The sequence below is a fragment of the Actinoplanes aureus genome (assembly GCF_015704865.1).
GTDB lineage: Bacteria > Actinomycetota > Actinomycetes > Mycobacteriales > Micromonosporaceae > Actinoplanes > Actinoplanes aureus.
The window spans coordinates 111,950-215,167 of the sequence record NZ_JADQTO010000016.1 but is presented as its reverse complement, the minus strand read 5'-3'; the positions used below and the strand labels follow the sequence as shown (position 1 = coordinate 215,167).

Annotated in this window: 98 protein-coding genes, 1 tRNA gene, 1 other RNA gene and 1 pseudogene (1 of these 101 running past the window's edge); 45 read left to right on the top strand and 56 right to left on the bottom strand. The window is 70.7% G+C overall.

Features of this window, described 5'->3' with window-relative positions; all coding sequences use genetic code 11:
• Positions 1–1,738: 1,738 nt before the first annotated feature.
• The 3 genes from I4J89_RS30535 to I4J89_RS30525 are packed head-to-tail and all read right to left on the bottom strand — an operon-like array spanning position 1,739 to position 3,064.
• Positions 1,739–2,197, bottom strand: coding sequence for a hypothetical protein (locus I4J89_RS30535; protein ID WP_196417565.1), 459 nt, complete (start codon positions 2,195–2,197; stop codon positions 1,739–1,741).
• Between the two features lie 19 nt (positions 2,198–2,216).
• Complete coding sequence (locus tag I4J89_RS30530) at positions 2,217–2,696, bottom strand: hypothetical protein (RefSeq protein WP_196417564.1); 480 nt, start codon at positions 2,694–2,696, stop codon at positions 2,217–2,219.
• 35 nt (positions 2,697–2,731) lie between these two features.
• Positions 2,732–3,064 carry a hypothetical protein gene (locus I4J89_RS30525; protein WP_196417563.1) on the bottom strand — a complete coding sequence of 111 codons (333 nt, stop codon included), beginning with the start codon at positions 3,062–3,064 and terminating at the stop codon, positions 2,732–2,734.
• 189 nt (positions 3,065–3,253) lie between these two features.
• Here I4J89_RS30525 and I4J89_RS30520 point away from each other — a divergent pair, with 189 nt between their 5' ends.
• Positions 3,254–3,442 (top strand): hypothetical protein, encoded by a 189-nt coding sequence (locus I4J89_RS30520; RefSeq protein ID WP_196417562.1) that lies wholly within the window; start codon positions 3,254–3,256, stop codon positions 3,440–3,442.
• A 27-nt stretch (positions 3,443–3,469) separates the two neighbouring features.
• On the opposite strand, the gene I4J89_RS30515 is transcribed toward I4J89_RS30520, so the two are convergent.
• The 4 genes from I4J89_RS30515 to mptB are packed head-to-tail and all read right to left on the bottom strand — an operon-like array spanning position 3,470 to position 8,730.
• The gene (locus tag I4J89_RS30515; protein ID WP_196417561.1) at positions 3,470–4,117 is read right to left on the bottom strand and encodes a YdcF family protein; all 648 of its coding nucleotides are present in this window, start codon (positions 4,115–4,117) and stop codon (positions 3,470–3,472) included.
• A 25-nt stretch (positions 4,118–4,142) separates the two neighbouring features.
• A complete protein-coding gene (locus tag I4J89_RS30510) occupies positions 4,143–6,248 on the bottom strand; it encodes an esterase-like activity of phytase family protein (protein WP_196417560.1) in 2,106 nt (701 codons plus the stop codon).
• 9 nt (positions 6,249–6,257) lie between these two features.
• Complete coding sequence (locus I4J89_RS30505) at positions 6,258–7,373, bottom strand: glycosyltransferase 87 family protein (RefSeq protein WP_230859830.1); 1,116 nt, start codon at positions 7,371–7,373, stop codon at positions 6,258–6,260.
• A complete protein-coding gene (gene mptB, locus I4J89_RS30500) occupies positions 7,327–8,730 on the bottom strand; it encodes a polyprenol phosphomannose-dependent alpha 1,6 mannosyltransferase MptB (RefSeq protein ID WP_196417558.1) in 1,404 nt (467 codons plus the stop codon). The genes I4J89_RS30505 and mptB overlap by 47 nt, the downstream gene beginning before the upstream one ends.
• 57 nt (positions 8,731–8,787) lie before the next feature.
• Between mptB and I4J89_RS30495 the strand changes: the two genes are divergently transcribed.
• Positions 8,788–10,356: a hypothetical protein gene (locus tag I4J89_RS30495; RefSeq protein WP_196417557.1), complete on the top strand. Its 1,569-nt coding sequence runs from the start codon at positions 8,788–8,790 to the stop codon at positions 10,354–10,356.
• 3 nt (positions 10,357–10,359) lie between these two features.
• Here I4J89_RS30495 and I4J89_RS30490 read toward each other — a convergent pair whose 3' ends face one another.
• Complete coding sequence (locus tag I4J89_RS30490) at positions 10,360–10,569, bottom strand: hypothetical protein (RefSeq protein WP_196417556.1); 210 nt, start codon at positions 10,567–10,569, stop codon at positions 10,360–10,362.
• An 84-nt stretch (positions 10,570–10,653) separates the two neighbouring features.
• Between I4J89_RS30490 and I4J89_RS30485 the strand changes: the two genes are divergently transcribed.
• Positions 10,654–11,097, top strand: coding sequence for a MarR family winged helix-turn-helix transcriptional regulator (locus I4J89_RS30485; RefSeq protein ID WP_196417555.1), 444 nt, complete (start codon positions 10,654–10,656; stop codon positions 11,095–11,097).
• Here the strand turns inward: I4J89_RS30485 and I4J89_RS30480 are convergent.
• The gene (locus I4J89_RS30480) at positions 11,094–11,387 is read right to left on the bottom strand and encodes a hypothetical protein (RefSeq protein WP_196417554.1); all 294 of its coding nucleotides are present in this window, start codon (positions 11,385–11,387) and stop codon (positions 11,094–11,096) included. The genes I4J89_RS30485 and I4J89_RS30480 overlap by 4 nt on opposite strands.
• The gene (locus I4J89_RS30475; RefSeq protein WP_196417553.1) at positions 11,384–13,108 is read right to left on the bottom strand and encodes an AbeC-like domain-containing protein; all 1,725 of its coding nucleotides are present in this window, start codon (positions 13,106–13,108) and stop codon (positions 11,384–11,386) included. Before I4J89_RS30475 ends, I4J89_RS30480 begins: the two co-directional genes overlap by 4 nt.
• A 233-nt stretch (positions 13,109–13,341) precedes the next feature.
• Between I4J89_RS30475 and I4J89_RS30470 the strand changes: the two genes are divergently transcribed.
• Entirely contained in the window at positions 13,342–14,247 is a 906-nt protein-coding gene (locus tag I4J89_RS30470) for a hypothetical protein (RefSeq protein WP_196417552.1), read from the top strand.
• Here the strand turns inward: I4J89_RS30470 and I4J89_RS30465 are convergent.
• Positions 14,244–17,249, bottom strand: coding sequence for a bifunctional [glutamine synthetase] adenylyltransferase/[glutamine synthetase]-adenylyl-L-tyrosine phosphorylase (locus tag I4J89_RS30465; protein ID WP_196417551.1), 3,006 nt, complete (start codon positions 17,247–17,249; stop codon positions 14,244–14,246). The two genes, I4J89_RS30470 and I4J89_RS30465, sit on opposite strands and share 4 nt — an antisense overlap.
• Positions 17,249–18,034, bottom strand: coding sequence for a type 1 glutamine amidotransferase (locus I4J89_RS30460; protein WP_196417550.1), 786 nt, complete (start codon positions 18,032–18,034; stop codon positions 17,249–17,251). The genes I4J89_RS30465 and I4J89_RS30460 overlap by 1 nt, the downstream gene beginning before the upstream one ends.
• Positions 18,035–18,158: 124 nt before the next feature.
• On the opposite strand from I4J89_RS30460, the gene I4J89_RS30455 reads away from it, so the two are divergent.
• Positions 18,159–18,533, top strand: a complete 375-nt coding sequence (locus tag I4J89_RS30455; protein WP_196417549.1) for a VOC family protein — start codon at positions 18,159–18,161, stop codon at positions 18,531–18,533.
• A gap of 9 nt (positions 18,534–18,542) precedes the next feature.
• On the opposite strand, the gene I4J89_RS30450 is transcribed toward I4J89_RS30455, so the two are convergent.
• Both I4J89_RS30450 and I4J89_RS30445 read right to left on the bottom strand, forming a co-directional pair.
• Positions 18,543–19,235, bottom strand: a complete 693-nt coding sequence (locus I4J89_RS30450) for a helix-turn-helix transcriptional regulator (RefSeq protein ID WP_196417548.1) — start codon at positions 19,233–19,235, stop codon at positions 18,543–18,545.
• 9 nt (positions 19,236–19,244) lie between these two features.
• Entirely contained in the window at positions 19,245–19,706 is a 462-nt protein-coding gene (locus tag I4J89_RS30445; protein ID WP_196417547.1) for a GNAT family N-acetyltransferase, read from the bottom strand.
• A 49-nt stretch (positions 19,707–19,755) separates the two neighbouring features.
• On the opposite strand from I4J89_RS30445, the gene I4J89_RS30440 reads away from it, so the two are divergent.
• On the top strand, positions 19,756–20,091 hold the full coding sequence (locus tag I4J89_RS30440; protein ID WP_196417546.1) for a GatB/YqeY domain-containing protein: 336 nt from the start codon (positions 19,756–19,758) through the stop codon (positions 20,089–20,091).
• 11 nt (positions 20,092–20,102) lie between these two features.
• Positions 20,103–21,254, top strand: coding sequence for a low temperature requirement protein A (locus I4J89_RS30435; RefSeq protein ID WP_196417545.1), 1,152 nt, complete (start codon positions 20,103–20,105; stop codon positions 21,252–21,254).
• A 519-nt stretch (positions 21,255–21,773) separates the two neighbouring features.
• On the opposite strand, the gene I4J89_RS30430 is transcribed toward I4J89_RS30435, so the two are convergent.
• Positions 21,774–22,199, bottom strand: coding sequence for a DUF350 domain-containing protein (locus tag I4J89_RS30430; RefSeq protein WP_196417544.1), 426 nt, complete (start codon positions 22,197–22,199; stop codon positions 21,774–21,776).
• Between the two features lie 176 nt (positions 22,200–22,375).
• On the opposite strand from I4J89_RS30430, the gene I4J89_RS30425 reads away from it, so the two are divergent.
• Entirely contained in the window at positions 22,376–22,972 is a 597-nt protein-coding gene (locus I4J89_RS30425; protein WP_196417543.1) for an RNA polymerase sigma factor, read from the top strand.
• On the top strand, positions 22,969–23,667 hold the full coding sequence (locus I4J89_RS30420) for a hypothetical protein (protein WP_196417542.1): 699 nt from the start codon (positions 22,969–22,971) through the stop codon (positions 23,665–23,667). The genes I4J89_RS30425 and I4J89_RS30420 overlap by 4 nt, the downstream gene beginning before the upstream one ends.
• Here the strand turns inward: I4J89_RS30420 and glnA are convergent.
• Positions 23,627–24,979: a type I glutamate--ammonia ligase gene (gene glnA / locus I4J89_RS30415; protein ID WP_196417541.1), complete on the bottom strand. Its 1,353-nt coding sequence runs from the start codon at positions 24,977–24,979 to the stop codon at positions 23,627–23,629. The genes I4J89_RS30420 and glnA overlap by 41 nt on opposite strands.
• Before the next feature lie 86 nt (positions 24,980–25,065).
• Between glnA and I4J89_RS30410 the strand changes: the two genes are divergently transcribed.
• Positions 25,066–26,841 carry an NAD+ synthase gene (locus I4J89_RS30410; protein WP_196417540.1) on the top strand — a complete coding sequence of 592 codons (1,776 nt, stop codon included), beginning with the start codon at positions 25,066–25,068 and terminating at the stop codon, positions 26,839–26,841.
• A gap of 100 nt (positions 26,842–26,941) precedes the next feature.
• A complete protein-coding gene (gene panB / locus I4J89_RS30405; protein WP_196417539.1) occupies positions 26,942–27,772 on the top strand; it encodes a 3-methyl-2-oxobutanoate hydroxymethyltransferase in 831 nt (276 codons plus the stop codon).
• Between the two features lie 155 nt (positions 27,773–27,927).
• Here panB and I4J89_RS30400 read toward each other — a convergent pair whose 3' ends face one another.
• From I4J89_RS30400 to I4J89_RS30385, 4 genes are all read right to left on the bottom strand, one after another.
• The gene (locus I4J89_RS30400) at positions 27,928–29,373 is read right to left on the bottom strand and encodes an RNB domain-containing ribonuclease (protein ID WP_196417538.1); all 1,446 of its coding nucleotides are present in this window, start codon (positions 29,371–29,373) and stop codon (positions 27,928–27,930) included.
• Positions 29,374–29,433: 60 nt separating this feature from the next.
• Positions 29,434–33,372: a hypothetical protein gene (locus tag I4J89_RS30395; RefSeq protein WP_196417537.1), complete on the bottom strand. Its 3,939-nt coding sequence runs from the start codon at positions 33,370–33,372 to the stop codon at positions 29,434–29,436.
• 884 nt (positions 33,373–34,256) lie between these two features.
• Positions 34,257–34,463: a hypothetical protein gene (locus I4J89_RS30390; protein ID WP_196417536.1), complete on the bottom strand. Its 207-nt coding sequence runs from the start codon at positions 34,461–34,463 to the stop codon at positions 34,257–34,259.
• 136 nt (positions 34,464–34,599) lie between these two features.
• The gene (locus I4J89_RS30385; protein ID WP_196417535.1) at positions 34,600–35,640 is read right to left on the bottom strand and encodes an aspartate-semialdehyde dehydrogenase; all 1,041 of its coding nucleotides are present in this window, start codon (positions 35,638–35,640) and stop codon (positions 34,600–34,602) included.
• Positions 35,641–35,742: 102 nt separating this feature from the next.
• Here I4J89_RS30385 and I4J89_RS30380 point away from each other — a divergent pair.
• Positions 35,743–36,525: pseudogene (locus I4J89_RS30380) on the top strand (class I SAM-dependent methyltransferase); the annotation flags it as partial.
• A 52-nt stretch (positions 36,526–36,577) separates the two neighbouring features.
• Here I4J89_RS30380 and I4J89_RS30375 read toward each other — a convergent pair.
• The 4 genes from I4J89_RS30375 to I4J89_RS30360 are packed head-to-tail and all read right to left on the bottom strand — an operon-like array spanning position 36,578 to position 40,326.
• Positions 36,578–37,165: a M15 family metallopeptidase gene (locus I4J89_RS30375; RefSeq protein WP_196417534.1), complete on the bottom strand. Its 588-nt coding sequence runs from the start codon at positions 37,163–37,165 to the stop codon at positions 36,578–36,580.
• Between the two features lie 2 nt (positions 37,166–37,167).
• Entirely contained in the window at positions 37,168–38,307 is a 1,140-nt protein-coding gene (locus tag I4J89_RS30370) for an ABC transporter permease (protein ID WP_196417533.1), read from the bottom strand.
• A 40-nt stretch (positions 38,308–38,347) separates the two neighbouring features.
• On the bottom strand, positions 38,348–39,256 hold the full coding sequence (locus I4J89_RS30365; protein WP_196417532.1) for a threonine/serine dehydratase: 909 nt from the start codon (positions 39,254–39,256) through the stop codon (positions 38,348–38,350).
• Between the two features lie 11 nt (positions 39,257–39,267).
• Positions 39,268–40,326 (bottom strand): type I glyceraldehyde-3-phosphate dehydrogenase, encoded by a 1,059-nt coding sequence (locus I4J89_RS30360; protein ID WP_196417531.1) that lies wholly within the window; start codon positions 40,324–40,326, stop codon positions 39,268–39,270.
• Positions 40,327–40,531: 205 nt separating this feature from the next.
• On the opposite strand from I4J89_RS30360, the gene I4J89_RS30355 reads away from it, so the two are divergent.
• Positions 40,532–40,948, top strand: coding sequence for a toll/interleukin-1 receptor domain-containing protein (locus I4J89_RS30355; protein ID WP_196417530.1), 417 nt, complete (start codon positions 40,532–40,534; stop codon positions 40,946–40,948).
• A 171-nt stretch (positions 40,949–41,119) separates the two neighbouring features.
• Entirely contained in the window at positions 41,120–41,353 is a 234-nt protein-coding gene (locus I4J89_RS30350) for a VOC family protein (protein ID WP_309238534.1), read from the top strand.
• Here I4J89_RS30350 and I4J89_RS30345 read toward each other — a convergent pair.
• The gene (locus I4J89_RS30345; protein WP_196417528.1) at positions 41,350–42,117 is read right to left on the bottom strand and encodes a sulfite exporter TauE/SafE family protein; all 768 of its coding nucleotides are present in this window, start codon (positions 42,115–42,117) and stop codon (positions 41,350–41,352) included. The two genes, I4J89_RS30350 and I4J89_RS30345, sit on opposite strands and share 4 nt — an antisense overlap.
• A gap of 53 nt (positions 42,118–42,170) precedes the next feature.
• Between I4J89_RS30345 and rnpB the strand changes: the two genes are divergently transcribed.
• Positions 42,171–42,578, top strand: an RNA gene (gene rnpB / locus I4J89_RS30340) — RNase P RNA component class A.
• Between the two features lie 230 nt (positions 42,579–42,808).
• Positions 42,809–43,339, top strand: coding sequence for a hypothetical protein (locus I4J89_RS30335; RefSeq protein ID WP_196417527.1), 531 nt, complete (start codon positions 42,809–42,811; stop codon positions 43,337–43,339).
• Between the two features lie 9 nt (positions 43,340–43,348).
• On the opposite strand, the gene I4J89_RS30330 is transcribed toward I4J89_RS30335, so the two are convergent.
• The 10 genes from I4J89_RS30330 to I4J89_RS30285 form a co-directional block, all read right to left on the bottom strand.
• Positions 43,349–43,651: a GNAT family N-acetyltransferase gene (locus I4J89_RS30330; RefSeq protein WP_196417526.1), complete on the bottom strand. Its 303-nt coding sequence runs from the start codon at positions 43,649–43,651 to the stop codon at positions 43,349–43,351.
• Between the two features lie 27 nt (positions 43,652–43,678).
• Complete coding sequence (locus I4J89_RS30325) at positions 43,679–44,380, bottom strand: hypothetical protein (protein ID WP_230859827.1); 702 nt, start codon at positions 44,378–44,380, stop codon at positions 43,679–43,681.
• A 271-nt stretch (positions 44,381–44,651) separates the two neighbouring features.
• Positions 44,652–46,298 carry a monocarboxylate uptake permease MctP gene (mctP, locus tag I4J89_RS30320; RefSeq protein WP_196417525.1) on the bottom strand — a complete coding sequence of 549 codons (1,647 nt, stop codon included), beginning with the start codon at positions 46,296–46,298 and terminating at the stop codon, positions 44,652–44,654.
• Positions 46,295–46,513, bottom strand: a complete 219-nt coding sequence (locus I4J89_RS30315) for a DUF3311 domain-containing protein (protein ID WP_196417524.1) — start codon at positions 46,511–46,513, stop codon at positions 46,295–46,297. The genes mctP and I4J89_RS30315 overlap by 4 nt, the downstream gene beginning before the upstream one ends.
• A gap of 159 nt (positions 46,514–46,672) precedes the next feature.
• Entirely contained in the window at positions 46,673–47,959 is a 1,287-nt protein-coding gene (locus tag I4J89_RS30310) for a glycoside hydrolase family 18 protein (protein ID WP_196417523.1), read from the bottom strand.
• Between the two features lie 81 nt (positions 47,960–48,040).
• On the bottom strand, positions 48,041–49,159 hold the full coding sequence (locus I4J89_RS30305; protein WP_196417522.1) for a bifunctional RNase H/acid phosphatase: 1,119 nt from the start codon (positions 49,157–49,159) through the stop codon (positions 48,041–48,043).
• Complete coding sequence (locus tag I4J89_RS30300; protein ID WP_196417521.1) at positions 49,156–49,890, bottom strand: zinc ribbon domain-containing protein; 735 nt, start codon at positions 49,888–49,890, stop codon at positions 49,156–49,158. The genes I4J89_RS30305 and I4J89_RS30300 overlap by 4 nt, the downstream gene beginning before the upstream one ends.
• Complete coding sequence (locus I4J89_RS30295; protein ID WP_309238531.1) at positions 49,887–50,723, bottom strand: Nif3-like dinuclear metal center hexameric protein; 837 nt, start codon at positions 50,721–50,723, stop codon at positions 49,887–49,889. Before I4J89_RS30295 ends, I4J89_RS30300 begins: the two co-directional genes overlap by 4 nt.
• A 108-nt stretch (positions 50,724–50,831) precedes the next feature.
• Positions 50,832–51,422: a flavoprotein gene (locus I4J89_RS30290; RefSeq protein ID WP_196417520.1), complete on the bottom strand. Its 591-nt coding sequence runs from the start codon at positions 51,420–51,422 to the stop codon at positions 50,832–50,834.
• A 49-nt stretch (positions 51,423–51,471) separates the two neighbouring features.
• Positions 51,472–52,698: a helix-turn-helix domain-containing protein gene (locus I4J89_RS30285; protein ID WP_196417519.1), complete on the bottom strand. Its 1,227-nt coding sequence runs from the start codon at positions 52,696–52,698 to the stop codon at positions 51,472–51,474.
• A gap of 223 nt (positions 52,699–52,921) precedes the next feature.
• Here I4J89_RS30285 and I4J89_RS30280 point away from each other — a divergent pair, with 223 nt between their 5' ends.
• Positions 52,922–53,566, top strand: coding sequence for a bifunctional DNA primase/polymerase (locus I4J89_RS30280; RefSeq protein ID WP_196417518.1), 645 nt, complete (start codon positions 52,922–52,924; stop codon positions 53,564–53,566).
• Positions 53,567–53,687: 121 nt separating this feature from the next.
• Here the strand turns inward: I4J89_RS30280 and I4J89_RS30275 are convergent, their stop codons facing one another.
• Both I4J89_RS30275 and I4J89_RS30270 read right to left on the bottom strand, forming a co-directional pair.
• Positions 53,688–54,530 carry a hypothetical protein gene (locus I4J89_RS30275; protein ID WP_196417517.1) on the bottom strand — a complete coding sequence of 281 codons (843 nt, stop codon included), beginning with the start codon at positions 54,528–54,530 and terminating at the stop codon, positions 53,688–53,690.
• 160 nt (positions 54,531–54,690) lie between these two features.
• Complete coding sequence (locus I4J89_RS30270) at positions 54,691–54,957, bottom strand: hypothetical protein (RefSeq protein WP_196417516.1); 267 nt, start codon at positions 54,955–54,957, stop codon at positions 54,691–54,693.
• Positions 54,958–55,072: 115 nt separating this feature from the next.
• Here I4J89_RS30270 and I4J89_RS30265 point away from each other — a divergent pair, with 115 nt between their 5' ends.
• Positions 55,073–55,609 (top strand): ribonuclease FAU-1 family protein, encoded by a 537-nt coding sequence (locus I4J89_RS30265; RefSeq protein ID WP_196417515.1) that lies wholly within the window; start codon positions 55,073–55,075, stop codon positions 55,607–55,609.
• Positions 55,610–55,647: 38 nt separating this feature from the next.
• Positions 55,648–56,133, top strand: coding sequence for a hypothetical protein (locus I4J89_RS30260; protein ID WP_196417514.1), 486 nt, complete (start codon positions 55,648–55,650; stop codon positions 56,131–56,133).
• A gap of 289 nt (positions 56,134–56,422) precedes the next feature.
• Here I4J89_RS30260 and I4J89_RS30255 read toward each other — a convergent pair whose 3' ends face one another.
• From I4J89_RS30255 to I4J89_RS30225, 7 genes are all read right to left on the bottom strand, one after another.
• A complete protein-coding gene (locus I4J89_RS30255; RefSeq protein ID WP_196417513.1) occupies positions 56,423–56,770 on the bottom strand; it encodes a TfoX/Sxy family protein in 348 nt (115 codons plus the stop codon).
• Positions 56,767–57,396, bottom strand: coding sequence for a TetR/AcrR family transcriptional regulator (locus I4J89_RS30250; RefSeq protein WP_196417512.1), 630 nt, complete (start codon positions 57,394–57,396; stop codon positions 56,767–56,769). The genes I4J89_RS30255 and I4J89_RS30250 overlap by 4 nt, the downstream gene beginning before the upstream one ends.
• Positions 57,393–58,052 (bottom strand): type 1 glutamine amidotransferase domain-containing protein, encoded by a 660-nt coding sequence (locus I4J89_RS30245; RefSeq protein ID WP_196417511.1) that lies wholly within the window; start codon positions 58,050–58,052, stop codon positions 57,393–57,395. The genes I4J89_RS30250 and I4J89_RS30245 overlap by 4 nt, the downstream gene beginning before the upstream one ends.
• A gap of 501 nt (positions 58,053–58,553) precedes the next feature.
• Positions 58,554–58,625: transfer RNA gene (locus I4J89_RS30240), tRNA-Val, on the bottom strand.
• A gap of 42 nt (positions 58,626–58,667) precedes the next feature.
• The gene (locus tag I4J89_RS30235) at positions 58,668–59,132 is read right to left on the bottom strand and encodes a peroxiredoxin (protein ID WP_196417510.1); all 465 of its coding nucleotides are present in this window, start codon (positions 59,130–59,132) and stop codon (positions 58,668–58,670) included.
• Positions 59,133–59,183: 51 nt separating this feature from the next.
• Positions 59,184–59,615, bottom strand: coding sequence for a DUF3052 domain-containing protein (locus I4J89_RS30230; RefSeq protein WP_196417509.1), 432 nt, complete (start codon positions 59,613–59,615; stop codon positions 59,184–59,186).
• Between the two features lie 98 nt (positions 59,616–59,713).
• Positions 59,714–61,924 carry a transketolase C-terminal domain-containing protein gene (locus I4J89_RS30225; protein WP_196417508.1) on the bottom strand — a complete coding sequence of 737 codons (2,211 nt, stop codon included), beginning with the start codon at positions 61,922–61,924 and terminating at the stop codon, positions 59,714–59,716.
• Positions 61,925–62,170: 246 nt separating this feature from the next.
• Here I4J89_RS30225 and I4J89_RS30220 point away from each other — a divergent pair, with 246 nt between their 5' ends.
• From I4J89_RS30220 to I4J89_RS30195, 7 genes are all read left to right on the top strand, one after another.
• On the top strand, positions 62,171–62,575 hold the full coding sequence (locus I4J89_RS30220; protein WP_196417507.1) for a YjbQ family protein: 405 nt from the start codon (positions 62,171–62,173) through the stop codon (positions 62,573–62,575).
• A 171-nt stretch (positions 62,576–62,746) separates the two neighbouring features.
• Complete coding sequence (gene aceE / locus I4J89_RS30215) at positions 62,747–65,500, top strand: pyruvate dehydrogenase (acetyl-transferring), homodimeric type (RefSeq protein ID WP_196417506.1); 2,754 nt, start codon at positions 62,747–62,749, stop codon at positions 65,498–65,500.
• A 71-nt stretch (positions 65,501–65,571) separates the two neighbouring features.
• Positions 65,572–67,701, top strand: coding sequence for a methyl-accepting chemotaxis protein (locus I4J89_RS30210; protein ID WP_309238530.1), 2,130 nt, complete (start codon positions 65,572–65,574; stop codon positions 67,699–67,701).
• Between the two features lie 14 nt (positions 67,702–67,715).
• Entirely contained in the window at positions 67,716–67,838 is a 123-nt protein-coding gene (locus I4J89_RS50975) for a hypothetical protein (RefSeq protein ID WP_255521830.1), read from the top strand.
• Complete coding sequence (locus I4J89_RS30205; protein WP_196417505.1) at positions 67,826–68,011, top strand: hypothetical protein; 186 nt, start codon at positions 67,826–67,828, stop codon at positions 68,009–68,011. The genes I4J89_RS50975 and I4J89_RS30205 overlap by 13 nt, the downstream gene beginning before the upstream one ends.
• Entirely contained in the window at positions 68,008–69,414 is a 1,407-nt protein-coding gene (gene gltX / locus I4J89_RS30200; RefSeq protein ID WP_196417504.1) for a glutamate--tRNA ligase, read from the top strand. Before I4J89_RS30205 ends, gltX begins: the two co-directional genes overlap by 4 nt.
• Positions 69,415–69,712: 298 nt before the next feature.
• Positions 69,713–70,372: a hypothetical protein gene (locus I4J89_RS30195; RefSeq protein ID WP_230859825.1), complete on the top strand. Its 660-nt coding sequence runs from the start codon at positions 69,713–69,715 to the stop codon at positions 70,370–70,372.
• A 17-nt stretch (positions 70,373–70,389) separates the two neighbouring features.
• Here the strand turns inward: I4J89_RS30195 and I4J89_RS30190 are convergent, their stop codons facing one another.
• Positions 70,390–71,007 (bottom strand): TetR/AcrR family transcriptional regulator, encoded by a 618-nt coding sequence (locus I4J89_RS30190; protein ID WP_196417503.1) that lies wholly within the window; start codon positions 71,005–71,007, stop codon positions 70,390–70,392.
• A gap of 106 nt (positions 71,008–71,113) precedes the next feature.
• Positions 71,114–71,338, bottom strand: coding sequence for a hypothetical protein (locus I4J89_RS30185; protein WP_196417502.1), 225 nt, complete (start codon positions 71,336–71,338; stop codon positions 71,114–71,116).
• Between the two features lie 286 nt (positions 71,339–71,624).
• On the opposite strand from I4J89_RS30185, the gene I4J89_RS30180 reads away from it, so the two are divergent.
• From I4J89_RS30180 to fabF, 5 genes are all read left to right on the top strand, one after another.
• Positions 71,625–72,839: a PucR family transcriptional regulator gene (locus I4J89_RS30180; RefSeq protein ID WP_373688175.1), complete on the top strand. Its 1,215-nt coding sequence runs from the start codon at positions 71,625–71,627 to the stop codon at positions 72,837–72,839.
• A 179-nt stretch (positions 72,840–73,018) separates the two neighbouring features.
• Positions 73,019–73,945 (top strand): ACP S-malonyltransferase, encoded by a 927-nt coding sequence (locus I4J89_RS30175; RefSeq protein ID WP_196417500.1) that lies wholly within the window; start codon positions 73,019–73,021, stop codon positions 73,943–73,945.
• Positions 73,946–73,974: 29 nt separating this feature from the next.
• Positions 73,975–74,925: a beta-ketoacyl-ACP synthase III gene (locus tag I4J89_RS30170; protein ID WP_196417499.1), complete on the top strand. Its 951-nt coding sequence runs from the start codon at positions 73,975–73,977 to the stop codon at positions 74,923–74,925.
• Between the two features lie 49 nt (positions 74,926–74,974).
• A complete protein-coding gene (locus tag I4J89_RS30165) occupies positions 74,975–75,217 on the top strand; it encodes an acyl carrier protein (protein ID WP_196417498.1) in 243 nt (80 codons plus the stop codon).
• A gap of 1 nt (position 75,218) precedes the next feature.
• Entirely contained in the window at positions 75,219–76,445 is a 1,227-nt protein-coding gene (fabF, locus tag I4J89_RS30160; protein ID WP_196417497.1) for a beta-ketoacyl-ACP synthase II, read from the top strand.
• Positions 76,446–76,542: 97 nt separating this feature from the next.
• On the opposite strand, the gene I4J89_RS30155 is transcribed toward fabF, so the two are convergent.
• Positions 76,543–78,276, bottom strand: a complete 1,734-nt coding sequence (locus tag I4J89_RS30155; RefSeq protein ID WP_196417496.1) for a glycoside hydrolase family 3 protein — start codon at positions 78,274–78,276, stop codon at positions 76,543–76,545.
• Between the two features lie 44 nt (positions 78,277–78,320).
• Positions 78,321–78,812: a DUF3145 domain-containing protein gene (locus tag I4J89_RS30150; protein ID WP_196417495.1), complete on the bottom strand. Its 492-nt coding sequence runs from the start codon at positions 78,810–78,812 to the stop codon at positions 78,321–78,323.
• 244 nt (positions 78,813–79,056) lie between these two features.
• Here I4J89_RS30150 and I4J89_RS30145 point away from each other — a divergent pair, with 244 nt between their 5' ends.
• Complete coding sequence (locus I4J89_RS30145) at positions 79,057–79,386, top strand: hypothetical protein (protein ID WP_196417494.1); 330 nt, start codon at positions 79,057–79,059, stop codon at positions 79,384–79,386.
• 68 nt (positions 79,387–79,454) lie between these two features.
• Here the strand turns inward: I4J89_RS30145 and I4J89_RS30140 are convergent, their stop codons facing one another.
• Positions 79,455–80,063, bottom strand: coding sequence for a carbonic anhydrase (locus I4J89_RS30140; protein WP_196417493.1), 609 nt, complete (start codon positions 80,061–80,063; stop codon positions 79,455–79,457).
• A 168-nt stretch (positions 80,064–80,231) separates the two neighbouring features.
• Between I4J89_RS30140 and I4J89_RS30135 the strand changes: the two genes are divergently transcribed.
• Both I4J89_RS30135 and I4J89_RS30130 read left to right on the top strand, forming a co-directional pair.
• Complete coding sequence (locus tag I4J89_RS30135) at positions 80,232–81,197, top strand: alpha/beta fold hydrolase (protein WP_196417492.1); 966 nt, start codon at positions 80,232–80,234, stop codon at positions 81,195–81,197.
• Positions 81,198–81,605: 408 nt separating this feature from the next.
• Complete coding sequence (locus tag I4J89_RS30130) at positions 81,606–83,729, top strand: HelD family protein (protein WP_196417491.1); 2,124 nt, start codon at positions 81,606–81,608, stop codon at positions 83,727–83,729.
• Here I4J89_RS30130 and I4J89_RS30125 read toward each other — a convergent pair.
• The gene (locus tag I4J89_RS30125; protein ID WP_309238529.1) at positions 83,726–84,607 is read right to left on the bottom strand and encodes an SMP-30/gluconolactonase/LRE family protein; all 882 of its coding nucleotides are present in this window, start codon (positions 84,605–84,607) and stop codon (positions 83,726–83,728) included. The genes I4J89_RS30130 and I4J89_RS30125 overlap by 4 nt on opposite strands.
• A 181-nt stretch (positions 84,608–84,788) precedes the next feature.
• On the opposite strand from I4J89_RS30125, the gene I4J89_RS30120 reads away from it, so the two are divergent.
• The 4 genes from I4J89_RS30120 (at position 84,789) to surE (ending at position 87,913) form a co-directional block, all read left to right on the top strand.
• On the top strand, positions 84,789–85,703 hold the full coding sequence (locus I4J89_RS30120) for a cation diffusion facilitator family transporter (RefSeq protein ID WP_196417489.1): 915 nt from the start codon (positions 84,789–84,791) through the stop codon (positions 85,701–85,703).
• 41 nt (positions 85,704–85,744) lie between these two features.
• A complete protein-coding gene (locus I4J89_RS30115; RefSeq protein WP_196417488.1) occupies positions 85,745–86,053 on the top strand; it encodes a hypothetical protein in 309 nt (102 codons plus the stop codon).
• Positions 86,054–86,117: 64 nt separating this feature from the next.
• Positions 86,118–87,050: a 1-phosphofructokinase family hexose kinase gene (locus tag I4J89_RS30110; RefSeq protein ID WP_230859824.1), complete on the top strand. Its 933-nt coding sequence runs from the start codon at positions 86,118–86,120 to the stop codon at positions 87,048–87,050.
• A complete protein-coding gene (gene surE / locus I4J89_RS30105) occupies positions 87,047–87,913 on the top strand; it encodes a 5'/3'-nucleotidase SurE (RefSeq protein WP_230859823.1) in 867 nt (288 codons plus the stop codon). The genes I4J89_RS30110 and surE overlap by 4 nt, the downstream gene beginning before the upstream one ends.
• Positions 87,914–87,924: 11 nt before the next feature.
• Here surE and I4J89_RS30100 read toward each other — a convergent pair whose 3' ends face one another.
• Entirely contained in the window at positions 87,925–88,290 is a 366-nt protein-coding gene (locus tag I4J89_RS30100) for an STAS domain-containing protein (RefSeq protein ID WP_196417487.1), read from the bottom strand.
• Between the two features lie 291 nt (positions 88,291–88,581).
• Here I4J89_RS30100 and I4J89_RS30095 point away from each other — a divergent pair, with 291 nt between their 5' ends.
• The 4 genes from I4J89_RS30095 to I4J89_RS30080 all read left to right on the top strand — a co-directional run bounded on the left by I4J89_RS30095 (position 88,582) and on the right by I4J89_RS30080 (position 92,299).
• Positions 88,582–89,019 (top strand): hypothetical protein, encoded by a 438-nt coding sequence (locus I4J89_RS30095; protein WP_196417486.1) that lies wholly within the window; start codon positions 88,582–88,584, stop codon positions 89,017–89,019.
• A 256-nt stretch (positions 89,020–89,275) separates the two neighbouring features.
• A complete protein-coding gene (locus tag I4J89_RS30090; RefSeq protein ID WP_196417485.1) occupies positions 89,276–90,691 on the top strand; it encodes a serine/threonine-protein kinase in 1,416 nt (471 codons plus the stop codon).
• A gap of 36 nt (positions 90,692–90,727) precedes the next feature.
• Positions 90,728–91,588 (top strand): MerR family transcriptional regulator, encoded by an 861-nt coding sequence (locus tag I4J89_RS30085; RefSeq protein WP_196417484.1) that lies wholly within the window; start codon positions 90,728–90,730, stop codon positions 91,586–91,588.
• A gap of 81 nt (positions 91,589–91,669) precedes the next feature.
• Complete coding sequence (locus I4J89_RS30080) at positions 91,670–92,299, top strand: hypothetical protein (RefSeq protein WP_196417483.1); 630 nt, start codon at positions 91,670–91,672, stop codon at positions 92,297–92,299.
• 39 nt (positions 92,300–92,338) lie between these two features.
• Here the strand turns inward: I4J89_RS30080 and I4J89_RS30075 are convergent, their stop codons facing one another.
• The 3 genes from I4J89_RS30075 to I4J89_RS30065 form a co-directional block, all read right to left on the bottom strand.
• On the bottom strand, positions 92,339–94,123 hold the full coding sequence (locus I4J89_RS30075; protein WP_196417482.1) for a bifunctional metallophosphatase/5'-nucleotidase: 1,785 nt from the start codon (positions 94,121–94,123) through the stop codon (positions 92,339–92,341).
• A gap of 83 nt (positions 94,124–94,206) precedes the next feature.
• Positions 94,207–95,841, bottom strand: a complete 1,635-nt coding sequence (gene argS / locus I4J89_RS30070; protein ID WP_196417481.1) for an arginine--tRNA ligase — start codon at positions 95,839–95,841, stop codon at positions 94,207–94,209.
• 142 nt (positions 95,842–95,983) lie between these two features.
• Complete coding sequence (locus tag I4J89_RS30065; RefSeq protein ID WP_196417480.1) at positions 95,984–97,222, bottom strand: MFS transporter; 1,239 nt, start codon at positions 97,220–97,222, stop codon at positions 95,984–95,986.
• A 72-nt stretch (positions 97,223–97,294) separates the two neighbouring features.
• On the opposite strand from I4J89_RS30065, the gene I4J89_RS30060 reads away from it, so the two are divergent.
• Entirely contained in the window at positions 97,295–99,019 is a 1,725-nt protein-coding gene (locus tag I4J89_RS30060) for a dihydroxyacetone kinase family protein (protein ID WP_196417479.1), read from the top strand.
• 33 nt (positions 99,020–99,052) lie between these two features.
• Positions 99,053–99,493: a protein-tyrosine phosphatase family protein gene (locus tag I4J89_RS30055; RefSeq protein WP_196417478.1), complete on the top strand. Its 441-nt coding sequence runs from the start codon at positions 99,053–99,055 to the stop codon at positions 99,491–99,493.
• Here I4J89_RS30055 and I4J89_RS30050 read toward each other — a convergent pair.
• Together I4J89_RS30050 and I4J89_RS30045 are read right to left on the bottom strand one after the other, a co-directional pair.
• Complete coding sequence (locus I4J89_RS30050; RefSeq protein WP_196417477.1) at positions 99,465–101,930, bottom strand: rhamnogalacturonan lyase family protein; 2,466 nt, start codon at positions 101,928–101,930, stop codon at positions 99,465–99,467. The two genes, I4J89_RS30055 and I4J89_RS30050, sit on opposite strands and share 29 nt — an antisense overlap.
• Positions 101,931–102,047: 117 nt before the next feature.
• Positions 102,048–102,497, bottom strand: a complete 450-nt coding sequence (locus I4J89_RS30045) for a MarR family transcriptional regulator (protein ID WP_196417476.1) — start codon at positions 102,495–102,497, stop codon at positions 102,048–102,050.
• Between the two features lie 69 nt (positions 102,498–102,566).
• On the opposite strand from I4J89_RS30045, the gene I4J89_RS30040 reads away from it, so the two are divergent.
• Positions 102,567–103,218 carry the 5' portion of a substrate-binding domain-containing protein gene (locus tag I4J89_RS30040; RefSeq protein WP_196417475.1) on the top strand. 395 nt of this gene lie beyond the right edge of the window, so the window shows 652 of its 1,047 coding nt (coding positions 1–652); its start codon is at positions 102,567–102,569; the stop codon falls past the right edge of the window.

The window sequence follows — 103,218 nt, the reverse complement described above, 5'->3', positions numbered from 1 at the left end:
TCGACCCGGCCCGCACGTCCAGGACTGCTTGATACCGCTGTTCGGTCACGCTGATCTCCACCAACACTCGGCGGAGTGTCACGCACGTCCTGATACCGATCTGTCACGCAGGTCCTGAGACCCGACAGTGAACAGCTGGTCGGGCGGTGAGAACTTTCTATACGTCTTCAAGGCGCGGCCCGGGCACGCCGCCTTACGCCTTCGGCGACGGCGGCGACCCGGCCGCGCAGACCGAGACCGCCGAGCCAGACACAACGAAGCCCCAGCCGCCTCCAAGCGGGAGGCGGCTGAGGCCTGCAGAACCGGCTAAATCGGAGTCACGTACCGTCGTATACGACGATCCACGCTCGAGCCGCGTCGTCCCGATCGACGCCTCCACAGTCCGCGACCGTGAGGCCAAGCGCGATTAACGCGTCGAGGAGGCTGATACCACCCGAGACCACAGCGCCAAACAACGTGTGTCCCACATGGTCAGCGACGCACTTCGTGAAGTTGTACAGGCGGTTCCAGCGCTCCTCAGGAATGTCATCGGGAGCGGCGAGTGCGAAGTAGGTGTAGAGGCGAGGGCAGTCCGGCGGCAACTCCCAGTCGTCACAGTCCCAGCCTCCGGCAACCCGGTAGAGCGTCTTCCGGTGTTCGCCGCGCGGCCGGCCACCACCTTGATACCCATCACCGACAGTTTGCCCCGGGGTTGGCGACGAGGCAGTCTGCGCAGCTGAGTTAGGCCCGTCCGGCGGCGGCGACGCCGGGGCTGGACCTACGAAGTTCAGGCTTGCAACCACGGCGCAGAGCACCAGGGTGATAGCCCGTGACCATGAACGGTTCATGAGATCCCTTCGACGACGAGTCTGTCTACCGAAGTCTTACATCCCTTTTTCTACCTTGTGACGGTTTTGCTAGCCCTGGCGGCTTTTAGGGGATGATAGCCAGTCTTCCTTCCACGACACCGCAAGACACACGGAGGCGCGAGGACTCTCGATTAGCGGGGCGTTCCGGGCGCTATCTGACTGTCGAACCCCGAGCATGAAACCGAGAGCGGACCAACTAGGACGTTCGCGCCTCCGGCGGCCCTGCCGGGGGCGGCCTGCGGCCAGCCAAGGGCAACAGCGCCTCCGGCGGGCGCTCTGGGAAGAGCCCTCCCGCCACGCGCCAGAGGCAATCAGACCGAGCCAGCGAGGGCAAGCGGTGAAGCGTGCTTGCCCTCGCCGTCCCGGCCCGACTGGGCTACGCCCGCGCGACGGGAAGCCTCCGGCCCTTCGCTGGTAAAGATCAGCTGACGCCGGTGCCAAATACGTGCCGAGAAGGACCGGAACCCCGCAGATCCACACCCTTTCAACCCAGGTCAACGGCATGATTCACCCCCGAGCTCACGTCGCCCTCCGGAGGCGATCTGCCGCCGCCAGTCTCGTCTCCCACAGGCAGAAGAACGCCTGGCTTGCGTCGCGCCCGGCCCGGTCAATCGCGAAGATCATCGGGCACAGCCACGGCACAATCGAGCCAAGAAGGCACTGTAAAACGACGATGATCAATGGCAACTTGCGGCGCAGCTCAGAGCCTCGATAGACCCTGTTTCCGCAGGTCGTCACTCCCCCATGATTGGTTCGAGATGTACTACAACGTCTAGGTTGACCAGCGGGTTCGCCCGCTGATTTGAACGGCGGTCATGCTCGGCTCCCAGCCGACGTGGCCGCCGTTTGGCGTGTGCCGTCTTGACGCTTGCCCCGGCATGGAGCGCTGCTCAGCTCCGGAAAGGCTCCAAATTGGCGGCCGGCACCGTCACGATCCAGTAGTCCTCGGTCAGGTCCGTCTGCACGGCGACCATCGGGCCCCGGCCAACGTAACGGACGACGAACTTCGTCTCACGGAGCTGTTTCTCGTCCGATCCGGCAAGGCTCTCCGGCAGCGCACCCACAAGTCGCACTTCATCGCCCGGCCGGAATGCGGCGTCTTCCGGAGCCTCGCTGGACAGGATGGCCGAGATTGCGTCAATGAGGGCCTCCAGCGGTTCGGTGCCCGCTCCGTAGTGAACAAGATGGCCCGCTTGGCCAAGGATCAGCTCAGCCTCGGCTCTGCTCAGGTCGGCGAGCGCCTCGGCTGCGTCGGCCGTGAGAATGGGATTCTTTGACAGATCCAGCTGTGACGCCAGCGCCAGGAGAAGCCGATCGATGACGAGTTCTGAGGTGTGCTCATCGGTCACCCGGCGAGAATAAGACGAACTAGCACGCCGAGCCGACGATGCGGCGGGCCTCGGCCATCACGTCTGCGTCGACGTCCTGTTCGGTCATGTCGCTGTAGTCGAGGCAGTCGTAGACGTCGTCAAGCTCGACAAGGCGCTCGACCAGGTCCAGCGTTCCGTGACCGAAGGTGCTGTGTGCCCACACGGTCAAGGCGCTTGGTTCCATGGCTCCGGTCAGAACCCGCCGAGCCAGTGTTCTCGCCGCGGCCTCCGCGCCGGCGTTACTCCGTATCGGATAGAAATCCAGGCCGACGTCGTGCAGTGCGGCTTCCAGCAGCTCAGGGACTTCCTCGTCGGCGTGCCTCGTGTGCACGCCGGCGAGCATCGCGAGGGTAGGGCCGTCGTGCCCGGCGACGAGCAGATCGCAGGCGACTTCGACAAGTTCGGCGGCGCTGACGTAACCGACGCTCCACAGAGCGGCGGCGTCTCGAGCCCGGTCTCGGGCTTCGGCGGGTTCCACGTCTTCATGGTGGACCACGTCGGCGGGCTTCTCGGTCAGAGATCGATGCGTTGTTCGACCGCCGTGGGGTCGTCCGCTTGACCGAAGCGCAGGACAGCGTGTGCTGGTCGCGCCGGGAAGGCACGTAGCTGCGGTTCCATAGCGGTGAAGAGACGGTTCGCATCGGGGCCGTACGCGTAGAGCACGACTTCACCACCGCCGAACTCGTTGCCGTCGAACTCGCCGGCGTCAGCGGCCTCGATCGCCTCTGTCAGGCGGTACTTGAGTGCGTAGATCGCTTTGCGTTCGTCCTCCTCGCCGAAGCCCTCGCCGGACAGGGCGTAGGTGACGAGAACGGCATGCTCAGGCGAAGTCACGGGATACTCCATCGTCAGTCGGTGCCGTACCTGGTCCTGCGGGGCGCCAGGCCCGAGCGACCCCCGGCCAGACCGCGTCTGCCCGGCTTCGGCCGGGCAAAGCCGCCGTTGCGCGTATTCCGCGACAGCATTGCCGCCGGTTCCCCGATGAGTATCGTCGCGCTTGGAACCGGCGCACGTCGATGAGCGTGGGAGGGAACCGTGAGCAGTCGCAAGATGACCCTGCACCCGGGCCGCCACTTCGGCTGGTGGGCCGAAGGCCGGCATGCCAGCGGCCGCCTCTTCATGAAGACCTGGTGGCCGACCGAAGGCCTGGCGCGCACGGCCGCCCGCCTGGTCGCTGGCGGCAACCCCATCCAGGTGGCGCCGCATCCGAGCAAACGCGGCTGACCGCCACCACGCAGCCGCCGAATGCCTTCAGTGGTAGGCGCGTTTGCCGAGCCGCCGGGCCGTACCCCAGAAAAGCTCGGCCCGGCGAGTAGCCGCGGCGATCGCGGCCGCCGGCTCGGCCGGCAGGTTCGCGCTGATCGACCGGCTGACCGGTAGGGCGAGCGGGTTCTCCCGGGCCTCCCCCACGGCGGGTACGACCACACCCAGAAAGGGCCGGCGCAGAGCGCGCGGGGCGACCACGGTCAGGATGCGGCGCAGATGCCCGTGCTGGGCGACGACCGCCACCGGGCGGTCGTCGCCGAAGTGACCCTCGTGCTCGGCGCGGAGCAGGTTGGTCACGGTGTCGACGGAGTGCCGTTCGACGCGGATCACGGTCTCCGGGACGCCGTCGGCCAGCAGCCAGGAGCGCATCAGGTCGGCTTCGGGCAGGCCCTGGAAGGTCTCCCCCGCCGCGGTCAGGAGCTGGCCCTTGCCGTCGATCGGCGACTTGTAACCGGAACAGACGATCACCCCGGGCAGGCCGGAGCGGTGCAGCTCAGCGGCGATCCGGCAGCGGTCTTCGCCGCCCGGGTTGAGCCCGGTGGCGTCGTCGTTGCGGCCGTGGCCCGGCACCAGGACGTGCGCGACCTCGGCGAGCGTCAGGCCGGCGGTCCCGGGCAGCACCTCGAACTCCACGGGAGACCATCCTGCCGGAAGCGGGTCAGAGCAGGCGGCCCAGGTCCAGGAAGACGGTCTCGCCGGTGGCGTCGTCGATGCCGTCGTTGTCGGTCACGGCGTAGGTGCGGCCGTTACCGGCGACCGCGAGGCCCTCGACCTTGTCCTGCACCCAGCCGCCGTCCGCCTTCAGCAGCGGCAGCAGGTCCTTGATCAGCTTCTTCTTCACCGTCGGGGTGCCGCTCCAGGTGGCCGGGACGTCGAAGGTGTAGATCTTCTTGATCGCGGCGAGGGTGCCGCGCTGGTTGTCCCGTTCGATCACGGCGAACGTGTTCGAGTCCACCGCGACCAGTTCGGACAGTCCGACCCAGCCGGTCGGGGCGGTGTCGAGCGGGTAGAGCAGCCACGACCAGGTCTTGGTGACGGTGTCGTAGCGGCCGATCCGGGCGGTGTTCGCCGGGTCGCCCTTGATGGGGCGCTGGACGGCCACCCAGACGGAGGTGCCGACCTCGGCGATGCCCTCCAGACCGTTGCTGGTGATCGCGGCCGCCACGTCGGCGGGCAGGGGGATCTCCTCCTGTACTTCGGCGCGCGCGTTCAGGCGTACCAGAAGGTTCGTGCCTTCGACAGCCAGCCAGTAGCCGCCCTGCTTGCGCACCACCAGGCCTTCCGCGTCGTAACCCACAGGCGTTCCGTCCTTGGTGACCGTGCGGGATGTGTCGATCACGCCGCTGGTCGACAGGCCGAGGATCCGGGTCGGCGTGTAGACGGCGTCGGTCACGCTCGCCAGCCGGTCGCGGCGGCCGGGCACCGCGGAGAGGGCAGAGAGCGCACCCCACGGAATCTCGTCCCGTGAAACGATCTTGGACGAAGGAGCGGAGCCGAGGCCGAAGACCTGGACCGTGCCGCGGATGCCGATCGAGGCGTCATCCTCCTCGCTGGACACCACGACGAGGCCGCGGGACGGTACGGCGACCACGCCCTCCGGCCCGTTGGTGGTCGGCAGCAGCTGCTTGAACCGGGGCGAGACCGGGTTGGACACGTCGTAGACGGCGGTGAAGTTGCCGCGCTCCGAGTTGACGAAGACGTACGGAACGCCACCGATGCGGCCGAACGCCACGTTCTCCGGCTCGATGCCCTTGGCGTCGGAGCGCTTGTCCGGGTACTGCCCGTGCGCGACGGCGATGCGCTCCAGGCTGTTCCCGGCGTCCCAGACGGCCTTGCCGGACTTGCTGAAGATCGACCAGCCGCGCGACCCGCCCTCGTAGTCACCCTCGTTGGCGGTGGCGAACAGGTCGTCGGTGATCCACGCGACGCCGTCCGGCTCACGCTTCGCGGTGATCGTGCCGTCCAGCTTGATCTGGTCGTCGTCGAGGGTGTCGACACCACCGACCGTGACCGTGCCGGCGTCGAAGCTCCGGATGATCTTGCGGGTGGCCAGCGACACCACGGCGAGGTGGTTGTTCTCCTGGAGCGAGACCACCGCCTCGTCGCGGGAGTTGATGCTGACGTACTCCGGCTCCGGGTCCGTCGGGGCAAGATCCGACAAACCGCTCAACGAAACGCGGGAGACCTTCCAGGTCGCCACGTCGATCACCGCGAGCCAACCGGCCGGTGCCTGCGGGATCACCCCGTCGTTGACGTCCTCGTCCCGCTCGTTCTCGATGGCGACCGCGATGTAACGGCCGCTCGGCGCGACCGCGACCGAGTCGGGCTGGCCGCCGAGGTCGATCTCCCGGACCACCCTGCGGGTCGCCGAGTCGATCACCACGAGCTTGCCCGATGGAGAAGTGAAGCTGGTCCGGGTGTTCACGCCGGCCAGCAGCAGCCGGCCGAGGTGCGCCACCGAGGTGGGCTCGCCGCCGACGGCGAGCGTGCCGGACGCGGACGGGCGGGCCGGGTTGGTGATGTCGACGAAGCCGAGGCGCTTGCCGGGACTGTCGGTGTAGACGACCGTGCGGCCGTCCTCGGTGACGGTGGAGATCTCGGCCGCCGCGGCGTCGTCGATCGACGAGTTCAGATAGACCGGGAACGTGGCGAGCCGGTGGAACGAGGCAGCGCGGCCGTGCGCGGCCGCGGCGGTGGGCACGCTACCCACCGCGGCGAGCGCCACGACCGAGACAACCGCCGAGGTGGTACGGCGAATGGACATGCGCACTGACTACGCGATGATCTTGTCCGTCTCATGGACGTCAGACGAACGACGGGTGCCGACCGGTGTCCAGATCAGCAGAGCCAGGCTGAACCAGACATAAATGTTGGCGCCCAGCAGCTCCAGCGGTGGCCGCGGCCGCTTCTCCCAGAGCCAGGTCAGGCGGGAGGTCATCAGGACGTAGGCGGCCACCGACAGATACCGGGGCCGGCCACCGTTCTCGAAGCACCGGACGAGCGCCGGGATCAGCCAGACGCAGTGGTGGATCCAGGTGACCGGGCTGATCAGACAGCCCAGCACCCCGGTCAGGGCGAGCCCGCCGGCCACGTCCTCCGGCGCCTTCGCGACCCGCCACGCCCAGAAGCCGAGAGTCGCCAGGACGCAGGCCAGCCAGACCTTCGATTCGACGGTTTCGATCGGCAGCCGGGCCAGGAACCCGCGTTCGGACTGGTTGGAGAGGTAGTAGAGCAGGCCGACCCGGTTGGTGTCCCAGAGCGCGGAGGTCCAGAACTCCCGGGACTGGTCCACGAAGAGCGCACCGGCCAGCAGGGTGGCGGCGGCCGCGGTGCCGATCGCCGTGGCCGCCGCCCGCCACCGCCGGGTGACCAGCAGGTACAGGATGAAGACGCCGGGGGTCAGCTTGATCGCCACGGCCAGGCCGATGCCCACCCCGGCCCACCTGCGGTTCCGAGCGACGCCGAACAGCATGTCCCCGGCGACGAGGGCCAGCAGCAGCGTGTTCACCTGGCCGAAGGTGAACGTCTCGCGTACCGGCTCGAAGCTCACCGCCAGGCAGAGCGCGACGGCGAAGGCGAACCACGGGGTCCAGCCCTTGCGCCGGATCATCGGGCCGGCCAGCCACCAGACCAGCAGCGCGGTGGAGATCACGGTGCCGAGGCAGGCGAGCACCACGACGACCGGGAACGGCAGGTACGCCATCGGCATCATGACCAGCCCGGCGAACGGCGGGTAGGTGAAGCCGTACGGGGTACCCGGGCGCATCCAGTCGTAGACCATGCCCCCGTCGCGGAACCAGTACTGGACCGCACCGAAGTAGACCTTGGAGTCGAAGAACTCGTTACGGGTCCCGGCGAGGGCCACGATCCCCGCCGTGAGCAGCGCCAAGCCGACGACTGTCGCGATTCGCTTCATGCAGCACTTTCCACGCTAGATATCCGGCGAGCACGGTCATCACGACCGCGCCCTGTGCCCTGCTCGCCAGAGCCAGGTTGTACCCGTCCGGCAGGCAGAGCGCGGCGGCCACCGCACACGGCACGACCAGCCAGAGCGTCTCCCGGCGGACCGTCGCGGCGAGCACGGCGAGCGGCCACAGGGCGTACCAGGGGTGAAAGACCGGGGCGAGCACCACGGTCGCGGCCAGGGCCAGTCCGGCGTACAGCACCGGGTCCTTGCCGTTGCCGAGCGTGAACACCCACAGCGCGATCAGCACCACGACCAGCGCGACCATGCCGACGACCCGGGTGACGCCGACCGCGCCGTCCACCCCGATCAGTTCCAGGGTCAGCCCGATCGCGGTGGGCAATGCGGTCCACTGCACCGAGACGCCACTGCCGGCCAGCCCGGTCACCCAGCCCAGTCCCAGCCCGGAGCCGAACGAGACGGCCGCGAGTGCCGCCGCCGCTCCCCCGCCGACCACCACGGCAGCCGTTTTCCGCCCGAAGATCAGCACCGCGAACGGCAGCACCACTACCGCGGTCGCCTTCACGCCGACCGCCAGACCGAGCAGCACGCCGGCGAGCAGCATCCGCCGCACCCCGGCGCCGGTCACGGCGACGGTCAGCCCGGCCAGGAGCAGGGCGATCATCACGGCCTCGTTGTGCGCGCCGGAGATCAGGTGGATCGGCACCAGCGGGCAGGCGAGGACCAGCCAGACGGCCCGCTCCGGGGGCACACCGCGGCGGCGCGCCAGCACCGGCAGGCACCAGCCGATCACCACGACGCCGAGCACGGCGATCAGCCGCAGCAGCGCGACGGTCCCGGTCAGCGAGCCGCCCAGCTTCGCGGCGGCCGCCGCGAGCACGAGGAACACCGGGCCGTAGGGCGCCGGTGCGTCGCGCCAGGTGGGCGCGACGGCGTCGGCCCAGGGACAACCCAAAAGATCAACACCGCCGGCGTACGGGTCCGAGCCGGCCGCCTGCTGCCAGCCCTGACACGCGTACGAGTAGACGTCGTAACTGCCCAGCGGCAGGAACGGGAGCAGTGGAAGCGCCCACAGCCCCGCCGTCACGTAGGCCCACCGGGTCGACGGCACCACCCGCCGCCCGGCCCACCAGGCGCCGATCAGCAGTGCCGTGCCGAATAGCCAGGCCAGCGGCAGCAGCACACCGTCCCGCCCGGCGAGAATCGTGCGCGGCGTCACCGTGGGTTCCCACGGGTTCGTCGCGCCGCCGTACCAGGCCGCCACCGCCAGCAGCAGAGTGCCTGCCAGCCCCGCATATCGGACGAGGAACGGTCGGGGCATGGCGACGACCCTACCGTGACAGGCTGCAACCACTGGTGAACCGGTACTGTCGGCGGGATGTGGGCCCGGCACCGGCTGGAGTGGATCACCGCGCTGGTGGCGGTGATCCTCGGTGTCGGTTACCTGCTGCTGCCTCCGATGGGCTCGGACCTGGCCGCCCAGGTGGCCCGGGCCGGCTTCTTCGCCGAGCACGGCACCACGCCGGTCGACCTGCGCTGGTACGCCGGAGTCGAGCAGTTCGGCTACAGCCTGGTGTCGCAGCCGGTGATGGCCCTGCTCGGGGTACGCGCCGCCGGAGTGCTCACCCTGGTCGCCGGACCGGTGCTGCTGGCGGTGCTGTTCCGGCGTACCGGCGCGGCCCGGCCGGGACTCGGCGCGGCGTTCGGGGTGGCGGCATTCGCCGGGAACCTGGTGAGCGGGCGGGTCACGTACGGCATCGGGGTTTGTCTGGGGATCGCCGCGCTGGTCCTGCTCACCGTGCCCCGGCTGCGGCGCCTCGCGGCCGTGGCCGCGTTCCTCGCCTCCGCGACCAGCCCGGTGGCCGGGCTCTTCACCGGCCTGGCCGGGGTGGCACTGCTGGCGTGCCGCCGGTTCGGTGACGGCCTGCTGCTCGCCGTCCCCGCCGCGGCGCCGCTCGCGTTGACGGCCCTGCTCTTCGGTGACGGCGGCTGGATGAACATCGGCCGCACCGACACCGTGCGCGCGGTGGTGACCGGGCTGGTGGTGGCGGTGTTCGTGCCGCTGCGCCCGGTACGGATCGGCGCGCTGCTGTCCTCGGCGGGCGTGCTGGCGGCGGCCCTGATCCACACTCCGGTCGGGTTGAACGCGACCCGGCTCGCGGTGATGTTCGGGCTGCCGGCCCTCGCCGCCTACGCGACGCTTCCGCGACTCCCCACCGGGCGGACCGCGGCCGCCGGCAACCGCCGGATGCCGCTCGTCGCGCTGGTCGCGCTGCTCGCGGTGACGTTCTGGTGGCAGCCGCCGGTCGTGCTCGACGACGTGCGGGACATCGGCAACCCGACCGCCGACCCCGCCTACTTCGCGCCGCTGCGGCAACGACTGGCGGCCGAGCGACTCACCGGGCGGGTCGAGATCCCGCCGACCCGGTCCTACTGGGAGTCCGCCCACATGGGCGAGATCCCGCTGGCCCGGGGCTGGCTACGGCAGGCCGACATCGACCGGAACCCGCTCTTCTTCACCAGGGTGCCGGGTGCCGCGGGCACCGGGGTCCAGCTCACCCCGGACGGCTATCGGGCATGGCTGGCCGAGCAGGCGGTGCAGTTCGTGGCCGTGCCGGACGCCGAACTGGCCTGGCCGGGGCGGGCGGAGGCTCGGATGGTGACGGCCGGTCTCCCGTACCTCTCGTTGGTCTGGACCGACGCGCACTGGCGCCTTTACGCGGTGGCCGATCCGCAGCCGATCGTCGCCGCCCCGGCGGCGCTGGTCGGCCAGGACGCGACCACCGTGATCTTCGACGCACCGGCGGCCGGCGAGGTCGCGGTCCGGGTCCGGTACCACCGCTGGTTCACCGTCTCCGGCGGCGCCGAGGCCGGGGCCGACGGCGACTGGACCGTCGTCCGCGTCCCGGCCGGCGGCCGCTACACGCTCACCAGCAGCCTGCTCTGAGCGTCAGGCCACCCGCCGCGAGTCACGCTCGGCCCGCTTGAGCGCGCGCTGCTCGCGGGTGTAGCGCTTGCGGTTCTCCAGGTCACGTTTCCACTGCTCGCGGGCGTACTCGTCGCAGCCCTGCACGGCACCTCCGGTCTGCGCCGGGCCGATCATCGAGCGGAAGAACCAGTCGTCGAACGTCCGGTGGAACCAGTCCGAGAACTTGGACACAGCGCTCACCTCCGAAGGTTTGCAGGCCAATAGTTGGTACCCCAACTATTGGTAGAGTAACCCTCGACCTGAGGAGATACGCAAGTGAGTGATCCGGCCGACTCCGACCCCCTGGCACTGGAGCAGCAGGTCTGCTTCGCCCTCTCGGTCGCCGCCCGCGGTGTCGTGGCGATCTACCGCCCGCTGCTCGAGCCGATGGGCCTCACCCACCCGCAGTACCTGGTGATGCTCGCCCTCTGGCAGAGCGCCCCGCTCTCCGTGCGCCGCCTCAGCGAGCTGCTCCAACTCGATCCGGGCACGCTCTCCCCGCTGCTCAAACGCCTGGAGGCGATCGGCTACCTGCGACGCGAGCGCGACCCGCGGGACGAGCGCAGCCTGGCGATCACCCTCACCGAGCGGGGCCGGGCGCTGCGGACCGAGGCGGAGAAGATCCCGCCCGCCGTGGTGGAGCGGCTGGGCATGCCGATCGAGGAGCTGCGAGTCGTGCACGAGGCGCTGACCCGGGTGATCACCGCCGCCACCAGCTAGCCTCCGAGCAGCGCCTGCACGCTCTCGGCGGCGGCCAGCACCGGCGCCACCGCGGCCACCCGCGCCATGATCCGGCGGACGGCGTCCCGCTTCTGGTTCAGGTCGGCGCGATCGAGGACGTCGAGATCCTGCTCCACCCGCTCCACCTCCGGGATCCGCTCCCGGTGCTCGGCGACAAGCGTTCGCAGCTCGTTCAGCGCCGGAGGGGGCACCCGCTGGACGGCCCGGGCGTGACTGCCCACCGCGACCGGCCCGTACACGTTCCCACCGATGTGCAGTTCGTTGCTCATACCGCTCCCTTGACTGCCGAGCCCCGCTGCGCCGCGATCCGGACGGAATTCGCCACGGCACCGTCGCCCACCGCGACCGGGCCGTGCACGTCACCGTGAATCGTGGCGCTCGTGTACTGATGGAAATTGACCTTGGCGGCGAAATCGGAGGTGTCCACCCCGCTCGCCGAAAGGAATTCATATATCGCCTCGGTGGCCCGCCGGTCGATCAGCCGCCGATATTTCTCCGCGTCCAGCCGTTGCAGGTAATTCGCGAATCCGGCTCGCGACGCCAATTCCCGGACGTCCCAGTGGGCGCCGAAATCGTGGACCGCCTCCTCGGCCGCGGCCCGGTCGCTGCGGAGAATGGCACCGCGCAGTGTCACCGTCTTCCAGATCGAGCGGACCAGCCGGGCAGGCGCCGCCCCGATCGCCGGGACCAGACGGGCCGCCGCCTCGCGCAGCGCCGCCGTCCGCCGGTCACCCCGGTCGTACGCGTCGATGTCCAGGTAGCGCTGCTGGATCGGGCCGAGGACGGTGCTGACCAGCTCCACGTAGAGCATCCCGCCCTCGACCGCCACGTGCAGGAACGTCGAGGTGACGATGCTCTGGTGCTCGGCCGGCATGATCGTGTGCCCGGCGCCGTCCACCGCGGCCTTCTCGGCCGCGCCGACCGAGGCGCGCAGGAAGTGCCGCCCCCCGGTCTGCGGCGCGCGGATGATGCCCTCGACCGCTTCCGGTGCGGCGTACGAGTACGGCAACCGGCACCCCTCGTCGATCAACGGAAACCCGCGCCACCGCGTCCCCGACGAGATCACCAGGTCACGCAGCTGCAGACCGGTGATCCGCTCGTGTTCCGGCAGGTCCCGGGACCGTAGCCCGGCGAGCCGGCGACGCAGATGGGTGACGAGCTCGACCGGATCGATCGGCACGTAGCGGACGCCGACCGGTCGGCCGTTGCCGTTGAGCAGCGGCTCGCCGTCCTCCTCCGGCCGGAGCTCGGTGGCGAGTGACCACGCGTCGACCCGCTCACCCGCACTCACGAACGGGTCGTACCCGGCGTGCAGCACGACGTTGCCGTGCTGGGCGACGTCGATCACCCGCAACCGCTGCTCCACCTCGTCGACCTGGGTGGCGGGCGGACCGGCCGGCCGGCCCCGGGCGAGGTCGTCGGCGATCGTCATGATCATCCGATACCGGGACCAGGTCAGCGTGCCGAGAACCGCACCCGCGACCAGCAGCACGCCGCCGACGAAGGCCGTCGCCCCGCCACCGGACTCCGCCTCGGCGTAGTAGGAGGAGCTGGCGTAGTACGTGGAGTAGACGAAGTAGACCACCAGGGAACCGGCCACCAGCGCCAGGCCGGCCAGGACCGCCCGGCGACGGAACGCGGCGGGCGACGAGGTGACCAGCACCCAGCACACGCCGGCGACGATCAGGCTCGCCGTGGCCGCGGTGAAGACGACCAGGCCGAGCAGCAGGATCAGGGTCACCAGGGCGTTCTGCACCAGCCAGAGCCGGCGCGCCCGCAGGCAGTGCCGGATGACCGTGGTCAGGTCGTAGCCGAGCGCAGGGGGCACCGCCCGGTGGCTGTCCGCGACGAACCGGTCCACCACCACATCGGCGTACCGCTCGTCGACGTAGGCGGCGCCGCTCAGGTACCGCGTGGTCGAGGAGATCCGGGCGGCCGGGTCGCGGACGACGCCGTCGCCATGGGCGAAGAAAACTTCCGGAAACGCCATGGAATTCCTCGAATCATGAATCAATTCCGCATTCGGTGGCGAGTTGGCAGAGCCGAAGCTAGACCATTTCCGGGCGAGCACGTAATGCCGTACCACAAATCAGCTGTTAATCCGTCACCCGGGTCGGCCGATCGGCGGAAATCGTTGACCGGAGAGGATATTACGGGGGACGAGTCCGAGCGATTCACTGGATTTCCGACATACCTCGACGAGGACGGGAGTCGACGGTCCGGATGTGGATCTGCGTCAACTGCGGCGGCACCAACGCCGATTCCCTGGAGAGCTGCGAGGTGTGCGGCCGGCCCCGTACGGCGGCCGGGCGCCAGCCGCCGCCGAGCCGTTGGGAGCCCACGCCGGGCGACTGGGAGACGCCACCACCGCGGCCCCGGCAGGCGCCCGCACCCGGGTTCCGGACCGGACCACCATCCGCGCCACGCAACGCGCCGCCCTTCATGGCCGGACGAACGATCCGTACGCCGCACCCGGATCCGGAGCAGCCGGACCCCGAGCTGCCGTGGATACCGGAACCCGCCGATCCGGACGACCTCGAGCCGCGGCGCCGGCTCGTACCGGCGTTGCTGATCGTCGTGCTCATCGCCGCGCTGGCGCTCGCCGGCGTGCTCGCCGGACCACGATTGCTGCGCTCCGCCGAGGAGAGGCCGGCGACGCCGGCCACGAGCCGGCCCACCATCTCGCCGAGCACGGCGCCAGTGACCGAGAACGCCACGATCGCCCTGGTCACCGTGGATCCGGCGGTCACCGACCCGCGCGCCCCGGGGATCGCGGCGATGTTCGAGACCTACTTCACCGGCATCAACGAGAAGGAGTACGCGGCGGCGGCCGGCGTGTTCGACCCGGACGGCGCGATCGACCCCGCCGACCCGGAACAGATGGCCGCGTTCTCCGACGGGACCGCGACCACCGAGGACTCCGACGTGGTGCTGCTCGGCGTCACCGATCTGGCGGACGGCCGGATCAGCGCGGACATGACGTTCCGCAGCGAGCAGGAGGCCGGGGACGGCCCGGCCGAGCGGCCCGGCGAGACATGCACCCGGTGGACCGTCCGGTACACGCTCACCACCACCCCGGACGACGGCTACCGCATCTTCCGGGGCAAGGGCACCTCCCGGCCCTGCTAGGACTCCAGGACGCGCTCCATGGCCGCCCGGGACCGCCGGGTCAGCCGCAGGTAGCGGTCCACGAACTCCCCGGGATCGCCGCCACCGAGCAGCAGTACCGCACCGGCCAGCTCGGGGCCGTGCCGGGGCAGCTGGTCGGTCGGGCGGCCACGGACCAGGGTGAGCGCGTTGCGTACCTGGGCCGCGAGCGTCCAGCCCGCGGTCATCGCCTCGGCGTCCGCCCGGTCCACCAGGCCGGCCTCCGTCTCGGCGTCGAGCGCCTCCAGGGTCCGGGTCTTGCGCAGCTCCGGCACCTCGTGGGCGTACCGCAGCTGGAGCAGCTGGACCGCCCACTCCACGTCGGTCAGTCCGCCACGCCCCAGCTTGGTGTGCGTGTTCGGGTCCGCACCGCGAGGCAGCCGCTCGGTCTCCACCCGGGCCTTGATCCGGCGGATCTCGATGACCTGCTCCCGGGTGAGGCCGCCACCGGGATAGCGCACGCCGTCGGCGAGGGCCTCGAACTCGGCGCCCAGCGACGCGTCACCGCAGATGAACCGGGCACGCAGCAGTGCCTGCGCCTCCCACACCTTCGACCAGCGCGCGTAGTACTGCTGGTACGCCTGGAGGCTGCGGACCAGCGGGCCCTGGCGGCCCTCCGGGCGCAGGTCGGCGTCGACGCCCAGCGCCGGATCGGGTGCCGGCGCGTTGAGCAGCCGGCGCATCTCCTCGGCGACCGCGTGCGCGGCGGCACTCGCCTCGTTCTCCGGGCAGCCCGGCGGCGGGGCGTAGACGAAGAGCACGTCGGCGTCGGAGGGATAACTCATCTCGTAGCCGCCGAGCCGGCCCATCCCGATGATCGCGAAACGCAGGCCGTCGGGGGCCGGTTTGGCGCGGCGGGCGATGCGCAGAGCGGCGTTCAGCGTCGCGTCGGTGACGTCGGAGAGCGCAACACCGATGGCACCGACGCCGAGCGGGCGGTCCGGGGCCAGGTCCTCGCCGTGGCTCAGGATGTCGGCGCTGGACAGCCGGAACAGCTCCCGGCGGCGCAGCGCCCGGACCGCGCCGATGGCCTGGACCGGATCCGGGTGCCGGTCACCGGCCGCGGCGAACCCGTCCAGCAGCTTCTCCCGGGGCCGGGGCAGCAACTCGGTGTCGTCGGCGAGCAGGCGCAACGCCTCCGGGTCGCGGGTCAGCAGGTCGGTCGCGTACCGGGAGAGGCTGAGCACCCGGGCCAGCCGCCGGGCCACCGGCCCGGCGTCGCGCAGCAGCCGCAGGTACCACGGCGTGCTGCCGAGCTTGTCCGACACGTGCCGGTAGTTGAGCAGCCCGCGGTCCGGCTCCGGCGCGTCGGCGAAGTCCTGGAGCAGCATCGGCAGCAGGGTGCGCTGGATCGCCGCGGTACGCGTCACCCCGCCGGTGAGCGCCTCCAGGTGCCGCAGCGCGCCCGCCGGATCCGCGAAACCGAGGATCTCCAGACGCTTACGGGCCGACTCCGGGGTCATCCGCAGTTCCTCGGCGGGCACCCGGGCGACTGCCTCCAGCAGCGGCCGGTAGAGCAGCTTCACGTGCAGGCGGCGGACGTTGGCGGCGTGCCCGACCCAGTCCGACCGGAACGCCTCGACCGCGTCCTGACCGGGGACCGCGGTGTAGCCGAGGGCGGCGGCGAGCCAGCGCACTCCGGCCGGGTCGTCGGGCACGGTGTGCGTACGTTTGAGCTGTTGCAGTTGCAGTCGATGCTCGACGCCACGCAGGAAGCGGTAGCCACGCAGCAGCGTCTCCCCGTCCTGCCGGCCCACGTAGCCGCCGGAGACCAGGGCGCGCAGCGCCGGAAGCGTGCCCGGCGCGCGCAGCGACTCGTCCACCCGGCCGTGCACGAGCTGGAGCAGCTGCACCGCGAACTCGATGTCACGCAGCCCGCCCGGCCCGCGCTTGATCTCCCGGTCCAGCTCCTTGGGCGGCACGTTGTCGATGATCTTCCGGCGCATGTCGCGGACGTCCGCGACCGCCTCCGGCCGCTCGGCGGCGTGCCAGACCAGCGGCGCCAGGTCGGCGATCCACTCCTGGGCCAGCGCCAGGTCGCCGGCCGCCGGCCGGGCCTTGAGCAGCGCCTGGAACTCCCAGGTGCGTGCCCAGCGCCGGTAATAGGCCTGGTGGCTGGCGAGCGTACGGACCAGCGGGCCCCGGCTGCCCTCCGGACGCAGCGCCGCGTCCACCGGCCACGCGACCAGCCCGCCGATCTCGATCAGCCGGGCCGCCACGGTGGTGGCCGCGCTCAGGTCCTCGTCGCCGGCGGCCACGAAGATCACGTCCACGTCGGAGACGTAGTTGAGCTCGTTGCCGCCGCATTTGCCCATCGCGACGACGGCGAGGCGTGGCTCCGGCGTACCGTCCGGCAGGCCGGCGACCGCGATCGCGTACGCCGCGGCCAGGGTCTCGTCGGCCAGCCGGGAGAGCGCCGCCATGGTCGGCTCCAGGCCGCGGCCGCCGGTCAGGTCGGCGGCCGCGATGCGCAACAGCGAAATCCGGTACGCCTTCCGCAGCGCCGCCACGGTCGGCGGGTCGTCCAGGTCGCCGAGCCGCCCCTCCGCGTCCGGCGGCATCCCGCTGCGGCTGGTGGCGAGGGTGCGCCACTCGTCCGGATTGGCCACCAGGTGGTCGCCGAGCGCGGAGGAGGCGCCCAGCACCGCGATCAGCCGGCGCCGCAACCCGTGGTCCAGGAAGAGCGTGTCGAGCAACTCGTCGGTGGCCGCGTTGGTGACGAACGCCGTAGCGGGGCGGGCACCACCGGCCCGCTCGGCGGCCCGGCCCACCGACTCGACCAGGCGGTGCAGCTGGCGCAGGGCCAGGTTGGGGTCGGCGGCCCTGGAGAGCGCGTCGAGCACGTCGGCGGCCCGGTCGTCCACCGGTCCCTGACCGTCGGTGTCCCAGAGCCGCAACCCGCCGGGGCCGAGCAGGTCGGTCGCGCGTGCCCCGTTGTCGGCGAAGCCGTACCGGGCCAGCCCGAGCCGGGTGGGCCTGGCCATCACTGCCCCAGCAGGGGAAGGGTCCTGCCGGTGCCGGAGTTCGGGATGTCGGCGTCCGGCAGCGTGCCGAGCGCCAGCGAGGCGAAGCGGACCGCGAACGGCTGCCAGACCTCCTCCACGTCAGCGAGGGACGCGGCGACCGCGGCGACCACCAGCTCCGGGTCGTAGCCCAGCTCGTCCAGCTCGGTGCCGCCGATCCGGGTCCACTCCTCGAACATGGCGGCGTCGCACTCGATGTGGAACTGAAGGCCCCACGCCCGGTCGCCGATCCGGAACGCCTGGTGCTGGTAGCGGCTGGAGGCGGCGAGCAGCACCGCGTTCATCGGGAGCTCGGTGATCTCGTCGCGGTGCCACTGGATCACGTCGGGCAGCAGCGGCACCCACTTGAACAGCGGGTCGGTGTCGGCCGCGTCCCGCTTGCCGACCAGCCCGGGCCCGATCTCCGGCCCGTTCGTGCTGCGCTCCACCAGGCCGCCGTGCGCGGCGGCGAGAAGCTGGCCGCCGAGGCAGACCCCGAGCGTCGGCACCCGGTACCGGACGGCCTTGCGCAGCAGGCCCTCCAGCGCCGGGAACCAGGGCGCGCCGGGAGCCCCGGCGGCATCCGGGTAGGCACTCTGGTCGCCGCCGAGCACGATCAGCGCGAGGTATCCGTCGAGGGTCTCGGGCAGGGGATCACCGGCATACGGGCGCAGCACGGTCACCTCGAGCCCGGCCTCGGCAAGCCAGTCCCCGAGCCGGCGGAGGTCATCGGTGGGGTCGTTCTGGACTACGAGAGCGGTGGCCACGTGTCGAGGCTAACGGCTGCGACGTTCCGGGGAACACCGACAGGACGTTGTCGCGACGGGGGACGAGTCTTCCCTTACCGGCCGAGCGGCCGAAGGGATGACGGGAGAAACGATAGTGAGCGCGATGAACCAGATCGGCTGGATCGAAGTGGGCGCCGACCGGCCGGAGGAGGCCGAGCGGTTCTACGGCGAGGTGTTCGGGTGGACCTTCGCCGATGACAGCGACTCGGTGGGGCCGGACGGGCAGCCGTACCGGATCGCCACCGCGCCGGGCGGTGCTCCGCTGGGCGGCTTCTACGGCACCGGCGGGAAGGTGCCGCCGCAGGCGATCTTCATGGTCCTGGTGGCGGACACCGAGGCCGCCTGCCGGCAGGCCGAGGCGGCCGGCGGCAAGGTGCTGGTGGGACCCCAGCGAGAACCGAGCGGCCTGGTCTTCGCCCGCCTGGCCGACCCGGCCGGCACGACGCTCGGCGTCTTCACCCCGCCGGCCCGCCCCTGACCAGCGGGGTCACAGGGTGAGCTGCCGCAGCCGCCGCGGCGGGATGTCCAGATCACCCTCGGTGAGCGACCGCGGTGGCACCGACTCACGGGTCGGCGTCACCGCGGTGATCCGATCCGGCCGGAACACCCGCACCGACTCACGCAGCCGGCACCAGGCGATCAGATACCACTGCTCGCGGATCCCCACGTAGCCCAGCGGCTCGACGTCCCGGACGGACACCGCGCCGTGCCGGTCGGCATAGCCGATCCGCAGCACGCGGCCCACCGGCAACGTGCCGGCCGCCAGCCGGGGCAGCGACGCCGGTGGCGACTCGCCGACCAGGTGGATCCGCCCGGCCAGCGCATGCGCCGCGGCCGCGTCGTCCGGATGCATGGCCGCCACCAGCTTGCGCAGGGCACTCGCCGCGGGCTGCCGGAACGGCGTGCCGGCCAGCTGCCGCAGCGCGAGCGCCATCGCGACCGCCTCCTCCGGCGTCAGGTTGACCGGCGGCAGCGTGTGCGCCCGGTCCAGGCAGTAGCCGCCGGCACGACCCGGCTCGGCGTAGATCGGGGTGCCGGACTGCTGCAACGCGGAGATGTCACGCTCCACCGTGCGCACGCTCACCTCGAACCGCTGCGCCAGCCAGCGTGCGCTGCGTGGCCGGGGCGCGACCGCACGCAGCTCCTCCACCAGGGCATAGAGGCGATCGGTCCGGTTCACCCCGTCAATCTAGAGCGGGGGTACGACAGAACCGGTCCAGCGGGCGATCACCTCATCGCCGTCGGTCTCGCCGGTCTCGGAGAAGCCGAGCGAGAGGTAGAGCCGTCGGGCCGCCCCGTTGGCCGGCTGATAGCTGAGCGCCACGTTGGGAGTGCCCGGCTCCGCGATCAGCCGCTCCCGCAGCTTCCGGATCAGCGCGGTGCCGATGCCCTGCCCCTGGTGCCTCGCGTCCACCACGACGCCGCCGATCCACCGGCTCCGGTCGTCGTCCACACCCCACATCGCGAAGCCCACCACCTCACCGGCCCGGGTCACGGCCAGCGGATTCCAGGTGTCACCGTAGTTGCACAGGCAGAGGTAGTAGGTGACCTCCGCCACGAACGGGCGCTGTTCCGGGTGGACGGTGAGAGCCGCACAGTCCCGCCAATTGGCCGCCGTGACCGGTTCGAGCTGGATGTCATCGATCTCCATCTGATGATCTTGGCAGATATTCGGTCGCGGCCGCCGATACGGTCTCCTCATGACGACCTTGCGGGACCGCCTCCAGGCGGCGTTGCCGGCGGCCATGAAAGCGCGCGACAAGGCGGCGGTGTCCGCACTGCGCTCGGCGCTCGCCGCGATCGAGAACGCGGCAGCGGTGGCTCCGCAGGACTCGCCGCTCGGGCTTGCGGCGACCGGGCTCGGCGTCACCGAGGTGGCGCGGCGTGAGCAGGACGAGGCGGAGATCGAGCGGATCGTGCGTACCGAGATCGACGAGCGCCTCACCGCCGCCGAGGAGTACGACCGGCTGAGCCAGGCCGACCAGGCCACCCGGCTGCGCGCCGAGGCGCACGCCCTGGAAACGCGGTTGGCCTAGGCTCCGGGGCCATGATGCAGGAGTCCGCCGGCATCCGGGTGTCCACCCTGGAGCTCTTCTTCGATCTGGTCTTCGTCTTCACCGTCATGCAGCTCAGCGAGACCCTCGCCGACGACCTGACGGCGACCGGGCTGCTCGACGTCGTGCTGATCCTGTTCGTGCTCTGGTGGATGTACTCGGGCTACGCCTGGCTCACCAACGCGATCGGGCCCACCAGCTCGACCCGGCGAACCCTGCTCCTGGCCGGGATGGCCGGCTTCCTGGTGATGGCGCTGGCGATCCCGGAGGCGTTCGGCGACTACGGGTGGATCTTCGGCGTCGCCTACGTGGTGGTGAACGTGGTCCACTCCGTGCTGTTCCTTCAGGGCGGCCCGGGAGCCGTCCGGATGATGCGCACCCTGGGCCCGCTCAACCTGCTGGCCGCCGGCCTGGTGCTGGCCGGCGGGCTGCTGCCCGAGCCGTACCGGCACCTGTGCTGGATCGCCGCCCCGCTGGTGCAGATCAGCGGCGGCTACCTGCACGCGATCGAAATGCACGCCATCGCAGCCGCACACTTCGTCGAACGGCACAGCCTCGTCATGATCATCGCGATCGGCGAGTCCATCATCGCGATCGGGCTGGGTTTCCGCGAGGTCCGCCTGGACGGCAGCACGATCCTGGTCGCCGTTCTCGGCCTCTGCATCGCCTACTACCTGTGGTGGTGCTACTTCGCAGGCGACGATCGGCGCTCCGAGCAGGTACTCGCCCACCTGAGCGACCCCCGCCGCCGCAGCCGGCTCGCACTCAACGCCTGGGGCTACGCACACCTGCCCATGCTGGTCGGCATCGTAGTGACGGCGGTAGGCATCAAGAAGACGGTCGGACACGCCTTCGAGCCGATGCACTGGGGCCCAGCGTTCGCCCTGAGCTGCGGCGTCGCCCTCTACCTGGTCGGCCACGCCGTCTTCCTGCGCCTGCTGCACCTACCCGGCGGCGCCTACCGCCTGGCGACCGCGGCCGCCGTGCTGGCCACCGTGCCGCTCGGCCACCTGGTGGCGGTTGCCCAGCTCGCGGCCATCCCGATCATCATGGCGGCCGGCGCGATCGCCGAGGATCTACCCCGCATCCGCCGCGAAGGCCTTTCCGCGATCGGCGACTTCGGCCGCAGCGCGCCATCCGGATGAGGCACGCGAAACGAGGCCGCGCGCACCCACTTGCGGTCATGAGGCGGCCGGCCCATGCACGTTCTACAGCCTTCGTGGCCATCAGCTCCGGTCCCGCTTCTTCGAGGTACGCGTGACCGGCGTCCCGCCGAAACCGACCCCTGCCCGCCTCCCGGCGCGGGCCGGCCTTTGCGTCCCGGCCCCAGCGCGGCCGCCGGGAAACACCAATCCGTCGCGCTGCGGGCAGGACCGGGCGCGGTCGCTCACCAAGCGGCCGAGCTGCCTGCGCGGGGTTCACAGGGGCACATGGCCACCAGTTACCCGGGCCCGGCGGTCGCGGTATGGCCACAGCGCAGGCAGTCAGCTCGCGCGGCAACGCGGAGGACACCGCGTGAACGCGTACCCCAAAGAAGCGGACAGCCAACCCTGACCCCGAAAGCTGTCCAGACCGCCCGGCGGTCGCCGGGCGGCCGGGAGCGGGCACCCGGATCGCGGGCAGGGCGGGACGGTTTCGCGCGGCGGGGACGCCGCCGCGCGTACCTATGAGATGCAGGCGCAGACGATCAAGGCTGCGCCGAAGTGCGAGGCGGCGCTGACCATGGCTCCGCCGTGGCGGTCCGGGGTGCAGATGACGTCGCCGAGCTTGCCGGGCGTCATCCAGTCGAGCACCAGGAAGGCCAGGCCCATGATGCCGATGCCGACCAGGCCGAAGAGCACCGTGGAGGCGAGTCCCTCGCCGAACGAGTCGTAGCTCGTGAAGATCGCGGTGAAGACGATCGCGGCGATGCCGAGCTGGTTGGCGGCCAGCAGCAGTGATGCGTTCGGGTTGCGTTCGACGAAGATCAGGTCTTTCAGTTTGCCCGGCGTGAGCAGGTCGACCAGTACATAGCCAACCGCCATCAAACCGATGCCGATAACCCCGAACACGATGCTTCGCCCGGCGCCCTCCAGCAGATCTTGAAGCACGGCCTCTCCCTTGTCGCGTGATGTCAGGTCCAGACCGTATCGGAGACGATCTACCACGTCGATCGGACTCTGGCTTGTCACCCCGATGTGCTGTGACACTTTTCCGCCGGACGGCGCTGTAACTCTAGGAGCCCGCATCTCCACGGGCCCGGCGACGCGATGCGCGGAGGACGTGGATGGTGGCTCCGGAGGACCCCGACGCCATGGTGCGCGCCGCGCAGTCCGGTGGCGAGGACGCGTTCCGGTGGCTCTACCGGCGGCAACAGCCGGCCCTGCTGCGCTATCTGCGGGTGCTCGTCGGTGACGACGCCGAGGACGTCGCCTCCGAGGCGTGGCTGCAGATCGCCCGGGATCTGCGCTCCTTCACCGGCGACTGGGACGGCTTCCGCGGCTGGACCGCGACGATCGCCCGGCACCGGGCGATGGATCTGCTGCGGGCGCAGCGGCGCCGGCCGCAGGCACACGCCCCGGTGGAGCAGCTCGTCCAGGTGAGCGGCGGCGACGACACCGCGGACCGGGCCCTGGAGCTGATGACCACGGACGCGGCGGTGGCGTTGATCGCGTCGCTGCCGCAGGAGATGGCCGAGGCCGTGATGCTGCGCGTGGTGGTCGGCCTGGACGCCCGGAGCACCGGGGAGATCCTCGGCCGGCAGCCGGGGGCGGTACGCACCGCGGCCTACCGCGGGCTGCGGCAGCTCGCCCAGCGGATGGCTCAGCCACGGCCGGTGCCGGTGACATCTTCGCCGAGCCCGGCGCTGAAGGAGTGGAGATGACGAGCCTGGAGGGAGGCGGGGGCATGGATCGGGACGACGAGCATGGCCGGCCGATCGTGCTGCCGCCCGGGCACCCGCTGAGCGAGCTACTGGCCGCGGTCACCGCGCCCGGCGCTACCCACGAGCTGGCCGGTGAGGACGCGGCGGTGGCCGCCTTCCGGGCCACGCGGACCCGGACGCCGGTCCGGGCGCGACGCGGATCGTGGGTGGGCCGGCTGCTGACCCTCAAGGTCGCCGCGGCCGCGGTCGCCACCATGGTGACGGTCGGCGGGATGGCGCTGGCCACGAGGACCGGCGCCCTCAACGGTCCGGTCGCCCCGGCCGCTTCGACGGTCTCGGTGGATCCGGCGACTCCGGCGACTCCGGCGCCGGCCGCGTCACCGCGTCCGGGACCACCGGCCGCCACGGCGAACCCGCGCCGCTCCGGCTCGGCCGCTCCCAGCCGGACATCGGCCTGCCCCTCCGCCCGGGCCTGGGACGACCGGCGGCGGTATCGGGACCGGGGAAAGCGGGCCTGCCGGGACGTCCGGCCGTCTGGCCGCTCCGGACAGCACAGCCCGCACCGACGCGGCGCGTACCGCGCCGATGGACCGGCGCCCGGTGAATCGGATCTTGGGGAACGGGCGGTTCGCCGGGCGCCTCGCCCGGCGCTGTTCAGAGCGCGCCGAGGTACCGCTGACGCTCGTACGGCGTGACCTCGCGGCGGAACTGCTCCCACTCGGCCCGCTTGTTCCGCAGGAAGAAGTCGAAGACGTGCTCGCCGAGCACCTCGGCGACCAGCTCGGAGCCGGACATCACGTCAATCGCCTCGGACAGGTTCTCCGGCAGCGCGTCGTACCCGGCGGCCTTGCGCTCGGCGGGCGACAGCGACCAGACGTCGTCCTCGGCACCCGGCGGCAGCTCGTAGCCCTCCTCGATGCCCTTGAGACCGGCGCCGAGCATGACGGCGAAGGCCAGGTACGGGTTCGCCGCCGAGTCGATCGAGCGGACCTCGACACGGGCCGAGCTGGGCTTGCCGAACGCCGGCACCCGGACCAGGGCGGACCGGTTGAGGTGACCCCAGCAGACGAACGCCGGTGACTCGGTGATCCGGTCCGGCAGCTGCATCGGGAAGAGCCGCTTGTACGAGTTCACCCACTGGTTGGTGATCGCCGTGTACTCCCGGGCGTGCACCAGCAGGCCGGCGATGAACGCCCGTGCCGTCTTGGACAGCCGCTGCGGGTCCTCGCTGTCGTAGAAGGCGTTGCGCTCGCCCTCCATCAGCGACAGGTGCGTGTGCATGCCGCTGCCGGGCTGGTCGGTGTACGGCTTCGGCATGAAGGTGGCCCGCACGCCCTGCGACAGCGCCACCTCCTTGACCACGTGCCGGAACGTCATGATGTTGTCGGCGGTGGTGAGCGCGTCCGCGTACCGCAGGTCGATCTCCTGCTGGCCGGGGGCGACCTCGTGGTGGCTGAACTCGACCGAGATGCCGATCCGCTCCAGAGCCAGCACGGCCTGCCGGCGGAAGTCGCGCGCCACGGCGTGGGTGGTGTGGTCGAAGTAGCCGCCGCTGTCCACCGGGATCGGCACCGAGCCGTCGTTCGGCCCGTCCTGGATCAGGAAGAACTCGGCCTCGGGGTGGGTGTAGAAGGTGAAACCCTTCTCGGCGGCCTTGGCCAGAGCCCGGCGCAGCACGTGGCGCGGGTCGGCCCAGGCGGCGCTGCCGTCGGGGAGCAGGATGTCGCAGAACATCCGGGCGCTCTCGCCGCTGGCGCCGCCCTCGAACGGGAAGACCTGGAAGGTGGTCGGGTCCGGCATGGCGATCATGTCGGACTCGTAGACCCGGGCGAAGCCCTCGATCGCCGAGCCGTCGATCCCGATGCCCTCCTCGAAGGCGGACTCGAGCTCGGCGGGCGCGACTGACACGCTCTTCAGGGTGCCCAGCACGTCGGTGAACCAGAGCCGGACGAAACGGATGTCGCGCTCCTCGAGCGTGCGAAGCACGAACTCCTGCTGTCGGTCCACTTCCACCCCTCGTGCCGTTGTCGATCCTCCCGCCGAGACTACGCTGGCTGCGACCCGTGACGATGGCCCGGGTAAGAATGTGGGGCATGCCAACGCTGCGCATCGCTCTCGCCCAGGTGAACCCGACAGTCGGTGACATTCCCGGCAACGCTGCCTCGATCCGCCGCTGGTCGCGCGAGGCGGCCGACGCCGGGGCGCACCTGGTCGCCTTCCCGGAGATGATGCTGACCGGCTACCCCATCGAGGACCTGGTCTTCCGGAACTCGTTCGTCGCCGCCTCCCAGCACGCGCTGCGCACCCTCGCCGCCGACCTGGCCGCCGACGGGCTGGGCGACCTGGCCGTCGTGGTCGGGTACGTGGACGCCGACGGCCCCCCGGCCACCAGCGCCGAAGCGGTGCCCGGCACCGGACGGCGGGACGCCTCGGCCCTGCTGCACGGCGGCGAGGTGGTCGCCACCTACTTCAAGCACCACCTGCCCAACTACGGCGTCTTCGACGAGGACCGTTACTTCGAGCCCGGCATCGAGCTGACCGTGGTCCGGCTGGACGGGGTGGACGTGGCCTTGACCGTCTGCGAGGACATCTGGCAGGCCGGTGGACCGTTCACCGCCGCCCGTCGCGCCGGTGCCGGCCTGGTCGTCAACATCAACGCCTCGCCGTACGAGTTGAACAAGGACGACGTACGCCTCCCGCTGGTCCAGCGCCGGGCCGCCGAGGCCGGGGCGACCGTGGCCTACGTGAACGCGGTCGGCGGGCAGGACGAACTCGTCTTCGACGGCGACTCGATGATCGTCTCGCCGGACGGGGTGCTGCTCACCCGGGCCGGGCAGTTCACCGAGGGGTTGCTGGTCCACGACCTCGATCTGCCGGTCGCCGACACGGTGCCCAACGCTGAGGGTTCGACCGACGCGGCCGCACCGGCTTTCGAGGAGTCGCGCGACGACCACATGCCGGTTAAAAGGGCAATAATCGATACAAAGCTGGCCGCACTGACCGACAAGCGGACCGGTGGGATCGCCGACCGGATCGCCGACGAGGCCGAGATCTGGTCCGCCCTCGTGCTCGGCCTGCGCGACTACGTGAACAAGAACCGCTTCCAGTCGGTGATCTTCGGCCTCTCCGGCGGTATCGACTCCGCCGTCGTGGCGGCGATCGCGGTGGACGCCCTCGGCCCGGAGCGGGTGGTCGGCGTCTCCCTGCCCAGCGGCTACTCCTCCGAGCACTCCAAGGACGACGCGGCCGACCTGGCCAAGCGCACCGGCCTGGACTATCGGGTGCAGCCGATCCAGCCGATGGTCGATTCGTTCCTGGCGAACATGTCGCTCTCCGGGCTCGCCGTGGAAAACCTCCAGGCGCGGGTGCGCGGCGTCATCCTGATGGCGCTCTCCAACCAGGAGGGCCACCTGGTGCTCACCACCGGCAACAAGAGCGAGCTGGCGGTCGGCTACTCCACCCTCTACGGCGATTCGGTGGGCGGCTTCAATCCGCTGAAGGACGTGCCGAAGTCAATGGTGTGGCAACTGGCCCGCTGGCGGAACACCCAGGGCAACCCGCCGATCCCGGAGAACTCGATCACCAAGGCGCCCAGCGCCGAGCTGCGGCCCGGTCAGAGGGACTCGGACTCGCTGCCCGACTACTCGGTGCTCGACCCGATCATCAAGGGCTACGTCGACCACGACCTGGGCCGGGCCGAGCTGATCGCGGCCGGCAACGACCCGGCCCTGGTGGACCGGGTGTTCCGCATGATCGACATCGCGGAGTACAAGCGCCGCCAGGCGGCGCCCGGCACCAAGATCTCCGGCAAGGCGTTCGGCCGGGATCGACGCCTGCCCATTACCAACTCGTTCCGCGAAGGGCTGTGAAAACCTCCACTGAACCCTGACCGTGGGCTGGTTCCCGGTGCGACGATGTGCGCACCCGGGGACCGCATCCGCGCGGCCTCGAGGGAAGGAGATTTACGAAATGTCGGAGATTCCCACCTTGTATGGCGGCCCGCCGACCCGTCGAGTCCGCACCCGTGACCTGCACAACGCCAAGGTCCGCGGCGACCGGTGGCCCATGCTGACCTCCTACGACATGTACACCGCCTCGATCTTCGACCAGTCGGGCGTACCGGTCCTGCTGGTCGGCGATTCGGCCGCCAACAACGTGTACGGCTACGAGACCACCGTCCCGGTCACCGTCGACGAGCTGCTGCCGCTGGTCAAGGCGGTCGTCCGGGCCACCAAGACCGCGCTGATCGTCGGCGACCTGCCGTTCGGCTCCTACGAGGAAGGCCCCACGCAGGCCCTGCGCACGGCCGTCCGGTTCATGAAGGAGGGCGGCTGCCACGCCGTCAAGCTCGAAGGCGGCCGCCGGATGGCACCGCAGATCGAGGCGATCACCAGCGCCGGCATCCCGGTGATGGCGCACATCGGCTTCACCCCGCAGCGCGAGCACGCCATCGGCGGCTACCGCGTCCAGGGCCGCGAGAACGAGGGCGCCGAGGTCATCTCCGACGCCCGCGCGGTCGCCGACGCCGGCGCCTTCGCCGTGGTCCTCGAAATGGTTCCCGGCGAGGTCTCCAAGCAGATCACCAAGGAACTGCCGATTCCCACCGTCGGCATCGGCGCCGGCCCGGACACCGACGCCCAGGTGCTGGTCTGGCAGGACATGGCCGGGCTGCGCACCGGCAAGGCACCGCGCTTCGTGAAGCGCTACGCCGATCTTGCGGGCGCGCTCACCGAGGCCACGCGGCAATTCGCCGCGGAGGTCCGCGGCGGCGAGTTCCCCGCCGCCGAACACACCTTCTAAAACCCATCATCGGTACGGGGACCGATCGCACCGCCGAATCGGTCCCCGTCCCCGTCCTACCGCGCGATCACCTACCCGCTGCCGACCCCAGCGCGCCCGCCGGGCCCATGCGGATGGGCGCGCCACAACCCTTGGCGATCAGCGGTCAGCGCAGGTCAGGCACGTTCGAAGCGAACCGTGCGGGTAGCCGGGTCGGCGGTGACCAGGCGGACCGGCACCCGCGCACCGAGCGGCAGATCCCCGATGCACCGAGCCCGGACCGCCGGTTCGTCGAGGGCGATCGTGCCGCCGGGCGGGCGCTTGCCGTTCCCCTCGTCCCGGTCGAGCACCGCGACCTCGAACGTCTCGCCGACCCGGTGCTCCAGCAGCACCGCCTCGGCCAGGTCGATCGCCCCACGGTCGGCCGCCGACGCCACCCGGTCGGTGGTGGACATCGCCTTCGGAAGGCGGGCCAGGGCGTCGGTTACCCACTCCGGGACCGGACGATCCTGGTGAAGGGCCAGGCAGGCCTCGGTCGCGTACCGGTCGGCCAGCCGCCGGAGCGGTGCCGTGACGTGCGCATAGGGCGCGCCCACTCCACCGTGCCCGGCCTCGGCCGGCGGACCCACATCAGAGCCTTCCGCCTCCGCGGACACGCCGAAGGCTGTGTAGCCGGCGCCGCGCAGCAGATCCGCGGCCTGATCCAGGAAGGCCGCGCCGCGCGGGCTCGCCGGGTCGACCGACGTCACCACCGCGCCGACCGTCGCACCCTCCGGCCAGGCCACCCCGAGCGGCTCCGCCGCCGCCCGTAGCTTCGCCACCGCCTCCGGTTTCGGCGACGGCATGGTCCGCAGCAGCCCGATTCCGCCGGCCAGCATGATCCCGGCCGCCGCCATGCCGGTGAGCAGGGAGATCTGCGCGTTGTGCTCCTCAACCGGCAGGGGCGCGCGCAGCACCAGCCGCCAGCCGTCCCCGTCCCGCTCGACCTCCTGCGCGGGCAGCGGAAGGTTGACCGCGCCCCGCTCGGCCGCCCGGCGGGCCAGCAGCGCACCGATCTCCGGCAGCAGGGCCACCGGCTCGTCCACGGTCCCCGCGTCGACCTGCCGCTGCACCCCGGCATAGTCCAGCTTGGCCCGGCTCCGCACCCGGGCCCGTTCCACCTCGACGCCGACCGTCTCGCCGTCGGCGTCCAGGTCGATGGTCCACACCACGGCCGCCCGGTCACCGCCCGGCAGCAGACTCACCGCGTCCTCGCTGAGCACCGGCGGATGCAGCGGAATCCGCCCATCCGGCAGATAGACGGTCTGCCCACGCAGCCAGCTCTCCGCCTCCAGCGCCCCACCCGGCCGGACATAGGAGGCGACGTCAGCGATCGCGTACTGAACCCGATATCCGCCGCCCGCCCGCCGGCTGAGATGCATGGCCTGGTCGAGATCCCGCGACGTGGCCGGGTCGATGGTCACGAACGGCACACCGGTGCGATCCAGCTCCGGCAGCGGCGTGACCCGCGCAGCCTCCACCGCCTCGGCGAGCACGGCCGCACTGAACTCACCCGGCAGCTGAAGTTCCCGCCGCAACACCGAAAAATCGATCTGCGGCGCCAACACCACTTTGATCGGCACGGCTCATTCCTACCAGCGCGAAGCGGGCCACGCCGCTCGGCGTGGCCCGCTTATCCCCCGCTACCTCTTGCGCGCCGCCTTCGCCGGCCCGCTCTTGGCAGCGTTGCGACCGCCTCCAGCGTTAACCCCCGACGTACGCGCCACCCGGCTCACCTTGGCCGCGTTCCCCTCAGCGCGCCCAGCCTTGGCCACCGCAGGCTTGTTCACCGCCCGCTTCCCCGCCGCCGGCTTGGCCGCTTGCTTACTCCCCGCTTGCTTGCCCACCGCTTGCTTGGCCGCGTTGGCAGCCCGCTTGGCCGTAGCCGAAGCCGTGCCGACCTCCATCGCGATCTCACTGACCGCCGCCTCCGCCGCCCGGGCCGCCTTACTCACGGCCGTCCGGGCCGCCTCAACAGCCGCCTTGGCCTTAGCCGTCTTGGCGATCGCCCGCTCCTCAGCCGCCGCAACCGCAGCCGCGCCGGTCGAGCCCCGAACCCCAGCCTTCCGCCCCCCAGCCGCCTTGGCCCCGGTCGCCTTGGTCCCGGTCGCCTTGGTCCCGGTCGGCTTAGCCGCAGTCCCCCTGGCGGCCGTCGCCTTGGTCCCGGTCGCCTTAACCGCAGTCGCCTTAGTGCCGGTCGCCTTAGTGCCGGTCGCCTTAGTGCCGGTCGCCTTAGTCCCGGTCGCCTTAACGGCACTCGCCCTGGCGGCCGTCGCCTTCGTCCCGGTCGCCTTCGCACCCGTGCTCTTCGCAGCGGTCGCCTTGACGCCTGTGGCCTTAGCCGACGTCGCTCTCGCCGCAGTCCTGGTGCCCGCGGCCTTCGCCGCAGTGGCCTTCACGGCCGTAGCCTTCGCCGCGCCGGCCCTAGACCCGCCCACCTTCGCAACCGCCGTCTTAGACGCCTTCGCCGCAGTGGCCTTCACGCCCGTAGCCTTCGCCGCTCCAGCCCTGGTCCCACCCGCCTTCGCGGCCGTCGCCTTAGTCGCCTTCGCCGCAGTGGCCTTAACGCCCGTAGCCTTCGCCAGTCCAGCCTTGGTCCCACCGGCCTTCGCGGCCGTAGCCTTGGCCGCTGCGGACTTGGACGCGGTCGCTTTCGCGGCCGTCGCCTTGGTCCCGGTCGCCTTCACAGCCGTAGCCTTCGCCGCACCCGCCCTCGTCCCGGTCGCCTTTGCAACCGTGGCCTTCGCTGCGACGGACTTGGACGCAGTCGCCTTTGCGGCCGCCGCCTTGGTCCCGGTCGCCTTCACAGCCGTAGCCCTGGCGGCACCCGCCCGGTTGCCGGTCGCCTTGGCGCCGGTCACCTTCGCAGCCGTCGCTTTGGCAGCACCAGCGCTAGTCCCAGCCGTCTTCGCAGCCGCCGCCTTCACCGCACCAGCCTTAGTGCCGGTCGCCTTCGCCGCACCTGCCCTGGTCCCTGCGGCCTTCGTAGCCGCGGCCTTGGTCGCGGTGGCCTTGGTCGCGGTGGCCTTGGTCCTCGTCCCAGCTGCCGTCGTCTTGGTCGCAGTCGCCTTCGCAGCGCTGCTACCCCGGCCCGCGGCCTTGGTAGCCCCAGTTCCAGTCGCCTTGCTCACCGCAGCCCGACCGCCTGCCGTCTTCCTAGTGGTCCCCGCAGCTTTGGCAGCCGTCGTCTGGGCTGCCTTGGACGCCGCTGTCCTAGCAGCGGTCGACTTGGTCGCAGTGGCCCTGGGAGCAGCGGCTTTGCCCACAGTCGCCTTCCCGGCGGCCACCTTCGGCGCCGAAGCCTTGCTCGCCCCCGCCTTCGCAGCAGCAGCCTTCGTCGCGGCCGTCTTCGTCGCGGCCGTCTTCGTCGCGGCCGTCTTCGTCGCGGCCGTCTTCGTCGCGGCCGTCTTCGTCGCGGCCGTCTTCGTCGCGGCCGTCTTGGTGGCAGCAGTCTTGGTGGCAGCAGTCTTGGCGGCGGTCGCTTTGGCTCCGGTTGTCTTCGTTCCGGTGGCTGTCGCTTTGGCTCCGGCTGTCTTGGTCGCAGCGGCCTTAGCCCCGGCCGTCTTCGCCGCAGCGGCCTTAACTCCGACCGCCTTGGTCCCGGTGACCTTCGGGCCGGTTGCCTTGGATCCGGCGGCCTTCGCGGTGGTCGACTTCTTCGCAGTCGTTCCGGTCCTGGCTGCCGGTTTCGAGCGCGTCATCCCTGTGGCTCCAGTTCCGGTTTCGGCTTCCGCCTCGGCCATGCTTTCCGCAGCCCGCGCCGCGGTCCCTGCCGCCGCTGCCGCGGTACCCGCAGCCAGGGCAGCGCTCTCCGCGGCCTTAGCGGCAGCGCCGGCCGCGTGAGCCGCATCGCCCGCAGCCTCAGCCGCTGTCTCGGTCACCTGAGCCGCCACCTCAGTCGCCTGAGCCGCTGTCTCAGTGGCCGTAGCCGCCGTCTCGCCCTTACGACCGGCTTTGATCACCCGGACCGGAGCTCGTCGCGCAGCGGCGGCCGCCTCGGCCCGGACAGCGGATCCGCTCCTCCGGCTCACCAACATGGTGTCTGGCTCCATACGAGCCGCTTCCATCCCCGGAACCCGCGCGATGCCAATCGCGACCGCGTTCGGGTCACTTTCCCCAGCTTGCCCGGCCGCCGATTCATCGGACGGCTGGCCACTAGCTTCCGTGTCCTCAACGGGCACCGCGGCACCGAGCGCCTCCAGGTCCGGCCGGTCCGATCCCCACTTGTCGGAGTCCCGGTCAGGGCTCGCCGCCCCCGAGCCCGATGGGAACCAGCCGCTCAGGAATGGCACGTCCGACGCCTGGCCGGCCTCAGCCACCGTCTCGCCTGCAGTACCCGGCCGTCCAGCCTCGGAAAGATCGTCCGGCTCGTCTCCGGCAGAAACAGTGATCTGCGACTTCGGCAGATTGCTCATGGCCGCCGCAACCCGGCGCTTGCCGTTGCTGCCTACGACCCCCAGCTTGCCGGCCGTTCCACTCGCCACCCGGCCACCCAGGGCCGGACCGGTGTCGCCCGACTGGGACCGAACCGGCCGGGGAGCGGGCGCGGCCTTAGAACGTCCCGCCGGCACCCGCGCCGCGGCGCTCACAGCCACCCGGCTCACCGCCGCCGACCGAGCCTTCGAAGCGCCCTGCCCACCAGCGACCGGCTTCGATACCCGTCCTTCAGCCGCCCGCTTCACCCCAGCGGTCTCCCGCTTCCCAGCCGACCGAGGACCCGCAACCACGGCACCGCTGCGCGCAGCGCCCCCAGCCTTCGCGGACGCCCGGCCAGCTTGCACAGGCACCACAGCCTTCCCCGCAGCCTTAGCCCCCGCAGACTTGGCCATCGCAGCCTTGGCCCCCGCAGACTTGGCCATCGCAGCCTTGGCCGCCGCGGACTTAGCCGCCGCAGACTTGGCCGAGACGCTCTTGGCAGGATTGACTCCGGCCGCAGCGGGTGCGGCCTTGGCCGAAGCGCGCTTGACCGTCGCGGGCCGGCCGACAGGAGACTTCCCGGCCGCCGTCCCGCTCGCGGCGGATTTCGCGGTCACGGTCTTGACGAGCCCGGTCTTCCCGGCCGCGGTCCGCAGTCCGCCGGCTCTGACGGCTGCCGCAGACTGCGCGATTGCAGTCCTTCCCGCAGCCCGCACACCGTTGGCTTTGATCGCCCCAGCTTTCCCGGCCGCGTTAGCACCGTTGGCTTTGACGGCCGTGGACTTCACACCGCTCACACGGACGGCCGCGGACTTTACGATCGCTGCCTTCCCAGCCGCCTTCGCACCGTTGGCCTTGACGGGTTTCGCGGCCGCGACCTTTCCGGTCGTGGCCGCCTTTGACGTAGTCCCCTTCAAAGTGGCGGCCCTTGAACCGGCGGCCTTTGGGGCGACGCCCTCTGAGCTGGCGGCCTTTGAAGTAACGCCCTTTGAGCGGGCGGCCTTCGAAGTAACAGCCTTTGAGCTGGCGGCCTTCGAAGTAACAGCCTTTGAGCTGGCGGCCTTCGAAGTAACAGCCTTTGAGCTGGCGGCCTTCGAAGTAACAGCCTTCGAACCGGCGGCCTTCGAAGTGACGGCCTTTGCGGTGCCCGGAGCCTTGAGAGTCACCGAAGTGCCGGCACCCGATCGCGCCGTCCGCGTCGCGACCGCAGCCGCGACGCGCTTGGCAACCGCCCGGCCCGAGCTGCTCCCGGCCACCGACACGGCGACCGGCGCAGCCGCCTTACCCCGACCGGCCAGTCGCGACTTTTCCGGCGTGGACGCGGCCTTGGCACCGGACGACCGTGCCGCCGGGACCACCCGATCAGAGCGGCCTGACCGGGGCGCGGGCGCCGTCCGGCCCGCTGTCTTCATTGCGGCGGTAGCGGTCCGCACTGATGGCTTGGTGTTAACCGCCGTGGCGCCACCACGAACGGAAGTCTTGGATGCCGGACCGGACCTAGCCGCCGGCGCGGCCTTGCCAGCGCCGTTCCGGACGGCGACCTTCACCGCGGGAGCGACCTTGGACGCGGAAGAAACCTTGGAGGCAGCAGCCTTGGACGCAGCAGCCTTGGACGTGGAAGCGGCCTTGGACGCACCAGTCTTAGACGTGGAAGCGGCGGGAGCGGCCTTGACACTACGGCCGGAAACCGCAGCCCCAGCCGCCCGCGAGCCCGGAGCGGCACTCCGCGCGGCCCCGGAACCGACATTGCGACCTGACCCGGCCGCACTCTTCCGGGCGGCAGCGGGCGCGGCATTCCAGGCGGACGGGCGCGCATTCTTCGCGGCCGAGGCTGGAGCGGCGTTCCTGGTGGCGGCGGACGTGCGGGTGCCCGTACCGGATGATGTGGTTTTGGTTTTTGAGCCCGCGCCGGAGGCAGCGGGTCTGGTCGAGGCCTTTTTTGCAGCAGGCATCGAGGCAGCGGGCATCGAGGTGTTCCTCCTTGCGAATGACTGCGGGCACGTCCGCGCCTGGCGATGCGCGGTTCCGGCTGGAATCCCGGCACCGGGCGTTAGCTGGCCTCCCCTGTCCAGCGGGCGTCCTCGGCATCCCACTCGGCATTGCGCTTCTCGACCGTTTCGAGTGCCCGCGTCGCTTCGTCAGCCGTGGCGTAGGGACCGAGCCGGTATTGGGCGGGGCACACGTCGTCCCCGCTTTCCACCCGGTGGTCGCGGAGGCACCAGAAGGAGCCTGCTCCGCCGAGCCCACTGTCGTTCATTCCATCACTGTGCCGCTAAAACCGGCCAAGCGCTACCGATTCGTGCGAAAAAGCCCAGATTTCAAATATGTATCCCTCTGGAAACGACAAACCGCCCCGGCCGAGACGGCCGGGGCGGTGCGAGAAACGCGAAAGGTCAGCGCAATTCGGCGGCGATCAGCTCGGCGATCTGTACGGCGTTCAGCGCGGCCCCCTTGCGAAGGTTGTCGTTCGAGATGAAGAACGACAGCCCGTTCTCCGCGGTCGGGTCGACCCGGAAGCGCCCCACGTAGGACGGGTCACGGCCGGCCGCCTGCAGCGGGGTGGGCACATCGGAGAGTTCCACGCCGGGCGCGGAGGCGAGGATCTCGCGCGCCCGCGACGGGCTGACCGGACGGGCGAAGCGCGCGTTGACCTGGAGCGAGTGGCCGGTGAAGACCGGTACGCGCACGCAGGTCCCGGACACCAGCAGATCCGGCAGCCCGAGGATCTTGCGGCTCTCGTTGCGGAGCTTCTGCTCCTCGTCGGTCTCGAAGCTGCCGTCGTCGACGAACGACCCGGCCTGCGGGATGACGTTGAAGGCGATCGGCCGCGGGAAGACCCTGGGCTCGGGGAACTCGACGGCGGACCCGTCGTAGGTCAGCTCGGTCGCCCGGTCCGCCACCTTCTTGACCTGCTCGTCGAGCTCGGCCACACCGGCCAGCCCGGCACCGCCGACCGCCTGGTAGGTGGTGGCGATGAAGGAGACCAGACCGGCCTCGTCGTGCAGCGGGCGCAGCACCGGCATCGCGGCCATGGTCGTGCAGTTCGGGTTGGCGATGATGCCCCGGGGACGCTGCTTGACGGCGTCCGGGTTCACCTCGGCGACGACCAGCGGGACCTCCGGGTCCATCCGCCAGGCCGACGAGTTGTCGACGACCACGGCGCCGGCCTCGGCGACGCGAGGCGCGTACTCCTTCGAGCCGCCCTTGCCGGCCGAGAAGAGCACGATGTCCAGGCCGCTGTAGTCAGCGGTCGCCGCGTCCTCGACGGTCACCTCGCCGGAACCCCACGGGAGGGTGCGGCCCGCGCTGCGCGCGGAAGCGAAGAGCCGGAGCTGGTCAATCGGGCCGAGCCCGTTCAAACCTTGGCGATCGGCCAGGATGCGGCGCATGACGCCACCGACCTGTCCCGTCGCACCCACAATGCCGATCCTCATGGGCACCAAAATACGGCCTGAACTGCGTACCAAGAAATCATGTTGTTCATTATGTGAGATGCATGTCCCACATATGGAGATCAAGGCACTAGCTTCGAGGGCATGGCGACGTACACCCACGGGCACCACGAGTCGGTCTTGCGCTCACACCGCTGGCGCACCGCAGAGAATTCGGCGGCGTACCTGCTGCCGCATCTTTCCTCCGGAATTTCCCTGCTGGACGTCGGATGCGGCCCCGGCACCATCACCGCTGACCTGGCGACACGCATCACACCCGGCCGTGTCACCGCGCTGGAGCAGACCGCCGCGGCGCTGAACCTGGCCCGGGCCGAGGTCGAGCGGCGCGGCCTGCCGAACGTGGACTTCGCGACCGGCGACGTGCACGCGCTCGACTTCCCGGACGACACATTCGATGTCGTCCACGCCCACCAGGTGCTCCAGCACGTGGCTGACCCGGTGGCCGCGCTGCGAGAGATGCGCCGGGTCACGAGGCCAGGCGGCGTGGTCGCCGCCCGGGACAGTGACTACGCGGCCTTCACCTGGTTCCCGCAGATCCCTGAGCTGGACGAGTGGCTGGCTCTGTACCAGCGGGTGGCCCGCGGCAACGGCGGCGAGCCGGACGCCGGGCGGCGGATGCTGGCCTGGGCCCGGGCCGCCGGTTTCACCGACATCACCGCGACCGCGAGCGTCTGGTGCTTCGCCGACGACGAGGACCGCGCGTGGTGGGGCGGACTCTGGGCAGACCGGATCCTGAAGTCGGACATGGCCGACACCGCGCTGCGCACCGGGGCGGCGGACGAGGCCGGCCTGCGGCGGATCTCGGACGGCTGGCGGCGGTGGGCCGACGACCAGGACGGCTGGCGTATCACCCGCCCCGGCGAGATCCCGGGCGGGCCTGGGGCGCGGGCCGGGGCGCTTCGCCGCGGCCCTTCCGACATCAACCCTTCGGGTGGTACGCCCAGTGCCACGGCTCCCGTGGCACGTCCTCCACGAAGCCGTAGTTCGTGGCGTTCTTGCGCATCCAGTCGAGAGCCTTGCTGTTCAGGTCCAGGTCGGTGGCCATGCCCCAGCCGTGCTCGCTGGTGCCCGGCTTGGCCGCGAGCCCGCCCTGGGAGTACAGCCCCTTGCGGCGGGCCAGGTCGACCTGCTCCGCGTAGGGCCGGTACGAGTCGGTGATGCCGATCGTGACCCCGTCCCGCTTGGCGTCCTCGATCATCCGGTTCAGGTTCTCGGCGGCCGGCGCCCACAGCTTGTGGCTGGTGTTGCCGACGCGGGCCAGGGCGTTCTCCGGGATCCGGCCGTTGCCGTACGCGGCCAGATCGACCGGAATTCCCTTGGCGTTGACCTCGTGCGAATGGGCCGCCGTCGTCGACGCGACCGCCTTTTGCAGGTGTGCGGCGAAATTGCTGCTACCGGCGCTGGGCGTGGCCGTACGCGCCGCGGTGGTCGTGGCCTGTTGTGTCTGCAACGCGATGATCCGGCTCTGGATGTCAGCGATGCGCGAGTTCACTCCCTCGATACCCACGCTTACTCGTTCGGCGCGCGCCCGGAAATCTGAGGCCCGGCCGGAGAAAATCCCTCCAGCCGTACGGTCGCCGCCAGATCGACCTCGGACGTCCGGTCGCCCCGGTTCGGCAGGATGTTGGTGACCAGCACGATGAGGCAGCCGATCGCCGCGTACAGGGACAGGATCAGCAGGTGTCTGCCGATCGGGGCGTCCGGGAAGTAGAGGTTGTCGCGTACCGCCTGGACGCCGGCGCCGGTGGGCAGGTTCTCGCCGAGGTGACGGCCGAAGGCCGGCAGGAACTCGGGCAGGATGCTGGCCCCGGAGATCACCGTGCCGACCGTGAAGTAGAAGGCGCCGACCAGCGCACCGGCCGGGCCGATCAGCGCGACCGCGCCGGCCGTCGAACCGGTCACCGCGAGCGAGATCAGCGAGAAGATCAGCAGCATTTCCACCTGGTCGGCGCCGACGCCGACGCCGAACCAGCTCATCGACCAGAGCACCGCGGCGGCCGAGCCGACCGCATAGACGATCAAGGTGGCCAGGTGGCCAGCGCCGCGCTTCCAGGATCTACGGGTACGCGGAATCAGGCGCCCCAGTCCCATCGACGCGATCGTCCCGCCCAGGGACAACGCCTGGGTGAGGAAGCCCAGTGACACGCCGTTGACGTCGTCCGCGGGAAGCGGCACCACGTCGGTCACCGGGGGCGCGGTGACCAGCGCCTCCGCCTGGGCGACCGGGATCTGCTCACCCAGCGTGGCCAGCCGGCTGGCCTTCTGCTGCTGCACGAGGCCGGTGTAGGTGGACCGCAGCAGCGTCGCGGCGGACGCACCGGCCGCCCCGGCCACGTAGAGCATCGGCTGGTCGCCGGTGAGATCCACGCCGCCGTAGACGTCCCGCTCCCGGATCGCCGTGATCAGCCGGTCGGCCGCGGTGTACTCCACCACCGCGAAGGCACCGTCCTCCTCCAGCATGGCGGTGACCTGCGTACGCTGCGCGTCCGCGGCGATCAGGCCGACCGGCAGGTGGTGCGGCGCGGCCTTGTGCCCCATGCCCAGGTAGTACGTGGTGAGCAGGAGCTGGACGAGCACACCGACGACGCAGACCGCGAGGGCGAAGCGGCGGAACTGCCGTACCGAACTGATCTGGTTCTCCTCGGCCACCAACCGAGCCTCGCCGAAGCGGCCGCGCCGTGCGGGTGATTCAGGCCAGATCAGCCGGATCCGTGTTGGCGCCGCAGAGCAGAACCGCCACCCGCTCCCCCGGCTCCGGCCGGTACGCGCCGCAGAGCAGGGCCGCCTGTGCCGCCGCGGTGCCGTGCTCGACGACGATCCGGTAGTCGTCCCAGAGTCGCCGGCGGGCGTCCAGGATCGCCTCGTCCGGCACCAGCACCGAGGTGATGTCGGCGTCGACGGCCAGTTCGTACGCGATCCGCCCGGCCCGCCGCGCGCCCAGCGAGTCGGCGGCCACCCCGGAGACCGGCACGTCCACCGGCTCACCCGCCGCCAGCGCCGCGTGCAGCGCGCACGACGTCACCGGCTCGACGGCGACGATCCGTACGTCGTTCCGCAGCGCCGCGATCATCCCCGCGATCAGACCGCCCCCGCCCACCGCGACCAGCACCGTGTCGAACCCGTCCGGCAGCTGTTCGCGCAGCTCCAGGCCGAGCGTGCCGTTGCCCGCGACCATCGCCGGGTCGTCGTACGCGTGGCAGAACAGGGCACCGGTCTCGTCAGCACGCACGACTGCGGCGGCGTACGCCTCGGCGTACTCCGATCCGGTCTGCACCACCCGCGCGCCCAGCTTGCCGAGCTTGGCCACCTTGACCGCCGGCGCGGTGACCGGCACGTAGACCTCGGCCGCAACGCCCAGTTCGCGGGCCGCGTAGGCGGCGGCCAGGCCGGCATTGCCGCCGGAGGCGGCCACGATGCCGGCCGCCGGCGGGTCGCCGGCCAGGACCTGATGGAACATGCCGCGAGTCTTGAAGGACCCGGCGTGCTGGGCGAACTCGAGCTTGAACCACCGGTCCGGCCCGGCAGCGAGCACCGGGGTACGCCGGACGCGGCCCTCGATACGGCGGGCGGCGGCCTGCACGTCAGATATGTCGATCATCGGTTCCGAGCCTAGGCGATGCTCCAGCTCACCCGGCTGGAAGGAACTGGTAACCGCTCACCCACCAGGCGGGCGAGATCGAGTAATCGGTTCGAGAAGCCCCACTCGTTGTCGAACCAGCCGCGCACCTTCACGCCGCCGTCCGCGGTGGTCTGCGTGCCGGACGGGTCGAAGAGGCAGGAGGCCGGATTGTTCTTCACGTCGATCGACACGGTCGGGTCCGGGTCGTACGCCAGAATGCCGCGCAGCGGCCCGGCGGCCGCCTCGGCCATCGCCCGGTTGACCTCCTCGACGCTCACCGGCCGGTCGGTCTGCCCGGAGAGCTCGGCGAGCGAGCCGATCGGGGTGGGCACGCAGTAGTAGCTGTACCGCATCTCGCCGATCTCCGGCAGCGCCACCCGCACCAGGTCACCGACCACGTAGTTGTGCGGAATGATGCTCTCCCCGGTGGCCCGGCCCAGCCGCGGATCGTCCCGCGACGTGCCGGCCATCGAGTCCTGCACCCGCTGCCAGCCCTGCGTCGCCAGCATCACCGAGGTGTTCACCGAGCGCAGGCCGAACCGGTCGAGCAGCACCTTCGCCATCACGGTGAGGGCGTTGACCCCGCAGGAGGCCGGGGATACCACGTCGTGCACCGCCGGCTCGTAGCTGTCATGGTTGGCCCCGAAGACCAGGAACGCGTCCGGGTCGTCGGCCGACGCGCTGATCACCACCTTGCGGGCGCCGCCGTGCGTGATGTGGGTACGCGCGGTGCTCCCGGCCCGGAACAGGCCGGTGGCCTCGATGACGACGTCCACCCCCTCCTCGGCCCACGGGATCCGCTCCGGCCGCTCGTGGTGGTACGCCCGGATGGCGTGGTCGTTCACGACGAGGTACTCACCTCGAGCGGTCACCGTGCCGGGGAACGAGCCACGGATGCTGTCGCGGCGCAGCCCGTACGCGAGCTTCTCGGTGGAGGCGATGTCGTTCACCGCCGCGATCTCCACGCCCGGATTTGGCGCGGAGGCCACGACCCGGGTCAAGCTTCGGCCGATCCGCCCGAGTCCGTTGATCCCGATCGCGATGGTCATCGAGCGCTCCTCGACTCCGGCTGGTTTGTCCGCATTCCCCCATGACCAGGTTGTGCCCTGTTTACACAGAGGCCTACCCCCCGTCACAACACCGACACTATGAGTGTGCAAGTTGCACGTCAACGGAGCACATTCTCACACCACTCCAGCGACGGACATCGAATCCGGGCGAGCACAGTGGAGCGTCCTCCGCCATGCTGTGGACGTGCCCATATTCGTCTCCCACGCTGCCCCGGATGAGCCCTGGGCACAATGGATCGCCCTCGAACTTCGCGCCGCCGGGCACGATGTACACCTCGAATCCGCCGGTTCCGACTTCGCGCAACGGATAGCGGTCGCGCTTTCCGGCACCGATCCGGTTCTGGTACTGCTCTCCGCCGTACATCGCGGCACCGATGACGACTGGCGCCACGTCGCCGGAACCCCGGCACCGCCCGGCCGGCTGATCACTCTCTGTCTCGACACCGCCGAGCCGCCCGGCCCGCTACGTGCACTGCCGTGCCGCAGCCTGCACAGCCTCGACGAAGAGGATGCCCTGGACCTGCTGATGAGTCTCGTCGGCGGACCGCGTCGTAACCCGAACGAGTGGACAACCGGCCGGTCAGGATTGGACCCGGCCTGACGGTGGTAAGCCGGGGCGTGCTTACCGAGCAGCTGTCCAAATACATCCTGCCGATGAGCCGGTTCGAGGGCGTCAGCCTCGCCGCCACGGACCCGTTGCGGGTGGCCGCCTTCTGGCGCGTCGTGCTTTCCGGCTCGCTACGCGGGCTCCGCCCGGGACACCTGCGCATCGATCCGGCGCCGGGCCGTCCCGTGGGACTTCATCGTCTTCGACACCGTGCCGTCGAGCGGCCCGTCACCCAACCGCATGCACTGGCACGTCCGCCTGCGCGACCAGGAACCCGGGGACCTGGTCGCGGCGGGGGCCGTGGTGCTGAGTACGCCCGGACCGGGTGAACAGCACTGGGTGCTCGCCGATCCGGAGGGCAACGAGTTCTGCGCCTACCCGCCGGCCGCGGACTTCTAGGCGATGACGGCCCGGTAGAGCAGGAGCAGGCCGATCGCCGTCCCGAAGGTCACGATGAGGTACTTCAGCACCCGGGCCGGTAGGCGGCGGGCGAGACGCGCGCCCGCGTACCCGCCGGCCAGGGTGGCCGGCGCGACGAGCGCAACCGCACCCCAGTCGACCTCCCCGAAGATCGCGAAGACCACCAGGGTGACCAGCCCGACCACGGCGGACAGCACGTTCTTCAAGGCGTTTATCCGCTTCAGCGGCTCGTCGAGGATCAGCGCGAGCGCCGCGACGTACATGACGCCGAGCGCCGCCCCGAAATACCCGCCGTAGACGGCACCCACGAAGACCACCAGTTGCAGCGTCACCGCCGCCCGGCGCGGCGACATCGCCCGGGGATGCCCCACCAGCCCGCGCAGCCGCTCCTGGAAGGCCAGCGTCGCGGTCGCGCCCAGCACCAGGAACGGGACCACCAACTCGAACGCCCGGGCCGGGGTGAGCAGCAACAGGGCACACCCCGCCGCGCAACCGGCCACGACGGCGGCCAGCGTCACCCGCACCCGCCGGCCCTGCCCGGCCAGATCGGCCCGGCTGCCGGCGACGCTGGAGACGTAACCCGGAAACACCGACACCGAATTGGTGACATTCGCTTCCACGGACGGCAGACCGACGGCGATCAGGCTGGGAAACGTGATCAGGGACCCGCCACCGGCGATCGCGTTCACCGCACCGGCGGCGACACCGGCCGCCACCAGCAACAGGGCGTGGGTGAGATCCATGGTGCGAGTGAATCTACGCCTCCGGGCAACACGTAAGATGGCGGCGCGACGGACGAGTCGGCTGGGCGGTCGCGTCGGTGCCCCTGGCATCGCCGAGGAACGTCCGGACTCCACAGAGCAGGGTGGTTGTTAACGGCAACCCGGGGCGACCCGCGGGACAGTGCCACAGAAAACAGACCGCCGGCGACGTACCTCGGTGCGGCGCCGGTAAGGGTGAAACGGTGAGGTAAGAGCTCACCAGCACCCCGGGTGACCGGGGTGGCTAGGTAAACCCCACCCGGAGCAAGGCCAAGCAAGGCCCCCGCCGCGAGGCGGTGGCCGGCGCAGGCGTTCGAGGGCTGCTCGCCCGAGCCTGCGGGTAGGCCGCACGAGCCTGCCGGCAACGGCAGGCCGAGATGGATGGCCGCCACCGGCGACCAAGGTCGCCGGAACAGAATCCGGCGTACAGGCTGACTCGTCCGTCGCCCTCTGTGCGCAGCCGGGCAGTCGTGCGTTTTACCGTGCCGAGATCAAACCGGTACTGCGAGCGGACCGACCTTTTCCGGATCGGCGGTTGGCCCTACCCGCCGAATTCCCCTCGCCTACGCTGTGGTTGAACCCATCGAACCATTTGTGAGCTCGGACAGATCCGCCCGCCTGAATCGACGGCCAAGAACCAAGCGAGCCGAGTATCAGTGAAGGGGAAAGAATCATGTATCGGCGCAGCAAGCCTCTCGTTGCCTTCGTCGGCAGCGTACTGGTCAGCATGATGTTTACCGCACCGTCCTCGGCCGCGGCGAAGCCGTTACCCACGGCGCCGCCGGCCACCGGCCGGGCAACTGAAGGCGATATCACGTGGGACTGGTCATACACAACGAACAACAACGCATCCGCACGCTGCCGGAAAAAGCAGTCGTACGTCAAGGCCGACTACTCCGGCGACTACCTGGTCTACCTCAAGATGTCCCATTCCTGGGTCTCAAATTACGAGTACTTCGAAGATTGGGGCACCTATTGGGATGATGCGCAAACGGTCTGGACGGCATCTTTACTCAGCCCCGACTATTCCCACCGCGAGGGCTACATAAACGTGAAAGGCCCATACGTCAATCAAACCAGAGGACCGGGCATGATCGGTTTTTCGGTCTACGACCGGGACACGAAAGAGCAGCTCGCTGTTTATTTCGGTGACATGAACATCCTCTGCGGCAAGGATTACCAGATCACCATCTCGGACGAATGACCGGTCGCCCTATTTGACCCGGCGGGTGGACCTGGCGACGAGCTTCTCGTACTCCGGATGCTTGTCGAGCCACCCGCTCAGGAACGGGCACATCGGCACGACGGTCCGCTCCTTGGTTCGCGCGTCGTCCATCACCGCGCGCGCCAGCAGGGAACCCAGTCCCTGCCCCTCGAACTCGGGGATGACCTTGGTGTGGGTGTAGACGACGATGTTGCCGGTCAGCTGGTAGGTGACCACGCCGGCGAGCGTCCCGGCCTCGTCGCGTGCCTCGAAGCGCTCGCGTTCGGGCACGTCAGTCACAGTGAACGTCACCCAGCTATCCAAGCAGACTCTCGACGGTCAGGTCGCACGGTGGGCACCGACCACAGCGCGCTCCTGATCGAAGAACTGGTCCAGCTCGTCCTTGGCCGCCCGTACCCGCGCCCGCTCGGCGGCCCTTGCGGCCCGTACCCGCGCCGCCTGCGCCCGGGCCGCGTCCTCCGCCTCCCTGGCCGCCTGCTTGGCCCGCCGGGTCTCTGCGGCCTTGGCCGCGCGGGCCCGGGCCACCTCGGGGTCGAGCTTGCGGCCGGGCCGCACCTCGGTGATCACCGAGACCTCACGTTCCTCGATGGCGGCGAAGTCGGGGCGGATCTTGGCAGCGACCCATTCGACGCCGGCGACCAGGCCGACCACGAGGGCGAAGATGGCGCGCAGGCCGAGCGGGCCGGGTGCGGCGAAGTTGACCGCCGCGGAGATGGTCACGACGACCACGAGGATCTTCATGGCGGCCCGTTTGGCGTCGACCGCCATGCCGGTGGTCTGGGTGATCGTGAGCATGGAGAGCATGGCCAGGTCGAAGACGGCCGGCACGATCCAGGCGAACATGCCGGCGCCGAGCGTGGCCAGGTAGTGCGCCTGATGCAGGTAGCTGGCGGTGAGCGCGCCGATGAGGATCAGGCCGTTGGCACGCTTGATGATCCGGATGGCACGCAGCATGCCGGGCACGGCGCCCTTGGCGTACTCGGTGGCGAACTGTTGCGTGAGGGTCGGCTGGGTGGGCAACGCAAGGTCCTCCGGGGGTGCGGCAGCGCGCCGCACCGGGAGCGACAAAGGCGACGCCAGAGACAAACGCTAGCGGAAGGGACGCGAGCATTGCTCCGATTCCGGATAAAGCCGCGGCCGAGGTCTGCTTCCGGTCACTCGCTTTCCGGCGTACGCGTAACCGCCCGTCCCGCCGAAGCCGACCCCGTCCCCGACCACCGCGCGAGCCGGCCGCCCCCGGACGGCCGCAGCGCGGCCGCCGGGAAACGGCGGCCGCGTTGCGCCGGGCCGATCAGGTCGACGAGACGTTCTCCACCGGGGTGTCCCGCTGGCGTTCGATCCGCGGGTCGCCCTCGTCGGCGAAGTAGTCGTCCGACGTCGTGCCGTCCACGCCCTCGGGCGTCTTCGCCGCCCGCAGGATGAACGTGGCGATCACCGCGATCAGTAGGTTCACCAGCACGGTCACGAAGCCGACGTAGATCGTCACCTGGGTGTCGAAGCCGAACTCCTTGAGCGGGAACGCCGAGCCGCCGAAGTGCGCCCGCCCGGTGGCGGCGTTCGGGATCTGCCAGAGCATCCAGAACCCGAGCGTCATACCGGCCACCCAGCCCGCGATCAGCGCACCCCGGTGCAGCCAGCGGGTGTAGAGGCCGATCACCACGGCCGGAGCCGTTTGCAGGATGATCACGCCGCCGATGAGCTGCAGGTCGATGGAGAACTGCGGGTCCAGGAAGACGATGCAGGCCACCGCACCGATCTTCACCACCAGCGAGGTGATCTTGGCGACGTTCGCCTCCTGCGCGTGGGTGGCGTCCTTGCGCAGGTACTCCTTGTAGATGTTGCGGGTGAACAGGTTCGCCGCGGCGATCGACATGATCGCGGCGGGCACCAGCGCGCCGATGCCGATCGCGGCGAACGCGACGCCGGCGAACCAGGACGGGAACTGCTGGTCGAACAGCAGCGGCACCACGGTGTTGCTGTCCACGCTGCCGGGCTTCGACCCCGGCAGGGGCTTCACCCCGGCCGAGATCGCCATGTAGCCGAGCAGCGCGATCAGGCCGAGCAGCAGGCTGTACGCGGGCAGCGCCGACATGTTCCGCTTGATCACTTCGCGGTTCCGGCTGGCCAGTACACCGGTGATGCTGTGCGGGTAGAGGAACAGCGCGAGCGCCGAGCCGAGCGCCAGGGTGAAGTACTGGACCTGGTTGTTGGCGTTCAGCAGGATGCCGTCGTTCGGGTTCGGTGACGCCTGGAACTTCGCGTCGGCGGCGTCGAAGATCGCACCCCATCCGCCCAGCTTGTAGGGCAGGTAGAGCACCGCCACCAGGATCACGATGTAGATCAGCGTGTCCTTCACGAACGCGATGAGCGCCGGCGCCCGCAGCCCGGACTGGTACGTGTACGCGGCCAGGATGGCGAACGCGATGATGATCGGCAGATGCCGGGCGAGCGCGCTCTCCCCGGTCACGCCCATCGTCTTGAGCACCGCCTCGATGCCGATCAGCTGGAGCGCGATGTACGGCATGGTCGCCACGATCCCGGTGATCGCGACGATCAGCGCGAGCGTCGGCGACTCGAAGCGGGTCCGCACGAAGTCGGCCGGCGTGACGAAGCCGTGCCGGTGCGACACCGACCAGAGCCGGATCAGGATCAGGAAGAAGAGCGGGTAGATGACCACGGTGTAGGGCACCGCGAAGAACCCGGCCGCCCCGGCCCCGAAGATCAGCGCCGGCACCGCGACGAAGGTGTACGCCGTGTACAGGTCACCGCCCACCAGGAACCAGGTGATCCAGCCGCCGAAGCTGCGCCCGCCCAGCCCCCACTCGTCGAGGTGGGCCATGTCCTTCGGCGCCCGCCATCGGGATGCCACGAACCCCATCCCGCTGACCAGCAGGAACAGGAACGTGAAGACGACGATCTCGGTGATGTGGTCGCTCATCGCCGGCTCCGCTTGGTCATCTGGTAGACGACGGTGGTGGTGCCGACGCCGAGCAGGATGAAGGCGAACTGGAGCCAGTAGAAGACCGGGAACCCGGCCAGCCGCGGCTCGTCGTGGTTGTAGAGGAAGGTCAGCAGCGGCACCACGATCGGAATCAGGAGCAGCCAGTTCCAGGGACTTCTATCGCTACGCGGCGGACGATCCGGCTCGGCCATGGGACTCCTTCGTCAGCAGTGCGTGTGGTTCACGTCACGCTAACGAGCGTTCGGATGATCGGGCGATCCCCCATGCGCCGAACGGGTCCGGTCATGCGCCGAACGGGTCCGCGCGTCCATCCAGGTGGTATCCGAGTGGATGGACGCGCGGATTCCGAGCTACTGCAGGCCGGCGGCGATCGCCTTGGTCAGCGACGCCTTCTCGTCGTCACCGTCGAGCGACCACATCATCGCTCCGCCGAGTCCCTTGACCCGGATGTAGAGCGACTTCTGCAACAGGACGGCCGGGTCGTCGTACGTCCAGAAGGTCGTGCCGTCGAACAGCCAGGCGTGCCCGTTGCGCAGATCCCGGTGCACGGTGTAGCCCTGCGCCGGCAGCTGCTTGAGCCGCTTGTAGTCCTCGGTGCCGGCGGCGAAGGCGCCCGGCGCCGGGCCGGCGGCCGGCTGGAACAGTCCGTTACCGGTGCCGGTGACCCCGGTCCAGCCCTGCCCGTAGTACGGCACACCGAGGATCAGCTTGCGCTTCGGCGCTCCGCCGGCGACCCACGCGTTGATCGTGTTCTCCACCGAGAAGTCCGGGTTGTCCGGCGCGCCGGCCGGGACCCGCAGCGCCGACTGCTGGTTGGTCACCGGCTCCCAGGTGCCGTGGAAGTCGTAGCCCTGCACGGTCGCGAAGTCCAGGTACTTGAAGATCTTGCTGACCTCGAACCCGGCGTCGATCTTCGCGGGCGCGGCCGGGACGAACGCGGTGAGCTCGTACTTCGTCCGGTTCGCCCGGGCGAGCTTGTCGAGCTGGGCGCGGAACTCGGCGAGCAGCAGCGTGAAGTTCTGCTTGTCCTCGGGCCGGATGACGTTGCCGGTGTTGCCGGACGAGCCGGGCCACTCCCAGTCCAGGTCGATGCCGTCGAAGATGCCGGCCGCGGTGCCCGCGGGCAGGCCCGGCAGGTTGCCCTTGATCCACAGGTCGATGCAGGACGAGACCAGCTTCTTGCGCGACGCGTCGGTCAGCACCGCGTCCGAGAAGTACGCCGACCCGGTCCAGCCGCCCAGCGAGATCAGCGCCTTGAGCTTGGGGTTCTTCTTCTTCAGCTCGGCCAGCTGGTTGAGGTTGCCGGCGATCGGCTGCCCGGCCACGTCGGCGACGCCGTCCACGCTGTTCTCCGCGGAGAACGACGTCTGCCAGTCCGCCCACGGGTCGGCCGAGTCGCAGACCCCGGCCGCGGTGACCGGCCCGAACGCGTAGTTGATGTGGGTCAGCTTGGCCGCCGCACCGGACTGCTGCACGTCGGCGAGCTGGAAGTCCCGGCCGTAGATGCCCCACTGGGTGAAGTAGGCGACCTTGAGATATGAGTCGTTCCCATGTGCCTGTGCGGGAGTCGGTGCGGCCGCTACGACGGCCGCGGCGGCGGCTGCCACGGCGACCAGGCGGCGGGTGAAACCGCGCATGAGCCCTCCAGGGCGAAACGTTGAAGAAAGTTTCCTAATCGAGGAAGCTAAACGTCTCGCCCCACAGGGGTCAATATTCAATTACCGGAGATGCGCGGTCTCGTTGACCGACCGCACCGCGATGTTGCCGTCCGGCCAGACGTCCAGGGTGGAGACGCCGGCGGCGTCCAGGAAGAGCCGGTGCAGGAACGCGTCGCCTGCGGCGAGCGCGTCGCGCAGGATCAGCTTGATCGGCGAGACGTGCGAGACCAGCACGACGGTCTTTCCGGGGTACGCGGACAGCACGGTCGCCAAGGCACCGCGGATCCGCTTCGCCACCGCCTGGAAGGACTCCCCGCCCGGCGGCGCGACACTCGTCGACTCCAGCCACGCCGCCATCTCGTCCGGCCAGCGTTCCTGCACCTCGGCGAAGGTGCGGGCCTCCCACGCGCCGAAGTCGCACTCGATCAGGTCGTCCATCACCGTGACCGGCACGCCACCGACCTCCGCGGCGATCAGCTCCGCGGTACGCGTACACCGGGAAAGGGGTGAGCTGAGCACCGCCGCGACGTCGCGGCTGATGCCGGCCACCCGCCCGGCCGCGGCCATCGCCTGTGCCTCGCCCTCGTCGGTGAGCGGCACGTCGCCGCGCCCGGAGTAGCGGCCCTGCGAAGTGAGCGAGGTCGAGCCGTGCCGGACCAGGATGATCCGGGTCGCGTTCTCCAGCGACGGCGGCGCCCACGACCTCGGCTTCTCCGCGGCCACGGCCGGGAGCGCGGGCTCGGCGGCCACATCCGGGACGCGCTTGCCGGCCGCCTCGTCCATCGCCCGGTTGGCCAGCGCGTCCGCGGCCCGGTTCTGCTCGCGGGGGATCCAGTCGAAGGTGACCTCGGCGAACTTGCCGACCAGCCCGGCCGCCTCCGCGGCGAGCGGCCGCAGACCCGCGTTCTTGATCTGCCAGCGGCCGGACATCTGCTCGATGACCAGCTTCGAGTCCATCCGGACGTCGACCCGGCCGGCGTTCAGCTCGGCGGCGGCCTGAAGACCCGCGATCAGCCCCGAATACTCGGCCACGTTGTTCGTGGTGACGCCGAGCGCGGCGTACCGCTCCAGCAGAACCTCGCCGGTGGCCGCCTCGCGGACCACCGCGCCGTAACCGGCGGGACCGGGATTACCCCGCGACCCACCGTCCGCCTCGACGACGACGCGCAGGGCACTCACAGGCCGGACTCCGAGGTACGGACCATGATCCGGCGGCACTCCTCGCAGCGGACCACGTCATCGGCCGGGGCCGCCTTGACCCGGGCCAGGTCGGCGCCGTAGAGCTCGATCCGGCAGGCGCCGCAGCGGCCCGCGTACACCAGCGCCGCGCCCATGCCGGTCTCGGTGCGGATCTTCTCGTAGAGGGTGACCAGATCGGCCGGCAGGTCCGCGGCGAGCGGCACCCGGGCGCCGGTCTTGAACTCCTGCTCCTTGGTGAGCTCGCCGAGGGTCTCGTCGCGCCGCCGTTCCGCCTCGGTACGCCGCCCGGTCGCCGCCGACAGCCGCTCCTGCACGTCGGCGAGCGCGGCCGCCGCGGTCTCCCGCTGCTCCATCAGCTCGAGCTCAGCGTCCTCCAGCTCGGACTGCCTCCGGTTCAGCGTGGCCAGCTCGTGCTCGAGCCCCTCGATCTCCTTCAGCGCGCCACCGGAGTTCAGCCGCTGCTGGTCCCGCTCCTTGCGGATCCGCACCTGCTCGATGTCCTTCTCGTACCTGGAGATGTCCCGGTCCAGGTCGTCGACCGCGACCTGGGCACGGACCCGCTCGTCCTCCAACGCGGAGATCTCCCGCGCCACGGCGTCGATCTCGGCCAGCTCGGGCAGCGTCTTTCGCCGGTGCGTGAGCTGGGCCAGGGCGGTGTCGATGGCCTGCAGATCGAGCAGGCGGCGCTGGGCTTCCGGGGCGGCCTTCACGGGTGGGTCTCCTTCACGAAAGCGGAATGGACGGTCCAGGGATCGGTATCCAGGTCGGACACCACCACGTCGAGCGGGAACTCCGCGCGCAGCCAGGCCGCCACGTCGTCCAGCCAGGGACGCTCGCTCGCCCAGTGTGCGACGTCGAGGAGTGCCGGGCCACCACCCGCGAGATGCTCGCTGACCGGGTGGTGCCGAAGATCAGCGCAAAGGTACGCGTCGACACCGGCCCGCGTCGCGTCGGCCAGGAACGAGTCGCCCGCGCCACCACAGACGGCGACCGTACGGATCTCCCGCTCCGGGTCGCCGGCGGCCCGTACCCCGGCGGCCGTCCACGGCAGGCTGTCCGCGCAGCGTTGCGTCAGCGTCGCGAGCGTGAGCGGCTCGGCCAGCTCGCCGATCCGGCCCAGCCCGCGCCCCTCGCCGGCCGCGGCGCCCTCGGCGGGCACCAGCGGGCGCAGGCCGGTCAGGCCCAGCCGGGCGGCGAGCGCGTCGGAGACGCCGGGATTCGCCACGTCGGCGTTGGTGTGCGCGGTGTAGAGCGCCACGCCCGCCCGGATCAGCCGGTGCACGATCCGGCCCTTGAAGGTGTCCGGGGCGATCGACGACACCGGCTTCAGCAGCAGCGGGTGGTGCGCGATGATCAGGTCCGCGCCGAGCGTCAGGGCCTCGTCGACGGTCTCCGGGACGCAGTCGACGACGCAGAGGACGCGAGCGACCGGATGGTCGAACTCGCCGAGCACCAGCCCGACCTTGTCCCAGGACTCCGCCCAGCTCCGCGGATAGCGCGCGTCCAGGGCGGTCACCACGTCAAGGACGGTGCAGTCGGTCACGACTGTGCCTCTTTTGTCGTGCCCTTCTGGCCCTCGCCTGCGAGGCCGCAGTCAGGTGCGGCTGGTTGCCGCTCGGTGCAGTCGGTCACGACGGCCAACTCTATATGCCTAGGGAATCGCTCCCGGCTCGACTCGGCTACCCGCCGCCGCTGCGGCGGTCGGACTGACCGCCTGCAGCGCTCGGCGCCACGGGAACTGGCCGCGGAAACGGTCGGTCTGCCCGGGCCCGCCGAGCCGGCAGACGTCCTCGCCGTAGAGCACGTGCACACCCCAGTCCCGCAGCTTGGCGAGACTCTCGTGCAGCGCGGGGTGCAGCGCCATCACCTTGTTCGTGTACGGGACCACGGCGGTCGGCACGCCGTAGCCGTACCCCTCGACGAGCAGGCCGAGCACCAGCGTGTCGGTGATCCCGGCGGCCCACTTGTTGACCGTGTTGACGGTGGCCGGGGCGACGATCATCGCGTCGGCCGGCGGCAGCGCGTCGGGGTCGCCGGGGCTCTTGTAAGTGGAACGTACCGGATGTCCGGTCTGTGCCTGCAAGGCCGCCACGTCCACGAACTTGCGGCCGTCCGGGGTGGTCACCACGCACACGTCCCAGCCGTCGTTCTGGGCGAGGGTGACGAGGACTCCGACGTCCCGGGCCATCGGTGAGCCGCACACGAGCACGTACAGCACACCGGGTGAGGGGTTACCGGTCATCAGCCGCGGACCCCCCACCCGCCACCCATGACCGGACTACAGGCCCCCGTCATACGCCGACTCCCATCTGTTCGGCCAGCTCCGCGATCGGAGCCGGTGGCGCGCCCCGGGTACGCCGGAGCACGTCGGAAAGGACTTCGTGGGCGAGCGGCCGGCAGCGGATCTCGGACGGAGCGAGCCGGTCGCCCTCGAGCAGCATCTCCCCGGCCTTCTCCACGTCACCGATCTGCGTGTAACCACGGGCGATGTCCAGGTAGTGGTGCGCGCGCCGCTCCGGGAGCATGGCGTTGAAGCCGTCCTTGTTCATGCGCTCGTGCGCTTCCACCGCCAGGCGCCCGTCGCCGAGTTCCACCGCGGTGGCGCAGCGGTGCAGTTCCACGTTCGTCGGCCCGAAACTGGTCCAGTAGTGGTTGAAGTCGCCGCCCAGCTCCTGCGACGCCTGCTGAGCCCCGCTGAGCAGGTCCCGTACGGTCGCGCTGTCCCCGATCCGCGCGGCCGCCATGGCGCCGTTGAGCAGCAGCATCCCGTACACCGAAAGCTGATCCGGGCGGGACCGCTCCGGGCCCGGCGCCAGCCGGTTGGCTATGTTGACGTTCACCTCGAGCGACGGGCGGACCCGTCCCAGGGCGAGCAGCGCGCTGCCCACCCGATAGCTGGCCAAACCGGCCAGCAACTGGTCCCCGGCCCGCTGCGAGACCGCGATCGATCGGTCCGCTGCCAGCCAGGACAGCTCGTGCTCGCCGACCTTGCGCAGCGCCGACGAGGCGATCTGGTAGACCTGCCCGAGCAGGTGCGCGGCGTGCGGCGCCTCGTTGCTGTTCGCGTGGGCGCTGTCCGCGGCCTGGGCGTCGCGCAGCAGTTTCGGCAGCGCGCGGGCCAGGACGCCGTACTTGGCGTGCTGATAGGTCAGCCAGGCATGACTGACCGCTTTGCGCATCTCAGTGAGCGGCGGCGAATGTGGCACCGCTTGGAAGAACGCGCTCATCTGGTCATAACGCTCCAGAGCCGCCCGAATCTCCTCGACCTCGACCTGGTCGATGCAGTTCTGCGTCTCCGGCTTGCGCTCCACCTCTTTGCCCAGCAACAGCTGGACATCGACCTGGAGCACGTCCGCGATGTCGTACACGACTGAGAACTTGTCGAGCCGGCGGACTCCCCGTTCCACCTTGTCGACCCAGCTCTTCGATTTGCCCAGCCGGTCCGCGAACACCTGCTGGGACATTTTTCGACGGCCTCGCCAATAGGCGACGCGGCGGCCGATCGGCAGCTCGTCCACGGTGCCTCCCCCACTCAACCGGCGGCCCCTCCGCCGGTGAGCCATCCGGTGTCACTCGCAGTGTGGACCGCTCACGTGCGCGCAGATCGCACAGCGTGTGTGATCGCCTGCTCACCGATGCTCGTAGTTTTTCTTGCAAGTTGCAAAGGGTGGATCTGACCGAGCCAACGACGAACGTCGCACCGGGATACGGCCTTCCACCCGCCTCCGGGGGTATCGAGCTATGCAGTGGACCACCAGTCAGCCGTTCGTCCCACCGTCGCTTCTCGACCAGCTCGACCGGGTACGCCTGCGCCGAGCCGCCCTGCGATACGCCCAGCACGGCTGGGCGGTGACGCCGGGCTCCTACCTGACGGGTCACCGGTTCCACTGCGGCCGTCCGGGGTGTCCGATCACCGGTTGCCATCCGGCGCTCGACTCCTGGGCGGAGTCGGCCACCGGCGACCCGGACCGGATCACCGGCTGGTGGCGGCGGCGCCCGCACTCGGTCCTGCTCACCACCGGGGTGAGCTTCGACGTCCTGGAGGTACCCCGGCCGCTGGCCCGGCGCGCCGCCGGACTGGGACCGGCCGCGGTCACCGCCACCGGACGCTGGATGCTCCTGGTCCGCCCCGGCTGCCCGCTCCGCCCCGAACTGGACCAGCGCCTCGACGTGATCCGCCACGGCGTCGGCTCCTGGATCCCGGCACCGCCCAGCCGGATGGTCGAGGGCCCGGTGCGCTGGGGCGTCTCGCCGGCACAGGTGGAATGGCGGCTGCCGGCCGCCGAGCTGGTGCAGGAACGGCTCGTAGCGGCCCTCGGCCCGGTTCGGGAACCCGGCCGGCCGATCGTTCCCCGGCAGCTGTCCACCGCGCGCAGAGCGGCTTGACCGCCACACCGGGTGGGCGGTCCGTGACCGGATCTGAACACGAGCGCACATGTCGCTTGCCAACGTATCCACATCGGCGACCTGCGGCGAGTCACCCGAAAAGGTGACCGTCGTGAATGAACTAGGCCGCGAGGTCCCGGTAGGCGGCGATCACGGCCTCGGTACGGTCGGCCAGGTCCGGTCCGCTCTCGGCCACCGCCGGGGCACCAGTGACCCGGGCCAGCGTGCGTTCGGCGTACCGAGCGGTGGCCGCCACCTGGCGCTCGCGGATGAAGCTCTCACCCGCCCGGGCCGCGACGTCGATGCTGCGCAGGATGCGGCTCGCGGCCGCCTCCGTCTCACGCCACAGCTGGTCGGCCCGCTCCGCCTGGGAACCGGCGGCCGATCGGGCCGGGCTGTCCGCCGGGATGTCCGCGTCCCGGACCGCCGCCAGCTCGGCACGCACCCGGCGCAACTCCTGCCGCCGGACCAGCACCTCGGCGAGCTCGTCCAGGGCCCGGGTCAGGGACCGGTCGGCCAGGACCGGGTCGATCATGTCGGCCAGCGCCGGCCAGGTCGCGCGGACCCGGTGCGAGGCCGCCACGGCGCCTTCGAACGCGGTCCGCTCGGACGCCGCCCAGAGCACCCGGGACTCCGGGTCACGCGGCACCGCCAGGGCCGCCCGCTGCGCCGCGCGCGCTTGCCGACGCCAGACGAGGGTGATCAGGGTCGCGCTTCCGGCGGCGGCCAGCCACCAGCTCGCGCCGAACGCGCTGAGCAGCGCGGAAAGCAAGATCAGAGGGATGGCGAGGCGTGCGGCGTAGGTCACGCGCTCCTCGCGGCGGCGCCCCGAGGGCGGCCGCGGCACGGCTTCGACAAGCGTTCCGGTCCGGGTCCGGCGCAGCCGTCCGCTGCGCGCTTTGAGGGGGTACGCGGAAACGACGACCTTCTCGGTGTCGGAGCCGATGTGCAGTTCCGTGCCCACGCCGGCCTCCGTCGTATCGCCCGTTTCTCCGGGCGGGCCCCGGCCGCCGAGGGGACACCGGCCCGGACCCGCCCACCTGCGGGCGTTCCCCGCAGGTGCCATAGGGATCGGTGGCGGAGCGGCCGACTTGAGCCGCCGTTCGTTGCACCCCGGTAGCCGTCTACTCGAACATCCGGAGCACGAACCGCTCGGTCCAGTGCTTCCCCTGGTCCAGGGCCTCGATCTTCTCCAGCAGCTCGACGAACTCGCCGAACCGCGCGTTGCCCAGCACCATCCGCAACACCGAGCCGTTGATGCAGGTGAGCTGCACCGGACGGGGATCACCGGCGGCCAGCCGATCGCGCAGCGAAGTCAGATCCAGCCGATGCCGCGGCCCGTATCCGAAGGCCCCCGCCAGTCGCCGGTGCAGATCCGTCTCATCCAGCACAAAACGCCCGTCGATGACCACCCTCACCCCGGCGTCAACGAGCGGGCCAGGCGCCGGCACCGCGGCCCCCGGCCGAAGTCCCCCGATGGAGATCCGGCGGCTAACCTGTCCTGCCGTGGACCCCGTCGAGCTCGAGTTGCGCAAGTACGACGGACGGCCGCACCGCCGGGTCACCGGCCGGCTGCTGGGCACCGACGAGTTCGGCACCTGGATCGGAACGCCGCGCGGATCGGTCGTCCGCTACAGCTACGGATGGCGCCGGGTCGAGCTGACCCGCGAGGACTCGGTCCGCCTGCTCCCGCGAGACGGCTGGTGGATGGCGATGTTCCTGGCCGAGCCGAGCCGCACGGACGTCTATTGCGACGTGGCCACCCCGGCCCGGCGTACCGCTCCCGGCCGGTTCACCGTGATCGACCTGGACATCGACCTGATCCGGTTCCGCGCCGACCGCCGGGTGGTGATCGACGACGAGGACGAGTTCGAGAGTCACCGCCACCGGTTCGGTTACCCCGACGACGTGGTGACCCGGGCAACCAGCGCCGCCGCGGAGCTGCACGAAGCCCTGGCGCGCGACCTCGAACCGTTCGCCGGCCACTACCGCGACTGGCTGGCCCGGCTCACCGCAACCCGGCGCCGACGCTGGTTCCGCTGACCCGGGAAACTGTCAGAGGGTAGCCCTAGGTTCACCCTATGAACGACACGACACTCCAGACCGCCCCGATCACCCTCGACCGCCGCCTCCTGCTCGGCGAGACGGAGTATCAGGTCACCGTCTTCCCCACCGACGATCACCGGCTCGATCTATGCATCGTGAGCAGCGACGGCGACGGCCGCGTGGTGAGCGAAATAAGCGGCGGCATCGCCCCGGCCGACCTGCCCAGCCTCACCGACGTGCTCACGTCCACCCTGTCCGGCCTGATCGCGATGACCCGCCCACCCACGGCCCGCGTCCCGCCGCCCCCGGAGCGCCGCAACCGCCCGCCCAACCGAGGCGCCCGCTGGACCCCCGACGACGACGCCCAACTCCTCACCCGCTTCCGCGCCGGCACCAACCCCACCGCCCTGGCCACCGAATTCGGCCGCACCCCCGGAGCCATCCGAGCCCGCCTGGAGCACTTGGGCGAGCTCCCACCCACCGGTCGCTGGCCCACCCCCAACCCCACCGGCCACGCCTGACCGCACGCCGCGGGCCGGCCATCCCGGCCCGCGGCCACGGGCCGACCAGAGCCGCCCCGGGGCTTTCGGAGAGACTGCTGGCGTGAACGTGACGCCCGGCTGTGAGGTTTCGAGGTCGTCTGCACTGCTGACCACGGTCGTCCGCACGACGTGCAGGCTGCCGCAGGGGCCTGGGCGACGCGGTGCTGTAGCCGGGTTCCAGGTCGGTCCACCGGTCAAACAGAGGTGAGCTCGGCGGCGTGGGCGGACTCGAGGACGGCTGCCGCGGCCCGCACCCGCAGGTTGCCACTCACGCTCCGAGAGCTCGATCCGGCGGCATTGAGGAGTCGCGGTCTGTTCCGAGGAGTACGTCGCGGAGCAGGTCCGGGTCGTCGAGGGCGCCGGCCGGGACGCTCCAGTACACCTCGACGGTGACCGTGCGGCCGCGGGCGGTGTATCGGAACGGGGTCGAGCCGGTGGCGTGCCAGGTGTCGCGGTGCGCGAGGTCGACCTTGGCATAGGCGGTGTCCATGACGATGCCGATCTGTTCTCCATCGCGCCGTAGCGACCAGCCGCCGAAGAAGGGGGCGACGTCGACGCCCGAGGAGGGCCCGAGGAGGTCGAGGACGTGTTCGGCTATGGCGCGGGAGCCGGTCACCTGACGGCTGCCGTGGTGTACCGGTCAACGTGTGCGCGGTATGCGTCGCGCAGCTCATCGAGCCGGTCGGCGCCGAGGGCGAGCGGTACGCCGTAGAAGCCGGCGAGCAGGCCGGTCACGGCCGCCTCGGGGTCGGGCGATGGCGCCAGGTGGCGGCGGAACAGGTCGGCCTGCGGGGTAAGCGCGATGTCGAGGGCACGCAGGTCGTCGAAGGCGAGCAGCCGTTCGGCGGCGCTGATGTCCAACACGGCGCAGACACCGCCGCCGCGGGCTACCTCGGCGGTGATCTCGAACCACATGCGGGGGCCGGCGACGATGGATCGGGCCGTCTCGTCGAAGAACTGTCGGATGAAGTCGGCGCCTTGCGACGCCCCGTCGATGGCGAGGACGGTGCCGATGCGCCACATGCAGATGTGGTAGGCGAGCAGCTCGGTCTTGGACCCGAAGTGCGAGAAGAAGGTCGGCTCGGACACCTCGGCTGCCGACGCGAGTTCCCGCACCGGGATGTCGGCGAACGGAATGTGTTCGACGCGTTCGCGCAGGGCCTGCCACAGCCCTACGCGTAGTCGGGCCCGTTTACGTTCGCGCAGCGGCAGGGCCGCGAACCGGTCGGCGGGTGAGGTCACGGCAGCGCGAGAGCGTCGATGACAGCGGCGGCGACGCCGGCCGACGAGGCCGGGTTCTGGCCGGTGAGTAGGCGGCCGTCGCGGCACACCGTCGGCGTGAACGGCTCGCCGACCTCGACCACGGCGCCGATCGTCTTGAGTCGCTGCTCCAACGAGAAGGGCAGTGCGGCGGTCGCGCCGGCCAGCGCCTCCTCGGCGTCACTGAACCCTGTCACGGTCCGCCCCGCCACGAGGGGATCCCCGGTCGGTGTGGTCGCGCCGAGCAGCCCGGCGGCGCCATGGCAGACAGCAGCGACGACACCGGTACGGCCGATTGCGCCGACGATCCGGGCAAGGGGCTCGTCGTCGGGGAAGTCCCACATGGTGCCGTGTCCGCCGACCAGGAACACCGCGTCGTAGCCGGCAGGATCAACGGATGCCAGCGGCGCGGTATTGGTGAGCAGAGCGTCGAGATCGGGGTCGATGGCGGTGTCGACGGTGCTGGTCGGATCGACCGGCGGCCGCCCACCGCGCACCGAGGCGAGGTCGACTGCCAGCCCAGCATCCCGGAAGGCGCGCAGGGGAACCACCAGTTCTTCCAGCCAGAACCCGGTAGGCCGGCCGGTGGTACCGAACATGTCGTGAGAGGTGAGCACCATGAGAACTGATCTCGTCATAGGCGCAGTATGCACAAAAACATTAGTGAACACAAGTTTTTATGTAACTGTAGTGACGGAGTCTCGATCCAACGACGTAGTCGGAGGCGGAGGTACAGACCCGGCGCAGCATCGGTTCGATCCACAAAGGTCAGCGCGTTTGCCCGTCACAGAAGCGGCCCGGACAGCATGCGCGCCGCCGCCCCGGCATCCGACGACCGCGACTCGCGCTGCAGCCCGGCGCGACAGCTTGGCCGCGCCGCCCAGACCACTCCGGTCAGCCGCGGGCGCCTTCCTTCATCGCCCTACCGTCTGCCGAGGTGCTCGCCATACGGCAGCGACCATGCTTCTGTTCTCGGGGGCGCCGACCACAACCGAGACGAACGCACTAATCCAAGATCACGCCGTCAGGACCCGGCAGCAAGCCGCACCGTGGGGCTTCCGGGACTCGGCCCCCGGAGCAGGCATCACGCGAGAGCCCTGGTCCGCACTCTCCCGTGGACAGGCGCCTCGCAACTCTCGTGGGCGCGGCAGGTTTCGAACCTGCGACCCCTCGCTTGTAAGGCGAGTGCTCTCCCACTGAGCTACGCGCCCGGCTCGGCTTCAGCCGGAGTGGTCATCGTACCTTGTCGCGGATCAGGGCTTGAGGGCGGCGAGCGCCGCCCGCCAGGAGTGCTGATCGCGGGCTTCGCCGGGGCCGTTCATCTCGGCGAGGCGGATGGTTCCGGTGGCGTCGACGAGGAAGGTGCCGCGGTTGGCGAAGCCGGTGGTCTCGTTGAAGACGCCGTATGCCTTGGCCACTTCGCCGTGCGGCCAGAAGTCGGCGAGCAGTGGGAAGTCGAAGCCTTCCTGTGACGCCCAGACCTTGTGGGCGTACACCGAGTCGACGCTGATCGTCAGCACCTGGACTTCGTCGTTCGCGTACGCCGGCAGGTTTTCCTGCACCTCGGTCAGCTCGCCGTGGCAGGTGCGGCTGAACGCCAGCGGGTAGAAGACCAGCAGGACCGCCTTGCGGCCGCGGAAGTCGGCGAGGCGTACCTCTTGGTTGTTCTGGTCCTTGAGGGTGAAGTCGGGCGCCGGCACGCCAACAGAGATCGGCATCCGCCCAGCTTAGTCGCGCGGACGCCGACCTCGGCGAGGTGGCGGTGTGAGCTACTTCTTCTTGGCGCCCCGGGGGGAGACCAGGCGTGCGCCTGTCCAGTCCTTGCCGGCGTTCACCGTCGAGGTCTGCTGGAGGCCGGCAGTGGGCGCCGCCTCGCTGATCTCGCTCGGCTCGACGTGGCCGTCCCGGCCTGCCTTGGGGGTCAGCAGCCACACCACACCGTTGTCGGCGAGGGGGCCCAATGCGTCGGTCAAAATTTCGAAAAGGTCGTCGTCGCCGTCGCGGTACCAAAGCAGCACCGCGTCGACCACCTCGTCGGTGTCCTCGTCGACCAGCTCTCCGACGCGTTCGGTCAGGGCGTCACGGAGGTCCTCGTCGACATCGTCGTCGTATCCCATCTCCATGACCACCATGTTCGGCTCGAAGCCGAACCGGTCCGCCAGGCTGCGTACGCCGTCGGCCTGACCCGCGGTCGCGCTCACTGTCCAAATCCTCCTAGCCGTGAAATAGCTCCGGAACCTGGGGGTAGTCCACACACTCCGGAGCCTCGGCGCAAGTGGCGCACCGAGTGTGTGGCAATTTACCGTGCCAGCAGTGTGTGGGCACCCTGTGTGATGGCATCCTCTCCCACCAGGACCTGTTGGGCAGCCGGACCGAGCGGAACCGGTGCGTCGGCGGCGGCCACCCGGCGTACGGACCCGACAAAAGCCCCATCCACCAGAGCCGCGAGTACGCCCTCGCCGACGCCGCCGGAGCGCCGGGTCTCGTCGACGATCAGCACCCGACCGGTCGCGGACGCCTCCCGTACCAGGTCAGCGGCGGGGAGCGGGTTGAGCCAGCGTAGATCGACCACGCGGGAACCGTACCCGTCGGCGGCGAGTTGGGTGGCCACCCGGAGTGCCATCCGGACGCCGTTGCCGTACGTCACGATGGTCAGATCCTGGGTGGTGCCCAGCCCGTAGATGCGCGCCCGGCCGATCGGTACGTGCCCGCCGGCCCAGGTTTCCGGCGCCGGATACGGCGCCAGCCACTCGTTGTCGCCTTGTTGATAGAGGTCCCTCGTTTGGTAGAGGGCGACCGGTTCGAGGAAGACGCAGACGGTGCGGTCCACCTCCGCCGCGGCCAGACAGGACCGGAGCATCGGCGCGGCGTCCTCCGGGCGGGACGGCACGGCGACGACCAGTCCGGGTACGTCGCGCAGGACGGCGACCGAGTTGTCGTTGACCACGTGCCCGCCGAGGCCGAACGGCTGGGCGAACGCCGGGACCCGCAGCACCATCGGATTCCGGTACGCGCCGGCGGAGAGGAACGACATCGTCGCCGCCTCACCGCGCAGTTGTGCGGCGGCCTCGTGCAGGTCGGACAGACCGGCGAGCTCGGCGACCGGGAGCCGCCCGGCGGTACCGGCGCCGAGCGCGAGACCGAGGATCGTGGTGGCGTCGGGGAGGGTGTCGAAGACCCGGTCGCCGCGCAGCCCGCTCCGGGTCGCGGCCGGACCGAAGACCAGCAGGTCGGGGTTGCCGGCCAGGGCGTCGGTGAGGGTGGCGTCGAGGGTCTGCGCCAGCGTCATCGGCCCGGCCTGCTCGGGCAGGTTCCCGCCGAACGCCTGTTGCCGGGCCGCCGCACCAGGCCCGGCCGCCCGGTCGGCCGCCTCCGTGACGGCGTGCGCGACGCGCAGCGGGCGGCGCGGCGCCAGGGAGGCGACGATCTCGCCGACCGAGACCAGTTTCGGCTCGCCGAGCACCTCCTCGGCGGCCTTGCGGACCTGCCAGCCGACCTCGTCGTACCGGGTGATCACCTCGTCGGGGGCGAGCAGGCCGGCGTCGACGAGCAGGCGGGCGGTGCCGACCAGGGGGTCCCGGTCGAGGTCGGAGCCGGGGTCCGGGTCGCCCGGCTGGCCGAGCAGGCGGACGGTGGCGAGGTGCAGCAGCGCCGGGCGGCGTTCCCGCCGGACGAACTCGGCGGCGTCGACCGCCGCCTCGTAGGTGGCCGCCAGGTCACACCCGTCGGCGTACGAGTACCGCAGTCCCGGCCGCCCGCGCAGTGCCGCCGCCGTCCAGTTCTCCGGGTCGGCGCTGCCCGGGCCGTTGTCCTCGCAGACCAGCAGCAGCGGGAGGTGGAGGCCGGCGCGTTCGTGCCAGCCGGCCGCGTGCAGGGCCGCGGACGCACCGGGCCCGGCCGCGCCGGCGTCGCCGAACGAGGCCATCACGATGGCGTCCTCCGGCCAGGGCGTCGTGCCGCCCCGAGTGAGGGCGCTGGCCAGGCCGACCGCCCGGGGCAGGTGCGCACCCGGCGTGGACACCGCCGGGACGAGGTGCAACTCGGTGCTGCCGAAGAGTTTGTCGCGGCCACCGGTGATCGGGTCGCGGACCGAGGCGACCACACCGCGCAGGACGTCCCCGGCGGCATCCTCGAGCCGGCGTACCGGGTCGCCGCCGACGTCGTCCGGGCGCTGCGCCGAGCGTACGCAATAGAACGCCGCCGAGCGGTAATGCAACAGCGCCGGATCGTCGCCGCGCAACGCCGCGGCGACCGCGGCGTTTCCCTCGTGGCCGGCCGACGCGGTGGTGTGGAAGCCCTCGTTGAAGCTGCGCAGCCAGCGTGCGGCTAGGTCGAGGTGGCGGGCGGCGAGCTGGGCGTCGAAGATCTCCCGGGTACGGGCGCCGGTCAGCTTGCCGCCGTCGCGGACCGGGTCGCCGGGGGCACGCCCGGACTCGGGTGGTCGCAGGGCCGAGACCGCATCGCGGAAACGCTCGTCGAGGTTTTGCGGGGTGGTCACGCGATTCAGCATCGCCGACCGGCGCGAACCCTGCCACCGAGGCTTGTTCGCGACCTTGCTCGAGTTGTGCATCCGCGCAGATGAAGCACATCAAGCCTGGTTGCGAAGAAGACCGATCTACCGGCGCGGGTGGGTGACCCGGTGGTGTACTCAGGACATGATCATGAGGTGCGCCGCCGCCCGGCTGGCGCTCTGCCTGTGCTGGCTGGCCGGGACCGCCGGGTTGTTCCTGCTGCTCGATCTATATACATGAGAACCATGCGCACTGAAGTGATCACCGTACGGACCGGCGGTTCCCCCGTGGTCCGCGACATCACCCGAGAGGCCGAGCAGTTCGTCGAGTCCGAGAGAGACGGGCTGCTGCACATCTTCGTTCCGCACGCGACAGCCGGCCTGGCGATCATCGAGACCGGAGCCGGCTCGGACGACGACCTGCTGACCGCGATCGATGACCTGTTGCCGGCCGTGGACAAGTGGCGGCACCGGCACGGCTCACCCGGCCACGGCCGCGATCACGTGCTGCCGGCCTGGATCCCGCCGTACGCGTCACTGCCCGTGATCGGCGGCCGGATCGCGCTCGGCACCTGGCAATCGATATGTCTGGTCGATCCGAACGGCGACAACCCCACCCGACAGGTGCGTTTCTCCTTCATGGCGGGCTGATCACCGGAGCGCGTCCACAAAGTTACTGGTCAGTACGTGTGTCGCGCGTCGCTGAGACACCCGGTAGACGTGACGACGCACACCGTGAGGGGGCAGGATGGAAGCCTGTTCCGAGCGATTCGCCACCTAGGGTCGCCCGGTTGTCCGACACTCACACCAAGAGGATTGCCTGTGGCCACGGAGCGCAAGCGCCCGGTGATCAGCGATGGCCTGCCGAGCCAGCTTCCCGACATCGACCCCGAGGAAACCAACGAGTGGGTCGAGTCGCTCAACGGAGTCATCGACGAACGAGGCGCCAAAAGAGCCCGTTATGTGATGTTGCGCCTGCTGGAGCGGGCCCGGGAGCGACAGGTCGGCGTTCCGCCACTGACGTCCACGGACTACATCAACACGATTCCGCCGGAGCGGGAGCCGTGGTTCCCGGGTGACGAGTTCGTCGAGCGGCGGATCCGGGCGTACATCCGGTGGAACGCGGCGATGCTGGTGCACCGGGCGCAGCGCCCGGAGATCGGCGTCGGCGGTCACATCTCGACGTACGCGTCGTCGGCCAGCCTCTACGAGGTCGGCATGAACCACTTCTTCCGCGGCAAGGACCACCCGGGCGGCGGCGACCACATCTTCTTCCAGGGGCACGCCTCCCCGGGCATGTACGCCCGGGCGTACCTGGAGGGCCGCCTCAGCACCGACCAGCTGGACGGCTTCCGGCAGGAGCTGTCGCACCGCCTACCCGACGGGTCCAGTGGCGGCCTGCCGTCCTACCCGCACCCGCGTCTCATGCCGAACTTCTGGGAGTTCCCGACGGTCAGCATGGGCCTCGGCCCGCTGAACGCGATCTATCAAGCGCGGTACAACCGGTACCTGCACAACCGCGGCATCAAGGACACCAGCCAGCAGCACGTCTGGGCGTTCCTCGGCGACGGCGAGATGGACGAGGTCGAGTCGCTCGGCGCGATCGGCCTGGCCGCCCGCGAGGAGCTGGACAACCTCACCTTCGTCATCAACTGCAACCTGCAGCGCCTGGACGGCCCGGTCCGCGGCAACGGCAAGATCATCCAGGAGCTGGAGGCCTTCTTCCGCGGCGCCGGGTGGAACGTCATCAAGGTGGTCTGGGGCCGCGAGTGGGACCCGCTGCTCGCCGCGGACACCGACGGCGCGCTGGTCAACCTGATGAACGTCACGCCGGACGGCGACTACCAGACGTACAAGGGTGAGTCCGGGGCGTACGTGCGGGAGCACTTCTTCGGCCGGGACCCGCGGACCCGCAAGCTCGTCGACAGCTTCAGCGACGACGAGATCTGGAACCTCAAGCGCGGCGGTCACGACTACCGCAAGCTCTACGCGGCGTACAAGGCGGCGACCGAGCACACCGGCCAGCCGACCGTGATCCTCGCCAAGACCATCAAGGGCTGGACGCTGGGTTCGCACTTCGAGGCCCGCAACGCCACGCACCAGATGAAGAAGATGACCCTGGACGACCTCAAGGGCTTCCGGGACCGGCTCTACCTCGACATCAGCGACAAGCAGCTCGAGGAGAACCCGTACCTGCCGCCGTACTACCACCCCGGCGAGAACTCCGACGAGATCCAGTACCTCCAGCAGCGCCGCCGTGACCTGGGCGGTTACGTGCCGACCCGGCGCACCAAGGCCAAGTCGCTGAAGATCCCGGACTCGAAGGCGTTCGGCGACATCAAGCGGGGCAGCGGCAAGCAGAAGATCGCCACCACGATGGCGTTCGTCCGCCTGCTCAAGGACCTCATGAAGGACAAGGAGTTCGGTGCCCGCTGGGTGCCGATCATCCCGGACGAGGCCCGCACCTTCGGCATGGACTCGCTCTTCCCGACCAAGAAGATCTACTCGCCGCACGGCCAGACCTACACCTCCGTGGACCGGGAGCTGTTCCTGTCCTACAAGGAGGCGACCAACGGTCAGATCCTGCACGAGGGCATCAACGAGGCGGGTTCGACGGCGAGCTTCATCGCGGCCGGCACGTCGTATGCCACGCACGACGAGCCGATGATCCCGCTGTACATCTTCTACTCGATGTTCGGCTTCCAGCGGACCGCGGACGAGCTGTGGGCGGCCGCCGACCAGATGACCCGCGGCTTCCTGCTCGGCGCGACCGCCGGGCGGACCACGCTGAACGGTGAGGGCCTCCAGCACGAGGACGGACACTCGCTGCTCATCGCGGCGACCAACCCGGCCGTGGTGGCGTACGATCCGGCGTTCGCGTTCGAGATCGCGCACATCATCGAGAACGGCCTGCACCGCATGTACGGCGAGAAGCAGGAGAACATCTTCTACTACCTCACCATCTACAACGAGCCGGCCGTGCAACCCGCCGAGCCCGAGGGTGTGGACGTGGAGGGCCTGCTCAAGGGCATCTACCGATTCTCCGAGGGTCCCCAGACGAACGGACCGAAGGCGCAGCTGCTCGCCTCCGGCACCGGCATGCGCTGGGCGCTCAAGGCCCAGGACCTGCTCGCCCAGGACTGGGGGGTGAGCGCCGACGTCTGGTCGGTCACCTCCTGGACCGAGCTGCGCCGGGACGCGATCGAGGCGGAGGAGCACAACCTGCTCCACCCGAGCGACGCCCCGCGCAAGCCGTACATCCAGCAGAAGCTGGAGAGCAGCGAGGGTCCGTCGGTCGCGGTGAGCGACTGGATGCGGGCGGTACCCGACCTGATCAGCCGGTGGGTACCCAACGGCTACACCTCGCTGGGCACCGACGGGTTCGGCATGAGCGACACCCGGCACGCCTTGCGCCGCCACTTCCACGTGGACGGCGAGTCGGTCACCGTGGCCACGCTGCGCGAGCTCGCACTGCGCGGTCAGGTTCCGGCGCACGTCCCGGCCGAGGCGGCCAAGAAGTACGCGATCGACGACGTCAACGCCGCGCCGGTGGGCGAGACCGGCGGCGACAGCTGATCGCACGCTCTCTGAGGCGGCCCGTCGCGTTTGCGGCGGGCCGCCTCAGTTTTGGCGCCGACCGTGCCGATGTGACCGGTGTGCGCCTTCGAATCAGCCACCAACTCCTGATCCTCGGTCTGGGCAGCGTGCTCGTCACCGCGCTGGTCCTGGTGGCGGTCGGAGCCTGGCAGAGCAGCCGGTTCGCCGACCGCACCGAACGTGAGGTGCTGCGGCAGAACGAGGCGGAGCTGGACCGGACCACCGCCGACATCACGAGCCTGGTCAAGACCGTCGGCGACGAGATCCAGCACGGCGTGGACGTCGGCCTGAGCAGCGCGGCCGGCCTGCTGAAACAGCGGGGCGGCGTGGAGTTCTCCGAGCGGACCGCGACCTGGACCGCGGTGAACCAGGTGAGCCAGGCGAAGACGCGGGTCACCCTGCCCCGGGTCACGGTCGACGGTTCCTGGCTGGGGCAGAACACCGATCCGGGGCGGACCACGCCGTACGTCGACGACGCCGAGAGTCTCGCGGGCGGCGCGGTCACCCTCTTCCAGCGGATGAACGCCGCCGGCGACCTGCTGCGGGTGGCCACCACGATCCGCGGCAAGGACGGGAAGCGGGTGATCGGGACGTACATCCCGGCCACCGCGGCGGACGGCAAGCCGAACGCGGTGGCCGCGGCGATCAAGGCGGGCAAGACGTTCCGCGGGGTCGCGCAGGTGGTCGGCACGCCCTACATCAGCATCTACGACCCGATCAAGGACGCCTCGGGCGCGGTGATCGGTGCGCTCTACGTCGGCGTGCCGCAGAGCGAGGCGCTGGAGAACCTCACCGCGACGATCGCCGGGCGGACCGTACGCGAGAACGGCTGGATCGGCATCTTCAGCACCGCGGCGGCGAATCGAGGTCAGGTCGTCGCCTCCAGTCTCGACGGGGTGGTCGGCACCACCGACTTGGAGGCCACCGACGCCGCCGGCACCCGGTACGTCGAGCAGATCGTCACCCAGGCCCCTCAGCTCGCCGAGGGCGCGACGTGGCGGACGACGTACCAGTTACCCGGGGCGGGGGGCTCGGAAGCCGGAGACACCACCACGACGGTCGCGTACTACGCCCCGTACCAATGGGCCGTCACCGTCGGCGGCTACAACGCCGACGCCGAACGGGCGGTCACCGTGGTCCGGGACGGGCGCGGCGCGATGCTCACCTGGTTCGTGGTCGTCGCCGTGCTGCTCGCGGTGGTCGGCGCCGCGGTCGCCTTCCTTCAGGCCTCGCGCCTCGCCGGGCGGGTGTCCCGGCTCACCGGGGCCCTCACCCGCCTGGCCGAGCGCGACCTCACGGTCTCGGTCCGGGACCGGGGGCGCGACGAGATCGGCGAGGCGAGCGCCGCCCTGGACACCGCGGTCACCGAGCTGCGCACGGTGATGCAGGAGGTGACCATCGCTTCCGGCGAGGTCTCCGACACCGCCCAGCAGGTGTCGGCAACCGGTGGGGAGATGGCCGCGGCCGCGGACGTCGCCGCCGACCGGGCCGGCACTATGACCGTCTCGGCGGACACGATGTCGCACGTGGTGCAGACGGTGGCCGCCGGTGCCGAGGAGATGGGCGCCTCGATCACCGAGATCTCCCACAACGCGCAGGAGGCCGCCCAGGCCGGGCGGGACGGCGTCGGGCTCACCTCGGCGGCGGCCGGCGTGATCGCCGAGCTCCGCTCCTCCACCGCCAAGATCACCGACGTGGTACGCCTGATCGCGACCATCGCCGAACAGACCAACCTGCTCGCCCTCAACGCCACCATCGAAGCGGCCCGGGCCGGGGAGACCGGCAAGGGCTTCGCGGTCGTCGCCGGCGAGGTGAAGGAACTGGCCCAGGAGACCGCCCGCGCCACCGAGGACGTGACCGCCCGAGTCGCCGCGATCGAGGGCGACACGGCCCGCGCGGTCACCGCCATCGACGCGATCTCCGCGCGGATCGCGCAGGTCAACGACTATCAGACGGCGATCGCCGCAGCGGTCGAGGAGCAGGCCGCCACCACCGCCGAGATGGCCCGCAACATCTCCGAGGCGGCCGACGGGAGCCGGGAGATCGCGACCGGCATCGGTACGGTGAGCGGCGCCATGGAGGGCACCCGGCAGTCGGTGGCGGCGGCACACCAGGCGGCCGGCGAGCTGTCCGCCACCGCGCAGCGCCTCACGGGTCTGGTCGGCCGCTTCACCGTGTGACTAGCGTCTGTCGCGTGACTCCGGACGAACAGCTGCGATGGCGGGTGCACCGCCATTTCCTCGGCGCCGAGAAGGCGGCCGACGTGGTCGCTCTGGCCCGCCGGCTCTGCGGCATCCACGCCCGGTGGACACCGTGAGCAGCGGGCCGAAGGCCGCGGTCTCGCGGCCGCAGGGCTGGATCTCGCCGGTGGTGCTGGTGAACGGGCGGATCGAGGGCACCTGGGAACCGGGTCCGGAGATCACTCTGTTCCGGGAGCAGCCGGACTGGGTCGGTAAAGCCATCGCCGGTCTCGGTAGGGTGGGGTCGTGACTGTTCGCGTACGTTTCGCACCCTCACCCACAGGCATGTTCCACGTCGGCGGCGCCCGTTCGGCGCTACAGAACTGGATCTACGCCCAGCAGCACGGCGGTGTCTTCGTGCTCCGGATCGAGGACACCGACGCGGCCCGCAACCGCCCCGAGTGGACCGAGGGCATCATCTCGGCACTCGACTGGATCGGCATCGAGCGCGGGACGTACGAAGGGCCCTATTTCCAGTCGTCCTACGCCGCCGACCACACCGCCGCCGCCACCCGGCTCTACGGCGAGGGCAAGGCGTACTACTGCGATTGCACCCGCGATGACGTGGTCGCCCGCTCCGGCAACAAGCACACCGGCTACGACGGTTTCTGCCGGGAGCGCGGGCTCGGCCCGGGCGAGGGGCGCGCACTCCGTTTCCGTACGCCGGACGAGGGCGAGACCGTGGTCGAGGACCTGGTCCGCGGCAAGCCGACCTTCGAGAACAAGCTGATCGAGGACTTCGTCATCGCCCGCAGTGACGGCTCGGCGGTGTTCCTTCTGGCCAACGTGGTCGACGACATGAGCATGGGCATCACCCACGTGTTCCGCGCCGAGGAGCACCTGCCGAACACCCCGAAGCAGCAGATGCTCTGGGAGGCGCTGGGTGTCACGCCGCCGGTCTGGGGTCACGTCCCGGTCATCGTCAACGAGAAGCGGCAGAAGCTCTCGAAGCGCCGCGACAAGGTCGCCCTCGAGTCGTACCGGGACGAGGGCTACCTCGCCGCCGCCATGCGCAACTACCTGATGCTGCTCGGCTGGGCACCCACCGGCGACCGGGAGATCGTCCCGTGGTCGGTGATCGAGGAGGAGTACCGGATCCAGGACGTCAGCCACGCGCCGGCGTTCTTCGACGTGAAGAAGCTGCGGGCGTTCAACGGCGAGTACCTCCGTGCGCTCACGCCGAGCGAGTTCACCCAGGTCTGCGCGCCGTGGCTGACCGGCACCGACACCATCGCCGCGCCGTCCTGGCCGGCGGAGAAGTTCGACGCCGAGCTGTTCACCACGATCGCCCCCCTCGCACAGACCCGGATCACGGTGCTCTCCGAGATCGTCGACTACGTCGACTTCCTGTTCCTGGACGAGCCGGTCCACGACGAGGCGTCCTGGGCGAAGGCCATGAAGGAAGGCGCCGCGGACATTCTGGACGGTGCGGCGGCCGCCTTCGGCGCCCTCACCGACTGGTCGGCCGATGCGCTCAAGACCGCGCTCGAGCAGGTGGGCGAGGCGCGAGGTCTCAAATTGGGCAAGACCCAGGCACCGGTACGGGTGGCGGCTACCGGCCGCACGATCGGTCTGCCGCTGTTCGAGTCGCTCGAGGCGCTCGGCCGGGAGCGCACGCTCTCCCGCATCGCCGCAGCTCGCGCGCGCCTCTGACGCCATTACCGCATTCGACGGCCGGTGGCCACAGCCGGTCGTCGAATCCGGTGATCCCATCCTCTGCACGGGTGGCCGCCACCCCCACGTATTGCCGAGACTTGATACTGTTCGGCCGCTGATCAACGGCCGAACCGTCTCGTCAGCCGTCCCCCAAATGGCTCCAATTCACCCGGCTACGAGATGCGGCCGGGCCGCCGTCCGGGAAGGCTGGAGGCCGGGCCGTGCCCCGGTTCCATCGCCGGGTCGGAGCAGCGGGTTCAATGGTCCATGTCCATCCACGGGCGGGGGAGGTCGGATGGTGCGAGGGACGATCACCAGACTGGTGACGGCGCTGGGAACAGCCGCCGTCGCGGTCGTGCTGGCCATCGGCATCATGCCACCGGCCGCGCACGCGGCACCCAAAGTAGTCAAACCGAACGCGGCGCAGCTGACCGGCAAGGGCATGTCCAAGCCGGTCGTGATCCGGCAGGAAACCGACCCGAAACTGTTCCAGATGCTCTATGCCGAGGTCGACTGGCTGGCCTCGGAGACACCGCAGGCGTCCGTGCCGAAAGCCACCAGCCTCGGCCCCAAGTACACGGTCACATTGATGGTCAAGGACGCGCCGCACCAGGTGTACGACCTGTACCCGCTGGCCGCCGGCGGACCCCGGGCGTTCCGCCCGGCCAAGCAGCCGTCCGGCAAGAAGACGGCCGGCTGGTTCTACGGCCGGCTCTCCATGTCCGAGTCGCTGCGGATCAGCGGGGCGCCGCTGAAGGCCAAGCCGGACGTGGTGAACGGCGGCATCGGCGGCGGGGTCGGTCAGGACCTCGACGGCGAGGAGTACAACCCGGTGGAGAGCATGGGCGAGGTCTTCACCGAGGTGCGCCGGCTGTTCCTGCTCAACGGCGCCGTCCTGGTGGTCATCCTGGTGGGGCTGGCCGGTATGGCGTACCTGATCCGCCGCCGGGTCTGATCATCCGGCGGGCCCGGCTAGGGTCTCGTCCTGCTGTGCGCCGCGCCCTCGTCGCGCACCGCACACTCGATCATGCGCATCAGGTCCGCGAGGTCCGCGTCGTACTCGGCCTCGGCCTGCGCCTCGCCGGCACCGTTCTCGATCTCCGGGTTCTCCGCAGCCGGCATCCGGGGCAGCCCGCCGGTCACCTCACCGGTTGTGTAGCCGAGCAGGAAGGCACAGATCAGCCGGGCCATCCGGGGCACGCTCCCGGCGGACACCCCGGCGTCGTGCAGGATGCCACGCAGCGCCGCGGTCAGCCAGGACGCCGACGCACCGGCCGCCGACCGGTTCAGCAGCAGCGGGAACGCGCTGGGATGCGCGTGGGCGAGCGAGCGTACGGCGCGGCCCAGCGCACGCAGCCGATGCCGCCAGTCGATGTCCGGGAGGTCGCCCCCGACCGCCGAGCCGAGTTCCAGGTGTAGCAGGTCGACCAGCCCGTCCAGCAGGGCGTCCTTGCCCCCGACGTACGGGTAGAGCGCCATCGAGGTGAGCCCGACCCGCTCCGCGACCGCCCGCATCGACATCGCCGCGAGCCCACGCTCGTCCACCAGGGCCAGCGCCTGGTCGAGAATGAGCCTTCTCTTGTCGTCCACCACCCATAGCTGACCAGTCCCGCCCCGCCGGCAAGCCGAAACGCGCCCACATCAGGGCCCGCTCTCACCCATACGGGTCGGCGTCAGCGGGCGCGGCGCCCGCGACCTAACACCAGCGGCCTGGTGGGCGGCCGCGGCCCGCGGCGCGGCGCCGCGGGCGGACCGCGCCGTGCAGGTGGGCTCCGGCCCACCCACGCAGGTCCGTGCGGCATCCGACCCGGCCCAGGCCGGGGTCGATGATCGGCTCCTCGTCGGCCGCCGCGGGCACCGGCGCCTCTTCGAGGGCGGGATCACTTTCGGTACGCGCGAACGCGTCATCCCGTTCCATCATCTCGCCTCCTCGATCTGTGGTTCGCGACCAGTTCTGCTCGATCGGCACCGTCTCTTCATCGGCACCGCGCAGCCCGGTTTGAGTCCCGACCCGGACCGCGCTAGTCCGACACGATGCCAGGTCACCGACCGAAGTCGCGGGAGAGGCGCACCGCTACACCGGTCAAAAGTCATAAAACACCTTAAAATTCCTCGCCGTCCGATCTTTTGCGGCGTGTCATCCGGACGCTGGACAGGCCCGGTGACACGACCCGGCCGGATCGTGTCACGCTGAGCCGGTGGCAGACATCGCCCGACCGCACCGCGTACCAGCCACCGCCGACGAGCCCGCCCCGCCGGTGAAACCGCTGCTCCCGGGCACTCTGCGCCGGATCGAGCGGCAGGCCGGCGCGCTGGCCAGCGCGGCGGTGGTCCGCATGGATGAGACGCTCCCGTGGTTCCGTGCGCTCCCGGCCGACCAACGTTCCTGGGTGATGCTCGTCGCACAAGCGGGTGTCCGATCACTGGTGGAGTGGCTGCGCTCGGGCGGAACCGTGGCTGCCACCCAGGAGATCTCCGACGAGGTGTTCGCCGCGGCACCGCGCGCGCTGGCCCAGGCGATCACGCTCACCCAGACCGTGCAGCTGGTGAAGGTGACCATCGACGTGGCCGAGACCGAGGTGCCGAGCTTCGCCGAGGCCGCCGAGCGGGAGGCGCTGCTCCAGGCCATCCTGCGGTTCTCCCGGGAGGTCGCCTTCTCCGCCGCCCGGGTGTACGCGCGGGCCGCCGAGTCCCGGGGCGCCTGGGACGCCCGCCTCCAGGCGCTGCTCGTCGACGCCCTGCTGCGCGGTGACTCCTCGGACGTACTGGCCAGCCGGGCGGCCGCGCTCGGCTGGGCCGACGCTCCGCCGGTCACGGTGGTGGTGGGCCGCTCCCCCGGCGGCGACATCAGCGCCGTGCTGCACGCCGTCTACCGGGTCGCCCGGCGCTCCCGGCTGGAGGTGATCGGCGGGGTGCACGGTGACCGCTTGGTGGTCGTGGTGGGCGGCGCCACCGACCCGGTAGCCACCGCGATGACGCTGAGCCCCACCTTCGGCGAGGGGCCGATCGTGGTCGGCCCCGCGGTGCCGTCGCTGGACCAGGCGACCGAGTCGGCCCGGGCCGCCCTGGCCGGCTTCCGGGCGGCCGCCGCCTGGCCGGGCGCGCCCTCCCCGGTCGCCGCCGACGACCTGCTGCCCGAGCGGGTGCTCTCCGGGGACATGGACGCCCGGCGCAAGCTCCGGCACGACGTGTACGGGGCACTCACTCGCGCCGGCAGCGGGCTGCTCGAGACCCTGGACGCCTTCTTCGCCTCCGGCGGCGTCCTGGAGAGCGCCGCCCGCGAGCTGTACGTCCACCCGAACACCGTCCGGTACCGGCTGCGCCGGGTGGCCGAGGTGACCGCGCTCTCACCGCTGGACGGCCGCGACGCTTTCGCCCTGCGAATGGCGCTGACCATCGGCCGTCTGGACCCCGCCACCTGACGAGTGTTGTGCGGAACACACCGCCCGGCGCGGCATCGGCAACTAACGACCTGCACCATAAATAGGGTCGAATCCTGCCAAGTTAACCCCTCTTTTGTAGGAACCCTACAACCCTGATCGTAGGGTTTGGTTGTGCCCGGCAACCCCGCATCCCCCTCCCATCCGGAAGAGTCGAGGACGTGCTCGCAGTTCTCTCGCCCGGCCAGGGCTCACAGAAGCCCGGCTTCCTCACTCCCTGGCTCGAACTCCCCGGCGCCGAGGACCACCTCCGCCGGTGGTCCGATCTGGCCGGGGTCGACCTGATCCACCTCGGCACGCAGGCCGGCGCCGACGAGATCAAGGACACCGCGCGGACCCAGCCGCTGCTGGTCGCCGCCGCGCTGCTCGCCGCCGAGCACCTGCCCATGCACGACGCCGGGCTGGTCGCCGGCCACAGCGTCGGCGAGCTCAGCGCCTCCGCCCTCGCCGGTGTGCTGCCGGCCGAGGCCGCGATCACCCTGGCCGGAGTCCGCGGCCGGGAGATGGCCGCCGCCTGTGCCCTGGAGGCGACCGGGATGAGCGCCGTGCTCGGTGGCGACGACCCGGACGAGGTGGTCGCCGCCATCGAGAAGCTCGGGCTGTACCCGGCCAACCGCAACGGCGCCGGCCAGATCGTCGCCGCCGGCGCGCTGGACGGGCTGGCCGCGCTGGCCGCCGAGCGGCCGTCCAAGGCCCGGGTCATCGCGCTGGCGGTGGCCGGCGCCTTCCACACGCCGTACATGGCTCCCGCCGAGGCCGCGCTGGCCGCCGTCGCGGACGGGGTCACCGTGCACGACCCGGCCCGGATCCTGCTGTCGAACCTGGACGGCACGTCCGTCACTGACGGCCGCGAGATGCTCCAGCGCCTGGTCCGCCAGGTGACCGCGCCGGTCCGCTGGGACCTGTGCATGCGGACGCTCGCCGGCCTCGGCGTGACCGGCGTCATCGAGCTGCCACCGGCCGGCACGCTGGCCGGCCTGGTCAAGCGCGAACTCAAGGGTGAGGGCGCGCCGGAGATCGTCACCCTGAACACGCCCGATGACCTGCCGGCCGCCCGCGACCTGATCGCCCGGCACGGACAGCTGTGACGCGCGAAGCCGCGTTCGAAGGAGGAACGATGACCGCGGGTTCCCGCATCGTCGCCATGGGCCACTATCAGCCCTCGCGCGTGGTCACCAACGATGACCTGGCCAGCACGCTGGACACCAACGACGCGTGGATCCGGGACCGGGTCGGCATCGCCGAGCGGCGGGTCGCCGACACCGAGACGGTCGCCGACATGGCCACGTACGCGGCGGAGAAGGCGCTCGCCGCCTCCGGGCTGACCGCGGCCGACATCGACCTGGTCGTCGTCGCGACCTGCTCGGCCATCGACCGCTGCCCGAACGTGGCCACCCGGGTCGCGGCCCGGCTCGGGATCGCCGCGCCGGCCGCCTACGACCTGAACACCGCGTGCTCCGGCTTCTCCTACGCGCTGGCCTCCGCCGACCACGCGATCCGCGCCGGCGCCTCCCGCAACGCCCTGGTGATCGGTGCGGAGAAGCTCTCCGACGTCACCGACTGGTCCGACCGCACCACCGCTGTCCTGTTCGGCGACGCCGCGGGCGCTGCCGTGGTGAGCGCGGTCCCGGACGGCGAGGAGGCCGCGATCGGCCCGGTGCTCTGGGGTTCCGCCCCGGACAAGGGCGACGCGCTGAAGATCGAGGGCTGGCAGCCGTACATCAAGCAGGAGGGCCAGATCGTCTTCCGCTGGGCCACCACCGCGCTGGCGCCGTTCGCGATCGAGGTCTGCAAGCGTGCCGGTGTCGCCCCGTCCGAGCTGGCCGCCTTCGTCCCGCACCAGGCCAACACCCGGATCATCGACGGCATCGTCAAGCGGCTGGGCCTCGGCCCGGACGTGATCGTCGCCAAGGACCTCGTCGAGTCGGGCAACACGTCCGCCGCGAGCGTCCCCCTGGCCCTGTCCAAGCTGATCGAGCGCCGCGAGGTGCCCTCCGGGGCGCCGGTACTGCTCTTCGGCTTCGGCGGTGGCCTCACCTACGCCGGCCAGGTCGTCCGCTGCCCCTGAGCAGCATCCGGCCGTCGCACAACACACCATCGAGAGGAAAGACCCAACAATGGCTACTCGCGAAGAGATCACCTCAGGCCTCGCCGAGATCCTCGAGGAGGTCGCCGGGGTGAACCCGGAGGACGTCGCCGAGGAGAAGTCCTTCACCGACGACCTGGACGTCGACTCGCTGTCCATGGTCGAGGTCGTGGTGGCCGCCGAGGAGAAGTTCGGCGTCAAGATCCCCGACAACGAGGTGCAGAACCTCAAGACCGTGGGCGACGCCGTCACCTACATCGAGGCGAATCACTGACATGAGCAACGTAGACGTCGTCGTCACCGGGCTCGGCGCGACGACCCCGCTGGGCGGGGACGTCGCGTCCACCTGGGACGCCATGCTCGCCGGCCGCTCCGGGGTGGGTCCGCTCACCCAGGAGTGGGCCGGTCAACTCCCGGTCCGGATAGCCGCCCAGCTCGCCGTCGAGCCCTCCGAGGTGCTCGAGCGGGTCCGGCTGCGCCGGATGGATCGCGCCGAGGCGATGGCCGTGATCGCGGCCAAGCAGGCCTGGGCCGACGCCGGGCTGGCCGACTCGGGGCTGGACCCCGACCGTCTCGCGGTCAGCTACGGCACCGGAATAGGCGGTGCGATCACCCTCCTGGAGCAGGACGACATCCTGGAGCAGTCCGGGCCGCGGCGGGTCAGCCCGCACACGGTCCCGATGCTCATGCCGAACGGGCCGGCCGCGTACATCGGGCTGGAACTCGGTGCCCGGGCCGGTGTCCGGGCGATGGCCAGCGCCTGCGCGACCGGCGCCGAGGCGGTGGCCCTCGGTCTGGACCTGCTCCGTGCGGGCCGGGCCGACGTGGTGGTGGCCGGCAGCACCGAGGCCGTGGTGCACCCGCTGCCGATCGCCGGCTTCGCCTCGATGCGCGCCATGTCCACCCGCAACGACGACCCGGAGAAGGCGTCCCGGCCGTGGGACAAGAACCGGGACGGTTTCGTCCTCGGTGAGGGCGCCGGAGCGCTCATCCTGGAGCGGGCCGACCACGCCGCCGCCCGCGGCGCCCGGGTGTACGCCCGACTCGCCGGCGCCGGCATCACCTCGGACGGTTTCGACATCGTCCAGCCCGACCCGGAGTGCAGGGGCGGCATCCGCGCCATGCGGATGGCCATCCAGGACGCCGGACTGACCGGTGCCGACATCCACCACGTCAACGCCCACGCCACCTCGACCCCGGTCGGCGACATGGGCGAGATCAAGGGCATCAAGGCCGCGATCGGGACGCACCCCATCCTGACCTCGACCAAGTCGATGTCCGGCCACCTGCTCGGCGCGGCCGGCGCGCTCGAGTCGATCGCCACCATCCTGGCCCTCCGGGACGGCATCATCCCTCCGACCATCAACCTCGACGAGCCGGACGAGCGCCTCGACCTCGATGTCGCCGCGCACAAGGCCCGGCCCGCGGAGATCCAGGCCGCGATGAACAACTCGTTCGGCTTCGGTGGCCACAACGTGGCGCTGGTCTTCGCCCGCGTCTGACCCGTTGCAGCGGCGTCCTGCGGTGCTTGAACGCGTACCGGTGGTGGGCCTGTGGCACTCCACCGGTACGCGGCACGGACGGCGGCGTCCCGCTCCGCTACTTGACGCAGGCGCTGCGGGGCAGTTTGCCCGCGGCGACCGGCGACTTGCCGGGGGCCTTGGCCTTGCCGGCGATGACCGCTGCCAGGGCGGTCAGCGACAGTTTGCTGGACGAGTAGGTGGCGATCAGCGTCGGTGACCGCGACAGGGCCAGCAGTGCCGGGTTGTCCATCATCACGGTGATCGCTGCGGCGTCGTCCAGGTCGGCCTGCTTGTCGCCGTACCCCACCAGATGGATGGCGGCACCGCCGGCCGCCTGTACGTTCACGCCGGCCTCTTGCAGAGCCCGGACCAGGGCGACCCTGGCCACCTCGCGGGAGGCGGGCGCGGTCACGGTGACCGGCCCGGAGGCGAGTGGCCCGGCGCACTTGCCACGCAGCACCGTGATCGAGGCCGCGTCGAGTGCCGCGACCGCCCGCTGATTCTCCTCCGAGCCGATGGTCGCGAGGTCCGGCTGTGCGGTCCGCGCGGTACGGAACTTCAGCGTGAGAATCCGGGTGACCGCCTCGACCAGGCGTTCCCGCTTGAGGCCGCCGCTCTTCAACGCCGCCAGGATGCCGTCCCGGGCCGCGCCGATGTCCGGTGGCATGAGCAGCATGTCGTTGCCGGCGTTGAGCGCGCGCACCGCCGCCTCACCGGCCGGCCACTTCCGCGCCGGTGCCATGTTCATCGCGTCGCTGACCGCGACGCCGGTGAACTTGAGCTGTCCGCGGAGCAGATCGGTCATCACCTTGTGGGAGAACGTCGCGGCCACGCCCTTGTCGACCGCCTGAAGGTTCAGGTGGCCGGACATCACCACGCCGGCGCCCGCGTCGATCCCGGACCGGAACGGCGGCAGGTCCTGAGCCTCCCAGTCCTTGCGGCTCTGCGCGATCAGCGGGAGCTCGTCGTGGCTGTCGGCGGTGGTGTGCCCGTGGCCCGGGAAGTGTTTCAGGGTGGCGGTGACACCGGCGGCCTGGAGCCCGCGTACCGCGGCGGCGACCTGGGCCGCGTTCGCGTTGGCGTCGGCGCCGAACGAGCGGGACCCGATGACCGAACTGCCCTTCGGGCCCAGCGTGTCGGCGACCGGGGCGAAGTCGGCCGTGATGCCCATGGCGGCCAGTTCCCGCCCGGCCGCGTGCCAGGCCGCCTCGGTCAGGGCCGGCTGCCCGGCAGCACCGAACGCCAGTGCCGACGGGAGCATGGTGACCCCCTCGGTGATGCGGGTGACCACCCCGTACTCCTGATCGGTGCCGATCATCAGCGGCGCCGCGGCGGGCAGCTTCGCGGCCGCCTCCTGGAGCCCGGTGGTGAGCGCGCGCACCTGCTTCGGGTTCTCGACGTTCGAGGTGGGGTTGGTGGCTCCGGTCGGGTCCTCGGGCTTGAAGCCGACCAGGATCAGCCCGCCGAGCCGGAACTTGGCGATCATCTCGGCCGGCGTGTTCACCTTGGCCAGCTGCTGGTTGCCCGCGGCGGCGGCCTTGTCGACCGTGGTGGCGGCGCTGCCGTAGGCGTACGGCATCAGCACCTGGCCGGCCAGGTCCTCGTCGCTCAGCCGGGCCACCGTCTCGGCCGCACGCACGGCCGGATCAGCGGGCGGCGGCGCGGCGCTGGACGGCGCCGCCGACGGCGACACCGCCGCGGTGGTCGGGGCGGGTGCCTGCGGCGCCGGCTCGTCGTCCCCACAGGCGCTGATCGACAACAGCAGAGGTACGACAAAAGCGACGCGCAGGAGGTTTTTCACGATCGCCATCGAACCAGTTCACGACAACCGTCGCCACCGCAACGCGTCGGCTTTCAGCCCACCCGGGTCAGCAGCGTCACCGGCGCACCGTCTCCGGCATAACGGTACGGCTCCAGCTCGGCGTCCCAGGCGGTGCCGAGCGCCTTGTCCAGCGCGTGCGACAGCGCCTCGGGCGCGCGGACCGAGGCCATGATGGCGCGCAGCCGGTCCTCCCCGATCTGGATGTCACCCGACGCGCCCATGACTCCGTGAAAGAGGCCACGCCCGGGGACGTGCATGAAACGCTCCCCGTCGACGCCCGCACTGGGCTCCTCGGTGACCTCAAAACGGATCATGGGCCACTGCCGGAGGGCAGCAGCCAGCTCGGCACCAGTGCCGGCCCGACCGGTCCAGCTGCACTCGGCTCGGCGCATGCTCGGATCGACCGGTTGCACGGTCCATTGCAGATTGACCGGCGCTGTCAGGACGCGCGCGATCGCCCACTCGACATGCTGGCACACGGCGAGTGGGGTCGAGTGGACGTATACGACGCCACACGTTGGCACGGTGACCTCCCGGAGACCGAGGTGCGTCTTCCCCTACGACCTCGACCGCGGTTGATCGTGTCCCATGATGCCGGGTGGTACGGATGGTGCGCCAGAGAATCCGCAACATCGACTATGGGACCCGCCGTCGTGGCATACCCTGTGCAACGGCCTTACCTGCTCCGACGGCACGGTCCACCGGCAGTCGTGTAGAGTTGCTACGGCCTTTTTTCTGCTTTTCTGCTTTCCTCCAAGGAGTACCGCCGTGGCGAGCAACACCTCTAAGACCGCCCGCGCATCAGTCCGCGCCGGCCAGGCGGGCGCCGGCGGCGCCCTCAGCGTGCTCGGTGAGTACAAGTACCTCATCCCGCTCGCCAACGGCCGTTTCGCCTATGTGCGTAACCTGACCAACGGCAAGACCACCCACCTCAAGACCGACTCCGACGCTTTCGTCGAGGAGATCCGGGTGCTGGCCGCCGCCGGTCACGGTGCCAAGATCCGCGCCGAGCTGAACGCTCTGCACACCGTCAGCCCGGAGCACGGCTGGGACGCCACCGAGAAGCGCCTCGCCGACGCGGGTGTCTTCGAGGGCTGATCCAGTCCAGCGACGAAAGGCGCCTCCCGGTCGATGACCGGGAGGCGCCTTTTCGCACTAGCTGAAGATCAGAGCAGGAACTCGACCCAGCCGCTGTCGAGGTCGTAGACGGCGCCCTCGACCTTGAGCGTGCCCGCCTCGATCGGCTGGGCCAGGCTGTCGACCTTGCGCAGCCGATCGACGGTCCGGAACACGTGGGCGCGTACCGCCTTCTCGGCCGCGTCCGGGTCGTCCAGGCCCACCTCGCGCACGGCCGGGGCGAGCTGGTCCACCAGATAGCCGACCTCGCCCTCGGAGGCGGTGCCCGCGAGCAGCGCGTCGACGGTGGCGTGCACCGCGCCGCAGCGCTTGTGCCCGACCACCAGGATCAGCGAGACGCGCAGCTTGGCGACGGCGAAGCCGACCGAGCCGACCAGTGACCGATCCAGCACGTGCCCACCGGAGCGTGCCACGCAGATCGAACCGAACGACTGGTCGAAGATCGCCTCGAGGGGCACCCGGGAGTCGATGCAGCCCAGCACCAGCGAGTGCGGCTGCTGACCGCCGGCGGTCGCGGCCGCCTGGGTGACGTCATGGCCGTACCGCGGGTTGCCGTAGACGAACCGCTTGTTGCCCGTGATGAGCTTGGTCAGGGCTTCGGCGGGGCTGACGATCTTGGCGTCTCGGGTGGCCGTCATGGAGAGATTTTCGCCCGCGCGGCCCACCGGGAAAGTGATTGCGAGCTAACTCACTGTTCCTCGCGCGATGGCCGAAAGTCCTACACGCGGATGTGGCGAAGCCGGAGATCGCGAGTGATGCTTATTACCCGTGGGTACTGCGGGGCGGTGAGCCGCACGGAGGTGCCCATGTCTGAGCGTTCGGAGATCATTCTCGCGGACGGGGTTCGGCTGCACGCCGAGCTGTCCGGCCCGGCCGACGCGCCGGTGACGGTGGTGCTTATGCACAGCTGGTGCCTGGACCGCCGGATCTGGCAGCACCAGGTCGCCGCGCTCGGCGGGATGGGGCGCAAGGCGCCGCGGGTGATCGCGTACGACACGCGGGGGCACGGGCGCTCCGGTGCCACCCGGCTCCGCTCGGCCACCCTCGGCCAGCTCGGTGACGATCTCGCCGAGGTGATCAACCAGCTGGCGCCGTCCGGGCCGGTGATCCTCGCCGGCCACTCCATGGGCGGCATGACGATCATGGAGTACGCCCACCGGCACCCCGACGACTTCGCCGCCCGGGTCGCCGGCCTGCTCTTCGTGTCGACCACCGCCGAGGGCCACACCCACACCCGGTACGGTCTGCCGCCGCACCTGGCCACCGTGCTGCGGGCCGGCGAGACCATCGGTGCCGGGCTGCTCGCCCGTTCCGGCGCGTGGTGCCCGCACCGGGCCGTTCTGCCCGCCCTGCGCCCGGCGGTGCGCTGGCTGCTCTTCGGCGACGACTGCTCGGGTGAGGCGCTGCGGCTGACCCTGCGCAGCCTGGGCCGTGCCCCGCTGCGCTCGATCGGCGGCTTCCGGGCGTCGGTCGGCGCCCAGCAGCGCCTGGACACGCTGGCCGCACTGGGCGACGTACCGGCCGCGGTGCTGGCCGGTGACCGGGACCGGCTGACCCCGCCGGCCTGTGCCAGGTCGATCGCCGACGCGCTCCCCGGCGCCGAGCTGGAGGTCTTCCCGGGTGCCGGACACATGCTGCCGCTGGAACGGCCGGAGGAGGTGTCGGCGGCGCTCACCGGGATCGTCCGCCGGGTGGTCCGCCAGGCGAAACGGGAGCGGCACGAGGAGGCGCTGCGGATGTCCGGGACAGCCGGCGTCCGGCAGGCCGCCTGACGCTTCAGCCCGGCGGTCGCGCTGGGGCCGTCGGTGGCAGCCGGTCGCGTGGCGCCGGCGGGAGGTGTGGTTCTTCGGGGACGGACGGTTACGCGTACCCATGCGGGGTCGTTGGCTTGAAGCCGGAGCAACTGCGGCCGTGCGGCCGGCGCTGTTTCGCAGGAAACGCCCACCTTGCGGTGTTCTGGCGACGATCCTGAGAAGTTCGGACGACGGGCCTGGAGGTTTGGACGACGGCCTGGAGGGAGGTGCGTTCGACGCTGGCCACCCCGGAGGAGTAAGTTCGATTGCCCCCTCGCGCACAGCGCGCGCTGTCGGGCTCGCAGGTGGGGAAGAGCGGACCGCGCATTGCCGCCGTGCATCGGCGCCAGGCGCTGGTGGTGCGCAGTGAAAGGGAGAACGACCGACTTGAGCGACGCCACCGTCCTTCAGCAGGAGATCGCGGTCGAGCAGCAACACGTGGACCGGGTGTACACCCGTCTCGCCGAGCTGCGCCAGGACGCGTCCCGGGCCGAGAAGGAGGGCTACCGTCTGTCCGGCGTGGGCACCTTCGGCTCGCTGGTGGAGCGCGACGCGATGGTCTATCACGCGGCGCGCCGCCGGCACGCCCTGGACACCGAGTACGAGGGGCTGGTCTTCGGCCGGCTCGACCTGACCACCGGGGCCACCCACTACGTGGGCCGGATGGGCATCCGGGACCAGGACTCGAAACCGCTCGTCGTGGACTGGCGGGCACCGGCCGCGGCCGCGTTCTACCGGGCCACCGCGGCCGAACCGCTCGGCGTGGTGCGCCGCCGGATGATCCAGTCCAGCCGCGAGAAGGTCACCGGCATCGAGGACGACCTGCTCGACCCGGACGCCGCCCCGGCGGACATGCGGGTGGTGGGTGACGGCGCGCTGCTCGCCAGCCTGGCGAAGGCGACCGGGCGGGGCATGCGCGACATCGTCGCCACCATCCAGCGCGAGCAGGACGAGGCGATCCGCTCCCCCGCCTCCGGTGTGACGATCGTCACCGGCGGGCCAGGCACCGGCAAGACCGCGGTGGCCCTGCACCGTGCCGCCTACCTGCTGTATTCGGACCGCAGCCGGTTCGCCGGCGGCGGCATCCTGGTGGTCGGCCCGTCCGGGGTGTTCGTCGAGTACATCGCGACCGTTCTGCCCTCGCTCGGCGAGGAGACCGCCACGCTGCGGTCGCTGGGGACGCTCGTGCCGGGCTGGGACGCGACCCGGGTGGATGCGGGCGAGGTCGCCGCGATCAAGGGTTCGCTGCGGATGCGGCGGGTGCTGGAGCGCGCGTCGCACGACGCGGTGCCGGGTGGCCCGACCGAGCTGCGCCTGCTCTACCGGGGCACGCTGCTGCGGCTGGACGCCGCCCAGCTCGACCAGCTCCGGCGCAAGGCGTTGCCGCGAGGCGCGCGGCGCAACGAGGTACGCGGACACGGCTTCGACCGGATCTTCGACGCGCTCTGGGCGCAGGCCCGCGAGCACAAGGTCACCGGCCTGCCGGAGAAGCGCGAGTTCGAGTCCGAGCTGGCCGACCGGGGCGACTTCCGGGAGTTCCTGAAGGCCTGGTGGCCGCGGTTCACCCCGATGCGGGTGCTGCGGTGGCTGGCCGATCCGAAACGGCTCCGGGCGTACGCGAACGGCGTGCTCTCCCGCGACGAGATCGCCACCCTGCAGGGCTCGTTCGACGCGCTCGCCACCGAGGGACCGACGATCTCCGACGTGGCCCTGCTGGACGAGCTGGACGAGCTGATGGGCCGGCCCCGCCAGCCGCAGCGCAGGTCGAAGAACCCGTTCCACGTGCGGGACGGGATCCAGGAGGTCAGCACGTACGCGGACCGGCAGGCGGCGGCCCGCGCCCAGCAGGTGCAGCGCGAGGAGGACTACCGGGAGTACGCGCACGTGGTGGTCGACGAGGCGCAGGACGTGTCACCGATGCAGTGGCGGATGATCGGGCGGCGTGGGTCGTACGCGTCCTGGACGATCGTCGGCGACCCGGCACAGACCGCCTGGTCCGGCGATCCGACCGAGCTGGATCGGTCCCGCGACCGGGCCCTCGGCTCCCGTAAGCGCAACAGCTACGCGCTGACCACCAACTACCGCAACTCGTCGGAGATCTTCGAGGTGGCGGCCAAGGTGATCCGGACGATCATGCCGGACCTGCCGTTGCCGTCGGCGGTGCGCAGCACCGGGGTGGAGCCGGTCGACGTGGTGGCCACGCCGGACACGCTGCCGGAGACGGTCCGCGAGCTGACCGAGAAGCAGCTCGCCGATGTCGACGGCACGATCGGCGTGATCATGCCGGTGCCCCGGCACGACGAGGTGGCCGGCTGGGTCGCCGGGCTGCCGGAGCGGGTCCAGGTGGTCACCGCGCTGGAGGCCAAGGGCATGGAGTACGACGCCGTCGTGCTGGTCGAACCCGCCCAGATCGCGACGGACGACGCCGGGGTCCGCACCCTGTACGTGGCCCTGTCGCGTGCGACGCAACGGCTCACCACGGTGGGTACGAACCCCGGCTGGTTGCCCTAGGGAATCGGCACGGCGACCGCGTTGTACGTGGTCTCCGGTGTCGGCGGGGTGGTGAAGCGGGCGTTCGGCAGGTAAAAGCGCTTGCCGTACTCGGCGATCGTGGTCGGCACGTCGAAGCGCGGATCGCCGGTGCGGGAGACCACCGTGCCGGCGGTGCCCTTCCGGTTCAGCTCGATCTTGGCGATGACATTGAGCCGGTTCTGGACCGCGTAGAGGGTCTTTCCGCGCAGCCAGAGGCCGTCTCCGTTGGTCACCAGCTCGGCGCCCAGGTCGATCCGGGTGGTCACGCCGGACCGGGTGACCCGGAACAGGTAGCCGGTGTTGGACTGCACGATGATCAGCGCCCGGCCGTCCGGCGTGGTGGTGATGCCGTTGGCGTTGGTGGCGCCCGGCACGACCACCAGGTCGCCGGTGAGCGGCACCGCCACCGCCTCGGCGGGAAGCTTGCCGTGCCGCCCGAGCGGCAGCTTGAACAGGGTCGCGCTGCGTGAGTCGGTGAACCACGCGGCGTCCCGGGTGACGATCACGTCGTTGATGAACGGCCCGTCGGCGGCGGGCCGCAGCTGGTAGGTCTTCAGGAGAGCGCCGGACCGCAGGTCGTAGACGCGGGCGTCGCCGCCGTTGCCGCCGGCCACGAAGAGCCGGCCGTCGTCGATCTTCATGCCCAGTGAGGTGGTTCCCGGGCCCTCGGCGAAGATCCGGCCGGCTCCGGTGCGCAGGTCGGCGCGGTAGATGTCGCCGTCGACCCGGGAGCCGAAGTAGGCGTACGGCTTCTGGCCGATGGCGATGCCTTCGGGTTGGAAACCGCTCGGCAGGGTGATTGTGCTGGGTAGTGGGCTGGTCTGCGCCGCAGCGGCGGGCTGGGCGACTACGGTCACCGCCAAGGCGGTGCAGAGAACAGCGTTCGCAAGGGTACGCCGAAGCACGAGACTTCCTTTCCGATGCGTAACGGGGTCCTCGCGATTCCAACGCGTGGGAGCGCTCCGCACAACCGATTGCATATATAGCGATGTACGCATACATTGGCGACGGCCCGCCTGACGACGGAAGGTGAAAGACATGGGAGCCGGCCACGATCACGGCACCGCGGCGACGCACGGCGGCGCTCGCCATCGCAAGCGCCTCTGGTGGGCGGCCGGTCTGCTCACCGCCTTCATGGTCGTCGAGGCGGTGGCAGCCGGGCTCACCGGTTCCCTCGCCCTGCTCTCCGACGCCGGGCACATGTTCACCGACGTGCTGGCCATCGCCATGACGCTCGCCGCGATCACCGCCGCGGGCCGGGCCGGCACCGACTCCCGCCGTACCTTCGGCCTCTACCGGCTGGAGGTGCTCGCCGCCCTGGCCAACGCCCTGCTACTGGCCGGGGTCGCCGGGTTCGTGCTGGTGCACGCGGTGCGCCGGTTCACCGATCCGCCCGAGGTGCCGGCCGGCTGGATGCTGGCGGTCGCGATCGGCGGCCTGGTGGCGAACCTGATCGCCTTCCGGCTGCTGCGCGACGGGTCGAAGGAGAACATCGCGGTTCGCGGGGCGTACCTGGAGGTGCTCGGTGACCTGCTCGGCTCGGTCGGGGTGATCGTGGCCGCAGTGGTCATCTGGCTCACCGGCTGGGCGTACGCGGACCCGATCGTCGCCGTCGTGGTGGCCCTGATGATCCTTCCCCGCACCTGGGCGCTCGGCCGGTCGGCGGTCCGGATCCTGGTCCAGGCCGCGCCGGAGCACCTCGACATCACCGCCGTACGCGAGCGCCTGGCCGCCGTTCCGGGCGTCTGCGACGTCCACGACCTGCACGTCTGGACGCTCACCTCGGGTATGGACGTCGCGTCGGCGCACCTGAAACTGGACCCGGCGGCCGAGCTGGGCGCGGTGCTGACCGTGGCCCGCGAGGCTCTGCACGAAGACTTCGCGATCGACCACGCCACGCTTCAGGTCGAGCCCGCCGGCGCGGGCCGGCACTGTACGCCGACCGGCTGGTGAGGGTATGGCGATCATCACAACTCCTGCGCGATGATCGCCTAATGTCGACAGTCATCCATCAGCCGAGAGTCGTCTGGGACGGTGCCCGGGCTCTCGTGCGCGCCGCCTACGCGCCGGCCTTCGTCGAGTTCGCCGGCCAGGTCCACGACCTGCTCGGCCCGGAGATCCACGCCGCGCTCCTCGACACCCGGCACCGGCTGCTCACCGAGTCCGCCCGCACCGGCGGCGACCGGGGCGTGTTCGACCTGGAGGCGGGCCGCTGGCGGGTGCGCCTGGAGGAGTTGCTGCACGCCCGTCCCGAGTTGTCCGGAGCGGTCCAGGAGCTGACCGGCCGGGGACTCGAGTTATAGAGCGGGGCATCTGTTCTTTTTGCGATATGCCACGGCCCCTGCGCAAAAAGATGACAATGCGAACATGAGTGACGGCCGGGTCATGGTCTTCGCGCCGGCCCCCCAGCTGACGGTGACCATCGAACAACATCACGATGAGCCCGAACTGCACGTGCACCCGGGTGGCCAGGGCATCTGGCAAACCAGGATGATCACGTCGCTCGGGGCACAGGTGACGCTCTGCGCCGCCGCCGGAGGCGAGGTCGGCCGCGTCCTGAGCCCCCTGCTCCAGCTGCCCGGGGTGACGTTGCGCCTGGTGATGCGCGAGCACGGCAGCGGGTGGTACGTGCATGACCGCCGCGGCGGCACCCGGCAGGAGATCGCGGAGCGCCCGGGCAGCCCGCTGTCCCGGCACGAGCTCGACGAGCTCTACAACCTGACGCTCGCCGAGGGCCTGCGTGCCGGGATCGCCGTCCTGAGCGGCCCGGCCCACCCCTCGGTGATCAAGCCCGAGGTCTACGGGCGGCTCGCCGCCGACCTGCGCGCCAACGGCTGCCAGGTGATCGCCGACCTGTGCAGCCGGCACCTCAGGGCGGTGCTGGAGGCCGGCATCTCGGTGCTGAAGATCAGCCATGAGGAGCTGATCGCCGACGGGACCGCACCGGACGGCTCCACCGGATCGCTGGTCAAGGCGCTGCTGAAGCTGCACGACGACGGCGCCGAGACGGTCCTGGTCTCCCGGGCTGACGAGGGCGCACTGGCGCTGATCGAGGGCGACGTCTACGCCGTCGCGCTGCCCCGACTCACCCCGGCCGAGCACCGGGGCGCCGGTGACTCGATGACGGCCGGCGTCGCCGCGGTCCTGGCCCACGGCGGCCCGATGGAGGAGGCGGTCCGGACCGGAGCGGCCGCCGGCGCGCTGAATGTCACCCGGCACGGCCTCGGCACCGGGCACGTGGACGCCGTCCGGGTGCTCACCGAACGCGTCCAGCTGACCCCGATGAAGAAGGCATCATGAGCGCCGTACCGGGCAACGGTTCACCCATGCGAATCCTCATCACGAACGACGACGGCATCGAGGCGCCGGGCATCCGGTGGCTGGCGCGGGCCGTCGCGCACGCCGGGTACGACGTGGTGGTGGCCGCTCCGCTGAGCGAATCGAGTGGTAGCAGCGCCTCGATGACCGCGGTCATGCAGGACGGCAAGATCTGCTTCGAGGAGCGGGAGCTGCCGGGGGCCAAGAACATCCCGGCGTACGGGGTGGCCGCCTCCCCCGCGTACATCGTGCTGCTCGCGCTGCGGGAGGCCTTCGGCCCGGAACCGGACGTGGTGCTCTCCGGGATCAACCGGGGCGCCAACGCCGGGGCCGCGGTGGTGCACTCCGGCACCGTCGGCGCCACCCTGACCGCCTCGCACGCCGGGCTGCACGGGCTGGCCGTCTCGCTGGACGTGCTCACCCCGGCGGCCGCGTCCGCGTCGAGCGGTGGCGCCGCGATCGCGGCCCTCGACCGGATCGACGACGAGCATCACCACTGGGCCAGCGGCGCCGAGTTCGCGGTGCGTCTGCTGCCCTCTTTGCTGCACACACCGCCCGGCACGGTCTTCAACCTCAACGTGCCGGACCTGCATGTGGACGGGATCCGCGGGCTGCGGCAGGCCTCCCTGGCCCGGTTCGGCCAGGTGCAGATGAGCATCGCCGAGGCCGGTGACGGGTACGTCCGGACCGCCGTGCAGGCCGCCGAGGAAACCCTGGATCCGGGCAGCGACCTGGCTGCCCTGGCCGAGAATTTCGCCGTGATCACCCCGATCCGGGCGCCGCACGAGGACACCGACGTGCGGATCAACGTCGAGGCGATCCGGGTGCAGAGCCCGGCCTTCTGAGCCGCCGGATGTCAGGCCCGCGCGGCGGTGACCGCCTCCTCGTACGGCTGGGGGTTGCCGAAGAGGCCGAGCAGTCCGGTGACCCAGAGCTGCCGGTGGGCGAAGCGGCTGGGCCGGGTTACGAGCAGTTTGACGCCGCTCACCGCCGCGAGCTGGAAAGCGGCCACGAGTGCACTGATGCCTACCGAGTCGATGAAGGTCACGTGCCGCATGTTGAGCTCGATCCGGGCGGCACCGCCCTCGGCCCGCTGAGCGTTGGCAAGCTCCGCGGCCACGGCCTCACGGATCTCGTACGCATTCTCGACATCGATCTCGCCTCGCGGCGAGACCTCAACCGCGCCGTCGGCCAGCGTCGACGTCGTTATCGACAGCGTCACGCCTCTTCCCTCCACCCGCCCGGCATCTCCGGGCGTTGTTCCAGTGTTCGCGGGCCCCCGCTCCACCCTGCCTGAGCAGGGCGGAAGGACTACCCCCGGAAGGTTCGGTGAAACTGTCCGAAAGGTTAGGCGCCGAACCTGTCAACCGCCTGAGTGGCCCGTGTGAACGTGGTCAACAGTACTGCGCGACGTCAAATCGTTTCTGAACCGTGATGCCGTCCACACCGGAGTTTGTCCACGCTCCGTCCGGGGAAGGCGAACTGGAAGGCCACCGCAGGAGGTATACCGACGATGTTCTCGACCAGGAAGAACCGGGCCGAGCGGACCGCCAGTCAAGCGTGGGAGTACCTCTCCACCGCGATGGCGACCGCCGGCGAGGGTGCCAAGGAGGCCGGCAAGCACACCGCGGACACGGCCACCGGCACCGCCACCAGAATCAGCCGGAAGGCGAGCCGGAAGAGCCGGAAGCTGGCCGACAAGGCCGGCGAGCGAGTGAGCTATGTCACAGACGAGGCCTGGCATCGCGCGAACGCGGCGGCGAACGCTCTGGCCGGACGCAAACCGGCCCGCCCATGGGGACTGATCTTCGGCATCGGGCTGATCGGCGTGGCGCTCGGCTGGGCGGCGGCCAGCACCGCGCGGGCCGCCGTGGAACGGCAGGCGGAGAACGAGGAACTCGAACTGGCCGAGACGGCGATCGTGGTCACACCGACCTACGACGAGACCTGAGCCGGTCCGCGCCACCGCCGGGCGGGCCCGGGCCCGCCCGGCGGCCTTACTCTGACCCGACCGGCGCGCCGATCCCCGCATCGACGACCGCCATTACCGGGAATGCAGGTTGAAACAGCTCATCCGGGACTTCTCGGCCGGTCGCGGAGTGCCTCCGCTGGCCTCCCGCCGCCGGGCAAGCATCTGTACTCTTGAGCGGCATTCGGCTTGCTACCGCGGCACCCTGGTTGGGCCGCCCGATCAGATAGGTCCGCTGGTGCTCAGTGCGGGAAGTCTCCTCGACAACCGGTATCGGTTGGACGAGCGGGTCGCCACCGGCGGGATGGGTGACGTCTGGCGCGGCACCGACGTGGTGCTCGGCCGGGTCGTCGCGGTAAAGGTGCTGCGCACCGCGATGCTGGAGGACCCCGAGTTCGCCACCCGGTTCTACGGCGAGGCCCGGATGATGGCCGCGTTCCGGCACCCCGGCGTCGTGGAGGTGTACGACTACGCCAGCGACGGCGACTACGACGGCCCGGAGAAGGTCGCCTACCTGGTCATGGCGTTCGTGGAGGGCGAGCCGCTCTCCAACCGCGTCAAGGAGGGCCCGCTCGAGGTCACCGAGACCATGTCGATCGTGGCGCAGGCGGCCGACGCGCTGCACGCCGCCCACGAGAACGGCATCGTGCACCGCGACGTCAAGCCGGGCAACCTGATCGTGAAGCCGACCGGCGCGGTGATCCTGGTCGACTTCGGCGTGGCCCGGTCGAACGCGATGACCAGTGTCACCGGCCTCAACGCGATCGTCGGCACCGCGCTTTACATGGCTCCGGAGCAGGTCGCCAAGGGCAACCTCACGCCGGCCACCGACATCTACGCACTCGGCGCGGTGGCGTACCACTGCATCGCCGGGCGCCCGCCGTTCGACGGTGAGAACGCGTTGCAGGTCGCGCTGATGCACCTGGAGGACGAGCCGGCGCCGCTCCCCGACCACGTGCCGGCCGAGGTCCGCGAGTTGATCGCCCGGGCCATGGCGAAACAGCCGGCCGACCGGTTCCAGAGCGCGGCCGAGTTCGCCGAGGCCGCCTTCGCCGCCGCCGGCCCGCTGGACTGGAAACGGCTGACCGGCACGTCCCTGGTCGCCCCGGTCAGCCCGGCACGCACGGCCAGCGGTCAGTTCCCCACGGTTCCGCTCAGCCCGGCCGCGCCGCGTGCCGTACCCGTGCCGCGTAGCGCGCCGCCGGTGCCGGTCTCGGCCCGCAAGGGCCAGACGGGCACCCAGCGCGTCCTGATGTTCGCCATCCTGGCGCTGTTCGCGGTGGCCGGCGGCCTCGGCGTGATCTTCGCGTTCGGCTCTGACGACGAACAACCCAGCAGCAATCCCGGGAAACAGCAGGAGGTGCGGGAGACGCCCCTCCCGCCCGCGGTGAGCGAGGTGGCCGAGCCCTCCAGTACACCGAGCACCCGCCCCACCAAGAAGGTTTCCCAGTCGCGGAAGCCGTCGGCGAAACCCTCGGTGTCCCCGTCCTCGGCGTCGCCGTCCCCGAGCGCCACCCCGTCGCGGACCAGGACGACCACCACGCCGAGCCAGGAACCGTCGACGACACCGCCGACCGAGACGGACGATCCCGATCCGGAGCCGTCGGTCACGCCCCCGGAGCCTCCGGGCGACGGCGGTGGCACCGGGGCTTGACCCTGACACCGTGTCAGGGAGGACGGTGGAGCGATCATGTTGAGCATCGGAGACTTCGCCGGCCTGGGCTGGGTGTCGGTGCGCATGCTGCGCCACTACGACACGATCGGCCTGCTGCGCCCCGCCCACGTCGACCCGCACAGCGGCTACCGCTGGTACACCGCCGACCAGTTGAGCGTCCTCAACCGGATCCTTGCCCTCAAGGATCTCGGCTTCACCCTGCACCAGGTGCAGGCGATGATCGAGGAGAAACTGGAGCTCGGTGAGCTGCGCGGGATGTTGCGGCTGCGGCGGGCCGAACTGGCCGCCCAGGTGGACCGGGACACCGCCCGCCTGGCCCTGGTCGACGCACGTCTCCGGCTGATCGAGACGGAGGGACACATGGACACCGGGGACGTCATCCTGAAGAAGATCCCGGCGATCCGGGTCGCGGAGTTGTCCGCGACCGCCGCCGGATACGACCACCCCACTTCCATCACCGAGAACCTGAGCCCGCTCTATCCCCGGCTGATGGAGCTGATGGAGCAGGCCGGGGTGCCGATGACCGGGTCACCGATCGCCTACTACCGACCGGCGCCGACCGGTCCGGGCGACGAGACGATCACGGTGCACGCCGCGTTCCCGATCGGCGCCGCCGAGGTGCCCGGTGCCGGGTTCGACGTCGTGGAGCTGCCCCCGATCGAGGCGGCGACCGCATTGCACCAGGGACCCATGTCGGAGGCGTTCCGCACCGGGCAGAAGATCGCCACCTGGATCGAGGAGAACGGCTACCGGCCGTCCGGGCCCGGCTTCGCGCGCGAGGTCTACCTGGACTGCCCGCCCGACGAGTTCGACAAGTGGGTCACCGAGATGCAGGTGCCGCTGGACGGCACCGGGATTGCAACCGGGAAGAACTAATCCTCAACTCGGGGTGTGCGCCGCCGATGGGCTCGGTCGGCACGGCATCGCAACCGTGTCGCTACCCGGGAAGGTCCGCACATGACAGTCCAGACTCCGCAGGAGCCGGGGCACTACCCGACCGCTCCACCGTGGGCCAGCCCGCCGGCCCCGGTCCCGGAGGCACCGGCCGAACAGCTGTACGGCGGGCTCGTCGCGCCGTACGGCGATCCGGAGAACAAGCACGGCCAGCTGCTGGTCCGCTTTCCCGAGGAGGTGCACGTCGAAGGCCGCCCGGAGGCGCCGTCGTGGCGCCCGGTGGTGGTCCTGACGTTCTTCTTCAGCCTGCTCGGCGTGGTGTCGGCGATGCGCCGCGCCGGCAAGGCCCGCCGGTACGGCCGCAACCGCGCCCCGTACTGGCTGGCGTTCGTCGTGACGCTGCTGGCCGGTGCCGCGTTCTGGTCGGTCCTGGCGGTGAACGTGGCGCTCCCGGCCTACCTCAACCTCCGGGAGTCCGCGAACACGAAGAACCTGCAGAGCGGCATCCTCGACGACGGCCGGATCGAGAAGGCGCTCGCCGCCGAGGTCTCCGACGCCGGGTGCACGCCGGAGGGTGACCGGGGCGGCGACGGCCTGCGCACCTACCTGTGCACGTTCGACCTGAGCGAGGGCGGCAAGACCTCGCTGTACGTCCGGGCCGACGAGCGGGGCAACTGGGAACTGAGCGAATGATCAACCGGCGGGCCGGGACGACCGGCCCGCCGGCCACGATCAGAACGTGATCGGTACGCCCGCGCGGACCAGCTGCCAGTTCTTCACGAAGAAGTCGGCCGGGTCGATCTGGCCCTTGGCCTGCGCCCAGTCGATCAGCAGCTGACGGATCTCCTGCTGGGCGTTGTAGACCTGGGTCTTCACGATGCCCGGGAAGCTGCCGCCGCCCGAGCGCCGGTAGTTGTTCACCGCGACCACGAAGCGGGCGTCGGGTGCCACGTCCACACCGCCGATCTGGAGCCGGGTGATCCGGCTGCCGACCGGCTGCGCGATGTCGACGTCGTAGTCGACGCCGGAGAAGACGTCGTAGTTGTAGTCCGGCACCGCCGGGTCGCTGATCGTCTCCGGGTTCACCGGTGCGTCCGGGGCGAGCGTGACGAAGTACTTCGCCGAGTACTCCAGGTACGCCTTCACCTCGGCACCGGTCAGCACGACCGCCTCCAGGGTGTTGTCGTAGATGTAGAGCCCGGCCACATCCTTGATCTTGACTTCGCCCTGCGGGAACACCGCGGTACGGCTGAACGGCGCCGCGATCGACAGGACCGGCAGCGACGCGTACTCGGTGCCGGCCAGCGCCGCCGTGACGGTGTCGGTCTGCACCTTGTTGATGTAGTCGAGGATCGGGGTGTCCTGGTACCGGGAGGTGGCGGCGGAGAGCGTCTCGGTCGAGGTGGCGACGACCTGGTTCACGTACGCCACGGTCTTCTCGTGCTGCTTGCGCACCACCGCGAGCACCTTCGGGTCGGCCTCGACCGTGTTGGTGTTCAACGTCGTCGCCGCCTTGGTGGTGATCTTCCAGCGGCCCTTCTCCCGGACCAGGTCGAAGTCCATCTTGGTGAGTCGCTGACCCCACCGCGACGGCTCGGAGAGCAGCACCTCCTCGCCGGTCTTCAGGTTGACGACGAACCGCTCCGGCACCTCGCGGTGCGCGTGGCCGAACAGGATCGCGTCGATGCCGGGGACCTGCTCGGCGATCAGCGCGGTCGGGTTCTCGTTCGGCAGTTCGGGACCGTAGCTCGACGTACCGCTGTCGCCGCCGTGCGCGGAGATCAACACGATGTCGGCGCCGCGAGCCCGCATGATCGGCACCCACTTCGCGGCCGACGCGATCATGTCGGTGAACTCGAGCTTGCCCTCGACGTTGGCCCGGTCCCAGATCGCCGAACCCGGGTTGGTGAGACCGAGGATGCCGACGCGCAGCGCCGGGCCGTGCCGGCCGACCGACACCTTCTTGATGACGTACGGCGTGAACGCCGGCTTGCCGGTCTTGACGCTTATCGCGTTCGCGGCGAGCGCCGGGAAGCCGAGCTGGCGGATCCAGAGGTTCAGCAGCGGCAGGCCGTAGTTGAACTCGTGGTTGCCGAGCGTCACGGCGTCGTAGTTCAGCACGTTCATGGCGCGGGCCATCGGGTGCTTCTCACCGGTCGAGGTGATCGGCTCCTGCTTGGCGTAGTACGTCGCCAGCGGAGTGCCCTGGATCGTGTCCCCCGCGTCGAGGACCAGCACCGGACCGGTCGCCTCGGCACGCAGCTTGTTGACCAGCGCGGCGAGCTTGGCCACGCCGACGTCGTTGTGGGCGCTGTCGTCGTACTCGGCGTCCTTGTAGTAGTCCCAGTTGTAGACGTTGCCGTGCGTGTCCGACGTGCCCAGGACGGTGAGCCGGTAACTCTCCGGGGGCTTCGGGCGGCCGGCTTGCGCCGCTTCGGAAAGGACGAGCGGCGCGGCGGTGGCCGCCGCCGAGGCGGCGATGACGCTCCGCCGCGAGACGCCGGTGGGAAGGGGCATGCGAACCTCTCAACATCGGATCCAGGTGGCACCTCGTGAGCACCGAAACCAGCACCCTAACCGGGTGCAGCGGCCCCGGTCGATCAGATCCGCTCCGGCGCTTCGATGCCCAGCAGCGACATACCGGTGTGGAGCGTGCGGCCGGTGAGCTCGGCGAGCGCTTTCCGGCTCGCCCGCAGGTCCGGCGCGGCCGACGACACCGGGCACCGCTCCCAGAACACGTTGAAGACCGCCGCCAGGTCGTGCAGGTAGCCGGCGAGGCGGTGCGGCTCGCGGGCGGCACCGGCCGCCCGCAACGCGGGCTCGAACCCCAGTAGGGCCAGGCCGAGGGCACGCTCGGCCGGATCGGTCACCCTGATCTCGCCCGGCTCGCCGGCGGCTTTGCGGGACAGCGAGCGGATCCGGGCGTACGCGTACTGCAGGTACGGACCAGTGTTCCCGGTGGACGCGAGCATCCGATCCCAGTCGAACACGTAGTCGGCGCGCCGGTCCGCGGACAGGTCGGCGTACTTGATCGCGGCGATGCCGATCTCCGGCGCGGAGGCCCGGGCGGCCGCCTCGTCGAGCAGTTCGGCGAGCCGGACCGTACCGCCGGCCCGGGTCTTCAGCATCCGGCCGTCGGTGCCGAGAATCGAGCCGAAGCCGATGTGCTCGGCGGTCACCTCCCCGGGCAGCCAGCCGGCCGCCCGGGCCACCGCGAACACCATCTGGAAGTGGACCCGCTGCGGCGTGCCGACCACGTAGAGCAGTTCGGTCGCGCCGAGAGCCCGGACCCGCCGGCGCAGGGCGGCGAGGTCGGTCGCCGCGTACCCGAAACCGCCGTCGCCCTTGCGGATGATCAGCGGAAGCGGACCGCCGTCCCGGCCGGTGAAGCCGGCCGGGAACGCGCAGAGCGCGCCGTCGCTCTCGGTCAGCAGGCCCTGCTCGCCCAGTTCGTCGACGATGCCGGCGAGATCCTCCTGGTAGCTGCTCTCGCCGGCGAAGTCGCCGGGACCGAGCGTGACACCGAGCCGGTGATAGGCGTCCAGGAACGCCCGCTCGGACTGGCCGACCAGCCGCCGCCACAGCTCCCGGGTCGGACCGTCGCCGGCCTGTAGCGCCACCACCCGCAGGCGGGCCCGGGTCCGGAAGTCCGCGTCGGAGTCGAACTTCAGCCGGGCCGCCTGGTAGAAGGCGGTGAGGTCGCCGAGGGAGTGCTCCCCCGCCCCGCCCAGTTCGGTCAGGTGCTCGATCAGCATCCCGAACGGTGTGCCCCAGTCGCCGAGGTGGTTGACCCGCTGCACGTGGTGGCCCTGCCACTCCAGGATGCGGGCCAGGGCGTCGCCGATGACCGTCGACCGCAGGTGGCCGACGTGCATCTCCTTGGCGACGTTCGGGCCGGAGTAGTCGAGCACGATCCGTTCCGGCCGGGACACCGGCGGGACACCGAGCCGCGGATCACGCGCCGCGGCCGCCAGCGACTCAGTGATCACTTCATCGGCGACGGTGATGTTCAGGAAACCCGGCCCGGAGACGGTGATCCCGGGGAGATCCGCCTTCGCCGCCACCTCGGCCGCGACCTCCCGGGGCGGCCGGCCCAGCTTGCGGGCCAGGGCCAGCGGGGCGGCGGACTGGAAGTCGGCGAACGGTGACGCCCGGACGGCCGGATCCACCGGTTCCCCGGCGACCGCTTCCAGGGCGGGCGCGAGCCGGTCGTGCAGCAGGTTCTCGAGATTCAAGACGACCCCTTCGACGTCAGCGAAGACGGGTCGGCCTGCCACGATCCAATACCGGCGGGATGCGACCCGCCGGTGGAAAGCAGAACTTCAGCGGCGGCCCTCGGGACGCCGGCGTCGCACGCTGAAGTCGAACATGCCGCGACTATAGCGCCTGGTCGTCGTGGGCGATGCGGGTCATCTGCGGCCAGAGCAGCACCACGAAGAGAGCCGAGCCGACGAAGGCGACCCAGAACGGCGCGGTGATCCCGTAGGCGGCGGCCAGCACGCCCCCGATCGCCGAGCCCACCACCAGGCCACCGTAGACACAGATGGTGTTGACGCTGTCCACCCGGCCCTGGAGACGGGCCGGTACGGCACGCTGGCGCACGGTCCGCGAGGTGGTCCCCCAGACGAAGGCGTGCGCGCCGAACAGGAAGAAGGTCGGCAGCGCGACCCACGGCGAGGTGGTGGCGGCCAGGACCAGATGGGTGAGCGTCTCGATGATCAACCCGACCCGCATCAGGTTGCCGAGGCTGACCCGGGCGGTGAGCCAGCCGTAGAGCGCGGTGCCGAGGATCCCGCCGACCGCGGAGACCGTGGTGATCAGACCGAATCCGACCGCGCCGAGACCGAGCCGGTCACTGGCGTAGAGCACCAGCACCGACCACGCGGCACCGAACGTCAGGTTGAAGATCAGGATGGTGAGGCAGAGGGTGCGTACGGCCGGATGCCGCGCCGTCCACCGCACACCCTCCGAGATGTCCCGCCACACGCTCGACGCGTCCGTCTCCGCGCCGGTACGCCCGTGCGGCGGCAACGTGACCCGGGAGACCAGCAGAATTCCGGCACAGACCAGCACCGCCTCGCCGACCAGCGGCCAGACCCGCCCGGCCGCGAAGAGTGCCGCACCCACCGGCGGGCCGGCCAGCTGGTTCAGGGTGATGAACCCGGTTTGCAGCCGGGCGTTGGCCACCACCAGGTCGTCGCGGTGCACCAGCATCGGGGTGAGCGTGGCGGTGGCGTTGTCGGCGAAGACCTGGGTGGTGGCGAGCAGCCCGAGTCCGAGGAGAGCGGCCGGCACCGGCAACCGGCCGGCGACCAGGGCGGCGATCATCGCGATCAGGACGGTCAGCCGTACGGCGTTGGCGACCAGGACGATCCGCCGCCGGTCGTGCCGGTCCGACAGCACCCCGGCGTAGAGGCCGCAGACCAGCGGCGGCGCCCATCCCAGCAGGGCGGCGAGCGAGATCAGGACCGGGTCGCGGGTGAGCGAGGCGATCAGCAGCGGCCCGGCGGCCGCGGCGATGCCGTCACCGAGATTCGTCGACCAGGAAGAGGCGAGCAGCCAACGGAATCCGACACCGAGCCGGGCCGGAACCAGAGTCTGGACCAGAGTGCGCACAAGGTGAGCACCTTACGTGGATCCGGGCGGCGGGTGGGGTGTGGGCGCCCGCCGGGCGGGGAAGATGGAAGCGTGCTCATCAACGGCCCGGCCGATGTCGCCGGCGCGGCGCTGGACGGGTTGACCCGTACGGCGGACGGGGTGTCGCGACTGGCCGGATCGACGGCGACCGCGATCCGCAGCGACGTGGCCGAGGCCCGGGCGGCCGGCCTGGTCGCCGTCGTCTCCGGCGGCGGCGCCGGTCACGATCCCGCGCACGCCGGGTATGTCGGCTCGGGGATGTTGACCGCGGCGGTCACCGGAGCCCTGTTCACCCCGCCACCGCCGGACGCCGTGCTGGACGCGATCCGGGCGGCCGCCGCGCCGGCCGGGGCCCTGCTCGTCGTACCGAACCGTCCGGCCGACCGGCTGAGCTTCGCGCTCGCCGCGGAGATGGCCCGGGCCGACGGGATCGACGTGGTGGTGGTGCCGGTCGGTGACGACGTGTCGCGTACCGGGGAGGGCCGGCGAGGGCTGGCCGGAACCGTGCTGGTGCAGAAGGTGGCCGGGGCGGCGGCCGCGGGCGGGCGGCCGCTCGCGCAGGTCGCGGCTCTGGCGCGGCGCGCGGCGAGCGCGGTCGGGACGATGGGCGTCGCGCTGGGGCCCTGCACCGCCACGGTCGCCGGGGTGCCCCTGTCCGGGAGTGAGCTCGACTCCCCGCTGGAGCTCGGTTCCCACCAAGGGCTCGGCTTCGCGCCGGGAGAGGTGGAGTGGGGGCCCGGTGCGAGCGGCGAGCCGGGGGTGGGCCGGGGGCCGATCGGTTCGGCGTACCAGGTCGCGGCCCGGCTGATCGCCGCGATCGTCGAGGACCGCGGGATCGTCCCGGGTGATCGGGTCGCGCTGCTGGTCAACGGCCTCGGAGCGAGCTCGCCGACGGAACTGTCCATCATGGCCGAGGGCGCGGTCCGGGCGCTGCGGTCCTGGGGTGTGACACCGGTCCGGGTCTGGGCCGGCGACTTCCTCACCACGCTGGACATGGCCGGCGTGTCGCTGAGCCTGCTGCCGGTGGACGACGAGCTGGTGGCGGCGCTTGACGCGCCGACCACGGCGCCGGCCTGGCCGCACACCACCGCTCCGGCCGAGCCGGGGTTGGTCAAGGCACCGCCGGGCATCAGTACGGCGCCGGGCGAGCTGGGCCTCGATCATCCGGTGCGGCTCGTGCTCGAGGCGGTCGCCGAGGCCCTCATTTCGGTACGCGACGAGCTCACCGCCCTGGATCGCGAGGCGGGCGACGGCGACCTGGGCGTCAGCCTGGCTCTCGGCGCCGCGGCGGTCCTGGCCGAGTGCCCCGCCTACCCCGGCGCCGACGGCCCGGCAGCCGTGCTGCGCGCCGCCGCCGACACGGTACGCCGCACGGTCGCCGGCGTCTCCGGACCGCTCTACGCCATCCTGCTGCTCCGGGCCGCGGCGGCACTGCCCGACTCCCCCGGCCCCCGCGACTGGGCGGCCGCACTCCGCGCCGGGCTCGACGGTGTCCGGGAGGCCGCCGGCGCGGAACCCGGCGACCGAACGATGATCGACGCGCTGGCACCGGCGGCGGCCACCTTCGCCGACCGGCTCGACGCCGGACACCCCTGGCCGGAGGCGCTGAACGCCGCGGTCGACGCGGCTACCACCGGCGCCGACGCGACCGTCGACCTGGAGCCCCGGCTCGGCCGGGCCGGTTACCTGGGCGTACGCGTACTGGGCTACCCCGATCCGGGCGCACAGGCGGTGGCGATCTGGCTGCGCGCCGCGGCCACCGCCCTGCACCCGTAGGGCCGGTCCCGGCGACCGGATACCGTTTCTGGCGTGTGGGACGAGAGCGGCACGGGCGTGTTGCGGCTGCCTTCCGGGCGGCTGATCCGCGGGCGGGGCCTGCGGGAGCCGATGCCGTCGGGGCATCCGCCTCGGTTCGGCGTGTATCTGCTCGGCTCCGCGCCGCCCGAGTTCGGGTGGACCAGCCGCTGGGTGCGATGGCCGGACTTCTGGTTGCCGGCCGATCCGGCGTACGCCCGAGAGGTTCTGCTGGAAGCCTGGCGCCGTGCCGAGGGTGAGCGGGTCGAGGTGGCCTGCGGTGGCGGCCGCGGCCGCACCGGCACCGCCCTGGCGTGCCTCGCCGTGCTGGACGGCGTGCCGGCGCGCGAGGCGGTCGCCTACGTGCGCCGGCACTATCATCCGCGTGCGGTGGAGACGCCCTGGCAGCGGCGTTTCGTGGGGCGCTTCACCGGGCCGGCGGACGCCAGACCGTGAAGTCCTCGATGTGGAAGTGGCTGGCCACGGTCCGGAAGGCGAACCAGCCGCTGGGGTACGGATCCGCGTCGGTGTAGTCGAAGACCAGCTGGTCGTCGCTGTAGTAGCGGATCTGCTGCCCGTGCACCGAGATCCGCACCCGGATCGGCTTGTTCGCCTCGATCAACGGCGACGTGTCGTCGTAGATCAGCGGCCGGTTGCCCGGCTCGCCCACGTACCTGCGGAACCGGGTGGTGGTGTTGAGGTTCGCGCCCTGACCGACGTAGTACGTCTTGAGGTAGTCGTACTGGGCGAAGGCCCCGCTGCGGGTGGTGGCGAAGATGTCCTCCGGCGACCGCACGTCGCGCGCGTTCCAGAACGTGTTCAGGTCGGTGACCTTGTCGTTCGGGCCGCCCGCCGAGATCGGCGTGGCGGTGAACTCGATCTCGTACGGCCCCTCGAGCTGCTGCTTGAGCCAGACCGTGGCGCCGTTCGGCACGTCGATGTCCAGCTTCCCGCCGGAGGCTTCGACGGTGCCGCCGCTCTGCAGCTCGGCCTGCCACTTCCCGGAATCCGTCACGAAGTTGTCGGCCGCGATCACCTGCCATGCGCGCGTCGCCGACGCCGTCGTCTGGATTCTCGGCCGGGCCGGCGGCTTGGACCCGAAACCGAGGTAGAAGTCGGTCAGGGTGGACTGGAGATACCCGCGAACGGTCCAGCCGAGCCGGTACGCCGGGTTGTGGGCCAGGGTGTAGAGCTTGACGTTTGTCGGGATGTTCGTCGTGAAGAGCCGCAGCGCGGTGTGGTCGGCGGTCTCGGCGAGGTACTCCTCGCGCCAGTCACCGAGGATGTCGCCGTAGAACGGGACCGCGTTGCGCCAGGACGAGACGACACCGGACGGCTCGAAGAGCTTCGAGGAGGTCTGCTTCTTGGGGTTCCACTTCTCGACGTACGTATTGTCGAGCAGCTCCGAGCCCTTGTCGCCGTCCCACCAGATGCGGAAGTTGACGCTCGGCGTGGTCTTGCTGAGCCGGGTGCCGTCGACGCTCCAGACACCGGCGCCCGGCAGGTCCGGGTTGGCGGTCGCGGCCCAGAACTCGTAGCCGTCGTGGAACGGGTCGATGTCGGCGGTGGTGCCCCGCGGCACGTCCCAGAGCGTGGCGTCCTGCGGTACGTCCGGGTGCGAGCCGGTGATCAGCCGCGCGCCGGTCGCCGCGTCGTAGTAGTACCAGGGGAAGCTGGTGAAGACGCCGCCCTCGGTCTGCTGGATGGCGTACCCCTCCAGGCCGGGACGGGCCGGGTCCAGGTCGCCGATGTGGAAGCGGTCGCCGTGGGTCGAGCCGTCGACGACGTAGCGGAACGTACCGTCGCTGTTGACGACGTAGTTGCCGTCGGCGATGTCGTCCCGGCCGTCCTGGTCGACGTCGATGATCCGCAGCTGGTGAAAGCTGGTGCCCTGCCCCTTCACGAAGGTCCAGCGGCGGTTCAGGTCGCGGCCGTTGTAGTCCCAGGCGGCGAAGAGAACCCGGAAGTCGCCGCGCCGGGCGCCGATCCGGACCACCTGCTTGGTGATCAGGCTGGGGTGCTCGCCGTCCAGGTAGGCGATGCCGTACTGACCGCCGGAGGGTCCGTCGGCGGCCAGGTCGGAGGCCACCGGGACACGGGTGCGTTCGACGCCGGTGCGGCCGTCGATGACCGAGACGAACTGATCGAGGGCGCCGGGTGAGCTGATCACGGCACCGTCGGCGAACGTGGTGCCGTTGGCGGTCTTCACGAAGACCTCGGCCCTGCCGTCGCTGTCCAGGTCGTAGACGGTGACGTTGTCGTCGTTGCGGTAGCCGGCCACCTCGCCGTAACCGCTGATCGCCGCGAGCGGCGGGTCGTTGGCGGCGTTACCGCCGGCGCGGGCGTACGAGTTGACGCCCAGGTTCACACGCCACAGGTTCTTGCCGGCGAGGGTGTACGCCTCCAGGTAGTTGGGCTGGTCGAGGGCGTAGGACAGGCGGGACACGACGATCTCGTACCGGCCGTCGCCGTCCAGGTCGCCGGGCCAGGCGTGCTGCACGTAGTAGCCGGGCGCGTCGAGCAGCGGGATGTCGCCGGGCGTGATCGCCGGGCCGCTCGGGGCCTGCTCCCGGTTCTTCACCACGGCCCGGACGGTGTAGACGCCGGTCCCCGGTGTGGTGTCGGTGAAGTTGGTCGACTCGTCGAGCGGCTTCCGGTTCAGCCGCTTCGCACCCTTGTAGACGTTGAAGGCGACGTTGTTGCCGTACTCGGTGCCGAGCAGACGCCAGCTCAGGAACGTGCCGCCGCCTTCGGCGGGCACCGCGGTGAGCCCGCGATCCAGCGATTCGACGATCCGTCCGGGGGATTCAGGCTTGCCGGCGGCGTGCGCCGGCGCGGTTAGGAAGCCGGCGACCAGCGTGAAGCCGGCCGCGGCGGCGATGGCCGCTCTCATCGTCAGTTCTCCATGATCCGGTACGCCGGAGGTCGGCGCGGGCCGGAACGTATGGGATCACTGTGTATCGACGTTTGCGTACGTTTAAATCCGATCACTCAAGTCGGAGTCGTTCGCTCAGGTGAGGGCTTTGCCACGCTGCAAGATTGAGACGGGCGCCACCTTCTGGTCGAGAACCGTGATCAATTCGGCGAGCCGGTCGAGCAGCTCGTCGTCGACCGGCAGGTCGGCGACGCTGCGGCGGATCTGTTCGCCGACGCGGTCGTGCAGGCGGCGCCCACGGGCCGCCAGGTGCACCCGGATCCGCCGCCGGTCCACGTCGTCGCCCCGGCGGTAGACCACGTTCTCCTCGACCAGGTGGTCGATCAGCCGGGTCAGGCTGCCCGGCGGCAGGAAGGCGAGGTCGGAGAGCTCGGTCATGAAGTGGCCCTTGCCGTCGGCCAGCACCGAGACGACGCGCCAGTCGTCCATCGAGCAGCGCTCGGCCTCGAGGATTGTCGCCAGGCGGCGGCCCAGCAGTCGCTCGGCGCGCGTGAGCAGGTACATCAGATCCGTTGATCCCCGCATCGTCGGGATGTTACCGAACGGCGACCAGGCTCCCTGGAGATCGCCGGGTCGATCCAGGAGCATGAGGCGATGCCGTTGGACATGGCCCTCGTGGTGCCGCTGCGCGGCCCGGCCGGGATCTTCGGCCCGAGCGCCGAACTGTGCGCGGAGCTCGCCGCCGAGGAGGTCAACCGCGCGGGCGGTGTGCTCGGCCGGGAACTGCGGCTCGTGCCGGTCGACGGTGGCGCTCCCCCGCAGGCGGTGGCCACCGAGGTGGCCGCGCTTGTCGCGTCGGGCGCGGTGCAGGGTGTCACCGGCTGGCACATCTCCACGGTCCGGCAGGCGGTGGCACCGCGGATCGCCGGCCGGGTGCCGTACGTCTACACCGCGCTCTACGAGGGCGGCGAGTGCGCCGAAGGGGTCTTCCTCACCAGCGAGACGCCCGACGTGCAGCTGTTTCCCGCGATGAGCCTGCTGGGCGCGGAACGGTCGGCCCGCCGGTGGTACATAGTGGGCAACGACTACGTCTGGCCGCGCCGCACCGCCCTGGCCGCCCGGCACTACGCGGCCGCGGCCGGGATGTGTATCGCCGGCGAGAGCTACGTCCCGCTTGGCACCCACGACTACGCCGCAGTGCTGCGGCGAATCGAGCACTCCGGCGCCGACGCGGTGCTGATGCTGCTCGTCGGCACCGACGCGGTCCGGTTCAACCGGGCCTTCGCGCGCTCCGGCCTGACCGCCC

What these genes read in the sequence shown, in the direction of transcription:
- mctP (WP_196417525.1), bottom strand. Translation starts at nt 46,298, where the DNA reads ATGAGCGACCACATCACCGAGATCGTCGTCTTCACGTTCCTGTTCCTG.
- I4J89_RS30310 (WP_196417523.1), bottom strand. Translation starts at nt 47,959, where the DNA reads ATGCGCGGTTTCACCCGCCGCCTGGTCGCCGTGGCAGCCGCCGCCGCG.
- I4J89_RS30365 (WP_196417532.1), bottom strand. Translation starts at nt 39,256, where the DNA reads ATGATCGACATATCTGACGTGCAGGCCGCCGCCCGCCGTATCGAGGGC.
- I4J89_RS30110 (WP_230859824.1), top strand. Translation starts at nt 86,118, where the DNA reads ATGAGTGACGGCCGGGTCATGGTCTTCGCGCCGGCCCCCCAGCTGACG.
- I4J89_RS30095 (WP_196417486.1), top strand. Translation starts at nt 88,582, where the DNA reads ATGTTCTCGACCAGGAAGAACCGGGCCGAGCGGACCGCCAGTCAAGCG.
- I4J89_RS30410 (WP_196417540.1), top strand. Translation starts at nt 25,066, where the DNA reads ATGCCAACGCTGCGCATCGCTCTCGCCCAGGTGAACCCGACAGTCGGT.
- I4J89_RS30480 (WP_196417554.1), bottom strand. Translation starts at nt 11,387, where the DNA reads ATGAGCAACGAACTGCACATCGGTGGGAACGTGTACGGGCCGGTCGCG.
- I4J89_RS30085 (WP_196417484.1), top strand. Translation starts at nt 90,728, where the DNA reads ATGTTGAGCATCGGAGACTTCGCCGGCCTGGGCTGGGTGTCGGTGCGC.
- I4J89_RS30385 (WP_196417535.1), bottom strand. Translation starts at nt 35,640, where the DNA reads ATGAGGATCGGCATTGTGGGTGCGACGGGACAGGTCGGTGGCGTCATG.
- surE (WP_230859823.1), top strand. Translation starts at nt 87,047, where the DNA reads ATGAGCGCCGTACCGGGCAACGGTTCACCCATGCGAATCCTCATCACG.
- I4J89_RS30315 (WP_196417524.1), bottom strand. Translation starts at nt 46,513, where the DNA reads ATGGCCGAGCCGGATCGTCCGCCGCGTAGCGATAGAAGTCCCTGGAAC.
- I4J89_RS30140 (WP_196417493.1), bottom strand. Translation starts at nt 80,063, where the DNA reads ATGACGGCCACCCGAGACGCCAAGATCGTCAGCCCCGCCGAAGCCCTG.
- I4J89_RS30080 (WP_196417483.1), top strand. Translation starts at nt 91,670, where the DNA reads ATGACAGTCCAGACTCCGCAGGAGCCGGGGCACTACCCGACCGCTCCA.
- I4J89_RS30495 (WP_196417557.1), top strand. Translation starts at nt 8,788, where the DNA reads ATGTGGGCCCGGCACCGGCTGGAGTGGATCACCGCGCTGGTGGCGGTG.
- I4J89_RS30435 (WP_196417545.1), top strand. Translation starts at nt 20,103, where the DNA reads ATGATGCAGGAGTCCGCCGGCATCCGGGTGTCCACCCTGGAGCTCTTC.
- I4J89_RS30170 (WP_196417499.1), top strand. Translation starts at nt 73,975, where the DNA reads ATGACCGCGGGTTCCCGCATCGTCGCCATGGGCCACTATCAGCCCTCG.
- I4J89_RS30525 (WP_196417563.1), bottom strand. Translation starts at nt 3,064, where the DNA reads ATGGAGTATCCCGTGACTTCGCCTGAGCATGCCGTTCTCGTCACCTAC.
- I4J89_RS30075 (WP_196417482.1), bottom strand. Translation starts at nt 94,123, where the DNA reads ATGCCCCTTCCCACCGGCGTCTCGCGGCGGAGCGTCATCGCCGCCTCG.
- I4J89_RS30115 (WP_196417488.1), top strand. Translation starts at nt 85,745, where the DNA reads ATGTCGACAGTCATCCATCAGCCGAGAGTCGTCTGGGACGGTGCCCGG.
- I4J89_RS30445 (WP_196417547.1), bottom strand. Translation starts at nt 19,706, where the DNA reads ATGGAGATCGATGACATCCAGCTCGAACCGGTCACGGCGGCCAATTGG.
- I4J89_RS30470 (WP_196417552.1), top strand. Translation starts at nt 13,342, where the DNA reads ATGTGGATCTGCGTCAACTGCGGCGGCACCAACGCCGATTCCCTGGAG.
- I4J89_RS30045 (WP_196417476.1), bottom strand. Translation starts at nt 102,497, where the DNA reads ATGCGGGGATCAACGGATCTGATGTACCTGCTCACGCGCGCCGAGCGA.
- I4J89_RS30235 (WP_196417510.1), bottom strand. Translation starts at nt 59,132, where the DNA reads ATGCCGATCTCTGTTGGCGTGCCGGCGCCCGACTTCACCCTCAAGGAC.
- I4J89_RS30120 (WP_196417489.1), top strand. Translation starts at nt 84,789, where the DNA reads ATGGGAGCCGGCCACGATCACGGCACCGCGGCGACGCACGGCGGCGCT.
- I4J89_RS30050 (WP_196417477.1), bottom strand. Translation starts at nt 101,930, where the DNA reads ATGAGAGCGGCCATCGCCGCCGCGGCCGGCTTCACGCTGGTCGCCGGC.
- I4J89_RS30225 (WP_196417508.1), bottom strand. Translation starts at nt 61,924, where the DNA reads ATGCTGAATCGCGTGACCACCCCGCAAAACCTCGACGAGCGTTTCCGC.
- I4J89_RS30135 (WP_196417492.1), top strand. Translation starts at nt 80,232, where the DNA reads ATGTCTGAGCGTTCGGAGATCATTCTCGCGGACGGGGTTCGGCTGCAC.
- I4J89_RS30155 (WP_196417496.1), bottom strand. Translation starts at nt 78,276, where the DNA reads ATGGCGATCGTGAAAAACCTCCTGCGCGTCGCTTTTGTCGTACCTCTG.
- I4J89_RS30345 (WP_196417528.1), bottom strand. Translation starts at nt 42,117, where the DNA reads ATGGATCTCACCCACGCCCTGTTGCTGGTGGCGGCCGGTGTCGCCGCC.
- I4J89_RS30360 (WP_196417531.1), bottom strand. Translation starts at nt 40,326, where the DNA reads ATGACCATCGCGATCGGGATCAACGGACTCGGGCGGATCGGCCGAAGC.
- I4J89_RS30390 (WP_196417536.1), bottom strand. Translation starts at nt 34,463, where the DNA reads ATGAACGACAGTGGGCTCGGCGGAGCAGGCTCCTTCTGGTGCCTCCGC.
- panB (WP_196417539.1), top strand. Translation starts at nt 26,942, where the DNA reads ATGTCGGAGATTCCCACCTTGTATGGCGGCCCGCCGACCCGTCGAGTC.
- I4J89_RS30455 (WP_196417549.1), top strand. Translation starts at nt 18,159, where the DNA reads ATGAACCAGATCGGCTGGATCGAAGTGGGCGCCGACCGGCCGGAGGAG.
- I4J89_RS30195 (WP_230859825.1), top strand. Translation starts at nt 69,713, where the DNA reads ATGGTGCGAGGGACGATCACCAGACTGGTGACGGCGCTGGGAACAGCC.
- I4J89_RS30440 (WP_196417546.1), top strand. Translation starts at nt 19,756, where the DNA reads ATGACGACCTTGCGGGACCGCCTCCAGGCGGCGTTGCCGGCGGCCATG.
- I4J89_RS30475 (WP_196417553.1), bottom strand. Translation starts at nt 13,108, where the DNA reads ATGGCGTTTCCGGAAGTTTTCTTCGCCCATGGCGACGGCGTCGTCCGC.
- mptB (WP_196417558.1), bottom strand. Translation starts at nt 8,730, where the DNA reads ATGCCCCGACCGTTCCTCGTCCGATATGCGGGGCTGGCAGGCACTCTG.
- I4J89_RS30220 (WP_196417507.1), top strand. Translation starts at nt 62,171, where the DNA reads ATGCGCACTGAAGTGATCACCGTACGGACCGGCGGTTCCCCCGTGGTC.
- I4J89_RS30165 (WP_196417498.1), top strand. Translation starts at nt 74,975, where the DNA reads ATGGCTACTCGCGAAGAGATCACCTCAGGCCTCGCCGAGATCCTCGAG.
- I4J89_RS30465 (WP_196417551.1), bottom strand. Translation starts at nt 17,249, where the DNA reads ATGGCCAGGCCCACCCGGCTCGGGCTGGCCCGGTACGGCTTCGCCGAC.
- I4J89_RS30185 (WP_196417502.1), bottom strand. Translation starts at nt 71,338, where the DNA reads ATGATGGAACGGGATGACGCGTTCGCGCGTACCGAAAGTGATCCCGCC.
- I4J89_RS30245 (WP_196417511.1), bottom strand. Translation starts at nt 58,052, where the DNA reads ATGACGAGATCAGTTCTCATGGTGCTCACCTCTCACGACATGTTCGGT.
- I4J89_RS30290 (WP_196417520.1), bottom strand. Translation starts at nt 51,422, where the DNA reads ATGACCGGTAACCCCTCACCCGGTGTGCTGTACGTGCTCGTGTGCGGC.
- I4J89_RS30510 (WP_196417560.1), bottom strand. Translation starts at nt 6,248, where the DNA reads ATGTCCATTCGCCGTACCACCTCGGCGGTTGTCTCGGTCGTGGCGCTC.
- I4J89_RS30420 (WP_196417542.1), top strand. Translation starts at nt 22,969, where the DNA reads ATGACGAGCCTGGAGGGAGGCGGGGGCATGGATCGGGACGACGAGCAT.
- I4J89_RS30425 (WP_196417543.1), top strand. Translation starts at nt 22,376, where the DNA reads ATGGTGGCTCCGGAGGACCCCGACGCCATGGTGCGCGCCGCGCAGTCC.
- I4J89_RS30260 (WP_196417514.1), top strand. Translation starts at nt 55,648, where the DNA reads ATGAACGACACGACACTCCAGACCGCCCCGATCACCCTCGACCGCCGC.
- fabF (WP_196417497.1), top strand. Translation starts at nt 75,219, where the DNA reads ATGAGCAACGTAGACGTCGTCGTCACCGGGCTCGGCGCGACGACCCCG.
- I4J89_RS30280 (WP_196417518.1), top strand. Translation starts at nt 52,922, where the DNA reads ATGCAGTGGACCACCAGTCAGCCGTTCGTCCCACCGTCGCTTCTCGAC.
- I4J89_RS30335 (WP_196417527.1), top strand. Translation starts at nt 42,809, where the DNA reads ATGTATCGGCGCAGCAAGCCTCTCGTTGCCTTCGTCGGCAGCGTACTG.